The organism is Actinoplanes couchii (assembly GCF_016862075.1).
In the GTDB taxonomy this organism is placed as follows: domain Bacteria; phylum Actinomycetota; class Actinomycetes; order Mycobacteriales; family Micromonosporaceae; genus Actinoplanes; species Actinoplanes couchii.
This window is the reverse complement of record NZ_BOMG01000054.1, coordinates 1-114130: the sequence shown is the minus strand read 5'-3', so window position 1 is coordinate 114130 and position 114130 is coordinate 1. Positions and strand designations below refer to the sequence as shown.

Here is a 114130-nt window from a genome sequence, read left to right as displayed (position 1 = left end):
CGTCCTCTCGCAGCTGATCCACTTCAGGCCCGCGTACGCTTCGCCGCCCGCGTTCAGCTCGAAGGTCTGGGGCTGGGTGGGTTTGTCCAGCTTGGTGGTGGGGACCGGGACCACCTGCCGGGCCGCGTTCACCAGGGTCAGGGTCAGCCAGCCGTTCAGCGAGCAGGTCTCGGCCGTCGCGTTCGTCAGTGTCAGCAGGGCCTCCCGGATGGTGGAGTCCTGCTGGGACGGCTTCAGCGTGATCGTGGCCTTCAGGTTGTTCGTCAGGCACGGGTCCGACATGTCCGGTGGAGCCGCGTGAGCGGCTCCGGGGTCGGGGTCGCCGGGGTCGGTGCATGCTGACAGGAGGGGCAGGCACATCAGGGCGGCGGTGGCTCGCCTCAAGCGCATGGGGGTGTTGCGCATCGCTCCATCTCTCACCGTGGTGCGGCGCTACCGCGGGGGACGCCGCGACACGGTGAGGAACGGGTCAGCGGGTCACGGTAGGCGGGCCAGAGCCGGAGCGATCTGCTGGATCGTGCCGGAGGCCAGTGGTGACGGTAGAGCTTCCGGGTGGAACCACGCTAGAGCTGAGGACTCGTCACTTATCTGCTCGATGCTGCCGGTTGGGGCATGTAGGAGAAATCGGACGTCATAGTGGACGGAAGGCTCCGCGGGGCCGCCGTCTCCGGCGCCGCAGCGGACCTCGTGGATGTCGATGTCGATCGGGGTCGGATCCAGTCGCAGGCCCGGGATGCCGGACTCCTCGGTGGCCTCCCGGAACGCCGCCGCGGCCAGGGTCTCGTCGGCCGCTTCGCAGTGGCCGCCGAGCTGCATCCACCTGTTCAGCCGGCCGTGCAGGCAGAGCAGGACACGACGCTGGTCGTCGAGGATCAGGGCGCTCGCGGTCACGTGGCCGGCGCGGTGCGCCCGGGTCGTCGCCACCGGGCCGTCGGCCAGCAGGCTCAGGGTGCGCTTGCGGGCCAGCTCGGCGTCGTCGCTGGTGGCGGTCCACGTGGTCAGGACGTCCACGGTGTTCTCATAGAGGCTGCTCATGCCGGCGCTCCGAAGGTGACTGTCGCGCCGTCGTCGTCGACCGCGATGGTGGTGGGGATGTTCTCGGCGGCCAGGGCGGCTCGCAGGCGGTGGGCTTCGGCGCCGAGGCGGATCAGGTCGCCGGGGGAGTGCGAGACCGGAGTGAGCCGCACGTTCTCCGCGGTGAGAGAGACCTGGGCGAACCCGGCCACCACGGATTCCACCACCGCCGGATCGGTGGGGGTCAGTGGCATCACGTCGGCGAGAGCGGCCGCTTCGCGGAGGCCACGGGCGTGGGCTTCGGTCGTACCCAAGCCGAACATGTCGCTTTCCGCATCGCGGATGAGGACCGACACACCCGGGCCGTCGCTGTCGCCGCCGTTGTAGGAGTAACCACGGACCACCGCGACCGGGACGCGGTCGGTCTTGCCCTTGACCAGCTCGGCGGCGGCGGAGAGCTCGTCGACCACGGCCATCTGGGTGAGGCTCAGCTCGTTGCCGTAGGGGTCGAACTGCCCCCGGTGGTCCAGCAGCGCGTCGATGCCGGCGGCGCCCAGGGCCACGTCGGTCAGGCCGTTGCGCCAGGCCCGGCCCATCGTGTCGGAGACGATCACCGCGACCGTCAGGCCGCGGGCGGCGAAACCGGCCCGCAGGGCGCGCGCCGACGCGTCGGGGTCCGCGGGGAGCAGGACCAGGTGGGTCTTGTCGACGTTCGACGCGTCGATGCCGGCGGCGGCCATCACGAAACCGTGGTGGGTCTGCACGATCGTGGTGTTGCCGCGGCGGGCGACCACGCGTCGTGTCTCGCCGGCCAGCACCCGCTGCCGGGCCTCCTCGCGCTCCGGGCCGTCGGCGGGCACCTCGACCAGGCGGCCCTCCGCCTTGGACACGATCTTGCTGGTCACCACCAGGACGTCGCCGTCGGCCAGCCACGGCGCGGCCCGGGTGATCAGCTCGGCCAGGTCGTCACCGGCGGTCACGTCGCCGATGCCGTGCACCGGACGGATCTCCAGCGTCATCGGGCCAGCTCCAGCGCGTCGGCGACCATCTGCGCGCTCAGCGTCTCGTCCTTCATCCACAGCGGGACCGCCCGCGTCCGGACCCCGGGCACCTGCGCGTCGGCGTCGGACGTGTCGACCAGCCAGCCGTCCAGCAGGCCGCCGTCGGCGCGCGGCCCGTACATCCGGCCGACCGCCGCCGCGCTCACCTCGACCTCCAGGGTGGCCAGGCACTTGTCGGCCATGCCGCGGACCGGCGCGCCGCCGATGATCGGCGACACCCCGATCACCGGAGCGGGCCCGGACGCCACCGCCTCGCGCAGCGCGGGCACCGCCAGGATCGGGGCGATGCTCACCACCGGATTGCTCGGGGCGATCAGGATCACATCGGCCCCGGCGATCGCCGCCAGCACGCCGTCACCCGGTTTCGCCGACTCGGCGCCCCGGAAGACGAACCGGTGCGTCGGCACGTCACCGCGGTACCGCACCCACCACTCCTGGAAGTGGATCGCCTTGCGCTCGCCCTCGACGTCGACGACCACGTGCGTCTCCAGGCGGTCGTCGGTGGCCGGGAGCATCTCGATGCCCGGCTGCCAGCGCTCGCACAGGGCCCTGGTCACCGCGGAGAGCGGATAACCCGCGTTCAGCATGGTGGTACGCACCAGGTGGGTGGCCGTGTCCTTGTCGCCCAGGCCGAACCACGAGGGCTCCACGCCGTACTTCGCCAGCTCTTCCTTGACGACCCACGTCTCACCGACCCGGCCCCAGCCGCGATCCGGGTCCGCGGCGCCGCCCAGCGTGTACATCACGCTGTCCAGGTCGGGACAGATCTGCAGGCCGTGCATCCGCACGTCGTCGCCGACGTTCACGATCGCCGTGACGTCGGCGCCGATGGCGCGGGCGTGCGCTCGCACGCCGAGTAGGAAACGGGCACCGCCGATGCCCCCGGTCAGGACCACGATCCGCATCACCCCATCCTCCATCACCGGCAGCACAACCTCGGGTGGCGGGTAGCGGTTTACTCTGGGCCGACCTCGATCACCGCACCTGGAGCAACCGTGACCACACCACCGCAGCCGCCACCGGCCGCCGAGAAGCCCATCGGGCAGTACCTGCGCCCCCTGCGCGACCTGGCCGCGTGGGCGCTGGTCGGCGCGCCGGCCGTGTTCCTCTTCGCCGCCGTCATCGACCTGTTCGGCAGCGATTTCGCCGCACAGACCCGGTACGGCTTCGGCGGCGACGTCAACCTGGCGACGATCGCCTTCCCGATCGCGGCGGTCGTGCTGGCGCTCGGCGTGCAGCCGGTCCACCCGCAGGCCCGGCTGATCACCCTGATCGCGTTGATCGAGTACGGGGTGGCGTCCTTCTTCGGAGTGGTCTTCGGTCTGCTCTTCGGGGTGAGCGGGCTGGCCGCGCAGAGCGCCGCGGCCGCCTTCACCGCGCTGCTGACCCGGGCCGCCTGGCTGGCGCTGCTCGCCGTCCCGGCGTACGGGGTGCTGCAGATCTGGCTCAACGTGTTCACCACGCCGAAGCCGAAGCAGCAGCCCGGGGTCTACGGGCAGCCCTACGGGCAACCGCAGCAGCCGTACGGCTACCCGACCTACCAGCAGGGCAGCGTGCCCCCGCCCGGCCAGACGTACGGGACGCCGCCGCCGATGGCCACCCAGCCGTTCAGCGCCCAGCCCGGGCCGCAGCAGCCCTACGGGGCGTACCCACCGCCCCCGGCGCCGGTCTGGGGCCCGCAGCCGACCCCACCGGCCCCGGCCGAGACCCAGGTGGTGCCCCCGCCCCCGCCCGCGGACAGCACCACGGTTCTGCCTCCGGAGCGACCCGGTTTCGGCCCGGCCGAGCAGGATCCGCCCAGGCAGTGAGCTGATTCCCGGTCCGGGGGTGTTTCATGACACGCTCCCGGCCGGGCACCGTGGCGGCGAGTCGCGGGTTTCCGGCCTAGGCTGCTTTGCGTGGTAGAGGTCAACGTGGAACCCGTACCGACCGAGGCGAGCGTCCGCCGCGCACTGCGCCGTGCCGCCGACGGCAAAGCGATCGACGTCGACGAGGCGACCGCGCTCCTCGCGGCCACCGGCGAGCGATTCGACGAGCTGCTGGCGATCGCCGGCGGCATCCGGGACGCCGGTCTGCGCGAGGCCGGGCGGCCGGGCGTGGTCACCTACTCCCGCAAGGTCTTCATCCCCCTGACCCGGCTCTGTCAGGACCGGTGTCACTACTGCACGTTCGCGACCGTGCCGCACAAGCTGCCGGCCGCCTTCCTGGAGCGCGACGAGGTCCTGGAGATCGCCCGCCAGGGCGCCGCCCAGGGCTGCAAGGAGGCGCTGTTCACCCTCGGCGACCGCCCCGAGGAGCGCTGGCCGGCCGCCCGGCAGTGGCTGGACGAGCGCGGTTACGACTCCACCCTGGACTACGTGCGGGCCTGCGCCATCGCGGTGCTGGAGGAGACCGGCCTGCTGCCGCACCTGAACCCGGGCGTGATGAGCTGGGCCGAGCTGCAGCGGCTCAAGCCGGTCGCGCCGAGCATGGGCATGATGCTGGAGACCACCGCCACCCGGCTCTGGTCGGAGAAGGGCGGCCCGCACTTCGGCTCGCCCGACAAGGAGCCCGCGGTCCGTCTGCGGGTCCTCGACGACGCCGGCCGGGTCGGTGTGCCCTTCACCACCGGCATCCTGATCGGCATCGGGGAAAACGCCACCGAGCGGGCCGAGTCGCTGTTCGCGATCCGCCGGGCGGCCCGGGAGTTCGGGCACATCCAAGAGGTGATCGTGCAGAATTTCCGCGCCAAGCCGGACACGGCGATGCGCGGGATGCCCGACGCGGAGCTGCGCGAGCTGGCCGCGACGGTGGCCGTGGCGCGGATCATCATGGGGCCGCGGGCCCGGATCCAGGCGCCGCCGAACCTGATCGACGACGAGTTCCCGCTGCTGCTGCGGGCCGGGATCGACGACTGGGGCGGGGTCTCGCCGGTGACGCCGGACCACGTGAACCCGGAGCGCCCCTGGCCGCAGATCGACCTACTCGCCGAAAAATCGGAGAAGTCCGGATTCAAGCTCCAAGAACGCCTCACCATCTACCCGGAGTACGTCCGCCGGGGCGACGAGGGCTGGCTGGACCCGCGGTTGAAGGCCCACGTCACAGCGCTGGCGGAGGACGACGGCCTGGCGCGAGAGGGCAAGAAGCCGATCGGCCTCCCCTGGCAGGAGCCCGACGAGGCCTTCGGATCAGGCCGCACGGATCTGTTCAAGAGCATCGACTCCGACGGTCGTTCCGAGGACCGCCGTTCCGATTTCGATCACGTCTACGGCGACTGGAACGAGGTCGCCGCGCACGTGAAGTCGGCGCCGGCGAGCATGCCCGCCGACGTGGTGGCCGCGCTCAAACTGGCCTCGGAGGACCCGGCGGCGCTGCTCCTGGAGCAGAACGAGGACAAGGCGATGGCGCTGTTCAACGCCGACGGCCCGGCCCTCGACGAGCTCGGGAAGATCGCCGACGACCTGCGCAAGCACGTGAACGGCGACGACATCACCTACGTGGTGAACCGCAACATCAACTTCTCGAACGTCTGTTACGTCGGCTGCCGGTTCTGCGCGTTCGCCCAGCGGGAGAAGGACGCCGACGCGTACCGGCTGTCCGTCGAGCAGGTCGCCGACCGGGCCGAGGAGGCCTGGCGGGACGGTGCGTCCGAGGTCTGCATGCAGGGCGGGATCGACCCGAAGATGCCGGTCACCGCGTACGCCGATCTGGTCCGCGCGGTGAAGCAACGCGTTCCGGGGATGCACGTCCACGCGTACTCCCCGATGGAGATCGTCACCGCCTCGGCGAAGGCCGGTGTCTCGCTGCGGGAGTGGCTGACCGGGCTGAAGGAGGCGGGGCTCGGCACGATTCCGGGCACCGCGGCCGAGATCCTCGACGACGACGTGCGCTGGGTGCTGACCAAGGGCAAGCTGCCCACCTCCACCTGGGTGGACGTGGTGACCACCGCGCACGAGGTCGGCATCCGGTCGAGTTCCACCATGATGTACGGCCACGTCGATCACCCCCGTCAGTGGCTGGGTCATTTCCGGGTGCTGGCCGGCATCCAGGATCGGACCGGTGGGCTGACCGAGTTCGTGGCGCTGCCCTTCATCCACACCAACGCGCCGATCTATCTGGCCGGTATCGCCCGTCCGGGTCCGACCTGGAGGGAGAACCGGGTCGTGCACGCGATGGCCCGGGTGCTGCTGCACGGCCGGGTCGACAACATCCAGTGCTCCTGGGTGAAGCTCGGCGACGAGGGCACCCGGGTGATGTTGAACAGCGGTTGCAACGATCTGGGCGGCACCCTGATGGAGGAGACCATCTCGCGGATGGCCGGCTCCGAGCACGGTTCGGCCCGGACGGTCGCCGAGTTGAAAGAGCTCGCCGCCTCCGCCGGGCGCCCCGCTGTGGAGAGGACCACTGTCTACGGCCGGCGTTGACGGACGTTCGCCGAACCGGCAGGGTCAAGGGTCCGCTGTGACCCAACCCTCAGAAATTCGTGGCCGAAGCCGGTTTGGCGAATGTTCACCACGGACATGATCCGTTCGGTCTACCCCCCTGCCTTCAGATTACAAAACGGGTTAAATTGGACCTGCAGGTCCGCGTCCGCGTTACCTTCCGACGGCTTGGACAGATAGGGCAGCAGCAGCTCTGTCCGCCGCTGTGTAAGTGCTGCGGAAGTGGGCCCATTTAGCAGGTTCGGCTTGACGACGCACGTCTTACACGCGTGTAATTTTGGTGGGGTTGTGGGGACGATGTGCAACATAAGGCGTCGAACCCACAAAAACACGCCGCGTGCGTGGGGGGTCAGCGCTGGTCTTCGTGCCGGCGCGGAAAAATGGAGGCACGCCGATGGAAGCGCAGGTTGAAGGGGTAGACCTGCTCGGGGACGCGCCCGAGTGGCAGGAGCGGGCGCTGTGTTCGCAGACCGATCCCGAGGCTTTCTTCCCTGAAAAGGGTGGCTCGACGCGCGAGGCGAAGCGCATCTGCGGCCGCTGTGACGTGAAAGCAGAGTGCCTGGAGTACGCGCTCGGTCACGACGAACGTTTCGGAATCTGGGGTGGACTGTCCGAACGTGAACGCCGCAAGTTGAAGCGACGGGTGGCCTAGCTCAGGCCAGCTCGTCCGGATCGACCCCGAGCAGGTTGGCAACCTGCTCGATGATCACATCGTGGACGAGGTCGGCGAGGTCTTCCCGATCCATCGCCCGGAACTCCAGCGGACGCCGGTAGAGCACGATCCGTGGGGGCAGCTCGTGCCGCCCGGGCCGGCCGGGCAGGAGCCGGGCCAGGGGGACCTCGCCGTCCTCGAGCACGTCCGAGTCGTAGACGTTCAGCTCCGGTGGGACGTCCTCCACCGCGAACTCGACGCCGGCCAGCTCCTTGGCATAGCGGCGCTCGAGGCTCTCGACGGTGTCGAGCACCAGGTCGTCGAAGATCTCCGCCTTGGTGCGGGCCAGCGGCACGGTTGCGGGAACCAGGCGGCCACGCAGGCCACGGCCGTGCCGATCCCGCCGCGCGGGATGACCCGGTCCGGGTTTGCGCGTCGCCTTACCGTCCGTCCGGCGGCGTTCGGGGCTGGTGGTCACGCCGCCAGCGTATCCCCACTCGGGCTGCGGACGTGGTCAGCCCGTTCTCCCCGTGTGTCCGCGGCGTTAATTCGCCCCAACGTGGTGGCGTGTCTAACGACCATCTCCGAATCGTGACGCGGTCCGGTCGGCGTGTCGCGAGGCAACACGACCCAGAATCGCGAACGGAGAGATAAGTTGCCGCCGTGAGGTCACCACGGCGCTGCTCCCGGAACGGCTGTCCCCGACAGGCGGTCGCCACCCTGACCTACGTCTATGGCGATTCGACGGCGGTGGTCGGCCCCCTCGCCGCCTTCGCCGAACCGCACACCTACGACCTGTGCGAGACGCACGCTCGCAGCCTCACCGCCCCCCGGGGCTGGGAGCTGGTGCGTCACGACGGCGACTTCGCACCCCCACCCCCCACCACCGACGACCTCGTGGCGCTCGCCGAGGCCGTCCGCGAAGCCGCCCGCCCGGTGCAGCCACGCCCGGACGAGACCGACCACCAGCACGGCCACCAGACCGGCCGCCGAGGCCACCTCCGGGTGATCCCGCCGCCCCACTGAGCGCACCGCGGTTCTCGTCACGCAGCGGTTCCTGCCCAGCTGCCTGCTGGTGGTCCCTGCCGCACCGCCGCCGGTGGTCGTCGCAACATTGATCACCGGTGGTTCCCACTTCACCGCCTGCCGGTGGCTTCTGCCTCACCGCCGCGGGAGGTTCCTGAAGATCAAGACCCTTTTCTGTTACGCGAGCCCGGTCCCGTAGATCCAGGATCTCCAGTCTCGTCCCGCGAGGTGGGCGGCGGGCCGAGGCCGACTCGCGTCCGCCGGGCCGGACGCGGTGGTTCCGGCCGGCCGCCTACGGCGACCGGCCTCAGGTCAAAGCCTCAAATCAAAAACTCAGGTCAAAGCCTCAGGTCAGAGGCTTGGGCCATCGCCTCGAGTTGGAACCCCGGTTCAGAGCCCCGAGCCGGGGGCTCAGGTCGAACCCCCGGTCAGAGCCGCGAATCGGGGCTCGGGGCGAACTCCGGGTGTCAGGTCAGGGCTACCAGGTCGAACCGCTTGTTGAGCCATGGCAGCAGGGTTCGGTAGGCCGCGATGGTGTCCGGCTGGGCGTAGTCGTGGGAGAGCACGATCGCGCCGGGCTTGGTGCCCCGCTTCACGATGCGAATGATCTTGTCGCGGTGGCCGGACGCCGACTCGGTCTTGTGCTCCCAGTCGCGCGGGTCGACCTTCCAGTAGATCGAGCGCATGCCCAGCTCGGCGGAGATGTCGACCAGGGCGGGCGTGAAGTTGCCGCCGGGCGCGCGCATGTACCGGATCTCGGCGTCCGGGACGGCGGCCCGGATGGCGGCGTTGGTGCGCTCCAGGTCGGCGCGGATCTGCCGGTGCGAGCGTTTGCCCAGCTTGAGGTCGTGGTTCCACGAGTGGTTGCAGAAGCTGTGGCCGCCCTCCGCGATCTTCTTGACCAGATCGGGATGCCGCCGGGCCTGGGTGCCGACCAGGCAGAAGGTGGCCTTCACCTGCTCCTTGGCGAGCATCTTGAGCAGCACCGGGGTGTAATCCGGGTCGGGGCCGTCGTCGAAGGTGAGGGCGACGCCCTTGGTCCCGGTGACGAGCAGGCTCCCGGCCGGCCCGGTCCGGCCCTTGGGTTTGGCGACGGTCTTGGTGCTCTCGGTGTGCTTCGGGCTCTGGGAGAGCTCCGGAGTGGCGGCGCCGGCCGCCGGTGGCGCCTGCTCCCCGGGCAGTGAAGCGGACGGGGACACCGGCGGCGACATGGATGGTGACGTGGTCGCGGACACGGTGCGGGACGCGGACGACGATGAGGCGGGCTGGGCGGTGGTGGTCGCCGCGGTCGCCTGTCCCACCAGGCCCGTCATGATCAGCACGATGCTGATCGCGAAGGCCTTCCGGGTGTGCGACAGCCGTATCAAAAGAGACCTCCCCAGGTCGGTTGCAGCCGCCGACGATAGCCGGGGCGAACCAGTTCCGAACACGCCAAGTCTGGACGCCGCGGGATCGTACGGCACCGATGGGGTGGGCTCATGGGGGTAAATGTCCGAAAGGTCTAACCCAGCGTGGGCGGGGTGCCCGGCACCCCGCCCACGCTTCGTTTCAGCCCAGTTCTGCCAGCTCAGCCTCGGTGAGAAGACGTGAGCGGATCAGGAACCGGACGCCCTCCGGCGCCTCCAGCGAAAAGCCGGAGCCGCGGCCGGGGACCACGTCCACCGTCAGGTGCGTGTGCTTCCAGAGCGCGAACTGCGCGGCCGACATCCAGAACGTGATGGGCTCCGGCACCCCCTCGATCGCCAGAGACTGCAAGAGCACGTCGGAGGCGCCGGTACGGAACTCGCCCTCCAGGTAACACATCGGCGAACTGCCGTCGCAGCAGCCGCCGGACTGGTGGAACATTAGCGGGCCGTGCTGCCCCCGCAGCTGCCGCATCATCTGAGCGGCAGCCGGGGTGACATCCACTCGCGAAACCATGGCCTAGAAGAAGCCCATGGCCTTGGGCGAGTAGCTGACCAGCAGGTTCTTCGTCTGCTGGTAGTGGTCGAGCATCATCTTGTGGTTCTCCCGGCCGATGCCGGACTGCTTGTAACCACCGAACGCGGCGTGCGCCGGGTAGAGGTGGTAGCAGTTGGTCCACACCCGGCCGGCCTTGATCGCCCGCCCGGCCCGGTACGCCTGGTTGCCGTCCCGCGACCAGACACCGGCGCCCAGGCCGTACAACGTGTCGTTGGCGATCTTGATGGCGTCGTCGAAGTCACCGAACGACGTCACCGAGACCACCGGCCCGAAGATCTCCTCCTGGAAGATCCGCATGTCGTTGCGGCCCTCGAAGATCGTCGGCTGGACGTAGAACCCGCCGGCCAGATCGCCGCCCAGCTCGGCCTTGGCGCCACCGGTCAGGACCCGCGCGCCCTCCTGCCGCCCGATGTCGAGGTACGACAGGATCTTCTCCAGCTGGTCGTTGGAGGCCTGCGCGCCGACCTGGGTGTCGGTGTCCAGGGGGTTGCCCTGCTTCATGTTCTCCACCCGCTTGACCCCGGCGGCGAGGAAGTCCGTGTAGTGGCTCTGCTGGATCAGCGCCCGGGACGGGCAGGTGCAGACCTCGCCCTGGTTGAGCGCGAACATCGCGAAGCCCTCGAGCGCCTTGTCGAAGAAGTCGTCGTCGGCCCGGCTGACGTCGGAGAAGAAGATGTTCGGGCTCTTACCGCCGAGTTCCAGGGTGACCGGGATCAGGTTCTCCGAGGCGTACTGCATGATCAGGCGCCCGGTGGTGGTCTCGCCGGTGAACGCCACCTTGGCCACCCGGCTCGAGCTGGCCAGCGGTTTGCCCGCCTCCACGCCGAAGCCGTTGACGATGTTCACCACGCCGGCCGGGATCAGATCGCCGATCAGCGAGAACAGGTAGTGGATCGAGGCCGGGGTCTGCTCGGCCGGCTTGAGCACCACCGCGTTGCCGGCGGCCAGGGCCGGGGCCAGCTTCCAGACCGCCATCAGGATCGGGAAGTTCCACGGGATGATCTGCGCGACCACTCCCAGCGGCTCGTGGAAGTGGTAGGCGACGGTGTCCTCGTCGATCTCGCCGGCGGTGCCCTCCTGGGCGCGGATGACGCCGGCGAAGTACCGGAAGTGGTCGATCGCGAGCGGGATGTCGGCGGCCAGGGTCTCCCGGACCGGCTTGCCGTTCTCCCAGGACTCGGCGACGGCCAGCTTCTCCAGGTTCTGTTCCATCCGGTCGGCGATCCGGTTGAGGACGTTCGCGCGCTCGGTGGGCGAGGTGCGGCCCCAGCCGGGGGCGGCGGCGTGCGCCGCGTCCAGGGCCTTCTCCACGTCCTCGGCGGTGCCGCGGGCCACCTCGGTGAAGGTCTGGCCGGTCACCGGGGTGGGGTTGGTGAAGTACTGGCCCTTGGCCGGTGGGACGTATTCGCCGCCGATGTAGTGGTCGTAACGGGACTGGTAGCTGACGATCGAACCGTCGGAACCGGGCGGGGTGTAGATGGTCACGGTCTCGCCTCCCTTTTCCGGCGGACCTTAGTTACGGCTACGTTGCAGCAACGTTGCACGCGAACTCGCGGTTCAGCACCGCCACCCGTCGTGCCGCCACCGCATCGGCCGGGGTCAGTGCGGCGTACGCCTGCCACAGGTCCAGGTCGTCGCCGCCCCACGGGCTGTTCAGCCAGGACTGGAGCAGCCGCCGGTCGCCCGCGGTGAGCAGCGCGGCCCGCAGCCGGTCGTCCAGCAGCCGCCGCAACCGGACGATGCCCGGCGCGTCCGACCCGGGCAGCAGCGGTCCCGGGTAGGCGTCCAGCGCCTCGGCGACCCGCCCGGCGTCCAGCAGCCGGGCCACCGCGCCGAAGTCGGTCTCCAGCGCGGTGCGCAGCCGGTACGGGCGGGAGTCCAGCAGCTCCGGGCCGAGGATGCGGCGCAGCCGGGACAGTTCGGCACGGATCGTCACCGGGTTCACGTCGTCGCCGTACAGCTCGACCCCCAGCTGATCCCCGGTGCGCCCCTCCGGGTAGACGGTGAGCAGCGCCAGCAGCTCCGAGTGCCGGCGGCCGAGCCGGACCGGCCGGCCCCGGACCACAAGCCGGGCCTCGTCCCGGCCGAGCGCGGCGACGTGCGGTCCCCGGGCGACCGGTTCGACCGTGCGCAGGTACGCCTCGGCGGCCAGCGCCGTGGCCCGGACCAGCGCCAGGCTGTGCGGATTGGCCAGATGGTCCCCGCCGGTCACGTCGATCGCCCCGAGCAGCCGCCCGGTGCCGGGGTCGTGGACCGGGGCGGCCGCGCACGTCCACCGCTGCACCGGGTGGGTGAAGTGCTCGGTCGCGAAGATCTGCAGCGCGTGGTCGACGGCGAGCGCGGTACCGGGCGCGTTGGTGCCGGCGTGGGCCTCGTCCCAGCGGGCGCCGGGTACGAAGTTCATCGTGGCGGCCCCGCGCAGGGTGGCCGGGTGCCCCTCCACCCAGAGCAGCCGGCCGTGTTCGTCGCAGACCGCCATCATGTGGTCGCCGTCCTCGGCCAGGCCGCCGAGCAGGTCCCGGAAGATCGGCATGACCCGGGCCAGCGGGTGGGCCGCCCGGTAGGCCTCCAGATCGGCGTCGGCCAGGTCGATCGGGGCGGTGTGGTCGGCGCCGATGAACGCGGCGGACCGGGCCCAGGAGTCGGCGACCACCGTGCGCATCCGGTCCGGCGGCAGCTCACCGGCCAGGAAACGCTCGTGGGCACGGCCGACCTGCCGGATCCGCTCGGCGGGGTCGTCTCCGGGGGTCAGGGCAAGCCAGGGGTTCACCGGCAGCACCTCCTGGCCCCATCGTGACCCGCGTCACGTCAAGTGACAACAGTACTTACGCTTCCGTTCGTGCAGCCCTGGCCGAGCAGTGAAGACGAAGCCCTTTCCGTGCAGGACGAACTCCGCTCCCGGGTGATCGACGAGCCCGGTCCGGAGGCGCCCGCGACCGTCGCCGGACTGGACGTCGCCTACTCCCCGGACGACACGCGGCTGGCCGCCGCGGTGGTGGTGCTGAACACCGCCGACCTGTCGATCGCCGACACCGCCGTGGTCCGTGGTGTGCCGGCCTTCCCGTACGTCCCGGGCCTGTTCGCGTTCCGGGAGGTGCCGGCACTGATGGACGCCCTGGAACGGCTGACCGTGCGCCCCGAGGTGCTGATCTGCGACGGGCACGGGCTGGCCCACCCGCGCCGGTTCGGGCTGGCCGCGCATCTGGGGGTGCTCACCGATCTCCCGTCGTTCGGCGTCGGGAAGACGCGGCTGGTGGGAGACTGGGAACCGGTCGGCGAGCCGCGCGGGGCACGGTCGGCGCTGATCGACGGGGGAGAGACGATCGGCGCGGTCCTGCGTACCCAATCGGGGGTGAAACCGGTCTTCGTCTCCACCGGACATCGCATCGGTCTGGACCGGGCGTGTGAGCTGACCCTTCGGCTGGCGCCGCGCTACCGCCTGCCCGAAACCACCAGGGCCGCCGACCGCGCCTGCCGGGATCTACTTAGTTAACCGCCCGGCCGCGCGGTTAAAACCTTGGGCCGCGAGGTGCTCGGTTACCCTCGGGCCACAAGGGTTTTCGCTGAGGGGTGAGCAGTGTCTGATCTGTCGCAGATCATCAAGGCGTACGACGTACGCGGGACCGTCCCGGACCAGTTCAACGAGACGGTGGCCCGCGCGATCGGCACGGCGTTCGTCGAGATGTTGCGGGAGTCCGGTGGCGAGCCGGACCAGATCGTGATCGGTCACGACATGCGTGAGTCCGGTCCGGGGCTGGTCGCCGCGTTCGCCCGGGGTGTCAACGCAGCCGGCGCCGCGGTGATCAACATCGGTCTCGCCTCGACCGACCAGCTCTACTACGCCTCCGGTGTGCTGAACCTGCCCGGTGCGATGTTCACCGCCAGCCACAACCCGGCGCAGTACAACGGGATCAAGCTCTGCCGTGGTGGCGCCCGCCCGGTCGGCCAGGACAGCGGTCTCGCCGTGGTCCGGCAGCGCGCCCAGAAGCTGCTCGCCGATCTGAACGCGGAGGCCGACGGCCCGGAGCGGGTGGAGCAGCGGGACGTGCTCGCCGACTACGCGGCCCACCTGCGTTCACTCGTGGACCTCGCCGGCATCCGCCCGCTGAAGGTCATCGTGGACGCCGGCAACGGCATGGGCGGCTACACGGTTCCGGCCGTGCTCGGCGACCAGGTCCTGCCGGCCCTGCCGCTGACCATCGAGCCGCTCTACTTCGAGTTGGACGGTTCGTTCCCGAACCACGAGGCCAACCCGCTCGACCCGAAGAACCTGGTCGACCTGCAGAAGGCGGTCCGTGAGCAGGGCGCCGACATCGGTCTGGCCTTCGACGGTGACGCCGACCGCTGCTTCGTGGTCGACGAGAAGGGTGACCCGGTGTCGCCGTCCGCGATCACCGCGCTGATCGCGAGCCGGGAGTTGGCCAAGTCCCCGGGCAGCACGATCATCCACAACGTGATCACCTCGGCCGCGGTGCCGGAGATCATCACCGAGAACGGGGGGAAGCCGGTCCGCAGCCGGGTCGGCCACTCGTTCATCAAGGCCGACATGGCCGCCACCAACGCGGTCTTCGGCGGCGAGCACTCGGCGCACTACTACTTCCGTGACTTCTGGTTCGCCGACACCGGCATGCTCGCCGCGATGCACGTGCTCGCCGCGTTCGGTGGCCAGCCGCTGCCGCTGTCCGAGTTCGCCGCGGAGTACGAGCGGTACGTCGCCTCCGGTGAGATCAACTCCACCGTGGCCGACGCCACCGCGAAGATCGCCGAAGTCCGGGCCGCGTTCCCGGACGCCGGGATCGACGACCTGGACGGCCTGACTTTCCAGGTCGGAGACGGCGCCTGGTTCAACCTGCGGGCGTCCAACACGGAGCCGCTGCTGCGGCTCAACGTGGAGGCTCAGGACGCCGACCGGATGGCGAAACTGCGTGACGAGGTGCTCGCGATCGTTCGTGGATAGGATCGCCACGACCCAGTTGGTACGCGGCGATTAGGAGTACGTCGGTGGCGCTCGATCAGCAGTTGCTGGAGATTCTGGCCTGCCCGGACACGCATCACGCGCCCCTCGATTACGACGCGGGCGCGTCGACGCTGACGTGCACGGAGTGCGGGCGGATCTTCGAGGTCCGCGACGACATCCCGATCCTGCTCCTCGACGAGGCCAGGACGCCCGCCGAGGAAGGGGAGAAGTGATGGTCGACCCACTGACCGGGTCCTCCGGGGTCAACGGGCACCGCATCGCCGACGAGTCGCTGCTCAACGACGAGAAGTCGATGCTCGGCAACGACCCGGGCGGCATGCTGCGGGCCACCGCCTCGGCCGGCGCCCAGGTCCGCGAGTCGGCGGCGCTGGCCGCCGAGGTGGACCTGAGCATGCTCGCCGACGAGGGCCGGCCGCGTGCCGTCGTGGTCGCCGGCATCGGCACCGCGGGCCTGACCGGCAGCATCCTGTCCACGGTCGCCGGCCCGCGCTGCCCGGTGCCGATCATCGGGCACCGCAGCGCCGGTGTCCCCGGCTGGGTCGGCGCCGCCGACGTGGTGATCGCGGTCTCCGCGTCCGGCCGCAGCCCGGAGGCCCTGGCGGCCGCCGAGGCCGCGCACCGCCGGGGCGCCCGCCTGGTCGCCATCGGCAACCCCGGCTCCGAGCTGGAGGCGCTGGCCGAGCGGGCCCGCGCGCCGTTCATCGGGGTGCCGCGCCGGGCCCCGGCCCGGGCCACCCTGTGGGGCCTGACCATTCCGGTGCTGCTCGCCGGCCGCGCGCTGGGCCTGGCGAAACTGGCCGAGGCGGACATCGCGGAGACCGCGACCCGGCTGGACGCCGACGCCGAGCGCTGCCGTCCGGGCGCCGACTCGTTCGTGAACCCGGCGAAGGCGCTGGCCCTCGGGCTGGCCGGCTCGGTGCCGATCGTCTGGGGTTCGTCGCCGCTGGCCACCGTCGCGGCCCGCCGGTTCGGCGACACGCTGGCCGCCAACGCCCGCTACCCGGTGATGGCCGGCGCGCTCGGCGAGGCCGGCCGTGGGCGGGTGGGCCTGCTGGACGGCGTCTTCGGCGGCCTGGCCGAGACGTCCCGGGACATCTTCGCCGACCCCGACGATGACGACGAGCAGGCCACCACCCGGCTGCGGCTGGTGGTCTTCCGGGACGGCGGGCTGAACCCGGAGGACGACGCCGACGAGCCGGTGGCCGTCGAGGAGCGCCGGGCCGACGCCATCCAGACCCTCGCCGACCGGCGCGGGGTGCGCTGCGACGTGCTGACCGCCGAGGGCGGCTCGACACTGGAGCGGCTGGCCTCGCTGGTGGCGGTGCCCGACTACGCGTCGCTCTACCTGGCCCTGGCACACGGGCTGGATCCGATGGCGGTGCCCGCGATCAGTGAGATGAAGGAGCTCTCGAACCTCCTGCCGGACGGCCTCCAGTGAGCGCGGAGGGAGGCACCAAGGCGATCGTGGCGGCGCTGTCGGCCAACCTCGGCATCGCGGTCACCAAGTTGGGCGCCTTCCTCCTCACCGGCTCCTCGTCGATGCTGGCGGAGTCGATCCACTCGGTCGCCGACTCGGGGAACCAGCTGCTGCTGCTGATCGGCGGCCGACGGGCCCGGCGGGCCGCCACCCCGGAACACCCCTTCGGGTACGGCCGGGAGCGGTACGTCTACGCGTTCATCGTGTCGATCGTGCTCTTCACCGTCGGTGGCCTGTTCGCGCTCTACGAGGGCTACCACAAGTTCCACGAGTCGCTGGAGGACGAGAACGGCGGCGCCATCACGGCGTGGCACTGGGTGCCGGTGGCGGTGCTGGTCATCGCGATCTGCCTGGAGTCGTACTCGTTCTACACGGCCATCACCGAGTCCAACCACACCCGTGGTGACACCTCCTGGGTGGACTTCGTGCGCCGGGCCAAGGCGCCCGAGCTGCCGGTGGTGCTGCTGGAGGACTTCGGCGCCCTGATCGGCCTGGTGCTCGCGCTGTTCGGCGTCGGCATGACGCTCGCCACCGGCGACGGCCGGTGGGACGCGGTCGGCACCGGCGCGATCGGCGTCCTGCTGGTCGGGATCGCGATCACGCTGGCGATCGAGACGAAGAGCCTGCTGCTCGGTGAGGCCGCCAATCCGGAGGCGATCCGCAAGATCGAGCGGGCGGTGCTCGCCGGCGACGGCATCGAGCGGATCATCCACATGAAGACCATGCACCTCGGCCCGGAGGAGCTGCTGGTGGCCGTGAAGATCGCGGTGCCACGCTCGGAGACGGCCGAGGAGGTCGCCCGGCACATCGACCAGACCGAGGCGCGGATCCGCGAGGCGGTGCCGATCGCGCGGGTGATCTACATCGAGCCGGACATCTACCGAGCTGGATCCGACACCGGGGCGGCATCGGCGGCGGAGACCACGCGCGCCTGATGTCCTGCTAATTTGCCGAATATGACCGTGTTTCCGCTGACCGGAGTGATCCGGCCGTACGCCTGGGGTTCCCGGACCGCGATCGCCGAGCTGCAGGGCCGCCCCGCCCCGTCCGAGGGGCCGGAGGCCGAGCTGTGGCTCGGCGCGCACCCCGGCGACCCGTCCACCGTGCCCGGTCCGGAGGGGCCGGTCGCGCTGACGACACTGATCGCCGAGGACCCGGACGGGCAACTGGGCGCGGCGACGGCGAAGACCTTCGGGCCGCGCCTGCCGTTCCTGATGAAGGTCCTGGCCGCCGGTGCCCCGCTGTCCCTGCAGGCCCACCCGGACGCCGAGTACGCCCGGGAGGCGTTCGCCCGGCAGGAGGCCGATCCGGCCGCCCCGAAGAACTACACGGACGCCCACCACAAGCCGGAGATGCTGGTGGCGCTCACCCCGTTCGAGGCGCTCTGCGGGTTCCGTGACCCGGCCCTGGCCGCCACCGTGATCGCCGGCTTCGGGCTGCCCCGGCTGGACCCGGTGGTGGACGTGCTCCGGGCCGGTGACATCGGCGCGGCGGTGCGGCTGCTGCTCACCTGGCCGGCCGAGGACCGTGCCGCGCTGATCGACGAGGTGGTGACCGCGGCCCTGCCCGGCGACGAGTCCCACCAGCTCGCGGTCCGGCTGGCCGGCCACTACCCGGGCGACCCGGGGGTGCTGGTGGCGCTGCTGCTCAACCTGGTGCGGCTGGAGCCGGGGCAGGCGATCTGGATGCCCGCCGGGAACCTGCACGCCTACCTGGACGGTCTCGGCGTCGAGCTGATGGCGGCGAGCGACAACGTGCTCCGCGGCGGCCTCACCCCGAAACGGGTGGACGTCGACGAGCTGCTCCGGGTGCTGCGGTTCGAGGTGCTGGACCAGCCGCTGCTGCCGGCGGAGCAGGTCGCGCCCGGGGTGGACACCTGGCACGTGCCGGTGCCGGACTTCGTGATGTACCGGATCGAGCTGGACGGCACCCGCCCGCCGGTCGAGGTGCCGGCCGACGGCCCGCGGATCGTGCTGTGCGCGGAGGGGACGGTCTTCGCCGGCCAGAGTGACGACGGCACGCCGATCGAGCTGGGGCCGGGGACGGCCGCCTACGTGCCGGCCGGCGCCGGGGCGATCAAGGTGGCGGGCACCGGCCGGGTCTTCGTGGCCTCGGTCCCGTCCGACCGGTAGGACCTGGGTAACAACCCGTCCGGCCGGTAGGACCCGGGTAACAACGGGGACGGACCGGGTCGCCTGGACCGGTGGCCGTGGCATTGGGGGTGGGGGCCGGCCACCGGCCCAGGCGACGTACGGTCACCGGGCCGGGCTCCCGGTGACCGGATCCGTTCCGCGCCGTTTTCGGAAAGCGGGCACGACGATTCCGCCGAGGGCGATGGGCGCCCTCGATGAAATGGTCTCGGTACGGATCCAAGTCGATGTCTCGACATTCGGTGCGGGACTCTATTCGGCGCCGGGATCCCGCTGCAACCCCGGATGGCCCTTAGGTGTCAACATGAGATGACATTCCGATTTCGTACGCCGTTGAGCTGCTGTTTCGTCGAACATGTGTACAGTCCACTGTGGAGTGGTGCGGATGTCGGTGGCCATTTCCCGAATCCGCGGAAACCGGTACCCAGGTCACGGGTGGTCCGAACCCGTCTGCGCGCGATCGACGCCCGAGTCCGAATCCGGTGGGGGGATCCTGTCCGTCAGGTGATGGTTGAGGGCCGGTTCCGGTTGGTGGGGTTGTGTGGCACCCGGAGGCAACCTGTGGATCGAGTCCGAAATTTCGGGAAATTGCTTGACACGGTGGTTGCGGAGTGTGAATCTAAGAGCACGCAGCGTCATTGGTGATCGGGGGGTCCCACGGACGCGCGCGGTACCAAACCGGGGGGATGAACGGGGCGGCGGACTCAGGTCTGTCGCCCCGTTCGCTATCCCGGGATCGCTCGGCTCCGGGCGTCCCGCAAGCGTTCGTTCTTGGTTCGGGTCCTTGCCCGCGGGGGTGGATGTCCGGCGACACGGGGTGACCCGTTCGGGGTGGATGTCCGACGACACCTGTGCAACTTGCAATGAGGGGCCGATGCGTCGATATGGTGGGCGTCGTGGTGAGGCCGACGTCTACTGCGCGCCAGGAGCTCGGGGGCGAACTGCGCCGGCTCCGTGGTGAGCGCCGCGCGGTCGACGTCGCGACGGCGCTGGGCTGGTCGGAGTCGAAACTCAGCCGGATCGAGACGGCGCACACCGGGATCAGCGAGGCCGACCTGGACCGGCTGCTCACCCTCTACGGCGTGCCGATCGAGCAGCGCGCCCGGTTCCGGGGCCTGGCCCGGCGCGGGCGGGCCCGGGTCTGGTGGGCGTCCTACCGCTCGTCCGTGCCGGATCCCTACGACGAGTACCTGACCCTGGAGGCGGAAGCGGTCCGGATCTCCGAATGGGAGACCCAGATCGTCCCCGGTCTGCTGCAGACCGACGAGTACGCCCGCGCGGTCATCGAGACCGGCGCCGACATCGACGACACCGCGGTCATCCAGCGCCGGCTGGCCCTGCGGATGGAGCGCCAGAAGACGCCGCCCGGGGTTCCGGCGCGCAACCTGCGGATCGTCATCGACGAAGGGGTGCTGCTGCGCCAGATCGGCGGCCCCGACGTCCAGCGCCGCCAACTGGGCCGGCTGATCGAAGCGAGCAGCCGGCCGGGAGTGGAGCTGACGGTCCTGCCGTTCGAGGCGGGGGCGCACGCCGGGCTGAGCGAATCGTTCATGGTGCTGGAGTTCGCGACCGGCAGCCGTAATCCGGTGGTGCACATCGAGGGGCTGACCGGGGGTCTCTTCAGGGTGAAGCCCGAGGAGATAGAGGTGTATCAGGACGCTTTCGATGACCTGCAGGAACGCTCTTTGTCGGTGGAAGACAGCCGAACGGCCATCGCTGAGTCGAGGGATCGTCTCGCTCGTTGATCTCCGGCGCATGGGTTCAATGGAGGTGCATTCCACATGAAGGAGCACACATCATGCAGGACACCACGCTGACCTGGCGTAAGAGCAGTCGCAGCGGCGCCGCCGGGCACTGTGTCGAGATCGCCGAGGCTCCGGCATCGGTGCTGGTCCGGGACTCGAAGGACGCCACCGGACCGGTGCTCACCTTCGGCAGCACCGGCTGGGCCGGCTTCATCGCCGGCATCCGCTCGGGGGAGTTCGACCGGCCCGGCATGTGATCCCCGGCTAGACGTGGTGGGCGGCCCCCGGGAGCGGGGCCGCCCGCTTTTCCGGTCACTCGGGGTACTCTGCCGGACAAGATCGACCCCCAGGTAACCCGAGATCGGGGATGACAGTGCAATATTGGACCGCATGAGAGCCCGGGTACTGGTCGTCGACGACGATCCCGCTTTGGCCGAGATGCTCGGCATCGTTCTGCGCAGTGAGGGTTTCCTGCCTTCGTTCGTGGCGGACGGTGAGCGCGCCCTGTCCGCCTTCCGGGAGAGCCGGCCGGACATCGTCCTGCTCGACCTGATGCTTCCGGGCATGAGCGGCATCGACGTGGCGCGGGCGATCCGCGCCGAGTCGGGCATCCCGATAGTGATGCTGACCGCCAAGAGCGACACCGTCGACGTGGTGCTGGGCCTGGAGTCCGGCGCCGACGACTACGTGGTCAAGCCGTTCAAGCCGAAGGAACTGGTGGCCCGGATGCGGGCCCGTCTGCGCCGTGGCGAGGACGCCGCGCCGGAGATGCTGACCATCGGCCCGCCCGGCAACCAGATCACCATCGACGTGCCGGCGCACACCGTCTCCCGCGACGGTGAGGAGGTCAAGCTCACCCCGCTGGAGTTCGACCTGCTGGTGGCGCTGGCCCGCAAGCCGCGTCAGGTGTTCACCCGCGAGGTGCTGCTCGAACAGGTCTGGGGTTACCGGCACGCCGCCGACACCCGGCTGGTCAACGTGCACGTCCAGCGGCTGCGCGCCAAGATCGAGCCGGACCCCGAGAGGCCGGAGATCATCCTTACCGTCCGCGGTGTCGGCTACAAGGCGGGCACCGGCTGATCGACGCGGGGGGTTAATCTTGCCGCTGAGATGCGTGCTCCCTCCTGGCTCCCCATGCCCGTGCGCCGTGCCCTCCGACCGGTGCGGCGCTACTGGCGTGTCCTGGCCCGGCACCTGACGCGGTACTCCGCTCCGGCCCGCCGGGCCTGGCGCCGATCCCTCCAGCTCCGGGTCGTCACCCTCACCCTGCTCGCGTCCAGCCTGCTGGTCGGCACGTTCGGCGGTTTCATCGCCGACCGCAGCGCGGAGATCCTGCTGAAACGGGCCGAGGACAACGCCCGGGTCGCCATGGCAAACAAGGTGGATTACGCGCTCAAGCAGCTCACCCTCTACCCGCAGGCCCGTGACCCGGAGCTGCCGGGAGCGCTGAACGACCTGGTCAACGACCTGTTCGACGGCGACGACGCGGCCCGTGGCACCTCGATCATCTCGATCCGGGCGGAAAGCCACCCCGATCTGCAGGCCGTCGCGGTGCCCAAGGTCGACACCGGCGACCTGATCACGCCGGAGATGATCCGCGCGGTCTCCGGCGACGGGGGCGGCGTCAACCGGCAGATCCGCACCGCCGAGATCAACAACCGGACCACCAAATATCTGGTGTACGGGTCACCGGTGCCGACCCGGTTCGGTCACGTCGAGCTGTACTACATGGTCCCGCTGACCAGTGAGGACCAGGACGCCAACCTGATCCGGACCACCGTGCTGGCCACCGGCCTGGCCCTGGTGATCCTGCTCGGCGTGGTGGCCGGCCTGGTCACCCGGCTGGTGGTGACCCCGGTCCGGGTGGCCGCGCGGACCGCCCAGCGCCTCTCGGCCGGCCTGCTCGACCAGCGGATGAAGGTGGACGGCGAGGACGACCTGGCCCTGCTGGCCGCCGCGTTCAACCAGATGGCCGCCAACCTGCAGCGCCAGATCGTCCGGCTGGAGGAGATGTCCCGCCTGCAGCGCCGGTTCACCTCCGACGTGTCGCACGAGCTGCGGACACCGTTGACGACCGTACGGATGGCCGCTGATCTGATCTTCTCCGAGCGGGAGGACTTCGATCCGGCGGTGGCCCGCAGCGCCGAGCTGCTCCAGGCCGAACTGGACCGGTTCGAGGAGCTGCTCACCGACCTGCTGGAGATCAGCCGTTTCGACGCCGGGTTCGCCGCCCTGGACGCCGAGCACACCGACCTGGTCCCGATAGCGGAACGGGTCGCCGAGCGGCTCACCGGCCTGGCCGAGCGGGTCGGCGTCGAGCTGCAACTGAACCTGCCGGACACCCCGGTGATCGCCGAGGTCGACCCGCGGCGGGTCGAGCGGGTGCTGCGCAACCTGGTCGGCAACGCGGTCGAGCACGGCGAGGCGAAACCGGTCCAGATCACCATGTCGACCGACGGCGCGGCGGTGGCGATCACCGTCCGCGACCACGGCATCGGGCTGAAACCGGGCGAGGAGCGACTCGTCTTCAACCGGTTCTGGCGGGCCGACCCGTCCCGGGCCCGGCAGACCGGCGGCACCGGCCTCGGCCTCTCGATCAGCGTCGAGGACGCCCGCCTGCACGGCGGCTGGCTGGAGGCCTGGGGCGCACCCGGCGAGGGCGCCCAGTTCCGGCTCACGCTGCCGGTCCGGGCCGGTGACCGGCTGGTCGCCGCACCGCTGCCGCTGATTCCCCGGGACCGCACCGCGGAGGTGAGCTGACGATGAGACGTGCCCTGGCCGGAGCGACCGTGGCCGCGATGCTGCTGGGTGGCTGCGGCATCCCGGACGAGTCCCGGGTGACCGAGGTCGGCGCCGGCCCCACCACCGGCACCTCCACCGGCGACGGTGGCTCCCGCACCCCGATCACCCGCGGCGCCACCAGCGACCGGCAGCTGTTCGTCACCAACTACCTGCAGGCCGCGGCCGGCGACTACGACGGCGCGCTGGAGCGGGTGAAACAGTTCATGTCCGCGGCCGCGCGCGCCGACTTCAAACCCCCGGCCACGCCCCGCGTCATCCGGCTGACCGACCGTCCACTGGTCAACGGGGACCAGGTGACCGTCTACTACGAGCTGATCGGCACCCTCGGGAAGAACGGCCGGCTGGAGCCGACCACCGAGTCGACCCAGGGCCAGTACGAGATGACCCTCAGCGAGGTTACCGGCGACGGCCTCTACGTCATGAGCGCCCCGCCGTTCCTGCTGCTCAGCGACACCGCTCTGGAGGACTTCTACCGGGAGCGGACCATCTACTTCTGGAACACCGAGCACACCGCGCTGGTGCCGGACGTGCGCTACCTGCTCGGTGACGTGCCCGACGAGCAGGAACCGACGATCCTGGTCAACTGGCTGATCGAGGGGCCGTCCCCGTGGCTGCAGGACGCCGTCGAGCCCCTGCCGGACGGGACGAAGCTCCAGGGCAACGTGCCGGCGATCCGTAACGAGCAGCTGGAGATCGCGCTCAGCGCGCAGGCGGTGCCCACCCAGGACGCGGAGGAGGCCCTGGACCGGTTGCGCCGCCAGTTGCAGTGGACGCTGCGCGGCATGCTCCCGCAGTTCCTGGACCTGAAGATCGGTCACCAGGAGCCCCGGCGCTACTCCGGCGTCGACTACCTCTCCAGCAACCCGGCCAGCAAGCTGGTGAGCACCCCCGAGCGCTACGTCGTCTACGACCGGACCATCCGCCGGCTCGGTGACCCGGACCGGGGCAGCCTCGACGGGGTTCCCGGGCTCGCCGTCGAGGACAACAAGGACGTCTCCCGGGCCGCTCTCAGCGCCTCCGGCCCGCTGATGTACGCCGCCCTGGTCACCGGCTCCGGCAAGAACGAGCGGCTGCGGGTCGGCGGCTCCTCGGCCAACGAGGTGATCACGCTGCGGGAGGTCACCGGGCTGCCCACCGGGATCGGGTACCCGGTCTGGGCGATCACCCCGGAGGACCGGGTGGACGGCGGGATCGGGCTGGTCATCGCGGGCGGCAAGCTCTGGCGGTTCCGTGGGCAGGGCGGTCCGGCGCAGCAGGTGTCCTGGCCCGGTGACTCCGGGACGATCAGCGCGATCTCGGTCGCCCCGGACGGGCACCGAGTGGCGCTGGTGGTCGGTGGCCGCCTCTACCGCGCGGTGCTCACCATCAGCGGCGACGGGCTGGCCCTCACCGGCACGCAGCAGCTCGACCCGCCGCTCAAGACGGTGACCGCTGTCGACTTCAGCGGCGAGGGCTGGCTCACCGTCAGCGGCGAGCGCAACGACAACGGCCGGGTCGCGATCATGGACGTGTCGATCGACGGCGCCCTGCACCTGCAGGTGCTCGGCGACATCGGGCGGGACTCGGTCACCTACGTGACCTCCTACCCGGCGAACCCCTCGGCGGTCCGGCCGAACGGCGCGTCGGTGCTCTACTCGACCGGGAACGACGCCTGGGAGGCGCTCTCCACGCAGGTCCAGATCACCGAGGCCGACCTGGCCGGGCCGGCCTCGCCGCCGCGTGAGGGCATCATGCCGTCGGCGCCGCTGTTCCTCAACTGAGCATGGTCCTCGCCGAACTCGCCGACCTGGTGCTGCCCGGCGCGTGCGCGGGGTGCGGGGCCGAGCGGGTCCGGCTCACCGGTGGGGCGTGTGCGGCCTGTGTGGCGGAGCTGGAGTCGCTGCGGCCGCGTGGCGCGTCGCCGACCCCGCTGCCGGCCGGTTTCCCCGCCTGCGTGGCCGTGGGGACCTATGCCGGGGCGCTGCGCGGGGCTCTGCTGGCGTACAAGGAGAAGGGCCGGCACCGGCTGGCCCGGCCGCTCGGCGTGCTGCTGGCCGGCGCGGTCGCCGAGATCGCGCCGCGGGACCGCCCGGTGCTCCTGGTGCCGGTGCCGTCGACCGCGGCGGCCCGGCGGGAGCGGTACGGCGACCACATGGCCCGTCTGGTGGAGCAGGCGGCCCGCCGGTTACGGGACTCGGGCTGGCGGGTGAACGTCGCGCAGCCCCTGCGGGCCCTGCCGCGTCCTGACTCAACGTCACTCGATACATCCGAACGGGCTACCGTGGCTGTCAATTCGCTGCGAATGACGCCCCGAATCGGCAATCTGCGGCGGGACGGAAGATCGCGAGGCACGCTTGTGGTGGCGGATGACATCGTCACCACCGGGGCCACTCTGGCCGCGGTGGCACGCCGGTTCGAGGAGGCGGACATGCAGGTCACAGGTGCCGCGGTGCTCGCAGCGACAGAACTCCGGAAAACCCGTCCCGGCATTTGACTCCAGCCTTGACCGGGTCCGCCGATAGAGGCGAAGGTAAGCCTTCCGGTATCCCTAACGAGGGGTGACTGACAGGCATAGGCGGGTTAGCGTCTAGGTGACGAGGGTAAGGCTCAAGATCCTACCCACCACCGGGAGCGCGTTCGCCGCACCGGAAAGGAGTCGTCTCACTCTCATGGGCCGCGTCTGTTGAACGATCGCGACGCGGTGTTTTCACCCAGTTGGCGGCTGCGCCGGGCATCGGCGCCCGCAAGCACAAACGTTGGGGGAGGTCACGAGTGGACATTGTCGTCAAGGGCCGCAACGTAGAGGTTCCCGACCACTATCGAGAGCATGTCGCCGAGAAGCTGAGCAAGGTCGAACGTTACGACCAGAAGCTGATCAGGGCCGACGTGGAACTCTTCCACGAACGCAATCCGCGACAGTCCGACACCTGCCAGCGTGTCGAGATCACGGTCATGACCAAGGGGCCGGTCGTCCGCGCCGAGGCCCAGGCACAGGATTTCTACGCAGCTCTGGACTGCGCGATAAACAAACTCGACGCCCGGTTGCGCCGTTCCGCCGACCGGCGCCGTGTGCATCGCGGACGGCACGCGCCGGTGTCGGTGGCCGCCGCGACCGCGAACCTCCCGACCGACCTGACGAACGGGCGGACAGCGACCCTGACCGCGCCCGTCCTCGAGGCCGATCCCAGCGAACACGACGAGGATCAGCCGTGGCGCATCGTCCGGGAGAAGGAGCACTCGGCCGAGCCGATGACCGTCGACGACGCCCTCTTCCAGATGGAGCTCGTCGGCCACGACTTCTACCTGTTCCATGACAAGGAGAGCGGGCGGCCCAGCGTCGTCTACCGGCGCCGTGGTTACGACTACGGCATCCTCAGCCTAGGGATGTAGTTCTTCGGCTACTCGCCTTCGCCGGTGGCCTGCATCAGCAGGTCTCCGGCGAAGAGCACGTAGAACAGGTCGTCGAGCCGGGTGCCGTCCGGGCCGGGCAACCGCAGCCGCTGGTACGCCTCCCGGGTGAAACCGGCCTTCTCCAGCACCCGCTGCGACCCGATGTTCGTCGGCAGCACCCCCGCGGTGAGGCGGACGATGTCGGTCTCGGCGAAGACCCAGAGCGCGAGCAGCTTCGCTGCCCGGGTGGTCAGACCCTTGCCGCGGTACGCCTTCAGGGTGCTGTACCCGATCATCGCCTGGGACAGCTGCGGCTCCTGGTAGTAGAGGCAGATCTCACCGGCCGGCGCGCCGCTCGCGAGGTCGGTGATGACCAGATCGACCCGGTTCCCGGCCAGCCACTGCGCCTCGGCCCGGGCACAACGCCGGTGGATCTCGCCGGCGCTCTTCGGCTCGGGCGGCACACTGGTGGCGATCACGTCCGGGTCGCTGTGCAGCCTGGTGTAGAAATCGACATCCGTCACATTCAGCGGTCGCAGCGCGATCACCCCGTCGGACAGCTCCGGACCGGGCAGATCGGGCAGCAGACGCGGCGTCGGCTTTTCCGGGTCGTCGCTCAGCCGGGAGTAGACCAGCAGCTCAGGGGTGCCGCGGCGGACCGCCTCACGGGTGTAACCGGCGGCCAGGGCGACCCGCTGGGCGATCGTGTTCTCCCAGGGGATCCGCATCTCCAGCCGGTCCCGCCGGGTCAGCGCCGAGCGGCTGAACTCGCGCACCGCGGCGGTCGCCACACCCCGGCCGCGGGCCTCCGGAGCCACCTCGAAGGTCAGGATGCCATGTTCCAGACCGATGCGGCCGACGATGTCACCGGTGCGCTCGTCGACGATCGAGTCGTCCCGGATCCGGATTCCGCTGTCCGTGCCCGCGTCCTCGAGCCGATTTTCGGTGTTCTGATCCACATGGCCCATCCTCTCCGGGACGCGCCCGGCCACCAAACCGGTTTCGAAGAAGTGGAAGGCTGCGCTGTCAGCGAACTTCGTGGCGTCTTTCGCCCTCTTTGCGAGTTTCCCCCGAGGCCAGGGTCACAGGTCCGGGGCGAAGGTGCCTACGATGGTTCGGCAGACTGTCTAGGGGAGCGTTGACCCGTGTCGATATTTGAAAAGATTCTTCGCGCCGGCGAAGGCCGCATGGTGCGACGGCTCAAGGCGATCGCGGACGCGGTCAACTCGATCGAGGACGACTACGTCGACCTCACTGACGACGAGCTGCGTGAATGCACCCAGCAGTTCAAGGAGCGCTACGAGGAGGGCGAGTCGCTGGACGACCTGCTCCCCGAGGCGTTCGCGGTGGCCCGTGAGGGCGCCAAGCGGGTGCTCGGCCAGCGCGCCTACGACGTCCAGTTGATGGGTGGCGCGGCTCTGCACTTCGGCAACATCCCGGAGATGAAGACCGGTGAGGGCAAGACCCTGACCGGTGTGTTCCCGGCCTACCTCAACGCGTTGAGCGGCAAGGGCGTGCACATCATCACGGTCAACGACTACCTGGCCCAGCGCGACGCCGAGTGGGTCGGCCGGGTGCACGGGTTCCTCGGCCTCAGCGTCGGCGTGATCCTGCCGAACCGGCCGGCCGCCGAGCACCGTGCCGCCTACGAGTGCGACATCACGTACGGGACGAACAACGAGTTCGGCTTCGACTACCTGCGCGACAACATGGCGTGGTCGAAGACCGAGCTGGTCCAGCGCGGCCACAACTTCGCGATCGTGGACGAGGTCGACTCGATCCTGATCGACGAGGCCCGCACCCCGCTGATCATCTCCGGCCCGGCCGAGCACTCCGCCCGGTGGTACGGGGAGTTCGCCCAGATCGTCAACCGGTTGCAGCCCGGCAAGGACGGCGACGGCGACTACGAGGTCGACGTGGCCAAGCGCACCGTCGCCATCACCGAGCGCGGCGTCGGCAAGGTCGAGGACCGGATCGGCATCGACAACCTGTACGAGTCGGTGAACACCCCGCTGGTCGGCTACCTGAACAACGCCATCAAGGCCAAGGAGCTGTACAAGCGGGACAAGGACTACATCGTCAGCCCCGAGAACGAGGTGCTGATCGTCGACGAGTTCACCGGGCGCATCCTGCACGGCCGTCGCTACAACGAGGGCATGCACCAGGCCATCGAGGCGAAGGAGGGGGTGGAGGTCAAGCAGGAGAACCAGACCCTGGCGACCGTCACCCTGCAGAACTTCTTCCGGCTGTACGACAAGCTCGGCGGCATGACCGGTACGGCGCAGACCGAGGCCGGCGAGTTCAGCAGCGTCTACAAGGTCGGCGTCGTGTCCATCCCGACGCACCGGCCGATGATCCGCGTCGACCACCCCGACGTCATCTACAAGACCGAGCGGGCCAAGTTCAACGCGGTCATCGAGGACATCGCCGAGCGGCACGCCACCGGCCAGCCGGTGCTCGTCGGCACCGTCTCGGTGGAGAACTCGGAGATCCTCTCCCAGTTGCTGCGCCGCCGGGGCATCCCGCACAGCGTGCTGAACGCGAAGTACCACGCCCAGGAGGCGACGATCATCGCCCAGGCCGGGCGGAAGGGCGCGGTCACCGTCGCCACCAACATGGCCGGCCGTGGTACGGACATCCTGCTCGGTGGCAACGCCGAGTTCACCGCCGCCGCCGAGCTGCACCAGCGGGGTCTCGACCCGGCGGAGAGCCCGGAGGAGTACGCCAAGGCGCTCGAGGAGATCCTCCCGCAGGTCAAGGAGGCCACCTCGGTCGAAGCCGCCGATGTGCAGGCTGCCGGTGGCCTCTACGTGCTCGGCACCGAGCGGCACGACTCCCGGCGCATCGACAACCAGCTCCGCGGCCGGTCCGGCCGGCAGGGTGACCCGGGCGAGTCCCGGTTCTACCTGTCGCTGCAGGACGACCTGATGAAGCGGTTCCGGGCCGGCGCGGTCGAAGCGGTCATGGAGCGCTTCAACATCCCCGAGGACGTTCCCATCGAGTCCAAGATGGTGAGCAAGCAGATCCGCAACGCGCAGACCCAGATCGAGGCGCAGAACGCGGAGATCCGCAAGAACGTCCTCAAGTACGACGAGGTGATGAACAAGCAGCGCACCGTCGTCTACGCCGAGCGCAAGCGGGTGCTCGACGGCGAGGACATGCACGAGCAGGTCACCCACATGATCGACGACGTGATCGCGGAGATCGTGACGGCGGCCACCACCGAGGGCTACGCCGAGGACTGGGACCTGGAGCAGCTCTGGACCAACCTCCGCCGCCTCTACCCGGTCAGTGTCACCATCGAGGACGTCGTCGAGGCGTCCGACGGTGAGAAGGGCACGATCGACGCGGAGTTCCTCAGCAAGCGGCTGGTCGAGGACGCGCAGGCGGCCTACAAGGCCCGCGAGGAGGAGCTCGGCTCGGAGGCGGTCCGCGAGCTGGAGCGCCAGGTGCTGCTCGCGGTCATCGACCGCAAGTGGCGTGAGCACCTCTACGAGATGGACTACCTGCAGGAGGGCATCTCCCTGCGGGCCTACGCGCAGCGCGACCCGGTGGTCGAGTACCAGCGCGAGGGCTTCGACATGTTCAACCAGATGATGGAGGGCATCAAGGAGGAGGCGGTCGGTTTCGTCTTCAACCTCGAGGTCCAGGTCGAGGAGGCGCCCAGCGTCACCGTCGACCCGTCGCAGGCGTTCGCCCTGCCCAAGGTCGACCCGTCCGGCGCTTCCTCCGACACCGGCCCCGACGTGGTGCCGGACGACGACGTGCAGCCGGACCGGGTCGAGGTGCACGCCAAGGGTCTCGGCGGTCCCGGCCGCCCGCAGAACCTGCAGTACACCGCGCCCACCATCGACGGCGAGGCCGGTGCGGGCGCCCCCCAGATCCGCCAGGAGCCCCCGGCCACCCCGCCGGTCCAGATCGGTCCCGGCGGCTCCCCGGTCCCGGCGAGCCCGGCCCACACCACGGCCGGTTCCCGCCCCCGCCACGCCGCAGACCAGTCCGAGTCGAACGGCCCGTCCCGCAACGCCCCGTGCTACTGCGGTTCCGGCCGCAAGTACAAGCGTTGCCACGGAGCCCCCGGCAACGCCTGACAGGGAGTCTCCCGGGCAACGCCTGGCAGGGAGTCTCCCGGGCAACGCCTGACAGGAGTCCCCGCAGCCCGCGCAACACCTCCCGAACGGCCCGCGAGGCCCGGCTCACGCCGGCGCCCGCGGGCCGTCCGCTTCCCCCACACCCCCACCCCACGAGCGCTCGCCCTTCCCGGCCTTCGCCAGGCGGGCATCCGTCGCCAGGCGGGCATCTGCCCACTTTCGGCCTTGTCAGGCGGGCATCCGCCCATTCCCGGCCTTTGCCTGGCGGGCATCCGTCGTCAGGCGGGCATCTGCCCACTTTCGGCCTTGTCAGGCGGGCATCCGCCCATTCCCGGCCTTTGCCTGGCGGGCATCCGTCGTCAGGCGGGCATCTGCCCACTTTCAGCCTTGCCAGGCGGGCATCCGCCCGTTCCTTGCCTTCATCGAGCGGGCATTCGCCCACTAGCCTTTCACGCGACGGTCTTCTTCTTGGCTGTCGCCTGGAGGAGTTGGGTCGCGGTTAGATGATCAGGAGGGTGGTGGCGGTCCAGGTCTCCTGGTGGAGTTCCAGGCGGAAGGCCATCGCCCAGGTTCGGTCGCCGGTGAGCAGGGCCACGGCTGCCTCTATCGCTCCGGGGCGGGGCTCGCACAGCATCACCTTGATCACGGCGACCGGGGCCGGGCGGGTCGGGCGGTGGGTGCCGGGGCGGGTGGCCTTGCGTAACTCCGTCACCCGGCGGGCTCCTGCCAGGCCCTGAGCCACCACCTCGGCGGCCTCGGAAGGCAGCGCCAGGCGGCGCAGGTGGGCGGCGGGGCGGAAACCGTTGAGCACCTCGACACAGAGGCGGATGAAACGGCGGACCGCCAGGCGGCCGTCGCCCGAGACGCCGGCGATGGTGGGGGCCTCGGCCCGGGGCAGCACCGTCGGGGGTGGGCCCGCGGACGGATGCCGGGTCGGCGACCAGTCGAGGACCGCGGACTCCGACCACTCCCGGGTCGTCGACTCGTCGTCGAAGGGAGGTTCATATCGGGGCACCGGGCGCAGACGAATCGCCGGCCGGGGCCCGATGGGTGCAATCTCGGTCGCCGATCGCATCACCACCGCCAATCCTTGTGTTTGCCTCCGTTTGCTTTCGACAGCGTGAAGTCTTGCTCGATCGCGGTCAGTCGGTCAACGACCGCTCACCGATCCGGGAAGAGGCGCAAAAGCCGCTGTCCGGTCATTCCGCCTCGGGCGTCGCCCGGTCATTCCGGCTCACGGTCGGCCAGCGGGTTGTCGCGTACCCAGGCGGCGGTCTCGGCGTACTTCTCCTCGATGTATTTCTCCAGCGTGGTCCGCTCGACCCGCCACTGACCGCGCCCGCCGATCTTGATCGCGGGCAGCTCGCCGCTGCGGACCATGTGGTAGACCTGCGAGTCCGAGACGTTCAGCTCGGCGGCCACGTCGGAGAGCAGCAGGAATCGGGGCTCCGGCACGGGTCCTCCATTCGACGGCCTTTCGATGGCATGAGTTTGCCACCGTTTGCCGTCGAACGCCTGCAGCCGGCATCGCGATGACCGCCGGGCCCGGCGGTCATCCGCCGCAGCGGACGCCCGCGCCCGGCCGCTGTCCATCGCGGGGGATGCCCGCGCCCGGCCGCTGTCCATCGCGGGGGATGCCCGGGTCCGGCCGCTGTCATGCCGGTCCGGATGTCCGCCGGGCGTCCGCCGGGCGTCCGGCGGACCCGCGACGCCACGATCCGGAGACTCCTGGTGGAATGGAACGCCGCGTGGCCGAGATGGCGGTGTACTGTGCACGCCCGGCCGCGAGGCGACCGTAACGCTGGAGGAGAAGAACCGTGCCGATCACCGACCTGGTCCGGGTGTACATCCCGGCCACCCTGCCGATGCTCGCGACCCTGCGGGCCGGAGGGCAGATCGGCGATCAGACCACGGCCGCGCATGCGGTGACGCCGATGCTCCGGGAGTGGTACGCCGAGGGCGACGAGGAGGAGTTGGAGTACGTCGCCTTCACCCGCGCCGCCCAGGATGCCCTGCGGCTGCTGAACCAGGATCCGGACGCGCCCCGCCGCCGGGTGGTGGTCTCCGCCGACGTGCCGGTCGGCAGCCTGACCCACCAGGACACCGAGTTGGGGTCGAGCGCCGTCCGGTTACCGCAGCCGGTGCGGCTCGCCGATCTGGCCAGCATCCACGTCGACGGGACGGATGCGACCGAGACGGTCTCCGCGGCCGCCGACGTGGTGGAGGCGGCCCTGTCCGGGGACGAGGACGCCCAGTTCACCGTCGACGGTGCCGAGGATCACGAGTTGGAGTGGTACGCCGTCTCCGAGCTGGACGAACTGCTCTGAGCCACGGTCTTCGCGCCGCCCGCCTGAAACTCCGGTAGGGAGTCGGGGGAATCGGAGTCGGGGGAGTCCGGAGAGGCCGCCGCGGAGGAAGCAGAGGCCGCCGCGGAGGAGTCAGAAGAAGGCGCGGCGGAGGCAGAGGAAGGCGCGGCGGACGCAGACGACGGCGCGGCAGCCGGGGAGGTCGGCGCGACGGCCGCGGAAGCCGCGGAGTCCGATGAGGGGGAGAGGTCGTCGTCCCCGGAGGCGGGGGAGAGCGTCCGCCCCACCGCGAACAGCGCCGTCAACGTGCCGACGAAGAGGACGATCAGCCCGTTGTTCAACCGCGCGGTGCTCAGCATCTGCTGCACCACCTGCTCCAGGTCGCTGACCTTGCCGGCCAGCTCGAGCACCTGGGCCCCCGCGGTACGCGACAGCAGCTCGGCGACGACGAGCAGGATGCCGGGCCCGGCACCGGCCAGCGCGTAGAGCGGCCACCGCAGGTCCCCACCGCCGGCGCGGTGGTGGGCACGGCGCATGATCGCGTACGCGATGAGGCCGGCGGTGAGTCCGCTGAGGGCCGCCTGACTGTACGAGAACCACTGTGACGCGTTGGCCGCCGAAGCCGTGTCACCGGCGCCGAACAGCTCCAGCACCGGCTCCTGGAACAGGTTGAGGGTGAACCCGACGAGGAAGACGCCGACCGACGCGGCGGTGGCGCCGGCGACGACCGAGGGGAGCCGGAGCCCGGCCAGCGCGCCACCGATGGTCGCGGCGGCCGCCACGGTGCCGCCGACCACCGCGTACATCGTGCCGGCGGTGTTGATCGTGACCATGACGACCGCGCTCAGCAGGCCGACCAGCAGACCGGCGCCGGTCGCCACGGCGAAGCGGGCGGTGGCGCCGAGCGGCCGCCGGGAGCCGATCAGGGTGAGTGTCAGCAGGGCCACCGCCGCACCCGCGGCGAGGTCGGCGGAGACGGCGCCGGGCAACGCGTAGGCGGTGGAGGTGACCTCCATGGCGGCGTCCGCCCGGCCGGTGATGGTGGCGCGGGCCGACCAGAGCATCGCCACGGCCCAGCCCAGGGCGGCCACCGCGATCAGCGCAACGGTGAGCCGGGACTCCTCGACGGTCTCCGGTGCGGTCGGGCGGTCTGTCATGGGGCTCAGGGTAACCGGCGTACCTGCGGGGCCGGTGATCGTGGCCGTCCACCGAGACGCGACGTTGGACAAATGCCTCAAGTTGATCTTTATGACGCTGCGCGGACATGACGCCATTTGTAGATAGGGTGATTGTCTCGTTTCGCGAGTCGTTTCGCGGCTTTTGGAAGATTTCCTGCCCGCAACGGTTCGTCTGACCGTTTATCTGCGCCATATTACCTGGTCAGCACCGCTATCCGGGCAGGAAACGCCCGAACCTCTCGCTCGTTGTCGGACTGTCTGTGCGGGACAGTCGTTTGTGGAGGCGCAAACTGGACGGATCGGGCTAAATCCTGGACGGCGGCGCGACAAAGTGGCAGCTTAGAAGGCATGCCCGACTTCCAAATCAATCCGACGGCGGCTGCCCTTCTCGGCCTCCTCCATGAGGGGGCGATGACCGGTGGTCAGCTGATGGCGGCTGCCGAACGCCGCCTCGGGCCCTACTGGTCGATGACGCGGAGCCAGGTCTACCGCGAACTGCCCGTGCTCGCTGAAATGGGATATGTCCGGCTCGGTAAGCCGGGCCCCCGTTCCAGTCAGCCCTACGCCATCACCGCGTCCGGCAAGCGCGCTTTCAGCCGCTGGCTCGCCGAGTCCCCGGGGCGCGACGCGCTGCGCAATCCGGTGGCCCTGCGGGTCGCCTTCGGCCAGCAGCACACCGGAGACCAGCTCCAGGGCCTCTACACCACCGCGAATCAGTACCACTCGGAGGCCATGACGATGGCCAAGGAGCAGGCCAAGGAGGCGAAGAAGAACGGCGACCCGTTCGGCGCGGCGGCGCTGGAGTTCGCGGTCGCCTATCACAAGGCCGCACTCACCTGGCTCAAAGCCGCTCCGACGAGTTGAACGGACCGCCCCGGCCAGTTAGCTGGCCGGGCGGCGTAGTCTTGAGTGTCGTGACCGCTGCCGACTTTCCCGAGCAACTGAAGAGCCTAGACGCGACCCTTCGCAACATCGAGAACGTCCTGGACGTCGACAAGCTGCGGCGGGACAAGGCGGACCTCGAGGAGCAGGCCTCCGCGCCGGACCTCTGGGACGACCAGGCCCGTGCTCAGGAGGTCAACAGCCGCTTGGCGTACGTGTCCGGCGAGATCTCCAAGCTCGAGCGCCTGCGCGGCCGGCTGGACGACGCCGGGCTGCTCCTGGAGATGGCCGAGGCCGAGGGTGACGAGGACTCGGTCGCCGAGGTCGGCACCGAGCTCACCGCGCTGACGAAGGCGATCGAGGAGATGGAGGTCCGTACCCTCCTCTCCGGGGAGTACGACTCCCGCGAGGCGCTCGTGGCGATCCGGGCCGGCGCCGGCGGTGTCGACGCGGCCGACTTCGCCGAGATGCTGATGCGGATGTACCTGCGCTGGGCGGAGCGGCACGGCTATCCGACCGAGGTCTACGACACCTCCTATGCGGAGGAGGCCGGTCTCAAGTCGGCGACCTTCACCGTCAAGGTGCCGTACGCGTACGGCACGCTCGGTGTCGAGTCCGGCACCCACCGCCTGGTGCGGATCAGCCCGTTCGACAACCAGGGCCGCCGGCAGACCAGCTTCGCCAGCGTCGAGGTGATGCCGGTGGTCGAGCAGACCGACAGCATCGAGATCCCGGACAACGAGATCCGCGTCGACGTCTACCGGTCGTCCGGTCCGGGCGGGCAGAGCGTCAACACCACCGACTCGGCGGTTCGCCTGACGCACATTCCGACCGGCATCGTGGCGTCCTGTCAGAACGAGAAGTCGCAGTTGCAGAACAAGGCGGCCGCGATGCGGGTGCTGCAGGCCCGGCTGCTGGAGCGAACGCGCCAGGAGGAGCAGGCCAAGATGGCCGGTCTGAAGCTGGACACCACCGGTTCGTGGGGCGACCAGATGCGTTCGTACGTCCTGCACCCGTACCAGATGGTCAAGGATCTGCGCACCGAGTTCGAGGTGGGCAACCCTTCGTCGGTCTTCGACGGTGATGTGGACGGTTTCATCGAGGCGGGCATCCGCTGGCGCAAGCAGAACGAGCTCTCTTCCTAGATCACAAGTGACCGAGCGCAACCCCGCCTGAACGGTCAGTCAGGCCGGGTTGTGCTCGATTCCACTGTTACCGCAGCTCGTGAATATTCCCGACCCCGGCGGGGTTGGCGATTTCGTTACACCGCGTAGACTCCTGTCCCGTGATTCAGCTCGAGAACGTGACGAAGACGTACCCGAAGGCGTCTCGGCCGTCGTTGGACAATGTCAGCGTCGGGATCGAGAAGGGTGAGTTCGTCTTCTTCATCGGTCCCTCCGGTTCCGGCAAGTCGACGATCGTCAAGCTGCTGTTGAAAGAGGTCCAGGCGACCACCGGCAAGGTGGTGGTGAACGCCAAGGACGTCACATCCCTGCGTGCCTGGAAGGTGCCGCACTTCCGACGTTCGATCGGTTGTGTGTTCCAGGACTTCCGCCTGCTGCCGAACCGCACGGCGTACGAGAACGTCGCGTTCGCGCTCGAGGTGATCGGCAAGACCAAGGCCGTCGCGCGTCGCGTGGTGCCCGAGGTGCTCGAGCTCGTCGGTCTCGGTGGCAAGGAACACCGCTACCCGAACGAGCTCTCCGGTGGTGAGCAGCAGCGTGTGGCGGTGGCCCGGGCCTTCGTGAACCGGCCGCTGATCCTGCTCGCCGACGAGCCCACCGGTAACCTCGACCCGGACACCTCGGTCGAGATCATGCGGCTGCTGGACCGGATCAACCGGACCGGCACGACGGTCGTGATGGTCACGCACGACTCCAACATCGTCAACCAGATGCGCCGCCGGGTCATCGAGATCGAGAGCGGACGCATCGTCCGGGACCAGGCGCGCGGTGTCTACGGATAAACCCGGCTCCGCCCTCCCCATCAACGCTGAAGCAGTGCCACGCGGAGTCCCGGAAGGATCCCCCCGATGCGCGTGAAGTATGTACTCAACGAGGTCCTGGTGGGCCTGTGGCGAAACGTCACGATGACGATCGCCATGATCATCACCATGTCGGTCTCGTTGTTCATGCTGGGCGCCTCTGTACTTCTGTACATGCAGGTAGACCAGATGAAGGACTACTACTACGGCAACATCCAGGTCTCCGTCTTCCTGACCGACGACGTCACCGAGCCGCAGAAGGCCGCGATCGACCAGGCCATCAAGGGCAGCGGTCTGATCGCCAGCCAGGAGTACGAGAGCAAGGAGGACGCTCTCGAACGCTTCAAGAAGCTCTGGGCGGACTCCCCGGACTTCGTGGACGCGATCGGCGCGGACAGCCTGCCGGAGTCGTACCGGGTCAAGCTCACCGACCCGGAGAAGTACGACCAGTTCTCCCAGGCGATCGAGGGCCTGCCCGGGATCCGGCAGGTGATCGACCAGCGCGAGCTGCTGGAGAAGGTCTTCGAGATCTTCAACGCGATCCAGTTGGGCGCGCTCGGTGTCGCCATCTTCATGGCCTTCGCCGCATTGCTGCTGGTCGGTAACACCATTCAGGTGGCCGCCTACAGCAAACGGCGAGAAGTCGCGGTGATGAAACTGGTCGGCGCCTCGAACTGGTTCATCCAAGCGCCGTTCGTCCTGGAGGCGGTGGTCGCCGGCATTGTCGGTGCGGTTCTGGGCTTCATCATCCTGTTCGTCGGCAAGGTCGTCATGCTGGACAACAAGCTCCAGGCTCTGACCACGATCCTGACGCCCATCCCCAACGGCAACGTGTGGCTGATGCTGCCCCTGCTCGCCGTCGTCGGTTCGCTGGTCAGCGCGATCACCGCATGGATCACGCTGCGCTTCTACCTGAAGGTCTGACCTTTTCGGTACGCCGCCCGATAGCCGCAACCCTCGACCGGGTGGCGGCTATCGGGCGTTTTGGGGCATTGCTGGCGATTGGTCGCGGTAGCGTGCGTTCATGGGGTATCGCCGACTTATCGCCGCCTGCCTCTGTCTGCTAGGTGTCGCCGCACTCGTCCTGACCACGCCCCGCCCGTCGGTGGCGGACCAGAAGGACAAGGCAGCCCAGGCCGTACGCCGGGCCGAGGCCCTGTTGGAGAACGCCGGCGCGTCCGCGCGTACCGCAGCCAAGAATCTCGCCCGGGCCACCGCCGGCATGCCGGCCGCCCGCGACCGGGTGGCCCGCAGTCGCGGGGTGGTCGTCGCCACCCGCGTCGAGGCCGGCACGGCACGCCGGGAGGCCATCCGGGTCCGGGCCCAGTTCCGGCGGGTGGCCGCCGACTACCGGACCGCGGCGGGCAACGTCGAGGTCGCCCGGGACCGGGTCGACGAGATCGCCAGCGAGAGCTACATGGGCGGCAACCTCGGCCGGATCAACATGCTCGTCGACGCGAGCGGCCCGCAGGACCTGCTCGACCGGCTCGGCCTCGTCGAGCACCTGATGACGACCGAGCAGGAGGAGGTCCAGAACCTGATCGGCGCCCGGCGGGTGGCGCGAACCGCGCAGGACCGGGCCGGCCTGGCCCGGCGCGAGGCCGAGACCGCCGAACGCGCCGCGATGGCCAAGCTCCGCGCCGCCGAACGGGCCCGCGCCGCCGCGATCCAGGCCCAGCAGTCCCTCGACCGGATCGTCACCGCCCGCCGGGTGGCCCTGCAGACCGCCCAGCGCGAGCGGGCCACCGTGCTGGCCCAGTACCAGGCCGCGGTCCGGGCCGAGAAGCGGATCCGCGGCGTGATGCGGGGCTGGGAGAGACGCGCCGGAGTCGGCAGCCGCTATCCCGGCGGGCACCTGCTGATGCCGGTCCGGGGCTGGAAGAGCAGTGACTTCGGCCACCGGTACGACCCGTACTACCGGGTGTGGCAACTGCATGCCGGCACCGACTTCGCAGCCGGCGGCGGCAGTCCGATCCGGGCCGCGGCGTCCGGGCGGGTGATCCAGGCCGGCTGGAACGGCGGGTACGGCCGCTATACGTGCATCAACCACGGACGGCTCGGGGGATGGGGCTTCAGCACCTGTTACGCCCACCAGTCCCGGATGTACGTCCACGTCGGTGAGTACGTCCGGCGGGGCGAGATCATCGGACGGGTCGGCAGCACCGGCGCCTCGACCGGAGCACATCTGCACTTCGAGACGCGCTTCGGCGGCGTACCGCGCAATCCGTTGAATTACCTGCCCGGCTGTCTCTGTTGAATCGCGGGTAGTCTTTTCCCTCATGCCACGTGAACAGGGCCGCAAGGTGGTCGCCTCCAACCGGAAGGCGCACCACGACTACGCCATCTCGGACACCTACGAGGCCGGCATGGTCCTCACCGGCACCGAGGTGAAGTCGCTGCGCCTCGGGCGCGCCTCGCTGGTCGACGCGTTCGGCCACGAGAAGGACGGCGAGATCTACCTGCACGGCATGCACATCCCGGAGTACACCCAGGGCACCTGGACCAACCACGAGCCCCGCCGGGTCCGCAAGCTGCTGCTGCACCGAGAAGAGATCCACAAGATGCTGGGCAAGCTGCGCGACGACGGTGTCACCCTGGTTCCGCTCTCGGTCTATTTTCACAATGGGTACGCGAAGGTCGAACTCGGCGTGGCCAAGGGTAAGAAGTCGTACGACAAGCGGCAGGACCTGGCGAGCCGGGACGCGCAGAAAGAGATGAACAAGGCGCTGGGGCGGCGTGCCAAGGGCATGAGCTGACAGGTATTCTCGCCCGCCGGGCTATTTCGATTCTTCGATAGCCGGGCCTCTGATCGTTCCCGTTCCCGAGGGAGATCCCCGCCTTGGCGAAGCACGCCCCCCGTCATGTCCTGCTGTCCCGCGTCATCTTCGGTTCCGCCTCGGCGATCCTGCTCGGCCTGGTCGGCTGGGTCGCCGTCCGCGCCGGTGGCGGCGACGCGGAGCCGGACGGCAAGCCGCTGATGGTGCTGCCCACCGGAGTCGTCCAGGCCGCCGCCGAAGGCTCGCTGCCGCCCCTGCCGCCGACCGAGTCCGACCAGGTCTCGCCGTCGGTGTCGGTGTCCGCCCGGGCGTCCCGCAGCCCGTCACCGTCCGTCCCGGCGTCCCGCACCCCGTCGGTCCCGGCCTCCGCGTCGCCGTCGGCTTCGGTCAAACCCTCCAAGAGCACCAGCAAACCCAGCGCCGGTACGAGTCCGTCGCGCACCGTCGCCCCGCCGCCGGCCGACACGATCGCCGCCACCTACAGCACCAGCGCGTCGTGGCGGGACGGGTTCATCACCGCGATCCGGGTCGTCAACACCGGCACCGCCGCCCGCGACTTCACCATCACGCTGACCTACCCGTCCAGTGCCGACGTCGAGGTGCGCGGCGCCTGGAACGCCAGCGCCAGCGGCAACGGCGGCACGGTCACCCTGCGCGGCGGCACCCTGCCCGCCGGCGGCTCGATCAACGTCGGCTTCCAGGCCGAAAAGCGCAGCCGCGACCTGGTCAAGCCGGTCAGCTGCACCGTCGGTGGCGGATCTTGCAAGGTGAGCTAAGATTGCGGTGCTGTGGATTTCACACCTAGCACGGGGGTGACTGGTTTCGACTTCGTACGTGGAGACAGGGGAAGCGAGCCGAGGAAGCCGACGTCGTCTCGAGAATCGGTCGTCGGAAACTTATAAGCGCCAACGATAAGTTGAACGCTGACCAGTACGCTCTCGCCGCCTGAGGCAAGTAGCGTGGTCTGTCGGTCTGGAAGCGCCTCCGTTCCAGCTGCCGGCATAATCTAGGAGGCTGGCCAACAGGTCCCGGTCACGGGGACCTCGCGGCGAGATCAATCAGTGACTGGGCCCGTCGTCCGAACTTGCTCACGTGAGTCGGAGGGCCGAGTAGGGACACAGTGAGCTGCGCTCGGAGAAGCCCTGACGAAGCACCGAAGGACCCGGGTTCGATTCCCGGCACCTCCACAGCATGGCGGCCCCCTGTTCGCGGAACGCGCGAACCGGGGGCTGTTCCGTCTCTCCACCCCGGGGGCCGAGCCCCCGGGGGCCCCGCATCACGGTCGGTCACCGTTCGCCTTTGGCTGGGGTCAGGTCAACTGCCCGCGGCCTTCGGCCGGCGCAGCGGCCCGCGGCCTTCGGCCGGCGTAGTGACCCGCGGCCTTCGTCTATACCGGCAGCAGGTCTACCTCGTACTTTTGGACGTGAGTGTCGCGGGTGACCAGGGTCAGGCCTTCGAGTTGAGCCTGCGCGATCAGGATGCGGTCGAAGGGGTCGCGGTGGTGCATCGGTAGTCGTCCGGCGGCGATACCGTGCTGGGCGGTGATGTCCAGGAGGCGGAAGCCGCTGTCGCGGATCCGTTCCGGAATGTCGGGCGGGCCGAGTTTGCCGAGTGCCTGCTTGATGGACACCTCCCATACCGTGGCTGCGCTCACGGGGACGTCGGGTTCCCTGTCGAGGCGATCCTTGATGTCATCCGCCAGTGTGGGTCGTCTTCGAGCCACCACAGCACCACATGGGTGTCGAGGAGGAGGCTCACGGGGCGACCCCGAAGTCCTGCGCGATGCTGTCGTTCGTCTCTGGTGAGTCCCAGTCGTCGGCGATGACGGCTCGGCCTTGGAGGGAACCTCGCCCGGACCTGATGGTGCCGGGCCGGATCGACTGCAACGGCGCCCGCGAGCCAGATCCGCTGTCGACCTGCCAGAAGGTCCAGCCGTTGCGGTTGTCGTTGATGTCGGGGTTGTAGAGCCTGACCACCGCGCGGGCGGCGCCGGTCGGGCTGCGGTAGGACTGTCCCGCGAGTGGGCCGTCGACGATCTCCACCCGAGCCGGTGCGATGTACCGGGCTCGCACGCGATGGCCCTCGTAGTCGGCGTGGATCGGGATTCCGTCGGCTATCTCGGTGGCTGGCGGAGGCGGGGTCTGCTCCGGCGCCGTGAGATCGGCGATCAGGCGCCTGATGACCGCACCTTCGGGAAGATTCGCCACTCGTGCGGCGAACACCACGGCCTGCTTCGTGTACTCGTCGACTTCGATCGTCGCCATTCCCATCGCCTCCCGGGCCGGACAATAGCGCAAAGCAAGCAAACGCAGCAAGCAAACGCAGCATCTGGAGCGGGTTGTGGGTGGTTGTCAGGATGGCGGCCGGAGGTTTGTTGATGATGAAGCGGTTCGTGGTCCGGGTGGCGGGTCTGATTGTCGGGGTGGGGCTGGGGGTGGTGGTGCCGGGTGGTGCTCAGGCGGCTGCTGTTCCGAAGCGGAACGACGGGCTCAACGAGACGATCTACTGGGTGCACGGTATTCAGGTCGGCCCGAAGGTGAAGGTTCCGGTCGCCGACTGCAAGCAGTGGGATGCCGCCGTCAAGCGGTACCGGGGCGGCAGCTTCACCGGGACCGTGCGGACCGTCGGCTACTACAAGAACGACAAGAACTGCAACGCCCAGATCGCCCGCACCGACCGGAACACCAGCATCAAGGAACTCGGCCGGCTCCTGGCGTGGGACATCTACAACAACTACACCAAGAAGGGCAAGTCGGTCGATGCCGTCGGGCACTCGATGGGCGGCCTGATCATCCGGTCGGCGATCACCGGTGTGCAGAAGAAGCTCTCCGGGTGGCCGCCGCGGTTGTTCGTCGAGGACGTCGTCACGTTCAGCACGCCGCACTCGGGCACGTTGTTCGCGAACGCGTGCGGCTTCACCCAGTGCAAAGAGATGCGGATCGACTCGTCGTTCCTGAAGTGGCTGAGCAAGACGCCCTACTCGACGCAGCGGACCGACTGGACCCTGATCGGCTCCACGAAGGACATCGCGGTGCCCGCGTGGTCGGCGACCGTGACCGATGCCAAGAAGGCGGGCTACTTCACGCCCGGTCATCGGGTGGTCTTCACCGACGGCAAGGGTCTCAGCCACAGCGGCATCTACAAGCAGACGGCGAACAGCGGGTACAAGGTGAGGTACTGGAACGCCCCGCAAGCCTCCCAGGGCTGGATCAAGAAGACCAACCACGTCAGCCCGGTCGTGATGGCGCGCAACGGCAACTACTACTTCAGCAAGTGGTGACCTGAGAGCATCCGCTACATCGGGGCGGCGCCCGGATCCCGGGGGCCGCCCTTCTTTTCTGCCCGCCGCGTGTAACCGGATCGCCGGCCGCGGTGTGTTCATCGGTGATGGGGCACCGACGGGAAGCGGGGGACATGGCGGGCCGGGACAGCGCCGACTTCGACAGTTTCTACATCGCCACGGTGCGCCGTGTCGTGCTCTACCTCTACGCGGCCTGCGGCGACCGGGCCGAGGCCCAGGACGTGGCGCAGGAGGCGTTCGCGCGGGCCTGGCAGCACTGGGGCCGGATCTCCGGGTACGACGATCCGGAGGCGTGGGTCCGTCAGGTCGCCTGGCGGCTGATGCTGAACCGGTGGCGGAGTCTGCGCCGCTGGATGGCCGCGCGCGCCCGGCTGGGCCCGTCCGAAGTGGTCGGTGAGCCGTCGCCGGATCGGGTGGCGGTGATCGGCGCGCTGCAGCGGCTGCCCGCGGCCCAGCGGCAGGTGGTGGCTCTGCACTACCTGCTGGACGTCCCGGTGCAGGAGATCGCGACCACGATCGGCGTGCCGGTGGGCACGGTCAAGGTTCGGCTGTCCAGGGCGCGGGCCGCGCTCGGCCGTCTTCTCGAGGACCAGGAGATCAGTGGTGTCCCGTCCCCTGCATGAGCGACTGAGAGATCTGGAGAGCGACGTGCGAGATCTGGAGATGCAGCCGGCGGCCGAGGTACGGGAACGCGGTCGTCGCCGGGGCCGCCGGCAGCTGGTCGCGGTGGCGGGTGCCGTGGTGATGGCGACGACAGGTGTAGCAGTCGCCTGGCCGACACCACAGCCCGGGCCGCAGCCGGCCGCCGACCGGGCACGGCCGTCCACCGAGCCGGCCCTCGACTGTGCCGCGATGTTGCCGAGGTCGCCGTCGGAGGTTCGGGTGCGGGTCGTCGACGGCGGGGCGCCGTCCGGGGTGGCCGCCGAGGTCGCCGCCGAGTTGCGCAAGCGTGACTTCGATGTCGTGGACGGGGGGATCGTCAAGGTGGCCGGCACGTACACCTCGGTGACGCACAGCCCGGCGACCCTGGGCGAGGCGCTTCTGGTGATGGCGATGGTGCACGGACGGGCCGGGGGACATCCCGACCCGACCCGTACCGAGGAGGTGGTCGGCCTGGTCGTAGGTGAGGATTTCGACCGGCTCGCCACCCCCACCGAGGTCAATCAGGCTCTCACCGAACTCGGCCGGTCGACCCGGCCGGAGGAGTGCCGGTAGCGGCCGCCTGCCGTCATCTGAACGTCCCGTGCCGCCACCGGTGGCCCGGGACGTTTCGTTTCACCTCCGTAATCCACAGTGGAAACCTGTGCGAATCAATACGGTGACGAGCCGTCAATTGATCGATCGTCGCGGTGCTGGTCAATGGGCGTACCGGCAGATGTGTTGATCGAAAATGGTGTTTCGGAATTGATCAACTGTGCTGGTTACGGCCAGGTTTCCATTGAGAAAGAACCCGGCTATGCCCTTGATGGACCCCCGTGAATCGTCGATAGCATCAATGCGTCGATGGAAGCTGGGGATCCATTCGCACCAAGAGGGGCATTTGAGTTGGTCGCCGTCGTCATGATTCTTGTGTCGGTAATTCTTTTTGTCTTCGCAGCGGTAACCCTGTGGTGGACCATGCACGCCTGGCGTACTCCGGAGACCCTCGCGGCGACCCGGTTCGCCGCGCCGGACGGGGAGCAGCACCTGACGTTCTCGCTGCTCGTCCCGGCCCGGCACGAGCAGGCCGTGCTGGAGCGGACGGTGCGGCGGCTGCTCGAGTCGACGCACGAGGGATTCGAGATCATCATCATCGTCGGGCACGACGACCCGGAGACCGCCGCCGTCGCACGACGGGTGGCGAGCACCTCTCCGGGGCGGATCCTGGTGGTCACCGACCACAACGAGGTGAAGAACAAACCGCGGGCTTTGAACACGGCATTGCCGTACGCCCGCGGTGATGTGGTGGGTGTCTTCGACGCCGAGGACGAGGTCCATCCGGAACTGCTGGAACACGTGGATCACGCATTCCGGGCCACCGGCGCCGATGTGGTCCAGGGTGGCGTGCAACTGATCAACTTCCATTCCAGCTGGTACAGCCTGCACAACTGCCTGGAGTATTTCTTCTGGTTCCGCAGCCGCCTGCACCTGCACGCCGACAAGGGATTCATCCCGCTCGGCGGCAATACGGTGTTCGTCCGCACCGATGTGCTGCGCGAGGCCAACGGCTGGGACGGCACCTGCCTGGCCGAGGACTGCGACCTGGGTGTCCGGTTGTCCAGCCGGGGCGCCAAGGTGGTCGTCGCCTACGACTCCACCATCGTCACCCGGGAGGAGACGCCGCACTCGCTCGGCGCGATGCTCAAGCAGCGCACCCGCTGGCACCAGGGTTTCCTCCAGGTGCTGCGCAAGGGGGAGTGGCGCCGGCTGCCCACGTTCGGTCAGCGGATGCTCGCCAGGTACACCCTGACCGGCCCGTTCCTGCAGGCCTTCGCCGGTCTGGCCATCCCGCTCGGGATCGCCGTCGCGCTGGTGGCCGACCTGCCGGTCGGTGTCGCGCTGATCACCTTCCTGCCGGTGCTGCCGATGGCCGCGAACCTGATGTTCCAGGTGATCGGGCTCCGGGACTTCGGCATCCAGTACGGGCTACGGATCCGCGCCCAGGACTACACGCGGCTGGTGCTCGGGCTGTTCCCGTTCGGCGTGGTGCTCTCGGCCGCCGCGTTGCGGGCGATCTGGCGGGAGTACACCGGCCGGCACAACTGGGAGCTGACCGCGCACGTCGGCGCCCACCTGTCGAAGGCGGCGGCATGAGCACCCTGGAACTACCGGCCCGGATCAACGCGTCGCCCCGTCCCGCGGTCCGGACCCGGCGGGAGGTCCCGGACCTGCTGATCGCCGGCGTACTCACCGCCCTGGTCCTGGTCCTGCTGGCCTGGAACATCGACGGTTTCCCGACCGCCAGCGACGACGAGGGGACCTACCTCGCGCAGGCCTGGGCGGTCCAGGAGGGGAGAGGCCTGGCCCATTACACCTATTGGTACGACCACCCACCGCTCGGCTGGATCCAGCTGGCCGCCCTGGCCTGGCTGCCGGCCTGGCTCGCACCCGGACTGATCACGGTCGCGGCCGGCCGGCTCGTGATGCTGCCGGTGCAGGCCGCCACCCTGCTGCTGGTCTACCTGGTCGGCCGCCGGTCCGGGCTGCCGAAGTGGGGCGCCGCCCTGGCCCTGCTCACCCTGGGGCTGTCCCCGCTGTTCCTGACCATGGGCCGGCAGATCTATCTGGACAGTTTCGCGGTGGCGTGGATGCTCGGCGCCGTGGCTCTCGCGCTGTCCACCCGCCGCCACCTGTGGCATTACGCCGCGGCCGGCGCCGCCACCGCGATCGCGATCCTGTCCAAGGAGACCATCCTGCTGGTGCTGCCCGCGGTGCTGCTGGCGCTCTGGCAGAACTCGGCGCGCACCAGCACCCGGCCGTGGGCTCTCGGGTCGTACGTCACCGGGCTGGTTCTGGTGGGTGGTTTCTATCCGCTCTACGCGGTGCTGCGCGGGGAGCTTTTCCCCGGCGCCGACCACGTGTCGCTGATCGGCGCGTGGCAGTTCCAGCTGATGAGCCGGGACGGTTCGGGCAGCGTCTTCGACGCTTCGTCGGGCACCAACGCCCTGGTGCACTCGTGGCTTTACTACGACCGGATCCTCCTGATCGGCGGGCTGCTGGCCATCGTGCCGGCCCTGTTCGCCCGCCGGTTGCGCCCGATCGGGGTGGCGGCGGCGATCCTGACCGCTGTCGCGTTGCGTCCCGGTGGATACATGCCGGCCATGTACGTGGTGCAGGTCCTGCCGTTCTTCGCGCTGGCCCTGGCCGGGGTGATCACCACCGCCGTCACGAGGCTGGAACCGCGCCGGGACCGGCGCCGGGCGGTCGCGGTGGCAGTGGTCGCGGTGGCGGCGCTGTCGTTCGTCGTGCCGCGCTGGTATGCCGGCGCCGAACGCGCGCTGACCGCCGCCGACAACGCGCCGTACGAGCAGGCCGCCGCCTATCTCAGCACCCGGATCCCGGACCCGGCGGGCACCACCGTCGTGGTCGACGACGTGCTCTGGCTCGACTGTGTCCGGGCCGGATACCAGCCGGACCGGGTGATCTGGTTCTACAAGCTCGATCTCGACTCCGAGGTCGCCGCGCGCCTGCCCGGCGGCTGGCGGGACGTCGACTACCTGGTGTCCAGCCCGGCGCTGCGCCAGGACCCGTCCGGGCTGCCCACGGTCGGCGCACTGCTGGCCCACTCCACGGTCGTCGCCGAGTTCGGCTCGTCGGACGGCCGCATCGAGATCCGCAAGGTCGACAAGGAGAACACGCCATGACCGCCATGACCGACCTCGAACTCCGGCTCCCGCACCGGGCCGCCATGCGCGGCCGGATCGGCGAGATCGCCCGGGACGTCACGTTGCGGCAGACCGTCGTGGTGCCCACCTTCAACGAGCGCGACAACATCCCGACGCTGCTGCGGCGTCTGGCCGAGGCACTCCCGGCGGACGGCACCGAGATCGTCTTCGTCGACGACAGCACCGACGACACCCCGGACGTGATCCGGGCCGAAGCAGCGAACTGTCCGATCCCGATCACCGTGTACCATCGCACCGATCCGGTCGGCGGTCTCGGCGGCGCGGTGGTGGAGGGGATGCGGCTGGCCCGCGGCGCGTGGATCGTGGTGATGGACGCCGACCTGCAGCATCCGCCGGAGATCGTGCCGCAGCTGGTCGCCGCCGGCGTCCGGGACGGCGCCGATCTGGTGATCGGCAGCCGGAAATCCGGCGGCGGTACGAGTGACGGGCTGGCCAGCGGATACCGGCGCCTGATCTCCGGTGGCTCCACCCTGACCACCAAGGTCGTCTTCCGGACCGCCCTGCTGCGGGTCAGCGACCCGATGAGCGGCCTGTTCGCGGTCCGGGCCAGTTCGCTGGACGTCGCCGGGCTGCGGCCGCTCGGCTACAAGATCCTGCTCGAACTGATCATCCGGAACCGCCCGGGCCGGATCGTCGAGATCCCGTACGCCTTCCAGCCCCGGCACGCCGGCGAGTCCAAGTCCACCCTGCGCGAGGGCCTACGGTTCCTCAAGCACCTGTCCCTGCTGCGGTTCGGGGCCCAGCGCGGGCGGATGATCGGTTTCGGGCTGATCGGTCTGTCCGGCCTGATCCCGAACCAGCTGGCGCTCTGGCTGCTGGTGTCGGTGCTCGGCGTGCACTACGCCTCGGCCGCGGTGCTGGCCAACATGCTCGCCGTCACCTGGAACTTCGCCCTCATCGACAGCGTGCTCTACCGCAACCACCGGCACCGGCGCACCCTGCTCAGCCGGTTCCTCCGGTTCTTCGTCCTGGGCAACGCCGATCTGATCCTCCGGGTGCCGCTGCTGGCGCTGCTGGTGGACGGCGCCGGCGCCGGGGTCCTCACCGCCAACCTGATCACGCTGGTGATCTCGTTCGCGATCCGGTTCCTGATCCTGGACCGGGTGATCTATCTGGTCCGGCCACGGCCGGTCCCGGTATGACCCGGCGGTGGACCGCCCGCGCCCTGATGATGGTGCTGATCCCGGTGCTGCTGATGCCCGGTGGCGTGGCGTCGGCGTCGGCGAACCTGCTGGTCAACCCGGGTTTCGAGACGCTGGACAGCACCGGGTTCCCGCTCTGCTGGGAGCGGTCCGGCTGGGGTGACAACACGTACACCTTCGACGTCGGCCACCCCGGCCGGACCGGAGCCAACGCCATGCGGATCACCGTGTCCGCCGCGACCGGCGGCGACCGCAAGGCGATGATGCTGGAGAACCCGTCGTGCGCGCCCACCGTCACGCCCGGCCACCAGTACGACCTGTCCGCCTGGTACACCAGCACCACCGCGAACACCGTGGTCACCGCGTTCCGGCGGGACGTCGCCGAGGGCTGGGTGTACTGGACCGACCTGATGTCGCTGCCCCCGGCGGCCGGGTGGACCCCGATGACGGTCCGCACACCGCAGGTCCCGCCCGGCACCGAACAGATCGTCTGGGGCGTGACCATCTACGGCACGGGGGAGCTGCGCACCGACGACTACACGACCGTCGACGCGACCGAACCCACCCCGGACCGGTCCTGCAGCGCCGGCGCCGCCTGTGTCCGGGGCGCGTGGCAGGTGCTGCCGTTCCAGGCCCCGGTCCGGGGCATCCACGCGGTGGTGCTGCACAACGGGGACGTGCTGCTGGTCGCCGGCTCCGGCAACAGCGAGGAGATGTTCGAAGCAGGCACGTTCCGGACCGCGGTCTACCACCCGCGGACCGGCGCCTTCACCGACGTGCCCACCCCGGCCGACCTCTTCTGCGCCGGGCACGTCCAGCTGCCCGACGGACGGGTCCTGATCATGGGCGGGAACAAGGACTATCCCGCCGCCGACCTCAGCCACGGTTACCAGGGGCTGAAGGACTCCTACATCTTCGACCCCAACACCATGTCGTACGACCGGGTCAACGACATGAGCGCCGGGTCCTGGTACCCCTCCGCCACGATCATCGGCAACGGGGACGTGATCGCCCTCGGCGGCCTCGGTGAGGACTCCTCCGGCACCGTAGCCACCCAGTACTTCGACCTGTCCGAGGAACGCTGGCTCGGCATCGGCGAGGCGAACCAGACATGGAACTTCTGGGGCCTCTACCCGTCGATGATCCTGATGCGGGACGGGCGGCTGTTCTACACCGGCAGCCACGTCTTCGGCAACGGACTGCCCGGGACCGGGGCCGCCCTGTACGACTACGAGTCCGGCGCCATCACACCGGTGCCCGGACTGCGCAACAAGGACGAACGCGACCAGTCGATGAGCGTCCTGCTGCCCCCGGCCCAGGACCAGCGGGTGCTCACCCTCGGCGGCGGCAACATCGACACCAACCCGGACGCGCACGCGCTCACCGACCTGATCGACCTCCGGACGGCGGACCCGGTCTACCGGCCCGGACCCGCACTACCCACCGGCAAGATGTACGTGTCCGCGGTGCTCCTGCCGGACGGGAAGGTCTTCGAGACCGGCGGGGCACTGCACAACCGGGCCGACCCGGTGTTCGAGGCGTCGATGTTCGACCCGGCGACCGACACGTTCACCCCGGGGATGGCCGTCGACCCGGTGCCGCGCGGTTACCACTCGTCGGCGTTCCTGCTGCCGGACGGCCGGGTGATGGCGGTCGGCGACAACCCCGGTGACGGATCGTTCGACATGCGGATCTCGGTCTACACCCCGCCGTACCTGTTCCACGGGGCCCGTCCGCAGATCCTCGGCGGCGTGGACACCGAGTGGGCGTACGGCAGCAGCCACACCGTCACCGTCGACGGCCCGATCCTGCGGGCGGCCCTGATCCGGCCGGCCGCGGTCACCCACTCCAGCGACCCCAACCAGCGCTTCGTCGACCTGCCGATGAGCGTGGACGGCAACCGGATCGGGCTCAACCTGACCAGCGACCCGAACCTGGCCCCACCCGGCTGGTACATGCTCTTCCTGCTGGGCACCGACGGGGTGCCGTCGGTGGCCGAGTGGGTGCGGGTGGGCGCGCTGGCACAACCCCAGGCCGCGGGCCGTGCCCCGGCGACCGGCGAGCCGTTCGCGCCGACCTTCGCGGGCCGGCCGACGACCAGCCCACTGCCACCGCTGCCGGCGCCGACGTCGAAGCTGGCGATCCCGGTGACCGTGGACGGGTGTGATCACGCGTACGGCGCGCGCACCCAGTGTGTGCCGCTGCGGTTCCCGCCCGGAGTCCGGGACGGTTGCGCCTGGCTGCGCGACCGCGGATTCCTCGACGAGCCACTGACGGTGCGGGGCGCGGACCGCCACCGCCTCGACCCGGACCGCAACGGCACCGCCTGCGACACCTGAGCTGTCCTTCACACCCTGCCCGAACCGGCGCGCGGGAACCCGGAAATGCAGAAAACGCCCGGACCGAAGTCCGGGCGTTTCTCAAGGGTGGAGCTGAGGGGACTCGAACCCCTGACCCCCACACTGCCAGTGTGGTGCGCTACCAGCTGCGCCACAGCCCCTTGCCTTGCATTTCTTGCTGCACTTCTACTTCTTTGCCCCCGGCGTTTCCCCCGGGCACGCTGGAAATATTACACACCCCTGCAGGGCCCCACGAAGGACCCCCCTCAGTTCAGGGAGACATCCGGCGGGAAGTGGGCGACAGCGGCCAGGATGTCGCCCTGACGGCGCAGGACCATGGCCCACAGGTCGTCGGGGCGCTCGACGAACGGGTCGCCGGGCAGCGCGTCGAAGACGAACCAGGAGCCGGCCTCGATCTCCTCCTCGAGCTGGCCCGCCGACCAGCCGGAGTAACCGGCGAAGACCCGGATGCCGGCGACACTCTCCCGCAGGCGCTCCGGGTCGGCGGAGAGGTCCAGGGTGCCGAGGGCGCCGCTGACCGGATGGAACCCGGACAGCCGCTTCTTCACCTCGGGGCGGGTGCGGGCCAGGCAGATGGCCGACTCGGGTTGCACCGGGCCGCCCTCGAACAGCACCGCGGGATCGCCGGCCAGCTCGCCCCAGGTGCCGAGGACCTCGGCCACCGGGACCTCGGTCGCGCGGTTCAGCACGACCCCCAGCGCGCCGCCACTCTCGTGGGCCACCAGCAGCACGACCGTACGGTCGAAGTTGGGGTCCTTGAGGGTGGGCGTGGCGACGAGCAGCTGACCGGTCATCGACTCCACCGACCGGCCTCCGATCCGCTGCTGCTCACCGAACACGTGTTTACCGCCGTCCGCTCGACGTAGCCATGACTCGCACATTAGCTTGCGATTCAGTCCACGGATAAGGTCTGGGCATGAACCCGCCACCTACGGCAGCAGAGATCGGCGTCATCGGCGGATCGGGGCTGTACGCGCTTCTCGACGACGCCACCGAGCACGAGGTGGACACGCCGTTCGGCCCGCCGTCGGATCGGATCACGGTGGCCGAGGTGGGTGGCCGCCGGGTGGCGTTCCTGCCCCGGCACGGCCGTGATCACCGCTTTCCGCCGCACCTGATTCCCTACCGTGCGAACCTGTGGGCTCTGCGTTCGCTGGGTGTGCGGCAGATCGTCGCCCCGTGCGCGGTCGGCGGGCTGCGGCCGGAGCTGGGCCCGGGCACGTTCGTGGTGCCGGACCAGTTGATCGACCGGACCAGCGGCCGGGTGCAGACGTTCTACGACGAGGGCGCGGTGCACGTGTCGTTCGCCGATCCCTACTGTCCGGCGGGCCGGTCGACGGTGCTGGAATCCGCCGCCCGGGTGAACGCTGTGGACGGCGGCACGATGGTCGTGGTGGAGGGCCCGCGGTTCTCGACCCGCGCCGAGTCCCGCTGGTTCACGTCGATCGGCGGCACGATCGTCAACATGACCGGCCACCCGGAGGCGGTGCTCGCCCGGGAGCTTGCTCTCTGTTACACCGCGATCGCTCTGGTGACCGATCTGGACGCCGGTGTGGAGGGTGACCACGGGGTCACGCAGGATGAGGTTTTCCAGGTTTTCGCCGACAACACGGCCCTGCTCAGGGACGTTCTGCTCGATGCGGTAGCGAAATTGCCGTCCGAGCGCTCCTGCTCTTGCAAGGACGCCCTGACAGGCATCAAACTGCCTTTCGCGCTTCCCTGAGCCGACCCCCCTCCGAGGCATGCGATCGATGGAAGCGCCGACGATTCATGCCCGCCGAAAGGGACACCCCCGGTGAAACGACTCCGGACCACAGGCCTACGCGTCGCGTCGGTCGTTCTGCTGCTGGCCGGCCTGATCGGCGGCGTGGCGGTGGCACGCCACCAGGACGCCAAGCAGACCGCCGCGGAGTCGGCGGCCGAGACCGAGCGGCTGCTGGTCGCGCGGGAGACCGAGCACGCCGCGGCCCGGGCCGCCCGGGAGGAGGCGGTGAAAGACGCCGCCGTGAAGGCGGAGAGTGTCGCGAAGACCGCCGCCGCCGGTGCGCGTTCGCTGGACAAGGCGCAGGCCAAGGCGGTCGCCGCGGCCAAGGCCGAGGCCAAGCGGAAGGCCGAGGAAGCGGCCGGGCCGGTGCCGTTCAACGGCAAGATCCCGGCGTCGTGTGACGAGTTCAGCGGCAGCCGCCAGATCGGGTGCGCGCTGATGCTGTCGTCCGGTTTCAAGATCGCCGAGTTCCCCTGCCTGAACGAGCTGTGGGACCACGAGAGCGGCTGGAACTACAAGGCCGAGAACCGCAGCTCCGGGGCGTACGGGATCCCGCAGTCGCTGCCCGGCGACAAGATGGCCCAGTTCGGCGCGGACTGGAAGACGAACCCGGCGACCCAGATCAAGTGGGGCCTGAGCTACATCAAGGGCCGGTACAAGACGCCGTGCGGGGCCTGGAACAACTTCCAGGAAAAGGGCAACTACTGACTCAGCCGTACGACATGAGGTGCCGGCCGCCACGGGGCGACCGGCACCTTTTTCATGCTTGTCCAGGAGGGGCGGGCAGTGCCCGGAGTGGACGAAATAAAACCTACGGGCGCATTGTCCGGCGCTGACGGACCGGTTGTCCGGAAGATTGGGGGGCCCGCGCCGCTACGGGGGGAACGGCGCGGACCCGAGCACCACGATATCCGTCATTTCGGGGGATTGCGAGAGCATCCGGCGTATACATAGGAATCGCACAGCCAACTGTGACACGGTCAGGAGCTGACGGTCCGGGTCTGCGTCGAGGTGATGAAGGCGGTCAGCGACAGCGACAGCGTCCACTGACCGGTGCTCGCGCCGTAGTTGGCCGACTTGATGAGCACCGACCGGGGCTGCTCGGTCTGCAGCTGCTTGACGAAGCTGGTGATCTTGTCTACGTCGCCCTCGATGTTCAGGGTGATCGGCAGTTCGGACACCGTGGGAGTGTCCTTCAGCTCCTGCGGCGCGGACGCACCATAGCCACTGACGTTGACGTCGTACTTCACGCCGAGTGCCTGGAGCTCCTTCAAGAACTCGGGGATCTGGTTGGTGGTCTCGCCGTACGGCAGGGCCTTCTGCGCGGTGGCCAGGGTCTCCTTGTACTCGGCGACGTTCTTGAGCTGGTCCTTCAGCTCGCCGAGCTTCTTCTGCTCCTTGCTGAGCTGCAGGACGGTGTCCGCGGTGTCGTTCTGAACGGTGTCCCGGGCGGTGTACTGCGGACCGATCAGGAGGAAGTAGCCACCGACCACCAGCAGGATGGCCAGGGTCAGCCCGCCGAAGAGCCAGAGCTGGTCGATGCGACGTGTTGTCATCACTTCCCCTTGCTCGGGCAGTCGGTGGTGAAGCGCCCGCAGAGCGCCTCCTTGGTGATGCTGATGGTGACCGTGAAGGCCACGCCGGTGCCGGAGTTCGTCACGCTCGTCACGAACGGGTTGACCACGTCCTTCAGATCACCGAACTCATTGACGAAGTCAGCCACGACCCGCTTGTTCTCGGCTGTGCCGGTGATCGTCAGGGTGCCGATCGCAGTGCTCGCCTCGGTGCTGGTACCGGCCGCCTGCTCGCTCAGGCCCGCGTCGATCTGGCTGAGCGTCACCTTGGTGCCGGCGGCACGATCCCGGATGAGGGAGAGCATGTTGGTCCAGGACAGGTCGCTGGCCATCACCGCGGACAGTTCGGTGTTCAGGGTCGTTCCGCCGTCCTGGTACTCGACGAGAGCCTTCAGTTCGTCGGTCTTCTGCGCGGAGCGGACCGAGGTCAGGGACTGGAAGGTGTCGTTGTACTCCTCCTCGGCGTTCTGCTTGGCGATGGTCGCCTGGGCGTACCAGGCGCCCAGGACGGCGAGCGTGGCGACCACCAGGACCACGACCACCGACCGGGTGACCCGGGACCGCCGGCTCTCCCGGATCTCCGGTGGCATCAGGTCGGCCCGGATGGTGAGGATCCGGGCGGCCTGCTGGGGCGACACCGACGGGTCAATGGGCATCAGGGCGGTGCTCATCAGGCTGCTCCGAGGGTGAGGCCGATCGACACCGCCGCCGACGGGACGAAACTGTCGAAACCTTGTTCACGGGCCTTGCGGGTGTCCCGGAGCCGGGCCGCGCTGTCCGCGTACATCACCGCGACGCCCAGCTGCTCCTGGAGGTGTGCGGCGAGACCGGGCATCAGGGCGCTGCCCCCGCAGAGGGCGATCCGGCTGACCTGCTTCTGCCGCTCGCCCGAGGCCAGGTAGGCGAACGAGCTGCGCAGCTCGCTGACCAGCGGGCGGACCGCGTCGACCAGGGCGGCCACGGTGTCCGGGTTGCCGTCGCCGTGCATGCCGAAGCGGCACTTGAGGGACTCCGCCTCGATGGTGGAGACGCCCAGCCGGGTGGCGATGTTGTCGGTGATCTCCGAGCCGCCGCGGGGCAGCGTGCGGACGAACATCGGCTCGCCGTCGGCGTGCACCACCACGCTGGTGATGTTGGCGCCGATGTCGACCAGCGCCTCGACCTGGGTGTCCAGCCGGGAGGCCGAGCGCAGCATGGCGAACGTGGCCAGGTCGACGCCGTTGACCTTGAGGCCGGCCTTCTGGACCGCGTGCACCAGGTCCAGGACCGCCTCCTTGGGCATGGCGATCAGCAGGCCGCGGACGGTCTGGTCGTCGCCCGGCTGCTCGAGCGGGTAGAAGTCCAGCAGGGAACGCTCGACCGCGAGCGGGAGCTGCTCCTTGACTTGGAACGGCAGGGCCTGGCGCCGCTGGTTGGCCGGCAGGTTGGCGATCGAGGTCTCCCGGACCACCAGCTGCGGGTTGGTGACCGCCAGGTTGACCCGCTTGCTGCCGAACTTGCTGGCCGCCCAGAGCTGTTTGAGGGCGGAGGTGAGCCCGACCGGGTTCTGCACCACACCGGCCACCACGGTGCCGGTTTCCAGCGGGAACTGGCCGAAGTTGATCAGTGAGTACTCGTCCTTGGTGCGGCGGACCTCCACGGCCCGGATGGAGGACGAGCCGATGTCCAGCCCGATCGGTGTGGCACCAGCCATCGTTCTTCCCTTCCGTTCAGCGGTTCTTCAGGCGGGCAGGAGGAGGTTCGAGTACCAGGAGGTGAGCGGCGCGGCGGCGAAGACCGCCAGGAAGGCGCCGGCCAGCATGTACGGGCCGAACGGGATCCGGCTCTTGCGGCTGACCAGCTTGAGGGTGAGCAGCACCCCACCGACCACGCCACCGAGCAGGAAACCGGCGAAGACACCGACCGCGACCGCGCCCCAGCCGAGCCAGCCGAGGTAGAAGCCGAGCAGCGGGGCGAGCTTCACGTCGCCGCCGCCCATGCCCCACATCGCGAGCAGCAGGTACATCACATAGAGCAGGCCGGCCGCCAGCAGACCACGGATCAGGTCGGCCGGGTCGCCGGTCGTCAGGGAGACCGGGACCAACAGAGCGATCGCTACGCCGTACGACGGAATCACGATCTTGTTGGGCAGTCGCATGACGTCGAGATCGATCAGCGCCAGAGCGATCGCGACGGCGGCCAGGTAGAGGTAGGCGGGCAGTTCCCAGGACCAGCCGAATCGGGCGGCGACCGCGACGAACAGCAGCGCGGTGCCGGCCTCGACCAGCGGGTAGCGGGCGCTGATCCGGGTGCCGCAGTCGGCGCACCGGCCCCGCAGGATCAGCCAGCCGAGCACCGGGACGTTGTGCCGGGCCCGGACCGCGTTGCCGCACTCCGGGCAGTGTGAGCCGGGCCGGACCAGGGACTCGCCGCGGGGCACCCGGTGGATCACCACGTTCAGGAATGAACCTATGACCAGGCCGAGGAGGGCCACCACGACGTACAGCGGGGCCTGTGTCACGGTGGTCCTCCTCGGGTTCGGCAGAACAGGGGCTTGGGTGGCGCCGGTTCCGGCGCCACCCAAGCCTGGTATGTCAGGGAGTAGTCGCGCAGGTGGCCGGCGTGAGCTTGCCGGCGGTGGTGACGGAGCCGCCGGCCGTGCTTTCGTACAGGTACCAACGATCGGCGGTGCCGCCCTCGTTCTTCGCACAGATCTTGTAAGAGGTCACCGGAGTTCCGACCGGGACGTAGCTGAGCTGGGTCTTGTCGGAAAGGGTGATGGTCCCGTTGGTGCCCCCGGTGACCGACAGGACAATCGTCTTGTTCGCGTCGGTGCCGTCGTTGGTCTTGGTGGTCTGAGTGGCCGGGTACTTGTTGCCGTTGTTGGTGTAGAACTGCTCGACCGCGCTGATCGCACCTCGGACGTCGGACTGCGCCGACTTGTCGGCCGCACCCTGGCGGTAGTTCAGGTACACCGGCACGGCGATCGCGACCAGGACGCCGATGATGACCACGACGACCAGAAGTTCGATGAGGGTGAAGCCTTCGTCGTTCTTCTTGCCGGCGCGCAGACGAGCGATGATGTCCTGCATTTCGGGGTGCCTCCATGGGCGGTCGGGTGGAGCAGGGGATGGGTTTGGTGCTACGGCCGTCGGGAGTCGGCCGGGAAATCGTTAGTTCTGAATGCTCTGACCGATGGTGAACATCGGCAGGTAGAGGCAGATGACCATGCCGCCGACCACGGTGCCCATGACGACGACCATGATGGGCTCGATGGACGCGGTCAGTGACTCGGCGGCGGTATCGACCTCTCTGTCGTAGAAATCGGCAACCTTGTCCAGCATCTGACTGATCTGGCCGCTCTCCTCGCCGACTTCGATCATCTGGGTGACCATGGTCGGGAAGATCGGGTGGCGCCGGAGTGCCGTGGACATCGTCTGGCCGTCCCGAACCGTCGACTGGACGTCCTTCATCGCCGCGTTGATGACCTCGTTGCCGGTGGTCTCACCGACCACCGCGAGGGCCTGCATGACCGGAACACCTACGTTCAGCAGCAGGCCGAGGTTGCGGGCGAACCGGCTCATGGCGAGTTTGCGCAGCAGCTGCCCGAAGACCGGCGTGCGCATCTTGATCTGGTCGATTCGGAGCCGGTAGTTCTCGCTGGTGCGCGTCTGCCGTTTGTGCACCACCATCGTCACGATCGAGACGCTGATGACCAGCGGCCCGATCCAGCCCATGTTGTGGCTGGCCGTGACCAGGAACTGGGTCGGCGCCGGCAGCGCTCCGCCGAGACTCTTGAACATGCCCTCGAAGATCGGGACGATGAAGATCAGAACACCGGCGATCATGACGAAGGTGAAGCCCAGCACGATCGCCGGATAGGTCAGCGCGGCCTTGATCTTGCCGCGCAGCACGGTGTCCTTCTCCAGGCTCTCGGCGATCTGCTCCAGAGCCTTGTCGATCATGCCGCCGGTCTCGCCGGCCCGGATCATGGCGATCATCAGGCGCGGGAAGATCCGGTCGTGCTTGGCCATCGACTGGGACAGCCCGCTACCGGCGGCCACGTCCGCGCGGACCTCGGCGATCGCCTTCTTCAGCGACTGCGCCGACGTCTGCTCCTCCAGGATCGACAGCGATCGCAGCAGCGACATGCCGGACGAGGTCATGGTGGCGAACTGCCGCGCGAAGACGGCCAGATCCTTGAGCTTGACCCGGCCGCCCAGCCCGGGGATCTTGATCTCCATCTGGAGGCCGTGCCCGGTCTCGGTCACCTCCAGCGGCACCTCGCCCCGGGCCCGCAGCATGTGCGTGGCGGCGGCCTCGTTCGGCGCCTCGATGGTGCCCTTGGCCTTCTTGCCGGCCGAGTCCAGCGCGGAGTAGGCGTACGTCTTGGTGTTGGCCATGCTCAGCCCCGTCCCGCGAGACGCTTGAGTTCATCGGCGGAGTGACAGATCTCCAGAGCCGTCGACAGCGAGATGATCCCGTCCCGGATCTTCTCGGCCAGGTGCTGGTCGAACGAGAGCATTCCCTCGTTGCCGCCGGCCTGCATGAACGACGGGATCTGATGGGTCTTGCCCTCCCGGATCAGGCTGCGGATGGCAGGCGTGCAGGTGAGGATCTCGCAGATCACCGACCGCCCCTTTCCGTCCGCGGTCGGCGCCAGCGCCTGCGTGATCACGCCCTGCAGACTGGCCGCCAGCTGGGCGCGGATCTGCAGCTGCTGGTGCGGCGGGAAGATGTCGATGACCCGGTCGATGGTCTGGGTGGCGCTCTGCGTGTGCAGGGTCGCCATCACCAGGTGACCGGTCTCGGCCGCGGTCAGGGCGGTGGCGGTGGTCTCCAGGTCGCGCAGCTCGCCGACCAGGATGATGTCCGGGTCCTGCCGCAGCGCGTGTTTCAGCGCGCTGGCGAAGTCGCCGGTGTCGGTGCCGACCTCCCGCTGGTTCACCACACACCGCTTGTGCGGGTGCAGGAACTCGATCGGGTCCTCGATGGTGATGATGTGGTCGGCCCGGCTGCGGTTGGCCAGGTCTAGCAGCGACGCCAGGGTGGTGGTCTTACCGGACCCGGTCGGGCCGGTCACCAGGACCAGGCCACGGGGCAGGTGGGCGAACCGGGACACCGACTCCGGCATGCCCAGCTCGTCCAGCGGCTTGATCTTGTGCGGGATGGCCCGGAAGACCGCGCCGCACGAGTTCCGCTGCCGGTACAGGTTGCCGCGGAACCGGGAGACGCCGACGATGCTGTGCGCGAAGTCGAGTTCCCGGTCGGCCAGGAAGGTGTGCCACTGGGCCCGGCTGACCGCCGCGCTGGCGAGCAGTTCGGTGTCCGAGTTGTTGAGTTTGCCGTACCCGATGACCGCCCGCAGGTCGCCGTTCACCCGGATCATCGGCGGCGAGCCGACGGTGAGGTGCAGGTCCGACCCGCCCTGGTCGACCAGGGTGACGAGCAGACTGTCGAGCACCTCCAGGTTCTCCGGGGTTCCGGCGGACGTCGCCTCCGGTACCTCGTGCTGGAGCGTGGTCATCTGTTCTCCCCGGCTTCGGTGTTGCTGTCGACTGTTGAATCGGCACCGGGAGGACCGGGTTTAGTAGCGGATCAGTTGCGCTCAGACGGCGACCCGGCTGACCTCGCGGATCGAGGTGAGCCCGCCGGCCGCCTTGGCCAGCCCGTCGGCCCGCAGGTCGTACATGCCCTGGGCGACGGCGACGTCGCGGATCTCGCCGGCCGAGGCGCGCCGGATGGTCAGCGACTCGATCTCCGGGCTGACCGGCATCACCTCGTGGATCGCGATCCGGCCCTTGTACCCGGTGTTCGCGCAGTTCCGGCAGCCCACCGGGCGGAACAGCGACTCGGGGTAGGCGAGATCCTGGACCGGCCAGTTGGCGGCCATCACCTCCTCCTCGGTCGGGGTGTACTGCTCCTTGCACCAGTCGCAGATCCGCCGGGCCAGCCGCTGGGCGAGCACACAGTCCAGCGAGGAGCCGACCAGGAACGGCTCGATGCCCATCTCGGTGAGCCGGGTGACCGCGCCCGGGGCGTCGTTGGTGTGCAGCGTGGAGAGCAGTAGGTGACCGGTGAGGGCGGCCTCGACGGCGATGTTCGCGGTGGCCCCGTCCCGGATCTCACCGATCAGGACCACGTCCGGGTCGGTCCGCAGGATGGCCGGCAGCACCGCCGCGAACGTCAGCCCCGCCTTGACGTTGACCTGCACCTGGTTGATGCCGCGCAGCCGGTACTCGACCGGGTCCTCGACGGTGATCACGTTGACCTCGGGGCGGCTGATCTTGCCGAGGGTGGCGTACAGCGTGGTGGATTTGCCGGACCCGGTCGGGCCGGTCACCAGCACCATGCCGTGCGGTTTGCTGAACGACGCGGAGAAGCGGTCCAGGTTGTGCTGGGTGAAGCCGAGTTTGCTCAGATCCAGGTCGATGCCGCCGGTGTCCAGGACCCGGAGCACGATCTTCTCGCCCCAGACCGTGGGCAGCGTGGCGGTGCGCAGGTCGACCGTGCGGTCCCGGATCAGCGCGGTGATACGCCCGTTCTGCGGCACCCGCTTCTCGGTGATGTCGACCCCGGACATGATCTTGATACGGGAGATCAGCGCCGCCATCACCCCGCGCGGCACCAGGTCCACCTCGTGCAGCACGCCGTCGATCCGGTACCGCACCCGCATGTCGTCCTCGGTCGGCTCCAGGTGCAGGTCGGAGGCACGGTTCATGACGGCCTGCTCGATCAGGCTGTTCACGTACCTGACGATCGGGGCGTCCTCGGTGCTCGTCGTCTGCGCCGACATCCCGGACTGATCGGCCTGCTCCTCGGCCATCTCGCCCAGGTCGGTGCCCTCACGCTGCAGCTTCTCGATGATCCGGCGGACCTCGCTGCGCGCCACCACCACCGGGCGCACGGTCATCCCGGTCGCCGCCCGCACGTCGTCCAGCGCCACCACGTCGGCCGGGTCGGTCACCCCGACGACCAGCTCACCGTCGTTGATCGCCAGACCCAGGACCCGATGCCGCAGTACGACCGGGAGAGGAATCCGTTTCAGCGCGGCCGGGTCCGGCGTGAAACCGACCAGGTCCAGGGTGTTGATGCCGAACGCCGCGGCGGCCGCCTTGGTCAGCTGCTCCTCGGTGACGACCTGGTCGTTGATCAGGACGGCACGTACCGACCGGCCGCTGCGCTGGGCCTCGTTCGCGGCCCGATCGACCGCCTCGGGGTCCACCCCGATCTGTTTCAGGGCATCGAGCAACGGGCGGAAGGTCTGATCCATGGGTTCCTCGGGGGCCGGGTTCCTCGGGCGGGGAACCGGATTTCCCGTGCGGGAAACCCGGAAAGAGGGCTCAGTGATCCATCGGAAGTTTCCGGCCGGAACTGAGCGCTTGAAGATCAGGACGGAAGGTCCGCCGGTACGCCGACGGGGCCACGCCGATCGTCGCGTGCATGTGCTGGCGCAGCGCCGTCGCGCTGCCCAGCCCGGACCGGCGGGCCACCGCGTCGACCGCCAGATCGGTCGACTCCAGCAGGATCCGGGCGTGCTCCACCCGCTGACGCAGCAGCCACTGCCGCGGGCTGAGCCCGGTCTCGTCCCGGAACCGCCTGGTGAACGTCCGCACGCTCATCCGGGCGTGCCCGGCCATCTCCTCCAGGCTCACCGGCTCGGCCAGCCGGTCCAGCACCCAGGCCCGGGTCGGCTCGGTGCCCTCCCCGCCCGCGGACGGGACCGGGCGCTCGATGAACTGGGCCTGACCGCCGTCCCGCCAGGGCGGCACCACGCAACGGCGGGCCGCCCGGTTGGCCGCCCCGGCGCCGTGGTCGGTGCGGATGATGTGCAGGCAGAGGTCCACACCGGCGCCCACGCCGGCCGAGGTCAGGATGTCGCCGTCGTCCACGAAGAGCACGTCGAAGTCCCACGCCACGCTTCGGTAGAGGCCGCCGATCCGGTCCGCCCAGGCCCAGTGCGTGGCGGCCGGGCGGCCGTCCAGGAGACCCGCCGCGGCCAGCACCGACGCCCCGGTGCAGATCGAGACGATCCGGGCGCCCCGGGCCGCCGCCGCGCGGAGCGCGTCCCGGATCTCCGGCTCGATGGTCCCGTCGGTGACCGGCCCACCCCGATGGATCCCGGGGACGATGATGGTGTCCGCTTTGGCCAATTCGGAAATGTCGTATTTTGGGATCACGGTGAAGCCCGCTTCGGTGGTGGCCGGCCCAGGGCCGCAGACCCGCACGTCGTAGAGCCTCTTTCCGGATTCGTCCCGGGCTGCCCCGAAGATCTGCGCGGGCACTCCCAGATCGAACGGGACCACGCCGTCCAGAACCAGTTCGCAAATGACATGCACCATGGCTCGATTCTTGCGCATGATGGCTCTCCGGCCACTCGTCCGGTTTCCTGGGAGGCGGCAGGATGCCTACTGTGAGACGTATCCATCCCGCCTGGCTCGTGGCCGCGGTCACCTTCGTCGCCCTGCTCGGCGCCGCCGGATTCCGGTCCACCCCGTCCGTCATGCTCCAGCCGCTGCACGACGAGTTCGGCTGGTCACTCGGCACCATCTCGGCCGCCGTCTCGGTGAACCTGCTGCTCTACGGACTGACCGCGCCGTTCGCGGCGGCGCTGATGAACCGGTTCGGGATCCGCCGGGTCGCGATGGGCGCGCTGGTGCTCGTCTCGGCCGGCTCCGGCCTCACCCTGTGGATGACGCAGAGCTGGCAGCTGATGCTCTGCTGGGGTGTGCTCGTCGGCCTGGGCACCGGCTCGCTGGCGCTGGGTTTCGTCGCCACCATCACCGGCCGCTGGTTCACGAAACACCGCGGCCTGGTCACCGGCATCCTCACCGCGGCCGGCGCGACCGGCAACCTGATCTTCCTCCCGGTGCTGTCCCGGATCGTCGAGTCCGACGGCTGGCGCACCGCGGCGGCCACCGTGTCGGTGGCGGCGCTCGCTGTCGTACCGCTGATCGCCTGGCGCCTCCGCGACCACCCGGCCGACCTGAACGTGCCCGCCCTCGGCGCCACCGAGATCGTCCAGCCTTCCCCGCCCGCGGGCGGAGCCGCCCGCAACGCCCTGCGCGCCCTCCGCGACGCCGCGAAGACCCGCCCGTTCTGGCTGCTGGCCGGCGGTTTCGCGATCTGCGGCGCGACCACCAACGGCCTGGTCGGCACCCACTTCATCCCCGCGGCACACGACCACGGCATGCCACAGACCACGGCCGCCGGTCTGCTGGCCCTGGTCGGCCTCTTCGACGTGGTCGGAACGATCGCGTCCGGTTGGCTGACCGACCGGGTCGACGCCCGGATCCTGCTCGGCGGCTACTACGCCCTGCGGGGCCTGTCCCTGCTGTTCTTGCCGTCATTGTTCGCGGCCACCGCCCACCCCAGCATGCTGATCTTCATCCTCTTCTACGGCCTGGACTGGGTGGCGACGGTCCCCCCGACGGTGATCCTGTGCCGGGAGTATTTCGGCGAGGCCGGCCCGATAGTCTTCGGCTGGGTCTTCGCCTCCCACCAGATCGGCGCCGCAATGGCCGCCACCGGAGCCGGCCTGGTCCGGGACCAGCTGGGCACCTACACCCTGGCCTGGTACGTCGCCGGAGCCCTGGCAATCCTGGCCGCAATCCTGAGCCTGATGCTCTACATCGGCAAACGCCTCCCAGCCCTGGAGACGATCCGCGCCACGGCGTGAGTCTTGCAACGGCCGCTATCCCTCTGGGGAGTTACGAAAGGGGCGTCGACGCTGATCGCCGTCTAATCTTCGTGCCGTGATCCAGACTCCCGGGCTCTACGCATACGTCGATGAAACCGGCGATCGCGGCGTCTCCACCAAGTCGTCGCGATTCTTCAGCATGGCGGGCGTCGTCGTGGCAGCCGAGAAGGAGCCGGACATGCGTTCCGTCGTCGCCGATCTGCGTACTACTTTTCAGATCCCCACCAACAAGCCGCTGCACTGGAAGGACAACGTCAAGGTCTACCCGAAGAGGCAGTTGGTCAGCCAGTTGCTCGGTGCCCTGGACGACTTGCAGGTCAACTACGTGATCTTCGAGAAGGCCGCTATCCCCACCACGTCGGTGCTCTGTGTGGACCAAGCGGCTTTCTACAATTACGTCGCGGGCATGATGATGGAGCGCCTACTGCTGACTGCCTGTTATTGGCCTGGTGGTGCTCGGGCCATCAAGGCGACCTTCGGTCACGTGCGTGGTTTCAATCATGACGACACGACTGCATACCTCGTCCGTAAGCGAAACACGGACCCGTCCTGGATTCCCTGGCGGCTATTGCACGGATCAGTCAAGTTCGAAGACACGAGCCGCTATGACGGCCTGCAGGTTGCCGACCAGTACGCGGGAATGCTGCACTCCGCCATCTGTCCCGACCAGTACGGCAACTATGAAGAGCACCACCTACTCCGAAATCGGTCGTGCCGGAACGCGACACGAATGTGGATGGCCATCACGGTTATGGGGTGATGGGGACCACCTCGAGCAGGCCGCTCAGGATCAGGATCTGGCGGACCTGGGGGGAGGGCTCGGCCAGGGTGAAGTCGATGTGGGCGTCCCGGGCCCGCTGGAAAGCGGCGATCAGCGCGCCCAAGCCGGTCGAGTCGATGAACGAGACGGCGGCCATGTTCACTATGATCCGGTGCGGGTGGGCGGTCACCGCGCGGAGGAGGGTCATCCGCACACTCTCGACCGTGGAGATGTCGATCTCTCCGGTCAGCTCCAGAGTGGTCGTCCGGATCTCGTCGGGCACCGGGTCTCCTTTTCTGTGGCCATCGTTGGACGTACGGTAATCGGCATGCCGATTCGTGGTGGTCTGCCGCCGCGCAACCCCCGCTTCGTGGGCCGTGAGGATCTTCTGGCCCGGGTGCGGGAGATGCTCGGCACCGGTCCGGTGGTGTTGCTGCCGAGTCAGGAACATCAACTCGGTGGCACCGGGCGTACCCAACTGGCCATCGAGTACGCCCATCGCCACTCCGAAGCCTACGACCTGATCTGGTGGATACCCGCCGAGCAGACCTCCGGAACCCGGGCCGCGCTGGCCGGGCTGGCCCAGCGACTCGGGCTGCCCGAGTCCCGTGATCTCAATCGGACACTCGGGGCGGTGCGGGATGCGCTGAGCCGTGGTGAGCCGTACCGGAACTGGCTGGTGGTCTTCGAGAACGCGAACCGCCCCGAGGACATCACCCCCTACCTGCCCAGCGGCGCCGGGCACGTGCTGGTGACCAGCCGCAATCCACGGTGGACGACCGAGGTGGCGCAGGGTCTGCCGGTGCCGGTGTTCGACCGGGCGGACAGCGTCGACCTGCTGCGCGCCCGTGCCCCGGAGCTGTCCGCCGTCGACGCCGGGCGGCTCGCCGAGCGCCTGGGCGACGTACCGATGGCGCTGGATCTTGCCGCCGCGGTCCGTGAGGCGACCGGCCGCCCGGTGTCCGGCTATCTGGAGGATTTTGACCGGCGGGCCGCTGAGCTGGCCTTTCCCACGCCGATCCGGGTGGCGTGGGGGCTGGCCGCGGAGGCGCTGGGTGCCGCCGCGCCGGCCGACCGGGTGCTGCTGGAGTTGTGCACGTTCCTGGCCAGCGCGCCGATCTCGTGGCGGCTGCTGTGGGCGGCGCGGACCCTGCCGCTGGATCCGGAGCTGGCGCGCACGGTGCGGGTGGAGCGCCGGCTGCGGGCGGCGATGCGGCGGATCGCCCGGTTCGGTCTGGCCGGCCTGGATCCGGCCGGTGAGCGGCTGACCGTGCATCCGCTGATCCGGGGCATGTTCGGGCAGGAGCTGAGTTCGGAGCGGCACGCGGCGCTGCTGCGGACGGTCCGCGGCATGCTGGCCGCCGGTGATCCGGGCGATCCGGACGATCCGGCGGGCTGGTATAGGTACGCCGAACTCGCCCCGCACCTGATCCACTCCGACCTGCTCGGCGGCGACGCCGAGGAGATCCGCCAACTGGTGATCAACTGCATCCGGTTCCACTACGCCCGCGGTGACTACGACTCCAGCCGCGACCTGGCGAGCGCCGCGGTGTCCCGCTGGCGCGACGGGCTGGGCGAGTCCGCCGAGCAGACCCTGCTGGCCGGGTTCCACCTGGCCAACGCGATGCGCGCGGTGGGCCGGTCGGCTGACGCCCGGACTCTCAACCTGCAGACTCTGCGTACCCAGCGGGAGGTGGTCGGCGCCGACGACGAGGCGACCCTGGCCACCGCCAACAGTGTCGGCGCGGACCTGCGGATGCAGGGCCATTTCGGACAGGCCCGGCAGTTGGACGCCGACAACCTGGTGCGCTACCGGCGACTGTTCGGGGAGAGTTTCCCGACCGCGCTGCGCTGCGCCAACAATCTTGCCGCCGACCTGCGGCTGCTCGGCGATTTCCGGGGCGCCCGGGCACTGGACGAGCAGGTGCTCCGGCACCGGCAGGCGATCTTCGTGGACGGGCATCCGGAGACGGTGTCGTCACGGGCCGCGCTCGCGTTCGACCTGTTCGGGCTCGGCGACTACGCGGGGGCGGCCGACGTGCTCGCCACCCGGCCCGGTGACGCGATCCCGGCCGACCATCCGTTCGCGCTGTGGGCCGGCCGGTGCGCGGCGATGGCCGCCCGCCGCCGGGGCGAGCCGTCGGCCCGGGCGCTGGCCGCAGAGAACCTGGCGATGAGCCGGAAGCGGTTCGGTGAGCTGAGTGTCGACACCCTGGCGTCGGCGGTCTCGGCGGCCAACTGCGCCCAGGCCGACGGCGACCTGGACGAGGCCCACGAGATGCTGGAACGTGCGGTGATCCGCTATCACGCGGTGCTCGGCGACGACCACCCGTTCACCCTGGCCGCGTCGGCGGGGCTGGCCGGGGTGGTCCGGGCGACGGGCCGGCACTCGGACGCCCGGACCATCGACATGGAGGTGCTCGGCGGCCTGCGCCGCAGCGTCGGCTCCGACCATCCGTTCACGCTGAGCTGCGCGAACGGGCTGGCCGCCGATCTCTTCGCGGTCGGTGAGGTGCAGCAGTCCCGGGAGCTGGCGGCGGACACGCTGCGCCGGTCGCAGGCGGTCCGCGGCACCGACCACCCGGACACCGCGGCCTGCGCGTGGAACCTGGCCCGGATCGGCGCCGACGACGCCGCCCGGGAGCAGGCCCTGAACGGGCTGGTGAAAGCGTTCGGCGACGGCCACCCGGTGTTCCGGGCGACCGCCGCCGACCTGCATCTGGAGACGGAGACGGACCTGCCGCCGCTATGACGCGACGTCGGCGTCGACGTCGATGACGACCGGGCTCTGCTTGTCGAGCAGCTCGGTCACCCCGAGCGCCGGCATCGGCCGGGCGAAGTGGTACCCCTGGGCCCGGCCGGCGCCCAGCTCCTTGAGCCGTTCGGCCTGCCCGGCGTCCTCGACACCCTCGGCCACCGGCGACAGGTTGAAGGTGCGGGCGATGTGCAGCACCGCCTCGGCCACCGACGCGCCACCGGTCTCCGGCATCGCCTGCACGAACGAGCGGTCGATCTTCACCACGTCCACCGGCAGGGTGCTGAGGTGGCTGAGCGACGAGAAACCGGTGCCGAAGTCGTCCAGCGCGATCCGGACACCCAGCTCCTTCAGGGCGGACAGCACCCGGGCCGACTCGACCAGGTCGGTGAGCGCCACCGACTCGGTCAGCTCCAGCACCAGGTCCTGCGGCGGCAGACCGGTCCGGCGCAGCACCTCGCGTACCTCGTCGATCAGCTTGGGGTTGCCGAGCTGGGAGGCGGACAGGTTGACGTTCATCTCGAAGCCGGGGAACCGGTTCTGCCAGTCCATCGCCTGCCGGCAGGCCTCCTCCAGCACCCAGCCGCCGAGCCGGGGCACCTGGCCCAGCTGCTCGGCCAACTCCAGGAACAGCGCCGGCGGGACCAGACCCTTCTCCGGGTGCCGCCAGCGGACCAGCGCCTCCACCCCGACCGTGATGCCGCCCTGGTCCAGGTCGACGATCGGCTGGTAGTGCACCTCGAACTCGCCGGCCTCCAGCCCGCGCATCAGATCCTGCTCGGCCAGACGGCGCTGCTCGGCCTTCGCGAACAGGACCGGGTCGAACCGGCGGGCCACCCCGCCACCGTCCCGCTTGGCCCGGATCAGGGCCTGGTCGGCGCGGCGCAGCATCCCGCCGAGACCGTTGCCGGTGTGGTCGGCGACCGCCACCCCGGCGCTCGCCCGGATGTTCAGCAGCATCCCGCCCACCTGCAGCGGACGGTGCAGCTCGGTGAGGACCCGCTCGGCGACCGCGACCGCGGCCTGCTCGTCCTCCAGGCCGGGCAGCAGCACCGCGAACTCGTCGCCGTCCAGCCGGGCCACCGTGTCGTTGGCCCGGACGTTCACCGCGAGCCGGTTGGCGGCGGCACGCAGCAGCTCGTCACCGGCCGCGTGCCCGAGCACGTCGTTGATGTCCTTCAGGCCGTCCACGTCGACCACGATCACCGCGGTCTTGGTGCGGGACGGCTCGGCGATGACCTCGGTGGCGTACTCGGTGAACATCTTCCGGTTGCCGAGCCCGGTCAGCGGGTCACGGAACGCCTGCTGCGCCAGCAGGGCCTGCTGCCGGTTCCGGTCCGGGTCGATCCGCGCACCCAGGACCTGCCGCAGCAGACCGGCCGCGGCGACCAGCACCACCAGCCAGACCCCGCCCGGCGGCAGACCGGCGGTCACCTCGCGGATACCCACCACCAGCAGCGCCGCGGCCACGGTGATCAGGCGCAGCAGTCCCCGGCGTGAGTCCAGCAGCAGCACCGCCAGGCCCAGGCACACCGCCGCGGCCAGCGTGACGATCCGCCCGGCCGGACCACCCGGCTGAGCCGGATCGGCCACCGGCCAGGCCAGCAGTACCAGCGACGCGAGCACCACCGCGTCGTCGACGACGACGCGTACCCGGTCCCACAGAGCGTTGCGACCCACGATCCACCTCCGGCGAGTCAGATCGGTTCCCGCCGGGCCCGGTTGAGTTAACGGGCAAGGGCTTTCAGGTGCAGGACGAGAGCCATTTCGTGAGGGCGTGGACCGGCACGTCCGGCAATGCGACTGTCACCGCGCGAAGAACTTCCGGCTTGCGGTACGTCGGGAGCACGGTCCCCTGGGCCGCCGCTTGTCCACGGGGATCGGACAGCTCCCGTCCGGAATCCTCGCGCAGCACCGTGGTGATCTGCGGCGGGGCGACGCCCTCGTGCCAGGCCGCCACCAGCCGGGCCACCTCCTGCGGCGGGACGGTCAGGTTCCGCAGTCGCCAGCGGGATCGGTGGTCGGCGTTCGCCCGGTCGGCCAGCCGCTGGATCTCCAGGTCCACCGGCTCGGTCAGCCACTGTTGGACCTCGGTCAGCAGGGCTGTGGTCAGGCGTACCCCAGCAGGGGTCAACTCACCGCCGGCCAGAAGCCCGGCAGCGGCCTCGGCCACCGCTGAACGCCATCGGGCGAACTCGAAAGCAGCCGCCCGGCTCTTCTCGTCTTCCTGCCCGCTCTCGTTCCTTTGCGCGCTTCCGTTTTTTTGCGCGCTTCCGTTTTTCTGCCTGCTCTCGGCTCGGCGGAATTTCGTCACGGCCAGGTAGGCGTAGGCGCCGTGCAACACCCCGAACGCCGGGCGGGGATCGTCCCGCCACGGTGAATAACCTGGCGGGCCACCCGGGTTCACCAGGTCGAACAGCAGGTTCGTGGCGTTCAGGACACTGTGCTGGCATTCGTGCAGCAGGCCGGTGGCCAGGGCGTCCGGGTCGGCCGGCGACGACATGGCGACCGCGCCGAACGCCTCGGCCGACGTGGCGCTGATGCCCTTCGCCGACGGGTCGGGCAGCACCGGCACGATCACCCGCAACACCGCGGCCATCGTCTCGGCGGCCGGTCGGTGCCGCCGGACCAGCACTTCCCACGCCTGGTCCAGGCAGGTTCGCCAGTGCTCGACCTCGGCCGGGGACAGCGGGGGAGCAGGGGTGAGCCCGAGCCGGGAGCGATCCGGATCGGTGTCCTCCAGACGCACCGTCAGGGTCAGGCCGTCGCAGGTGGCGGCCAGTATGTGACGGCCCTTCCGACCTGCCGCGTCTGCCGTGTCTTCCGCTTCTTGGCTCGCTTCGGCTGCCGCTTTTCGGCCCGCTTCAGCTGCTGGTTCTTGCCCCGCCTCGGCTGCCACTTCTCGGTCCGCTTCGGCTGCTGGTTCTTGCCCTGCTTCGGCTGCCGCTTCTTGGTCCGCTTTGGCTGCTGGTTCTTGGACCGCTGTGATTTCCGCTTTTTGGGGTGGGCGGGTTGCCCACAGGCCGGTCATCGGGTCGTCGGGCGGGTCGGCGTACCACCCAGGAGTGTCGGAAACCCTGCGCAACGCCTGTCGCAAGAGAAGCAGATGCCTGGTCCGCTCGGCGCGGCGCAGCGTGCCGAGGGTTTCGCCGGACGGGCGGCCGGCACCGAGCGCGATGAATGCGGCGTCGGTCAGCCGGAACGGTTGCGCGGTCATCGGAAGATTACAGAGCGGAGTTGAAACCGGCTATCGGCTCGCTCCGGGACGCCTCGTCGGTGACCCGGCGCATCGCACGGGCCAGCGCGGAGTCGTCCCGCTCGACAATTTCGGCGACCGGCACCTCGGAGAGGTCGATCAACACGGAGCGCCACTCCTGGGGCTCCTCGCCCTCCTGGCCTGTGTGCACGTCGCCCCCTCGGTCCCGTTCGCGCCGGTCGATGCGTTGCATGCAGGTTACGGCGGTCGCCGGGTCGGGTGACCGGCGGGAGTCACCACGGTGGGTGCTCGCGAGGTTTGCGCGACCGTGATCTCATGGGACGTCATCACCGCAAGTCGGTAACGGAGGGCAAAACGTGCTGGATGAAGAACAGGACGCGGAGGAGCGCGTCGACGTTCTTGAGGACGTTCTTGAGAAGGCCGACGAGCCGGTGATGCCGGCGCCGACGTTTCCCACCTTTCATCACACACCGACGTTGCCGCACCAGCTTCCGGGCAACGGATTCGAGAGCGGACGCGACAGTCGTGCACGGTGAACCCGGTCAGTCCCTGCCCCGCCGTGGCCCCGCGCCACCGGTCGACCGGATGGGCAACGCCGAACTGGCCCGGATGATCGAGTCCGAGCACCCGTACCGGGGCCGGGCCCTGTTCGAACTCTGCGACCGGGTGGCGCTCGACGACGACGCGGCCACCAAGGTCGGCATGCTGTCCCGGCTCACCTCGCTACGACGGGCGCGACTCTTCGACCGGGTGTCCCTGGCCTGGTCAGCGATCATCGCACTGCTGGCGGCGGAGACCCCGCACTCCCGGTCCGAGGCGTACGACGCGTTCGCCGCCCTGGACGACGCGGAACAACGGGACATGCTGGACTACCTGGAGGTAACAGCAATCGAGGAGGCCCACCCGCGAATCACGTGAGCGGGCCCCCAACTGTTCAAGACGTCGCGCCGACCCCGCACGCGGGCCCGGTGCTCAGACCCCTCACCCGGTCCGCAACCAAACCTCCTGCTCAGCCCCTGCCTGAACCTCCCGTTCAAGCCGGGTCAGGCCGGGCCTTTTGTTCGGGCCTTTTGCCCGGGCCTCTTGCTCGAGTCGGGTCGGGCTTCCGTTCGGGCCCCGATCGGCCTCTTGCTCGGGCCGGGTCGGGCTTCCGATCGGGCCCCGGCCGGGCTTCTTGCTCGGGCCTGGCCTGGGTCTTCTGCTCGGGTTCCGGTCGGACCTTGCTGGGGTCTGGATCCGGGCCCTTGCTCGGGCCCGGATCGGGATCTTTGCTTCAGGCCTCGATCAGGACGCCTCCGCGGAAGGCGACCCGGTCGCGGACCGCGGAGGCGTCCGGCTTCGGGTCGGGGTAGAACCAGGCGGCGTCCGGGGCGGTGTGCCCGTCGGCACGCAGCGAGTAGTAGGACGCTTTGCCCTTCCAGGGGCAGACGGTGTGCGTCTCCGAGGGAACGAGGACGTCCTCCCGAATGCTGGCGAGGGGGAAGTAGTGGTTACCTTCCAGCACCACGGTGTCTTCACTCTCCGCGATCACTTCGTCATTCCAGATGGCCTTCGGCATGTCCCGAACGTAGCGCGTGAGTCATTATATGTCTGATATGTGCGATTTATTCACCTCCCGTGGGTGAATTGCCGCAGTGATTTCGGCGTTCTACAGTCGTAGTTTCCGATCTTCCCCAAGGGCGGTGTCCGTGCAGCAGAACCGGCTCGACCAGTTACGCGGCGCCGGCAAGGCCAAACGTCACAACGCGCGAACCATCGCAGCGCTCACCGGCAATCCCGGCTGCAACCGCCGAGCGGTCCTCGACGCGGCCGGCATCGACAAGACCAAGCTCGCCGAGCGGGTCGGCTTCCCCGGCAGTTTCGGCCAGTCCCGTTTCGCGCTGACCCGGGGCAACGCTTTCGAAGCCATGCTCAAGGCCGACGACTGCGCCCTGCTCCGCACCGTCCTCTCCGCCGAAGCCGGCCTCGGCTATCAGGACATGGGCGCCGACAGCGACGACACCCTCGGCGAACGCCACACCCGAACCGCCACACTGCTGGCCTCCGCCCAGGCCGCGCTCGTCGACCACCCACTGCTGACCCTGGAGATCGCCGGCCAGACGGTTTACCTGGAGCCCGACCTGATCGCCTGGGCCCGCCCCTCGGCCACCCCGGGTAGCACTCAGGCCCGTATTCAGGTCGTCGAGATCAAGTCGTTCGCGATCATCGACGACCAGGCCGAGAGCGCCAAGGTGTCAGCCGCCGCGGTCCAGGCCGCCGTCTACGTCCTGGCCCTCCGTGACCTCCTCACCCGCCTCGGTCAGGACCCGTCCCTGGTCAACCACGAGGTGGTCCTCTTCTGCCCGCGAGACTTCACCCTGCAACCCACCGCGGTCGTCCTCGACGTCCGCAAACAGCTCTCCACCCTGCGACGACAGCTCTCCCGCCTCGCCTCGGTCGAGACCCTGATCGACGCCCTGCCCGACGGCCTGACCTTCGACCTGGCCCTCGAACCGGCCGACCTGATCGACGCGCTCACCGAGATCGAACCCCGTTACGCCCCGGAATGCCTCTCGGCCTGCGAACTCTCGGTTTACTGCCGCAACGAGGCGTCCGGCAGCACGGCCGCACTGGGCCGCGCGGTCCGCGAATCCCTCGGCGGCATCCCCACGGTCACCGAGGTCCTGGCCCTGGCCGAGGGCCGTCAGACCCCGACAGACGAACAGGCCGAAGCGGCAGCCCTGCTCCAAGCCGCCCTCCGCTTGCGGTCCGAGGCCCTTTCTTGAACACGCCCACCACTCCCGTCATGGTGATCCCCCCGCTCATTTCGGGCCTCCCGTCTGCGCCGTCTTCCGCTTCGCCGGCTGTGTTGCCCTCTACCTTGCTTATCGCGGCGCCCCTCAGTTTTGGTTCTCGATCCGCGCCACGAGTTTCGGATTTCTCGGCCGCGCCGTTTTCCGGCGGCTCCTCCTGGATGTCGGCCTCGCCGTTCTCCGGCGGCTCCTCCTGGATGGTGGTGCGGTGAGCACTCTGACCGCGCTAGCCCGGGCGCAAGCCGTCGTCGCCGGCCGGGCACAACCCGTCGCCACCGTGCGCCACCTGCACGTACACGATCATCCGATGGTGTTGATCCCGCTGGCCATGGCCGGGGAGGCGAACGCGCCCCTGGCCATGATGATCGGCACCGACCCGGCCCGCCCGCGGCTGCTCACCGTCGACCAGCCGCGCAACCGGGCCGACCGTTTCCGCTTCGCCGCCGAACTCGCCGAAGTGCTGGTCCCGCACGTCGGCTCGTTCGCGGCCGAGACCGAGGACGTCCCGGTCGACCGGGGCAAGGACGTCCGGCAGCGGTACGTGGACGCACCCCAGCTCTGGGTGCCGAACCCGGCCGGCATCGACTTCCTGCGGCTCCTGGGCCGGTCCACCCGCTTCCTCAAGATCGACGGCGACCATCCGGTACCGCCCGCCGTCCCGTTGCTCGGCCGCTGGCTGACCTTCTTCGCCAACAGCGCCGAGGTGCCCGGGTCGACGTTGCTGACGAACGCCGTACAAGCGCTGGGTCTGCATTGGGTGACCGGGCAGAGCGGCGCCGAGGACGCACAGTTCGGTGTCCAGCTCGCCTGGATCGAACAGGGCGCGGCCGCTGCCCGGGAAGCCGAGAACGGCCCGGTGGCCGGCCCCGCCACCGACCCGGACTTCGACAACCGGGTGCTGGCCCCACTCATCGAACGCTCCGCCCCCGAGCTTCGGCAGGTGCTGCACGAACTGCTCCTGCCGACCTGGCAGCGGATGTGGCGCACCCTTTCGCTGCTGCGCACCCTGCCGGCCGGTGAGCGGGTGCGGTCCCGCTGGGACGCCGACCGGGACGCTTTCACCGCTTTCAGTCAGCATGTGGCCGAGGGCGGTCCGCCGCAGCCCCGCCGCGACGGGGCGGTGGCCGCGGCGGCCCGCCTCCAGCGCCTGGAGAGCGCGGCCGCCCGGTACGCCGTCCAGCGGGCCTTCGACGACCCGCTGGTCCTGGCCGAGTACCGGCTGACCGGCTCGGCCTTCGCCGGCATCGTCACCCTGGCCAACCCCGATCGGGTGGACGACACGGGCCGGCGCCCGGTGCTCCGCCCCCGCATCATGGTCCACACGACCGAACCGGTCCGGGTGGAACCGAACACCAACCTGACGTCACCGTCCCGTCCCGCCCAGAAGGCGAAGGTCATCTCGGTCGCCCCGGCCGCCGGAGGCCACGACGTCCTCCTGGAACTCTCCGGCGGCATGGGCCGTCGCCTGGTGGCCGAGCCGGGAAGCGTCCCGGCGGTCGGCGAGCCCATCACCCTGACCACGTTGAGCGAGGCGTACCGCCCGGGCGGCGCGCTCCCCGACCCGGCCGAGACCCCCTGGACACACGGCGGTCCCCCGATCTACGAGGAGCCCACGCCGCCACCCGCCGACGACACCGCGCCCTTGAACCCCGACCCGGCCACGGCCCTCACGCCCGAGGCGCCGCTCACGCCTGACCCGGCGCCCACGCCTGACCCGGTGTTCTCCTCCGATCCGGCCCTCGCTTACCGCCCGGAGGTCATCCCGAACACGGCCGCGACCTCTCTCTGAGCCGCCCTTTCCGGTGACCCTCACCTCCGAAGGAAGGAGGGACGTTGCCGCAGGTAGGGCAGGACCGCCTCGCGGGTGGCCCGGACCCCGAAGCAGACCGGGAGCAGCGCGAGGTGGACCGGGCGCAGGCGGATAGAGCGAGGTGAGGCGGATCGGACCAGGTGGCAGCCCATCACCAACGAGCCGACACCGCCAGCCTCGCAGTCAGGTCAGGTGGACCAGGAGCAGGGCGATGTCGTCGCTGCGGCGTGGGGCCGCCGCCAGCAGGCTGGTGCACAGGTCGTCGGCCGGTCGGCCCGCGTTGGCGCGCAACACCTCGGAGAGACGGGCGATGCCCTCGTCGAGGAGTTGTTCGCGGTCCTCGACCAGGCCGTCGGTGTAGAGGATCAGCGTCGAACCGGGTGGCACCCAGCGCCGCGCGGTGGTCCGTGGCTCCCGGAGCGGCAACCCGAGCCCGAGCAGCGGCTCCGGCGGCACCCACCAGACCTGGACGCTGCCGTCCGGTTGCAGCAGCAACGGCGGCGGATGCCCGGCGTTGGCGAAACTGATCTTGTATCCGGAGGCGGACCGGCGGACCCGGGCGAGCACCGCGGTGGCCGAGGCGGGCACGTGCAACCCGTACAGAGTGCGGTCGAGATCGGTGAGAAGCGCCCCGGGTTCCTCGTCGCGCCCGTAGGCATCGCCCCGGACCAGGTTGCGCAGCTGCCCCATGGTGGCAGCCGCCTCGATGTCGTGCCCGGAGACGTCCCCGACCGCGACCATGACGCTGCCGTCGGGCTGGGCGAACGCGTCGTACCAGTCCCCGCCGACCGCCGCGCCGTCCTGCGCCGGGAGATATCGGGCGTGCAGCTGGATTCCCGGGATCTGCGGCAGCTCGGTGAGCAGGCTGCGCTGCAGCACCTCGGCCATGTGCCGTTGCTCCCGGTAGAGCCGGCTGTTCTCCACGGCGAGCCCGGCCCGCCGGCCGACCTCGGCGGCCGTCCACTCCTCGGCGGCGCTGAAGTCCTCCCGATCGGGCCGGTTGACCAGCAGTAACGCCCCGATCGGGCGGCGCCGCACCGGGGACACGATCGGCACGATCATGGCCGCTCCGAATCCGGCCCGGTCGGTGATCGCGGCCACCTCGGGATCGGTGATCCGGCTGCGCATGCCGGGGGTGCGGATCGGCCGGCCGGTGCGGTGGGCGGCCCGCAGCATCGCCCGCAGGTCAGCCCGGGCGTCGGTGGCCAACGCGGCGAGCCGCTCCATGTCGGCGGCCCGATCCGGGTCGCCGTGGGCGGTGGAGACCAGGGCGGAGCCGCCCGGATCCTCCGCGACCGCGACCACGCACCAATCGGCGAGGGTGGCCGTGACGATGTCACCGAGTCGCCGCATGGCCTCGTCCATGTCCATCGTGGCGGCCAGCGACTCGGTCAGGTCGGCGAGCAGCTCGAGCTGCTGGTGTGCCGACTCGGCGGCGCGCCGGGCCTCCTCGGCGGCGGCCCGGGCGATCCGCAGGCAGACCTCCGACGAGCAGACCTCGGCCAGCTCGCTGAGCAGGGCGACCTCACTCGGGGTCCAGACCCGTGGCTCCTGGTCGACGGCGCAGAGCGCGCCGACGATCAGCCCGTCCGGGTCGGTGATCGGCGCTCCGGCGTACGCGATGGCCCCGATCTCCTGGATCACCGGGTTGTCGCGCATCCGTGGTTCGGTCCGGACGTCGGAGACGACGAGCATCGCCCCGGCGGCCACCACGTGCCGGCTGAACGAGTGGGTCAGCGGCATCTCCCGGGCCGAGGAGAGCGGATCGGGCACACCGGTCTGCCCGGACAGGATCTGCCGGTCGTCGCCGACCAGGCACACCGCGCAGATCGGGGCGTCGACCAGCTTGCGCACCAGCATGGCCACCCGGTCGAAGGCGTCGTCGGGCAGCGGGCCACCGGCTATCCGGCGCACCGATCGCAGCCGCCGCGGGTCGGTGAGCACCACCCGGTCGGCGTCGCTGATCACGTCCCACTGAAGCACATCGCCCCCCGGCCGTTCCGAACGCCAGGTTACCGGCGGGAAGACGGGAGTCGTTCGTGCCCGGGTGACCCGATCATCCGTTTCGGCACGGCCGAACGGCCGATCCGACCCCGCACAACAGGCCTGCCGTTGTGGGTGAATGTGCTGGTCAGGGACGTGTGCCCGGGATCGTCCCGGAGAACGCCCGGAAGCGGGAACCGGATTCGGCCCGCGCGTGTCGGCCCGGTATCGACCAGATGCCGGGACAGCGGACGGTTCGCGCGTGTCGTTCTTGTCGCCGACGGTCACCGTGGCAGGTCCGCGTACTGAAAAGTCGGGTTTGACCGTCAGGCGGCACTCGGTGGGCTGGTCGCGAGCGGATGTCGTCGCCCCGCCGTCAACCCGGAGCGGAGGGTGCCGCGGATCTCGGACCAGCCCAGCCCCGCCTGCCGGGCCGCGGCCGTCAGTTCCCGCCGGACCTCCGGCTCGTCCAGCAGCCCGGCCCCGATCAGCCGGCCCAGCATGAAGGCCGCTCGGTTCAACGTGTCGTTGCGGGTGCCCTCGACGGCTCCGGCGACCCGGGCCGTTTCGGCGTCGAGAGCGGCTTCGGCATAGCGGTCCGGGTACAGGATCGGGCCGGACCGCACGGCTGGTGGCGGCGGGCCCGCGATCAGGGTGAGCAGGGCGGACGGCACCACCGGGAGGGTCACCGCGGGCCGCCGGATCCAGCGGTAGTCGGCACCGCGGGCATGCCGCGACGGCGGCGCCAAGACATAACCACCCACACCGCGCCAGTCGAGCCCCGCGACCAGGCGGACCCGGTTGCCCCACCCGGTCGGGCGGAACCACAGGTGCCGGCCGCCCCCGCCGCTGCGCACCTGCGGACCGGGCGCCACGTCGCCGCCGAGCAGGTGGCGAAGCCCGTGCCAGCCCTCGGCCGAGTCGACATCGGCCACGTCCATCACCACTCCAGTGCGCAGGCCCACGTTGGCGCGTGGCCAGAAGGTCCACCAGAGCTGGATCTGCTGCGGATCGGTCGAGGCCTCGGACAGGCCGTGCCGGAGCCGTGGGTGCTTGCCGGATCGATCGCATCGGGCTCCTTTGTCGCAGGAACAGGAGCCACCCCGGTCAGGCGTGTGCACCGGCAGGACGGGGATGCCGTGCCGGGCGTACGCGAGGGCGGCCATGAGCGACATTAGAACAACCGTACGACAATTATCCGGCCTCCGGCAGCGTCCGCAGGACGTGCGCGATGTGGTGCGAGGTGCTCCAGGCGATCCAGCTGGCCGAGCTGCCGGCGCCCCGCGCGGTCCGGGCCCGCTTGGCGATCTCGGCGTCACCCCAGGAGAACCGGGCGCCCGCCGGTGGCCACTGCGGCGACGTGACCAGGGCCCGGCACAGGTCGTGGCAGCGGTCGTCACTACGGCCGCCGCGCCGCGCCCAGCGGTAGATCCACCAGTCCCGGTCGGAGGTGTACCGCAATGTCGGAAGCTGCCGGTGATGCTGAACGCCGTGGCGCCGGACCGGGGACGTGACGCCATAGTCCGCGTACCCCATACCCGGTTCGCCGAGCCGCGCCCAGACCCGGACGTCGAGCCGGCCCACCGCGACCGGCCGATCGGTCGGCAGGTCGTCCAGGTTGGGCGGCATCGCGCCGGCCGCCACGCTCACCGAACGCCACGGCGCCGACCGGGCCCAGCGCAACACCCGCCGAGCCCGCTCCTCGACCTCGGTGGTGTGCGCCACACAGGCCGTCTCGGCCAGGTCGATCAACAGGTCGATCTCGTCCGGATCGAGAGCCGTGGCCCGCAGCACCCGCGCGGTCACCGCGTCCGCCTCGGCCGGGTTGGCCGCGTCCGCATGCGGACGCAGACGCAGCACGGCGCGCCGCCGGTGCATCCGCGCGGCGTTGCCGTGGGCCGAAAGGCGAAGACTGCTTTCGTACGGCCGGAGCACCGGAATCATCGCGATCCCCAGCTCGGCCAGGCGCAGTGCCAGCCGCTCCGGATCACCGGCCGGTTCCGGCACGTCCCCGAAATCGACGGCGATCGTCCCACTACGTGGCCGCAGCTCGCGTATCAGCGGTACCAGAGTGTCGCCCGGCTCCAGTTCCACGATGGGCGTGACGCGCTGGGCGTCATCGTCCGAGAGGTGTGCCAGGGCAGTGAGTTCACCCCGGCGGGGCCGCAGGATCGGGTGATACACCCGGTCGCGCTTCATTGACACACGGTACCGTCACGACCGGTATAGATGGGCAAGCATCGATTGATTGGCCTCCCACCCGTCGGGAAACTTCACGGGAACATTCAGGTGCACCGGCTCGGTCGACGGGTGCGCGTCCAGCAACTCGGCGATGCCCGCCCGCGCCACCACCACGCAGCCGTGCCGGTGCCGGGAGGTCAGCACGCAGAGCCGCCCGGACTCCAGGTGGAAGGCGGTCGCGTCCCGCCGGCCGGAGAGCGGATGCAGGACGATCGTCAGGTCGTACTCCCGGCCCTGGAGCCGGTTGGCGGTGTCGACGGTGACCTCGGCGGCCTCCGCCGGCAGCAACGATCTGATCACCGCGACCTGGTCGCGATGCGCGGCGCCGACCGCGATCCGGTCCGCGGTGAGCGGGCCGGTGCCGGACTCCGAGGACGCGACGCCGTCCCTGGTCAAGGCCCGTGCGGCGAGTTGCGCGCAGGCGGCGGCGGCTTCCGCGTCGGTACGAACGGTGAAGCGCTCGGCCAGCTCGTGCAACCCCCACCCGGTCGCCGCCGCGGAATCCAGTGCCTCGTCGAAGGGGTCACGCGCGGACTGTCCGAAAGTGAGCGTGCGATCGCCCGGCCCGGTGCCCGACCGGAAGCCGGTGAAGGGGTAGAACGCCCGGGCCACCACCGGGGCGGCCGACGCGGGCAAACGCCACGAAACCGGCAGCCGGTGCACCGGAAGGTCCGGATTGTGGCGCAGCAGCACGGCCACCGCACTCAACATCGGATCCCAGGAGAGCCCGATCCAGCGGTCCACCTCGACCGTCGAGAACGGATCGAGCTGACCGGGATCGCCCACGAACAGCGCCCGCTCGAACCGTGGCGCGACACGCAACAGGGCGTCCGACCGCATCTGGTAGGCCTCGTCGACGATCGCCCACGGCCAGGTGCCCTCGGTCACAGTCGCCCACTTCGCCGCCGTACCGATGGTGACCGATGGTGACCCCAGATCGCCGACCTTGGCCGCGACCCGGCAGGCCGGATGCGCCTTGACCCGATCCGAAGGCAGGTAGTCGACTGCCGACAGCCGGCCCACCCCGATCTCCGGCGAGCGCGCGCCCAGCCGCTCGATCAGGTCGTCCACCTGCTCGTTCGTCTGCGCCACGATCATCAGGGGATCGCCTGTCGCGGCCAGCTCACCGGCCGCCCGCACCACGAGCGTCGACTTGCCCGCGCCGGGCGGGGAGTCGACCACCACCCCGCGATGGTCACCGGTGGTGAGATCGTGGAGCACGGCGGCGATGACTGTCGCGGCCTCCTCGGCCGGGCTGACGAGCACGTTGGAACCCACCCCGGAACGGTATCGCGGTACCTTCGTACCGATCATGGGCGAGCACGAATGGGTCTGGCCGGCCGCGGAGCTGGCCGCGCTGCGCCTGGGCCGCCGCCTCGGCGTCCGGCTCCCGGCCTCGCAGCCGCACCGCTGGGCCCTCGCGCACGTCGTCCCGGTCGCGGGCCGCGGATTCGACGTCGAGCACTGGGAGTTCGAGTCGGACGGCCTGGAGGGGTACGACCACGATCCCGGCGCCGTCCGGCTGCGGCACGCGACCGCCTCCGACGAGGCCGAACTCCTCGCTGTGCTGCGCGAATGGAACCTCCCGCCGGCCCGGTTCCGGCATTCGTGGGACACCGTCGGACCCCGCTGAACCGAGTTATCCACAGGCCTTCTCCGCGTTGTCGCCGATCTCGCTACCGTCGGTCGCGAAGTCATCACGGTGAATGGAAAGGGTTCCATGTTCGACGCGCGTGGCCTCGGGGAGGCCGAGAGACTGATCGACGAGTGGCGGGGCACCATCGAGGAGCGGGCCCGGCGGGCGCTCGAGCTGTCGTCCCGCCTGGCCCGGCTCACCGAGACCGCGCGAAGTCCCGACGGCCTGGTCACCGTGACCGTCGGCTCCGGCGGCGACCTGACCGGTCTCGATCTGGGCGAGGGCATCCGGCGACGGCCCGCGTCCGCCACCGCGCGGGAGATCCTGAGCACCCTGCGCGCGGCGCGGACCGCCATGGTCACCACGGTGGAGGCCGCCACCAGAGAGACCGTCGGCGCCGACTCGGCGACCGGGCGGGCGATCATCGAGACCTTCGCGGCCCGGCTCCGCCCGGAGGACGGCTGTCGTGACTGAGCAGCTCCGGGTCCGGCATCCCGAGCTGGCCACCCACGCCGGCACCGTCCGGGCCACCGGCGACCAGGTCACCGTCGCCGCGGAGGCGGGCCGGGCGGTGCGCGCCGGGCCCGAGTCCTACGGGCGGTTGTGCGCGCTGGTCCCGGCCGCCCTCGGCACGCTGCAGGACACGGTGGTCGCGGCGATCGACGCGGCGGCCGCCGGCCTGCGTGCCGGCGGTGACCGGCTGAGCGCCAACACCGCCGACTATCAGGCCGCCGACCAGCGCCGGGCTGACGCCTTCCGGGCCATCCGATGACCGCACCGGTCAACCCACTGGTCGCCACACCCGGCGACCGCGAGACGGACAGCTGGGCCGGGGTCACCATCGCCGAGGACGTGCGCGACATCGACGCGGCGATCCGCAACGACAGCTGGATCGACGGCTCACTGGCCGGGGCCGGCGGCGCCCTCGACGGCCTGGCCGTGGTGGTGGACCCGCTCGGCAGCATCGCCCAGTTCGGGGTGGCCTGGCTGATCGAGCAGGTCGAGCCGCTCGCCGAGACCCTCGACTGGCTGGCCGGGGACGCCGCGGCGATCTCGGCCCACGCCCGGACCTGGTCCGGGGTGTCCGTCGCGCTGACCACCGAGGCGGACGCCCTCGGCCAGGCGGCCCGGTCGGAGATCGCTTCGTGGACCGGCGCGGCCGCCGAGGCCTATCGGGCCTGGGCCGGTGACCGGGAGACCGAGCTGCGGGCCCTCGGCACCACGGCCGGCACCCTGGCCGCGATGGCCGAGGGCGCCGGCGGGCTGGTCGGCTCGGTCCGGCTGATGATCCGGGACGCGATCGCCGCGGTGGTCGCCCGTCTGGTGGTGTGGGCGGCCGAGATCCTCGCCACCCGCGGCATCGCGCTGCCGATGGTGGTGAGTCAGGTGACGGCCGTGTGCGCGGCCTGGGCCGCCAAGATCGGGCGCTGGCTGAAAGGGCTGATCGACAGCCTGCGCAAACTCGTCGCGCAGGGCGACAAGGTCCGGGACCTGATCCGTTCCCTCAGGTCCCGTTCGGATGCAGGCGGGGGTAAGTCGCCGGGCGGCGGCGGGGGCAAGACGCCGGGTGGCGGCTCCGGTCCACGCGACGCCGGAGCGGAGCGGGTTTCACTCGGCGGGGCCTTCCGGGCCGGGGTGGACGATCCGGAGAAGCTGTTCGCCGACAAGGAACGCTCGATCGCCGACCTGCTCGCAGCCGAGGGCAGGATGGTGCATCCACGGCGGCGGGTGGAGGACGTGACAGGTCTGACCAGCCCAGACGCGATGGTACGGAGTGGGCCCGACGATCCCGGGGTGGTCACCGAGTTCAAGACGCCGGAGAGCGCCTCCAGCTCCAGCATGCGCTCGAACATCCTGGCCGCCGGCAAACAGCTCGCACCGCACGGCGGCGGCGATGTGGTGATCGACGGCCGGTCGGCCGGCGTGACCGAGGAGGTGGCCCGGCACGGTTGGGCACGCGCGGCCGGCCAGGCGCGGGTCCACGGCTCGGCCCTGCCGGACCGGGCCCGGGTGATCCTGGCCGACGGAACAATGCTCGAGTTGCCCTGAGGATGGTGCCGGTGTCCACACAAGAGCACATCTACTTCCAGTCCCGGCAAGCCCCATCGGCCTTCGCCGCCGAGTTCGCCCCCGCAGCCGGCATGACAGTGATCCGCGGCCCCGCAGGTGAGACGTATCTGAGCCGTCCCCTAACGTCCGGAGGCCAGATCGGCGGCGAGTTGCACCGCAACGACCTGTTCATCGACCGATCCCTCGACGGCGCTCCCGACCCCGTCGTTGGTCCGGCTTCCGATCCTGCCGACTTCACTGCCGACTTCTCCGGCGACTTCTCTGCCGACATCTCTGACGTCTTCTCCGACGACGAGCCGTCGTTCCTGGATGTATTCCCGCTGGTCCTGGCCGTAGGAATCACCGTGCCCGACCGAGACCGCCAGTTGGCCGAGGCAAGAGCCCTCTTCACCGAACTGGCCGCGATCTCCCCGGTGCCGGTGGCCTTGGTCCGCGGATACGACTTCCTGATCGGCACAGCGTCCAGTTCCACAGGCCTGCTCTGGTTCCCGGACAACACAATCCCATACCTCGAACACCGCGAAACGTGGCTCCCGTTCCAGCCACCCCCACCACCAGACCCTTCCCCGCCCGCCTGACCTCCGCCCGCCGGACGCGCATCGCCCACTGCCCGTCGCTTGCCGGCCGCCCGCCGTCCACCGCTTGCCAGCTGCCCACTGCCCGTTGCTTGTCGGCCGTCCGCCGTCCACTGCTTGCCAGCCGCCCGCTACCCGTTGCTTGCCGGCCGCCCGCCGTCTACCGCTTGCCAGCCGCCCGCTGCCCGTTGCTTGTCGGCCGTTCGCCGCCCAGCGCTTGCTGGCCGCCTGCCGTCCGCTGGCCGTCGCTGCCCGCCGCCTGCTACCCGCCGCCTGCCGCCCACTTCTGCCGTCTGCGGACCACTGCCCGTTGGGTGGCCATCGGTCGTTGTTCGGTGGGGGACGGTGATGTCGTTGGCTGGTTGCGAGGGGGTGGTTGTGTCTGCGGAATCTGGCTCTCGGGTTGGGATTGGGAATTCTTCCGGGGGTGTGGGATTTGGGTGGGCGGTGCTGCTCGTTCCTGGACTCCTTCTTCCTGAGAAGAAGCTGGACGGTGTTAATTGGCGGTGCGCCAAAATAGTTGTCCGGGGCGGGGCTGGAAATCTGTTGGGGTCGGTTCGGGCGGGGGGCGGGAATCTACCTATCGGTAGGTTTGAATGGTCTCTGGTGGGAAGTGTGGCTGATTGCCGCGAAGGGGATTAATGGGGCGTCCGGAAGTGATCGGGGGTCTTGCGGGGTTCACGTCGGCTGTCGGGGTGGGGACAGTGTGGATGGTGGGTGCTGATCTTGGGTGTGAGGCGGCGGGGTGAGGGCGGTGCTTTGACCAGCCTTGTCGGGAGAGCGCTTACCTGAGGGTGCGGTGGTGCGGCGTCTGGTGATCGATCAGCGTGCATGAGTGAACTGACGGGAATCCGACAGTGGAGTGCCGTCCCTGAGGGGTCATGGGGCCGGCGGGTCGGCTTGGGGGCGGATCGGGGTGAAAAGAGACGCGCGTACTGCAATTGATTTCACCATCCGCACCGACCGGCACGGGTGCGGCTTGTTGATCATTTGTGGGGCTGCGTCGCAGGTCGCGCCGTATTTGATCACGTTGTGTGAAACGTTGTTTGCCTGTGTGTCACCGCTTGGAAATAACTCTCGGGTTGAATATCGGATGGTGGCGAATAGCGAAACGGCCATGCAAGTTGCGCGTGACCCGTGTTGCGCAAGTTGCATGTTTTGCGGTCTGCCGCCCCGCTGCTCCAGTGTTGTGGCTAAGCATTGATCGACCGGGCTGAGTTCATTCACGTTTGTATTTGTGATCTCGCTCCAACCTCTTCCAGTCGATCAATGGAAGTGCAACTCTTCTAGCCAGCAGTGACGTCGGCAACACGGACGGTGGTGGTGAGGAATGCGTCCAGACGTTCTCGTCGGTCCCAGTGAGTGGCTGGTCGAGCAGTTCGGCGACAAGATCGCCGACGAATTGTGGACCCGGGTGCCGGAAGCGTTGAGCACGGCGATCGACCGCGAGGTGCACGCTCATCCGGCCATGACCCAGACCATGGAACGTGTGCTGGCGAACCCGCGGTGGGGGTTGCCGTACGAGGAACTGGTCCTTTTTCTGGGTGCTCTCCCGGGTGCCGAGATCATCAGCGTGCCGCGCTCGGTCTACCAGCTCGTTCTGATCAACGGGCATGTGATCGTGCCGTGGTGCTACGGGCAGTCCGCCCGGGTGTCGATGCGGGATGCCGAGGTGGGGCGCTCGTTCGGCCGGCTCGCCCGCGAGTTGTTGCGCCGGTTCGGGCCGCCGTGGCGCCGGTCGCCGGTCGAGGCCCCGCTCCCGCTGGACGCCGTCGACGAACGTGAGGTCGCGAAGATCTGTGGCGCCATCGCCCGGATCGTTCCCCGGCCCGAGGTCGTCATCGCCGGGTTCGCGGGTGCCCCCAACCTGGGTCTGCTCCGCGCCTGCCTGGGGGAGATCAAGTCGACTGACAACGGCCTGCTGAGCTGGAGTCACCTCGACGATCTCCCGCTGCCGCCGCCGGTGATCCCGCGTCCGCGCCGCATGCAGTTCCCCTGAGGCCGCAGGTAAGCGGAGGGGAGGCGGCCGCGTCACGCGGCGGGCGGAAAAGGTGGGCGTGGCAGCCGCGTTGCGTGGCGGGTGAAACAGCGTGGCGGGTAAGGGAGCGAGGCAGGTCCAAGAGCGAGGCGTGGCACCCGCGGACATCCGGCGGGTGCAGGAGCAGCCGCATTGCGTGGCAGCCGCGTTTTGGGGTGGGCGAAATTGCGGGGTGGGTGAAAGCGCGTGGCGTGGCAGCCGCGTGGTGGGTGAAAGCGCGAGGCGGGTGCAGGAGCGTGGCGTGGCACCCGCGTCGCGTGGCGGGTGAAAGAGCGTGGTGGGTGAAAACTGCCGGGCGAGGCAGGTGCGTGACGCGGTGGGTGGAGGAGCGGTGGAGGCGGCTGCGTGACCGCCGTGGGTGGAAGGGGTGGGTGCGCCGCTCGGTGAGGTGGTGGGGGTAGGCGTACCCGCGTCAGGTTGTCGGGTTGTTGATGGGGTGTGGCATCAGGTAGGCGGTGGAGAAGGGTTCGAGGCGGGCGCGCATGTCGGCGTACGCCGTGACCAGCAGTGGGGTCACCAGCACCCCGGCCACCAGCAGGTAGACGCCGTTGAACAGGGCCGCCACCACAGTCCCGGCCACGCCGCCGATGACGGCCTCCAGGAACACCTCGACCATGCCGAAGGTGAACATCGTGGCCGCCGTCACGGCGAACACCGTCGCCACCCGGGAGACCGAAGTCCCCAGATCGGCATGGAACAGGGTGAAGGACCGGCTCACCCCGGAGCCTCGCTCCAGCGTGACCAGAACCGGCAGAACCATCAGCGCCGCCCCCACATAGAAGATCGGCAGCACGCACATCAGCAAGGCGACACTGGTCAGCAGGTTGGCGACCAGGGCCCACCCGATCACGGCGGGCGCCCGGCGCAGACCGGCCCCGGCAGCGGTCCGCAGGCTGACCGGCTGACCGGTGGCGGCCTGCACCACCAGCTGCACGTTGATCGCGGTGGCGACCGCCGCGATCAGGCTGGCGATCACGACGGCTACCAGGAAGACGAATGTGGCGCCCAGGTAGGGGACCAGCACGGACAGTCCGGGCTGGTCGCCGAGGATGGCGGGCTGCAGATCGCGGGCCTCGCCGGTGAGGGCGACATCGGCGGGGACGGTCAGCGCCAGCGACGGCACCGCGGCGATCGTGTGCAGCAGCAGTGCGGGTTTCCAGATCCGGCCGGCCAGGGCCACGCTGCGCCGCCACCAGCCCGGGTAGTCGGGGCTGACCAGCGGATCGGTCGGTGTGGCGTAGAACGAAGGCGGAATCATCGGCGGCTGCGCGGGCCAGTAGTGCTCGTTCCCGTCGCGCTCCGCCCATCCCTGGTTCACGTGCGTCCCCAATGGCCTTCGATGTGCAAGATCGGCGGCCGTAACCTTAGCGGTTCCTTAAGCCCGCGCGCAGGCCCGAAACAGGGCGGTACGCAACCTCACCGGAACGAGGGCACGCCCTAAACTCCCGAAGATGGCCGAGCAGCGTGAATCGCCCACCACGATCCGGGATCGGGCGGTGGCGGTCGCCGACTATCTGCTCGCCGTCCGGGCACAGATGGATCGTCCGGCCCGCACCGTGCCGTCCGACGCGCACTGGCTCCGTGACCTGCCCGAACATGCCGGCTGTCAGGTCGGCCCGGATGGTGACGACGCCTCCTGGCTGCGGGTGGGCCGGCCGGAGATGCCGGGGCCGGTGGCGGTTCCGGCGGCTCTGCGCCGCCGGTTGCGCGGGGAGGTGACGGCGGCCGAGGAGCCGACCGGGCCGACGACCGACGACTTCGCGATCTGGCGGGACACCACGTGGCGTCCCTGGTCGGAGCTGACCACCCGGACCGAGCAGACCCGTGAGCTGCATCGGAAGCTGTTCGACCGGATGCACCAGCTGGACATGGCGGCGGCCACCGCCGAGCTGGTCTGGGGCCACGGCATCGTGGAGACCACGGTCGACGGCGCCAAGGTCCGCTACCCGCTGGTCGCCACCCCGGTCCTGATCGAGTACGACGCGGACGAGGCCCTGATCAGGGTGTCCCCGGCCGGCCCGTCCCGGCTGCAGCTGGAGGCTCTCTCCGGCTTGGACGACCGGCACCTGGCCCAGTTGAGCAGCCTGGCCGGCCCGGGCGGCACGGTCGAGGTGGATCTGTGGAACGACGCCGAGCGGCGGGACTTCTTCGAGCGCGCCCTGACCCGTCTGGGTGAGGACCGGGTCGTGGTGGACGGCGGGGCGCCGATCGAGCGGGCCGGGATCCGGGACGTCGCGGTCCTGTTCGCCCGCCCGCGGCAGCGTCAGTTGCGCGGTTTCCTGGAGAACCTGCGGGACCGGCTGACCGGTGGTGATCTGACCGGGGTCGGCGCGCTGGCCGCGGTGGTGGCGCACGAGCCGAGCCGGCTGCTGATGCCGGACGACCGGCCGGAGACGTGGGAGCGGGTGGGCGAGCGACTGCTCATGCCGTTGCCGACGAACGCGGCGCAGGAGTCGATCGCCCGCCGGCTGGCGCACCACCGGAACGTGGCGGTGCAGGGCCCGCCGGGCACCGGCAAGACGCACACGATCCGCAACCTGATCTGTCACCTGATGGCGAACGGCAAGCGGGTCCTGGTGGTGGCGCAGAAGGAGGAGCCGCTGCGGGTGCTGCGCGACGGCCTGCCGGAGGAGGTGCGGGCGCTGTGCCTGGCGGTGCTCGGCCGGACCACCGATCAGCTGGTGCAGTTGCAGTTGGCGGCGCGGGAGCTGTCGGACCGGGCGGCGACTCTGGACCGGGAGGCCGAGGCGCGCCGGGTGAACCGGCTGACCCGCAATCTGGAGGAGGCGGAGCGCGAGCTGGCGGCGGCGATGGCCGGGCTGCGGCAGATCGCGGAGAGCGAAGCCCAGACGTACCAGATCGGCGGTGTCGCTCTTTTTCCCGCCGAGGTGGGCGCCTGGCTGCGGGAACGGGCGGCGGTGCAGGGTGGCATCCCGGATCCGGTGTCCGGTCCGCCGCCGCTGACCATCGAGGAGTTCGCCATGCTGCTGAAGCTGGCGACCCGGCTGCCTCCGGAGGATCGTGCGGCGTCGATGCGGCCGCTGCCGGAGATCTCCGATCTGCCGGACAGGGCCACTGCCACGGCGGCCCGGGCGAAGTGCGCGGAGACGGAGGAGCGCATCTCGCGGTTGGCGGACGAGGGCGTCGACATGGTTGCGGTACGCGGGGAGAACCGCACCGGGATGACCGAGCTGCTGACGGAGCTGCGTGAGTCGGTGGCGTGGCTGCGCCGGCGGGAGGACCAGTGGACGGGCCGGCTGGGCCGGTTGCTGGACGACCCGCACTGGCGGACCCTGTGGAACGACCAGGTGGTCGCCACGGAGACCCTGTTCACCGAGCTGGCGTCGCTGTCCCGGGAGCTGACCGGTCATCGGGTGTCGATCGCCGAGCAACTGCTGGCCGAGCCGAAACTGCTGCTCACCCGCCTGGACGAGGTGCGTCAGCGGTTCGCCTCCGGCAAGCACCTGAACCGTCTGCTGCAGGCCGGCCTGTTCCGGCTGGCCGACGAGGTCCGGGTGGACGACGAACCGTTGCGCACGGTCGAGGACGTGGATCTGGCGGTGCAGGCGGTGCGCCGCGCGCAGGCCCGCCGCCGGCTGGGTGACGCCTGGACGGAGTGGGTGCGGCGGCTGTCGGTGCCGGAGCCGGCGGGTGGCTGGGGCGATCCGGAGATCTGGGCCGGCACGCTGCTGACCGAGGCGAACCAGTCGCTGGACTTCGACCTGAACCGCTGGCCGCCGCTGGCCCGGCGGATCGCGGTGCTGATGCCGCAGCGGGACCTGACGGTGGATTCCGCGACGCTGGCCGGGGTGGCCGAGTCGCTGGAGGCGGCGGCCGAGGTCTTCACCCTGGAGAAGACCCGGGCGATGGAGCGCGCGGTCGCCGACCGGGTGGCGCCGTGGCCGCACCTGACCCGGGCGTGGGAGGAGCTGGACGGCTGGGATGAGGCGATCGCCGAGGTCCGCCGGCTGGTGCTGTTGCAGCCGGACGTGATGCGGTTCGACGCGGCGTTCCGGCGGCTGTCGGTGGCCGCGCCGGAGTGGGCGGTGATGATCGGCGACGGCGAGCTTCCGGTGGTCTCCGGCCAGGCGTGCCTGGAGGCGTGGGAGTGGCGGCGGGCGCAGACCTGGTTCGACGGGGTGGTCGGTGAGATCGATCCGGCCGTGCTGGCCCGCCGGGTGGAGCGGTCCCGGGACCGGATCAAGCGGCTGACCAGCGAACTCGTGGTGGCGTCGGCGTGGCTGGAGGTGTCCCGGGCGCTCGACGACAGGCGCCGGGCCGCGCTGGCCGACTGGACCGCCGCGCTCCGCAAGATCGGTAAGGGGACCGGGCGGACCGCCGCGACCTGGCAGGCGCACGCGCAGCGCGCGATGGAGCAGGCGGTCACCGCGGTGCCGGTCTGGGTGATGTCGGTGGACCGGGCGATCGAGCAGTTCGCCGGGGGCGCCCGGTTCGACGTGGTGATCGTCGACGAGGCGTCGCAGGCGGACCTGTTCGCGCTGCCGGTGCTCTCGCTCGCCGAACGGGCCGTGGTGGTCGGCGACGATCAGCAGATCGGCCCGCAGCTCGGGTTCGCCGGCGCGGTGCAGGGGCTGATCAAGCGGCATCTGACCGGGGTGCCGTCGGCGGAGCATTTCGACCCCGAGTCCTCGCTGTACGACCACGCGGTGCGCCGTTCCCCGGAGCGGATCCTGCTGACCGAGCATTTCCGCAGCGTGCCGCAGATCGTCGAGTTCTCCTCGCGGCACTACTACGACCACCGGATCCTGCCGTTGCGGGCGGACCGCCCGGCGCTGCCGCCGATCCAGACGGTGTTCTGCGAGGCGGGCGAACGGCAGCCGCTGGCCGGGTACGGCGACGTGAACGTGGAGGAGGCCACCGCCCTGGTCGAGCGGGTCACCAAGATCGTGGCGGATCCCCGGTACGACGGCCGGACCCTCGGCGTGATCAGCCTGCTGAGCAGCAGTGGGCAGGCGGCGTGGCTGCTGGAGCAGTTGCGTGAGGCGATCGGTGAGGACGAGATCCAGGCGCGGCGGCTGCGGGTCGGTGACGCGTACACGTTCCAGGGTGACGAGCGGGACGTGGTGCTGGTGTCGATGGTGGTCTCGGAGCGGGATCCGCGGATCGCGGCGTTCACCAAACGGGACTACCACCGGCGGATCAACGTGGCCGCCTCGCGGGCCCGCGACCAGCTGTGGATCTTCCATTCGGTACGGCCGAACGCCCTGCTGGACGACGACGCCAGGCGACTGCTGCTGTCGTACGCCATCGATCTTCCGCTGGAGGCCGCCGCGGCCGACCCGGCCGGTAACTGCGAGACCGATTTCGAACGTGAGGTCATGAAGTTGTTGGTCGAGCGGGGTTATCGACCGATTCCGCAGTTCCGGATCGGTGGTTACCGGATCGATTTCGTGGTGAACGCCCCGGACGGCCGCCGGCTGGCGATCGAGTGCGACACCGATTCCTATCAGGGGCCGGATCAGTGGGAGTCGGACATGCGGCGGCAGGCGGTGCTGGAACGGGTCGGCAACTGCGTTTTCGTACGTATCCGGGGTAGTTTGTTCGCCCGGGAGCCGGAGGTGGCGATGCGGCCGGTCTGGCAGCGACTCGAGGAGCTGGAGATCGCCACGGTGTGAGATTGTGGGAATGCGCAGCGTACCCATGGAATGCGGATTGTTCCGTCGCGAATACGGGCAGTCACAAGACGTGTCGGAGTAAGCGAAGGTATTTCGGGGGAAATGTAGGGGAAAGAGGTCGTCCATTCGGTTGTTTCGCTACTCTGGATGGGCGATAATTCCCTGCTCCTGGCCTTGCCTGCGGATACGTCAAAACTTTGACGGCCTTGTCCACTGTCACTACGGCCCGGTGACGGGTCGTAATAGGTGAGGGGTCTTGGTGGCGGCAGGGGGAGCGACCACGAACAAGGGGGGAGGTGGTGGGGCATGACGGTGCCCGAAGAACGGGAGCGCTGGACTCCCGCGCCGCCGCATTCCCTTCCCGAGCCGCGGCAGCCGATGGACGACCGGTCCGCCTGGTTCACCTACACCGCCGCCGGTGACCAGATCATCTGGTCGGCGACCCTCTCCACGATGATCGGCCGTGATCCGGAGGAGAAGGGCAAGACCCGCCAGATCCTGTCCCGGCACGTGCACCGTGACGACCACGCCCGCGCGCTCGGCGCCATCACCGAGGCCTGGACCGGCAAACGGACCGTGCACACCACGGTCCGGCTGATGCGGGCCGACGGCGGCTGGTTCGACGCCGACTGCTCACTGGAACCGATGGCCGGCGAGGACGGCGCGGTGTGCGGCATCCGCGGCACCGTCCGGGACGTCTCGGTGCGCGAGCGCGCCCGCCGCGAGTCGGTCCGGCTGACCCGGCGCGGCGAGACCGTGCAGGCGTCGCTGGTCGAGCCGGACCCGGCGACCGGTCTGCTGACCCGCGCACGGTTCGCCGACGAGATCGACCGGGCGTTGCGCGTCGCGGGCGGCGCGCTCCTGGTGGTCCGGATCCAGGCCGGCGAGGACACCGCGGTGGTACGCCCGGATCGTAACGCCGATCTCCTGCACCTGTCCGCACGGCTGGTCGAGGAGAGCGTCCGCCCCGAGCACCTGATCGGCCGGGTCGGCCCGAACGAGATCGCCGTGCTGTTCGCGAACGTCAACTGGCGTACCGCCCGGGAGCAGGCGCGGGCCCTGGTGGCCGCCCTCGGCGCGATGGCCGGCACCTGGTCCGGCCTGGTCCGGTTCGAGCGCGACGCCGAGGCCGGCAGTCACGGGCTGCTGATCGACGCCGAGCAGGCCTGGCGGCAGTCCCGCGAGGCGGGCCGGCCGATGACGCTCGTCGCGCACCCGGTTCCGGTCCGGGACCGGCAGGGCTCGTACCGCAGCCGGGTCGCCGACGCGCTCGGCACCGAGGGCTTCACCCTCTACTCGCAGCCGATCCTGGAGCTGCAGACCAACCGGGTCACCCGGCACGAGCTGCTGCTGCGGGTGCTCGACGAGACCGACGGGCCGCAGTCGCCGATCCAGCTGCTGGACACCGCCGAGCGCCTGGACGCGGTCTTCGACATCGACCTGTGGGTGGTGGAGCGCGCGATGCGGCTCGCCGCCGAGCAGCCCGGCCTGTGCCTGCAGGTGAACCTCTCCGGCCGGTCGGTCGGTGACCCGCGGCTCACCGCCGAGGTGGAGAAACTCCTCGAACGGTACGAGGTGGACCCGGCCCAGCTCACCTTCGAGATCACCGAGACCGCGCTGATCGGCAACCTGAGCGAGGCCCGCCGGTTCGCCGACCGGGTCCGGGACCTCGGTTGCGGCCTGGCCCTGGACGACTTCGGCTCGGGCTACGCGTCGTTCCGCTATCTGCGTCTCTTCCCGATCGACCTCGTCAAGATCGACGGGGAGTACGTGGTGGATCTGGTCGGCAACCCCCAGGACCAGGTTCTGGTACGGGCACTGGTGCAGGTCTGCCAGGCGTACGGCATCCACACGGTGGCCGAGTTCGTGCAGGACGAGGCCACTCTGCGGATGCTCCGGGAACTGGGCGTGGACTACGTCCAGGGCTATCTGATCGGCCGTCCCGAGCCGGTCGTGCCGGGCCGGTTGCGAAAGTCCTGACCTGGGTAACGATCCGGTCATGGAGCACTTCACGATTGCCACCGTCGCGCAGCAGAGCCCCGACTTCCGCCGTGTGCTCTGGACCGGAAAGCACACCCAGCTCGTCATCATGACCGTTCCGCCGGGCGGCGAGATCGGTGAAGAGGTGCACGAGGTGGATCAGATCCTGACCTTCGTGAGCGGTGTCGGCAAGGCCGTCATCTCCGGCGAGACCCGCAAGGTCGAGCAGGGTGACCTGGTGGTCGTGCCGGCCGGCCGCAAGCACAACTTCCTCAACGAGGGTCCGAACCCGCTGGTCCTCTACACGGTCTACGGCCCGCCGGAGCACGCCGACGGCGCGGTGCACGCGACCAAGGAGGAAGCGGACGCTCTCGAAGAGGCCGGCAAGGACGAGCCGCCCGCGAATTGAAAATTACTTGAGAGCACGACGCCGGAACCGGCCGAGGCCCCCCAGCCAGCCGGTTCCGGCGTCGTGTCAAGGGATAAAGTCCCCGTGCAGCGTACCCGCCAAGGTTCACGTAAGTCGATCGATTCGTGCACCTACCAGCCGACCGGCCGACAGACGCTCCACCGATCGCCGCTAACCTGCCTGCATGGAGGAGCCCCGGTGGTTGACCGATGAGCAGCAGAACGCCTGGCGGCAGATCGTCGAGCTGCTCGTCCGGGTTCCGGCCGCGATCGAGACCCAGCTCCAGCGGGACGCCGGGCTGACCCACATGGGCTACCTGGTCCTGATGAACCTCTCCGAGTCCCCGGACCGCCGCCTGCCGATGAGCAGGCTGGCCCGCAACGCCAGCGCGTCGCTCTCCCGGCTCTCCCACGTGGTGGCCCGGTTGGAGAAGCAGGGCTGGGTGCGCCGGGAGAAGGACGCCGCCGACGGCCGGGTGCAGATCGCCGTGCTCACCGACGAGGGCTGGGCCAAGGTGGTCGAGACGGCGCCCGGGCACGCCGAGGCGGTCCAGCGGCTGATCTTCGACCGGCTGACCACCGCGCAGGCCAGGCAGCTCGCGAAGGTCGCCGAAGCGCTGACGCAGAACCCGTAGGGTGGCTCTCGGCCCGGTCGGACGTGAGAGGTGCGTGGAGAGATGAGCCAGCTGGTGCGGGGCGTTGTCGCCCGAGGAAAGGGCAAGCCGGTCGAGGTGGCCACCATCGTGGTGCCCGACCCCGGTCCCGGTGAAGCGGTCGTCAAGGTGCAGGCGTGCGGGGTCTGCCACACCGACCTGCACTATCGCGAGGGCGGGATCAACGACGAGTTCCCGTTCCTGCTCGGGCACGAGGCGGCGGGTGTCGTCGAGGCGATCGGCGAGGGCGTCACCGACGTGGCGGTCGGCGACTTCGTGGTGCTGAACTGGCGTGCCGTCTGCGGCAACTGCCGGGCCTGCAACAAGGGCAAGCCGTGGTACTGCTTCGCCACCCACAACGCGGGCCAGAAGATGACCCTGGAGGACGGCACCGAGCTGTCCCCGGCTCTGGGCGTCGGCGCGTTCGTGGAGAAGACGCTGGTGCACGCCGGCCAGTGCACGAAGGTCGACCCGTCGGCCCGGGCCGCCGCGGTGGGCCTGCTCGGCTGTGGCGTGATGGCCGGCATCGGCGCGGCGATCAACACCGGTGGGGTGGGCCGGGGTGACTCGGTCGCGGTCATCGGCTGCGGTGGTGTCGGTGACGGCGCGGTGGCCGGGGCGGCTCTCGCCGGAGCCACCACGATCATCGCGATCGACACCGACGAGCGGAAACTCGAGTGGGCCCGGGGCTTCGGGGCCACCCACACGATCAACGCGCGCGAGCACGACGTGGTGGAGCGGGTCCGGGAGCTGACCGAGGGCTTCGGCGCCGACGTGGTGGTCGAGGCGGTCGGCCGTCCGGAGACGTACAAGCAGGCGTTCTATGCCCGTGATCTGGCCGGCACCGTGGTCCTGGTCGGTGTGCCGACCCCGGACATGACGATCGAGCTGCCGCTGCTCGACGTCTTCGGCCGCGGTGGCGCCCTGAAGTCCAGCTGGTACGGCGACTGCCTGCCGAGCCGGGACTTCCCGATGCTCACCGAGCTCTACCGGCAGGGCCGGCTGGACCTGGACGCGTTCGTCACCGAGGAGATCGCGCTGGACGGCGTCGAGGCGGCGTTCAACAAGATGCACACCGGTGACGTACTCCGCTCCGTGGTGATCTTCTAGGTCCGGCCTTTCAGGTCCGCTGGAAGGTGCGGGCGTAGGCCGGGGCGGACGAGTCGGCCAGCAGGTCCAGGCTCAGGGCGGCGGTCCAGCTGAACGCCGGTGCGCCGAGACCGCTGCCGTCGCCGGGATGGAAGTACTCGTAGTGGCCGTTGCGGTGCACCAGCCGCAACAGGGCCCGGCGCAGTTCGTCCGCCTCGTCCCGCCGCCCGTGCACCAGCAGGCCCCGGCGCAGCAGCCAGTTCACGTTGATCCAGATCGGGCCGCGCCAGTACCGGACCGGGTCGAAGGACGGCCCGGTCCGGTCGTTGGCCGGCGCCGGCAGCCCGAAGCGGGCCGACTTCGCCGCCGCCACCAGCGTGTCCACGCGCCGGGAGTCCAGATCGGGCAGCGCGAGCGGCAGCAGGCCACTCACCACGTGCTCGGGGCTGAGCCGCCCGGACCGTACGTCCCGGGCATGGAAGAAGTTGCTCTCCGGATCCCAGAGCCGATGGGTGATCGCGGCGGTGATGCCCTGGGCCCGCTCCCGGTGCCGGTGCGCCGCCGGATGCCCGAGCACCCCGGCGATCTGGGCGAGGGCCAGCTCGGCGGTGGCCAGCACGGTGTTGAACGCCGGGCACTCCACCACGAAGGGGTGCCGCAGGGCCAGGTCGTTGTCGGAGTAACCGCCGTCCCGGTAGTTCTCGACCAGACCCAGATATCGGGCGTAATCGCTGTCGGTCGGACGGTGTGTGGCATCCGACACATCAAGATCGCGGCGATGGTACGTGTCCAGCAGGCTCATGTCGGCGGGCACCGCGGCGAGGGCGTCGTCCCAGGCCGGGCTGTTGTCCAGACCGGACTCCCAGGGGTGCACGATCGAGGCCAGCCCGCTGCCGCCGGCGTCCCGCCGGTCGCCGAGGAACTCCTGCTGCGCCACCAGCCGCGGGTAGAGCCAGTCCAGTTCGACCCGGGCCTGCTGGGCCGCGTCGGCGCCGTGCGCGGCCGCGTGCCGGTAGACCTCCCAGGCGGCGAGTGCGTGCATCGGCGGCTGCACCAGCCCGGTGCTGCCCCGGGCCGGCCGCCCGGCGTAGGCGGGCACCCGCCAGAACCGTGGCCCCGGGAAGTAGGCGTCCTCCGGGACGTCCGGGTCGAAGACGATGTGCGGCACCCGGCCGTCCGGCCACTGCGCCTCGAACAGGCTGCGCAGGTCCCGCCAGGCCCGCCCGGGGTTCACGTAGGCCAGGCCGATCGCGGCGAACGCGGTGTCCCAGCTCCACTGATGCGGGTACAGGGTGCGGGAGGGCACCGTGTAGCGGCCGGTCCAGTTCTGGTCCAGCACGCGGGTTGCGGATCGCCAGAGATCGGCGGACGGGTCGGGGCTTTCCATTGACTCGCTCATCGGCAGGCGGAGGGCGGGCACGAGGAATTCTGGCGGTGCTCTTGCTCGCGCTGCCCGCCGGGGTGGCCGGTTTCCCGGGTGTCGGAAAATGTCGTACCCCGGTGGTTCGATCGTCCACATGAGCACCTCGGTGAAGTCCCTGCATCTGATCTCGTTGCGCCGCCGTCGCGCGGTGGCCCTGGCCCGTGCCGGCAAAGCTTTCGCGACGGCGCTGGCCCGTCCTCCACATGAGACGAAAGTTGCTGCTGGAGCAACCTGAGTCCGATCGCGGGTGTTCCTTTGGGTCGGTGGCTGGGGGTAGTCTTCTGGCTCCGACGCGTATCCATCGACAAGAAAGCGCTGGTGCGATGACCTTGCGCATCCTCGTGGTGGGCGCCGGCGTCGCCGGTCTGGCCGCGGCCCGGGGGCTCCGTGTCGCCGGTTTCCGGCCGGACGTGGTCGAGGCCCTGCCCGCCTCCGTCGTTCCCGGGGCCGGGATCCACCTCCCCGGCAATGCCTCCCGGGCGTTGCGGCTGCTCGGCCTCGACGTCCCGCTCCGCCCGCTGGGCGATCTGATCTTCCGCCAGGTCTTCCTGGACACCCGTGGCCGGCAGCTCTTCGAGATGGACGTGGCGGCCCTCTGGTCCGGCGTCGGCGAGTCCCGGGTGCTGTCCCGCGCCGACCTGCAGCAGGTCCTGCTCACCGGGGTCGGCGGCGAGGTGCGTTTCGAGACCGAGGTGCGCGACGTGCAGATCGTCGACGGCGCCGCCAAGGTCGAGTTCTCCACCGGCGGCATCGCGGAGTACGACCTGGTCGTCGCCGCCGACGGCCGGCGCTCGACGGTCCGCGACAAAGTCGGCCTCGGCGGGCCGGCCACCCCGACCGGGCAGATCGTCTACCGCTCGGTGGTGAGCGGCGGCCCGCCGCTCACCGACTGGACCGCGCTGCTCGGCCGCCGGTCGTCGTTCGTGGCCATGCCGATGGGCGGCCGCCGCATCTACGTCTACGCCGACGAGACCGCCCCCGACAGCCCCAACCCGGAGGACCCGCTGGCCCGGATGCGCGAGCTGTTCGGCTCGTTCGGCGGCCCGGTGCCGGCCATCCTGGAGAAGATCGAGAAGGTGCAGGTGGCGCGGACCGACGAGGTCGTGCTGCCGTCCTGGTCGAAAGGCCCGGTCGTGCTGGTCGGCGACGCCGCGCACGCCACCGCGCCGACCCTGGCCCAGGGCGCCGCGATGTCCTTCGAGGACGGTTGGGTGCTCGGTCAGGAGCTGAAGAAGGCGGTCGACGACATCCCGGGCGCCCTCCGGGCGTACGAGGACCGGCGCCGTCCACGCTGTGCCGAGGTGCGTGAGCGGACCCGGGAGCGGGACCGGACCCGTGACGTCCCGCCCGCCCTCCGTGACCCGATGCTGCGCCGCCGCGGCGTCCGTCTCTTCACCGATCACTATCGGGCACTGGTCGACACGGTCTGACCACACCTGTGCGCTGAGGTGCCGATTGGTCACCCCGCGACGGTCCAAAGACCGTGGGGGACTATTCTGCCACCCAGGTACGCCCGATCTTCGGGTAATGACGAAGAGCGGTCTTCGGGGTGACTCGGAGGACGAACTTCGGACAGACCCCGAGAGGGACGAACGAGACAACGGAGGCAATTCGTGACGACCGTTGCGCCGTCGCCGATCGCAACCCGGCCCTACCCAGTGCGGCGGCAGGTCAAGGGTTCGGCGTTTGCTCGGATTCTGCGCACGACGGACGCGAAGCAGATCGGGATCATGTACATGATCACGGCCTTCGTGTTCTACGTGCTCGGTGGTCTGATGGCGCTGCTGATGCGCGCAGAGCTGGCCCGTCCGGGCATGCAGCTGCTGTCGCCGGAGCAGTACAACCAGCTGTTCACCATGCACGGCACGATCATGCTGCTGTTCTTCGCGACACCGATCGTGTTCGCGTTCGGCAACTACGTCGTGCCGATCCAGATCGGCGCGCCGGACGTGTCGTTCCCGCGGCTGAACGCTTTCGCCTACTGGCTCTACCTCTTCGGTGGCCTGATCACCATCGGCGGGTTCCTGACCCCCGGCGGCGCGGCCGACTTCGGCTGGTTCGCCTACACCCCGCTGAGCAACAGCCTGCACTCACCCGGTGTCGGCGGGAACATGTGGGTCGTCGGCCTGGCCATCTCCGGTCTGGGCACGATCCTCGGCTCGGTCAACCTGATCACCACGATCCTGACCCTGCGGGCCCCGGGCATGACCATGTTCCGGATGCCGATCATGTGCTGGAACATGCTGGTCACCGCGCTGCTCGCGGTCATGGTCTTCCCGTTCCTGGCGGCCGCGCTCTTCGCGCTCGCCGCCGACCGTGTCCTCGGCGCCCACGTCTTCGACGTGGCGACCGGCGGCCCGATGCTGTGGCAGCACCTCTTCTGGTTCTTCGGTCACCCCGAGGTGTACATCATCGCCCTGCCGTTCTTCGGCATCATCACCGAGGTCGTCCCGGTCTTCAGCCGCAAGCCGGTCTTCGGCTACAAGGGCCTGGTCGCCGCGACGCTGCTGATCGGCGCCCTGTCGATGTCGGTGTGGGCGCACCACATGTTCGCCACCGGCCAGGTGCTGCTGCCGTTCTTCAGCTTCCTGAGCTTCCTGATCGCGGTCCCGACGGGCATGAAGTTCTTCGTCTGGATCGGCACGATGTGGCGCGGCCAGATCAGCTTCGAGGCGCCGATGCTCTTCGCGGTCGGCTTCATGGTGACGTTCCTCTTCGGTGGTCTCTCCGGCGTGCTGCTCGCGGCCCCGCCGATCGACTTCCACGTCTCCGACTCGTACTTCGTCATCGCGCACTTCCACTACGTGCTCTTCGGCACGATCGTGTTCGCGGTGTTCTCCGGCATCTACTTCTGGTTCCCGAAGATGTTCGGCCGGATGCTCGACGAGAAGCTCGCGAAGGTGCACTTCTGGCTCACCATGATCGGCTTCCACGGCACGTTCCTGGTCCAGCACTGGCTGGGCACCAAGGGCATGCCGCGGCGGTACGCCGACTACCTGCCGGACGACGGGTTCACCTTCCTGAACACCTTCTCCACGATCGGCTCGTTCATCCTCGGCCTGTCGACGCTGCCGTTCCTCTACAACGTGTGGAAGTCGTACAAGGTCGGCAAGGTCGTGAACGCCGACGACCCGTGGGGCCACGGCAACTCGCTCGAGTGGGCCACCACCAGCCCGCCGCCGCTGCGTAACTTCGACCGCATGCCGCGGATCCGCTCCGAGCGGCCGGCCTTCGACCTGAAGTTCCCGGAGCTCGCCGCGGGTCACTCGCTCGCCGGACCGCCGGAGGGTGGCGCCCGGCCGCTCACCTCCGAATCCGACGGTGGCGCGACCTACCAGGAAGACGTCAGCGACAACAAGCACTGACGGATCCGCTCGACGCACGGCCCGCACTCCTGAGGAGTGCGGGCCGTTTGCGTTCCTGCTCACAGCGGGCTTTTTCCAGTGGAGTTTCGCCGGGCCCGGCGCGCACTATGAGCAGCGGAGGTCAGGATCCGAAATGCTGCTCACGCCTTACCGCGAAACACTCGCGTTACCGAAGATCACGTCGTTGCTGGTAGTGGCCACGCTGGCCCGGGTGCCGATCGCGGCGGCCACCGTGGTGCTCACTCTGCACGTGGTCTCCGGGCTGGGCCTTTCGTACGGTGCTGCCGGTCTGGTCGGCGCCGCGTCCACCCTCGGCGGCTCCGTCGGCGCGCCGGTGATGGGGCGGCTCGTCGACCGGTGGGGGCTGCGGCCGGTGCTGGTCCTGACCACGATCGCCGAGGTCGTCTACTGGCTGGTGGCGCAGGCCCTGCCGTACTGGGTGCTTCTCCCCACCGCCGCGATCGGCGGCTTCCTCGCCCTGCCCGCGTTCTCGGTGGCCCGGCAGGCGATCGCCGCGCTCACCCCCGAGTCGCACCGGCTGCCCGCGTTCGCGCTGGATTCGGTGACCACCGAGATCTCGTTCATGGCCGGCCCGGCCCTCGGCGTCCTGATCGTCACCACCGGCGGCTCGCGTCCCGCCATGCTCGCCCTGGCCGCCGGCATCCTGCTCGCCGGTGTCGGCCTGTGGCTGCTGAACCCGCCGGTCCGGGCCGCCCACGAGGCGCCGGTCGCCAGCGGTGAGCGGGTGCCCCGCAGCAGCTGGCTCAAGCCCCGGTTCGTCGCGATCCTGGCCGTCACGATGGCCGCCACCCTGGTCCTGTCCGGCACCGACGTGGCGGTGGTCGCCGCGCTGCGGGCCTCCGGCGAGGTCGAGTGGGCCGGTCTGGTGCTGGCGATGTGGGCGTTCTTCTCACTGATCGGCGGTTTCCTCTACGGCACCGTCCGCCGCGGCCTGCCGATCCTGGTCATCTTCACACCGATGGCGCTGCTGACCATCCCGGTCGGCCTCGGCGGCGACCACTGGTGGCTGCTGGCCCTGCTGCTGGCCCCGGCCGGCGCCCTGTGCGCCCCGACCATCACCGCCAGCTCCGACGCGATCAGCCGGATGATCCCCGCCGCCGCCCGCGGCGAGGCGATGGGCATGCACAACTCGGCCCTGACCGTCGGCGTGGCCCTCGGGGCCCCGCTGGCGGGCCTAGCGATCGACCATTGGGGCCCGGCGTGGGGGTTTGTGGCCGTCGGCTCGGTGGGCGTCCTGGTGGCTCTCCTGGTCCTCCCGGCCGAGCTACGCCGTCGCCGCAACGCCCCACCCGAGTCACCCACCGACCCCACCGACGACACGGTGCCTGGCGGTGCCATCGTGCCCGGCGGAGTCGCTGTGCCTGGCGGTGTCGCCGTCTCCGGCGGTGACAGCGGCGCGGTCGTGGGCGCGGTCCCGGTTCAGCGGGCTGCGGTCGCCCACGCCGAGCCGACGGCCGCCCTGCGCTCCGAAGCCAAGCACTGACCCGGGTTGGCGGTTGACCCGAGCTGCTGGCTGACCTGAGGTGCTGGTCGGCTCGGGTTGCCGATTGGCCTGCGGTGCTGGTTGGCCCGGGTTGCTGGCCTCCCGGGTGTGGAGCTATCTGGATTCGAGCGGGGCACCCGTCAGCGACCAGTTGAGGATCGCGGGCCAGGGGCCGTAACCGGCGTCCATGTCCAGATGGGCCTGGCCGGGAAGGACCGTGGTGGGGATGCCCAGCGGTTCGCCGTAGATCGTTGCCGCGCCGCCGGGGCAGTACGGGTCGTTGTCGGCGGCTACCAGATGGGTCTTCGTGGCGGCAGCGGCGAGCTGGGTGGCGGTCACGAACGGGGTGCTCGTGGAGATCTGCCCGGTCGGGACGGTTGGTGGAGCGAAACCGGCGATCTCCCGGTGGCTCGCGGTGATCGAAGGGGACGGCGGTGCCACCAGCAGGACCCGGCCGGCCCGGACCGGCACCCGGCCCCGGGCTGCGGCATGTAGCCAGAGCAGGCAGCTCAGGCTGTGAGCGATCACGGTCAGCTCCGACCCGGGATCCAGCGACACGGCCGAGCCGTCCGGCTTCCGGTCCCAAGGCCCGGTCGGGCTTACCGGTTCCCGGTCTGGAGGCGTGACCGGGTGAGCCGAATCCCGGTCCTGAGGCGCGGGGGAGTGGGCGGCGGCCTTGACGTGGGTGCTCAGTTCGGTGAGCCAGACGTCGAGGACGGGCTCGTCGGGGTCGGGCAGTTGGGGGTGGACGACCTCGTGGCCGGCCGCCCGTAGTTCGGTGGCCAGCCAGTGCTGCCAGTGGCCGGTCGGGCGCCTGTTCTGCCAGCCGTGCAGCAGGAGGAAGCTCATGGCCGACAAGTCGATCATGTGGAGTGCCGGCGCGCCATCGACCGTCCGCTCACTTCACCCGGGGATCAGAACTCCAGGTTCATGACGTGCGGGCCACCCCGATCGACCGTCCGCTCACCTCACCCGGGGATCAGAATTCCTGGTACATGACGTGCAGGCCGACCCGGCCGTGGGTGGGGTGCTCGAACGAGCGAGGAACGGTGCCGACGATCTGGAAGCCCTCACGCTGGTAGAGGGCCACCGCGGACGTGTTGGTCTCCACCACCGCGTTGAACTGCATGCCGGCGAAACCCGCCGACCGGGCCCAGGACAGCGCGTCCCGGCACAGGGCGGTGCCGACACCACGACCGCGGGCCCCGGCCGCCACCATGAAACTCGCGGTGGAGACGTGGGCGCCCCGGCCGGGACGGTTGGCGGACATCTTGGCGGTTCCGGCGATCTCACCGTCCAGGAGCGCCACCACGGTACGGCCGGGTGGGCGCTCGATCCACATGTCGCGGGCCGATCCGGAGGTCATCGCCGGGTCGTACGGCATGGTCTCCCCGGTCGTCACCACCTCGCTGAGGATGGGCCAGACCGCGGGCCAGTCGGCGTCCGTGACCGGCCGGATCGTGACGGTGGGATCAGGCGTCAACGACGGGCTCCCCGGTGACCTCGACGGCCGCGGACCGCAGCTGCTCCAGGGCGGCGTCGGTGGTGGCCCGGGCCACCCCGGCGGTCAGTTCCAGCAGCACGGTGGTGCTGAATCCCTCGGTGGCGGCGTCCAGCGCCGTCGCCCGTACGCAATGGTCGGTGGCGATCCCGACGACCTCGACCTCGGTGACCCCCTTGGCCCGCAGCCACCCGGCGAGGGTTTCGCCGTCCGTGCCGTGACCTTCGAAGCCGGAGTAGGCCGCGGTGTATTCACCCTTGTGGAAGACCGCCTCGATCCGGTCGGTGACCAGCTCGGGGTGGAAGTCGGAACCGGTCGACTCGGCGACGCAGTGCACCGGCCACGAGTCCACGTAGTCGGGGGTGTCGCTGAAGTGGCTGCCGGGATCGATGTGCCAGTCCTTGGTGGCGACCACGTGGTCCCACCGGTCACCGGCCTTGTCGAGCACCAGCGAGATGCCCTTGGCGACGGCCGCGCCCCCGGCCACCGCCAGGGAGCCGCCTTCGCAGAAGTCGTTCTGCACGTCCACGATGATCAGCGCGCGTGACATGAAAGCCCCCTATGCGGTGGGAACGATGACGACGGGGATGGCCGGGTCGCCCGCGGAGAGCTTGAGACCCTCCCACGGGATCGAGATCAGATTCTGCCGGAGGTGGTCGCGGGACTCCTGGAGACTGGGCGAGTCCTGCACCTCACCGTCGGCGATCCAGGAGCGCTGGAGCATCCGGTCGTTGGTCTGGTGATCCGGCACACCCTGCGAGTAGATGATCTCCTCGGTGGCGGTGCCGGTGGGCTTGTGCCGGCGGATCGCGGTCTTGCGGCCGCCGACGGTCGCCTTGTTCTCCGAGCGCTTGACGACCGGGCGGCCGTCGACCTCGACGAGTTTGTAGACCAGGCTGGCGGTGGGCGCGCCGGAACCGGTGACCACGGCGGTGCCGGCCCCGTAGATGTCGACCGGCTCGGCGGCCAGGGTGGCGATCGAGTACTCGTCCATGTCACCCGAAACGATGATCTTGGTCTCGGTGGCGCCGAGCGAATCCAGCAGCTCCCGGGAGTGCCCGGCCAGCACGGACAGGTCACCGGAGTCGATCCGGACGGCCCGCAGGTCCGGCCCGGCGACCGCGATCGCGTTGCGGATGCCCTGACTGATGTCGTACGTGTCGACGAGCAGCGTCGTGTTCTTCCCGAGCGCCGCGACCTGCGAGGCGAACGCGGCCGGCTCGTCGTCGTGCAGCAGCGTGAACGCGTGCGCCGAGGTGCCGGTGGTGGGGATCCCGTACGCCCGGCCGGCGGCCAGGTTCGAGGTCGACGCGAACCCGGCCAGGTAGGCGGCCCGGGCGGCGGCCACCGCGGCGTGCTCGTGGGTGCGCCGTGAGCCCATCTCGATGATCGGGCGCCCGCGGGCGGCGGTGACCATCCGGGCCGCGGCGGCGGCGATCGCACAGTCGTGGTTGAGCACCGACAGGATCAGCGTCTCCAGCACCACGCACTCGGCGAAGCCGCCGGAGACGGTCAGGATCGGCGAGCCGGGGAAGAAGAGCTCGCCCTCGGCGTAGCCCTCGATGTCGCCGGTGAACCGGTAGCCGGCCAGCCATTTCGCGGTCGTCTCGTTGACGATGCCGGCCGATTTCAGGAACTCGATGTCGCCGGCCTCGAAGCGGAACTCGCGGATCAGCTCGATCAGCCGGGCGGTGCCGGCCACCACGCCGTAGCGCCTGCCGGTGGGCAATCGACGGGCGAAGACCTCGAACACGCAGGCACGGTCCGCGGTGCCGTCCCGCAGCGCGGCGCTGATCATGGTCAGCTCGTACTGGTCGGTCATCAGAGCGGGCGTGATGGTCTCCACGAGAACACCCTACGACGCGGCGACTGACCTGCGGTTCGCAGCACCGGTTCACCGGTTCGGCGAATCCGGTGGCAACATGGGGGGCATGGCGTTGCCTCAGGTTGCTCCCGTCGAGACGCCGGAGATTCAGGAAGTACCGGAAGAGGACCGGCCGTGGGTGACCATCGTCTGGGACGACCCGGTGAACCTCATGTCGTACGTGACCTGGGTGTTCCAGAAGCTCTTCGGATACAGCAAGGAAAAGGCCGAGAGGCTGATGATGGACGTGCACACGAAAGGAAAGGCGGTGGTCTCCATCGGTGCTCGTGAGCGCATGGAGATGGACGCCAACCAACTGCACGGATACGGTCTCTGGGCCACGGTCGACCGGGGTTGACCGTCGACCGGTCGCCGGCCGGTCCCGACAATCGGGTGGGGAAAGAAGATGTTCCGACGCAGCGGTGGCCAGTGTGTCGCCACATTCGCGCACGACGAGGTGCGAGTTCTGCGGAAGGTGGCCGCCGAGGTGGTCGGGCTGCTGACCGACGGGATGGATCACACCGATCCGGTGGTGTCCCGCCTCTTCCCGGACATCTATCCCGACCGGCCGGACGACTCGCAGGAGTTCCGCCTCTACACCGAGGGCGATCTCAAGACCGGCAAGATCGACCAGGCCGGCGCGATCCTTGCGGCCCTTCCCGACGAGGGTGAGGGTGAGGTACGTCTGGACGGAGAGGCCGCCGAGGCCTGGCTCCGCGCGATCAACGACGCCCGCCTCGCCATGGGCACCCGCCTGGAGATCGCGGCCGACACCGATCTGGGCGAGGAGCTGGACAACGCGGTGATCGACGATCCGGGGTCCAGCCGGGTGTTCCAGCTGTCGGTCTACGCGTACCTCGGTTATCTGCAGGAGTCGCTGCTCAACGCGCTTCCGGAGATCAAGTGAGTGAAGTTTGTTCGCGACTCACCTTGACCCCGGCAAAGGGTGAGCCGAAAGGCTGCATTCCCACCGTCGCGAACGAACTTCATTGTGTGAACCGCCACTCTGGGTGTGCTCAATTCTCACGGTAATGTGAACGACGTGCTGACCATCGACCGAGCGATCATCGACGCGATCGTCGTCCACGCCCGCCGGGACCACCCGGACGAGGCCTGTGGTGTCGTCGCCGGCCCGATCGGCCAGGACGTGCCGGCCCGGCTGATCCCGATGGACAACGCCGCCCGCTCGATGACCTTCTACGAGTTCGACTCGATGGAGCAGCTCCGGGTCTGGCGGGAGATGGACGATCGCGACGAGGAGCCGGTGGTCATCTACCACTCGCACACCGCGACCGAGGCCTATCCGTCCCGCACCGACGTGTCGTTCGCCGGTGAGCCGGGTGCGCACTATCTCCTCGTCTCGACCCGTGAGCCGGATTCCGAGGAGATCCGCTCGTTCCGTATCGTGGACGGTGTGGTGACCGAGGAAGAGGTCAACATCGTGGATGCGACGGTGAAGGCGTGATTTCCACAGCTGTGCAGTCGTACATGTTCGGGCAGAGCCCGGCGTCGGTCTTCTACGAGTGTCGCCGCCGGTAAGGCGAGGCTCGACCGACCGTTTTCTCCGTACGACCTCTTTTGGAGTGACCTGCCATGGCTATCGAAGTTCGCATCCCCACCATCCTGCGCAACTACACCGGCGGCGCCAAGATCGTCGAGGGCTCCGGTGACACCCTCGCCGCCCTGATCGACGACCTGGACTCGCGGCACAGCGGCCTCAAGGGCCGGCTGATCACGCCCGAGGGCGGCCTGCACCGCTTCGTGAACATCTACGTCAACGACGAGGACGTCCGGTTCCTCGGCGCGCTCGAGGCCAAGGTCAAGGACGGCGACTCGCTCACCATCCTGCCCGCCGTCGCGGGTGGCGCCCTGGGCTTCGCGGCTGCCGCCGCGCTCGTCGGCGGCCGGTAAGCATTCATGGCTCGTTACGAGAGCCTGCTGGACGCGTGCGGGGGCACGCCGCTCGTCGGCCTGCCCCGGCTCTCCCCGGCGGTGCCCGAGGGGGCGCCGCCGGTGCGGCTCTGGGCCAAGCTGGAGGACCGCAACCCGACCGGCAGCATCAAGGACCGTGCCGCGCTGTTCATGGTGCGCGAGGCCGAGGAGTCCGGGCACCTGCGGCCCGGTGACACGATCCTCGAGCCGACCAGCGGCAACACCGGTATCGCCCTGGCCATGGTGGCCAAGCTGCGGGGGTACCGGGTGGTCTGCGTGATGCCGGAGAACGTGTCGGCCGAGCGCACCCAGCTGCTCCGGATGTACGGCGCGGAGATCATCTTCTCGCCGGCCGCCGGAGGCTCCAACCAGGCGGTGGCGACGGCCAAGCAGATCGCCGCCGAGCACCCGGACTGGAAGATGCTGTTCCAGTACGGCAATCCGGCCAACGCCCGCGCGCACTACGAGACCACCGGTCCGGAGCTGCTGCACGACCTGCCCACGATCACGCACTTCGTGGCCGGGCTGGGCACCACCGGCACGCTGATGGGCACCGGCCGGTTCCTGCGGGAGAAGGTCGACGGCATCCAGATCATCGCCGCCGAGCCGCGGTACGGCGAGCTGGTCTACGGGCTGCGCAACATCGACGAGGGTTATGTCCCGGAGCTGTACGACGCTTCGGTGCTGACCAGGCGGTTCTCGGTCGGCACGCGGGACGCGGTGTTGCGTACCCGGCAATTGATCGAGGTTGAGGGGATCTTCGCGGGCTTCTCCACGGGAGCGGTGCTGCATGCCGCGCTCGCGGTGGCGCACGAGGCGGTCAAGGCCGGCAACCGGGCCGACGTCGCCTTCGTGGTGCCGGACGCCGGGTGGAAATACCTGTCGACCGGCGCTTACGGCGGCACCTTGAACGAAGCGGAAGAGGCCCTCGAAGGCCAACTCTGGGCCTGACCGGCTCAGCGCGGCAGGCCTGACCGCTCAGTGCGCTGGCCGCGACGGGTAGGACCGCTCAGTGCGCCGGCCGCGAGGGGTGGGGCGGCTCAGTGGGTCAGGGCGACCCAGACGTTCGCGGCCATCGGCGGGGCCGCGGTCAGCAGTAGCAGCCAGGGCAGGGCCCGGCGGTGGAGCGAGAGGAACGCGCCCACCACCGGGCCGACGCTCAGCAGGGTCAGTCCGGCCAGCGCCGGCAGGTACCAGCCGGGCGCCCCGGTGAAGACGGCCACCACCGCGTAGAGGCCGACCGCCACCCCGCAGACGCCGAGGGCCGTGCCGTACACCGCGATGATCAACATCTGGGCGTCGCCGGGTGGCGGATCGTCCGGCGCGGGGAAGCGGAAGACCGGGATCGGCTCTTCGACCGGAGGGTCCACGAACACCGGCGCCGAGGGCCGGGCATGCTCGACGACGGTCACATCGGCTCCAACCGTTGATCTTCGGACTATTCACCCTGAGCAACGCGGGTGGATCACCGGACGTGACGGTGCAAAGGTGATGAGCCAGGTCATCGGGGCTGTGATGTGCGTTGTCGATTTGACGACAAATCGATCAGTTGTTTACCTCAGGCGCTGGTCGCGGCGTACGCTTCGCTCCGTGATTGACTGGTCTGACAAGTCCGGCGAGGACCGGTCGGCTGGGGTATGGGCGACCCAGAATGTGATGACGGCTGGGGCGTGGGCGACCCAGATCGTGATCCAGTGTGAGCCAGAGGGATCCGGATGCGACTAACCGTTCTCGGTTGTGCCGGCAGTTTCCCCGGCCCCGAGTCGGCGTGTTCGGCTTACCTCATCGAGGCCGACGGTTTCCGGCTCCTGATCGACTTCGGTTCCGGTGCGCTCTCCGCGCTGCAGCGGTACTCGGACATGCGGCGCGTCGACGCCATCCTTCTCTCGCACCTGCACTGCGACCACATGCTGGACGCGTGCACCTACGTCGTGGTGCGCCGCTACGACCCGGCCGGGCCACTGCCGCCGGTGCCGGTCTACGCCCCGCTGGGCGCGGCCGAGCGGATCGCCGCCGCCTACAGCACCGAGGGCGAGCCGGTCGACGACGTCTACACCTTCTACGGCCTGCAGCCGGGCACGTTCCCGATCGGCCCGCTGACGATCACCGTGGACCGGGTCAACCATCCGGTGGAGACGTACGGGGTGCGGATCGAGCACAACGGCCGGGTGCTGGCCTACTCGTCGGACACGGCGCCCTGTGAGGCGCTGCTGCGACTGGCCGCCGGAGCTGATCTCTTCCTGTGTGAGGCGAGTTACCAGGACGGTGTGGCGAACCCGCCTGACCTGCACCTGACCGGCGGCGAAGCGGGTGAGGCGGCGACCAAGGCCGATGTGGGCAGACTCCTGTTGACCCATCTCGTCCCGGCTTGGGCGAGTGAGGCATCTATTGTGGAAGCGGCCACCGCGGCCTATGCGGGACCGGTCGAAGTCGTCCGTCCCGGCGCCAGATACGATCTCTGAGCCGGTGCGGGGGAGCAGAATCGGCTCGAACCGCCGCGCCACGTGTCGTGACCTTGGAGTTGTTGCATGCGTATCGTTCGCCTGGCCAACTTCGTCACGGTTCACACCGGCGGCCTGCGGACGGCGTTGCGGCAGCTCGGCCGGGGTTACGAGGCGGCCGGGCACGAGGCGGTCCTGGTCATTCCGGGGCGGCGCTACTCGGACAAGATGACCAAGCAGGGCCGGGTCATCACGCTGCCCAGCGCCCCGCTGCCACGCACCGGCGGTTATCGCGTGCTGGCCGGCCGCCGCGAGCTGATCAAACTCCTCGACGGGCTGGAACCGGACCGGATCGAGGTCTCCGACCGCACCACCCTGCGCTGGACCGGTGACTGGGCCCGTCGGCGCGGCGTGCGGTCGATGATGGTCTCGCACGAGAGCCTGGCCGGTCTGCTCGGCGTCTGGGGCATGCCGAAACGCGACGCGCTCGCCGACACCTTCAACCGGCGGACCGCGGAGGCGTTCGACACGATCGTCTGCACCACCTCGTTCGCGGCCGAGGAGTTCCGCCGGATCGGGGTGCCCAACCTGGTCGAGGTGCCGCTCGGCGTCGACCTCAAGCTCTTCCACCCCGGCAAGATGGACGTCGCGGTCCGCGCGCGGTATGCGCGGCCCGACGAGCTGCTGCTGGTCTACTGCTCCCGGCTGTCCGCGGCGAAACGGCCCGAGCTGGCCGTCGACACGGTCGCCGCGCTGCGCAACGGCAAGGTTCCGGCGGTGCTGGTGATGGCGGGCGACGGGACGCGGCGGACCGCCCTGGCGTACCGCGGCGCTCGTCTTCCGGTCCGTTTCGCCGGGCACATCTCCGAGCGCCCGGCGGTGGCGGCTCTGCTGGCCAGCGCCGACGTGGTGCTGTCGCCGGGCCCGGTGGAGACGTTCGGCCTGACCACCCTGGAGTCGATGGCCTGCGGGACACCCGTGGTGGTCAACGAGCAGAGCGCGCTGCCCGAGGTGGTCGGGGACGGCGGCGTGGCGGTGCCCGGGACGGCCGAGGCGTTCGCCGACGCGGTCAGCGGGCTGATGGAACGACCCCGGGTGGAGCGCCGCGGCGCGGCCCGGGCCCAGGCCGAGAAGTACGGGTGGCCCAAGTCGGTCGAGGGGTTCCTGCGGGCCCACGAGGCGATCCCGGCGCTCGGCACGTCCCCGGCGTCGGCTCTGATCCGGCCCGCGGTGCCCTCCCCGACCTACTTGAACGGGGTGCCCGCACCGCGCCGGATGAACAATCCGGGACGCGAAGCCGGGGCGGACGAAGCCGGCGCGCCCCGTTACGCATAGGGTTGGGGGCATGGCACGTCCCGACGGCCGCACGGCCGACCAGCTGCGACCGGTGACTCTGACCCGGCACTGGAGCATCCACCCCGAGGGTTCGGTTCTGGTGGAGTTCGGCAACACCCGGGTGTTGTGCACCGCGAGCGTCACCGAGGGGGTTCCCCGCTGGCGCAAGGGGTCCGGCCTCGGCTGGGTCACCGCGGAGTATGCGATGCTGCCCCGCGCCACCAACACCCGAGGCGACCGGGAGAGCGTCAAGGGCAAGGTCGGTGGGCGTACCCAGGAGATCTCCCGCCTGATCGGCCGCAGCCTGCGCGCCTGCATCGACCTCAAGGCGCTCGGGGAGAACTCGATCGTTCTCGACTGCGACGTGCTCCAGGCCGACGGCGGCACCCGGACCGCTTCGATCACCGGGGCCTATGTGGCGCTGCACGACGCGGTCACCTGGCTGGCCGGGCGCAAGGCGCTGGCCGGCAAGGTCGACAAGGTGCTGCACACCTCGATCCAGGCGATCAGCGTCGGCATGTTCGACGGTGAGGCCCGCCTCGACCTGGACTACGAGGAGGACGTCGCCGCCGCCGTCGACATGAACGTGGTGTGCACCGGCAACGGCGACTTCGTCGAGGTGCAGGGCACCGGGGAGAACGGGGTGTTCCGCCGGGCCGAGCTGGACGCCATGCTCGACCTGGGTGTGGCCGGCTGCGCCGAGCTCGCGATCCTGCAGCAGAAGGCCCTGGCCGCGTGACCGCCCGGCTGCTTCTCGCGACCGCCAACAAGAAGAAGCTCGTCGAGCTGCAGCGCATCCTGGACGCCGCGCTCGGTGTCGCCCAGATCGAGCTGGTCGGCCTCGGTGACTTCCCGGACTACCCGGACGTCCCCGAGACCGGTCTGACGTTCGGGGAGAACGCGCTGATCAAGGCCCGGGAAGGCGCCAAGCGCACCGGGCTGGCCACGGTCGCCGACGACTCCGGCATCGCGGTGAACGCGCTGAACGGCATGCCCGGCGTCTTCAGCGCCCGCTGGTCCGGCAAGCACGGCGACGACCAGGCCAACCTCGACCTGGTGCTGGCCCAGATCTCCGACGTGGCCGACGAGCAGCGGGGCGGTGCGTTCGTGTGCGCCGCCGCGCTGGTTCTGCCGAACGGGCGCGAGCACCTGGTCGAGGGCCGCCAGACCGGCCGGCTGCTGCGCGGCCGGCGCGGTGCGGGCGGCTTCGGTTACGACCCGATCTTCATCGGGGACGGCCAGGAGCGGACCAACGCCGAACTGAGCCCGGCCGAGAAGGACGCCATCAGCCACCGGGGCAAGGCGTTCCGCGAGTTGGCCAAGGTCATCGCGAAGGAACTGCCCCGGTAATCCCGGTCATTCGCGGACCATCGTCAGCAGACGGTCCAGCACACGCTCGTCGCGGCCCAGGCCGTCGTGGGCGTACTCGTTGGTGATCCACGGCCGCTGGCCCTTGATGGCGGCGGCCGTGGCCACCGACATCTCTCGGTCGACGTACATGACGTCGTAGTAGATCGCGGCCGCGACCGGGACCTCGTTGGCGGCCAGCCGCGCCGGGTCGTAGAGGGCCGGCCAGTCCGTTCGCGCGGCCAGCGCGTCCGCCGCCGCGGCCAGCGGGACCAGCGCCGGGTCCTCCTCGAACTGCCACGGGTAGATCATCTCGCCGGTGAACCGGACCGGGCCGGCGCCGTCCAGGTCGAGGGGGACGTCCAGGGTGTGCTCGACGAAGACGAGCCCGGAGTGACGATGGATCATCCCCGTGAGCCTGCCCCATCGACCACCACCGGCATTCCTCACCGTCGCGGAATGAAGGCCGACGCCGCCGCAAAACGAAAGGCAAGGGCTCCGCAGATCGAAAGAGTGAAGAGCGTCGCGACCTCGACCGCGAGCCGGACCGGGCCGCGGCGAAGGCCGATCCGACCGGCTTCGTCGCGTTCGACGATCTCATGGTGATCGATGAGATCCAGCGGTTCCCCGAGCTGCTCCTGGCGATCAAGGTGTCGGTCGACGAGGATCCACGGCCGGGCCGGTTCCTGCTGACCGGGTCGTCCAGCCTGTTCGGGCTGCGCGGTGCGCCCGACGCGCTGCCCGGCCGGATGGAGACCGTCGAGTTGTGGCCGTTCTCGCAGGGCGAGATCGACAGGACACCGGACCGGTTCATCGACGAGGTCTTCGCCCGGGGCCCGGAGTTCCGCCACGAGTCCACGGTGACCCGGGCCGACTACGCGGCCCGCATCGTCCGGGGTGGGCTGCCCGAGGCGGTGGCCCGGTCCGACGCCCGCCGGCGCGGCAGGTTCCTCGACGGCTACGTCCAGGCCCTGATCGACAGGGACGTGCGCGAGCTGGCCCGGATCGAGCAGGCCCCGCAACTGCGGACCCTGATCCGGCTGCTGGCCGCCCGGTCGGCGACCCTGATCGTGCCCGGGGCCCTGGAATCGGACCTGGGGCTGAGCCGGCCCACCATCGCGCGGTACATGCAGTTGATCGAAGAGGTCTTCCTGATCAAACGGATCCCCGGCTGGTCCCGCAATCTCGGCAGCCGGGCCACCCATGCGCCGAAACTGGTCTTCGTCGACTCCGGCATCGCCGCCCAGCAGCTCGCCGTCGATCCGCACGCCCTGCTGCGCCCGGGGCAGCCGTTCGGCCCGCTGCTGGAGGGTTTTGTCATCGCCGAGCTGGCGCGGCAGGTCACCTGGTCCGAGCAGGTGGTCGACCTCTACCACTACCGGGACCAGAACAAGGTCGAGGTCGATGTCATCCTGGAGAACCGGCAGCGCCAGGTCGTCGCGATCGAGGTCAAAGCCGCCTCTTCGGTACGGTCCGACGACTTCTCCGGTCTGCGCAAGATCGCCGCCCGGCTCGGTGACGACCTGGTCGCCGGGATCGTCCTCTACACCGGGACCAGCACGTTGTCGTTCGGCGACCGGATGCGCGCGGTCCCGGTCAGCGCCCTCTGGCAGGCGGGTTGACCCGTTCCGCGGCCGAGGAGCGGGCGGGTTGACCTGTTCCGCGGCCGAGGAGCGGGCGGGTTGACCTGTTCC

General features: G+C 69.8%; 104 protein-coding genes, 1 tRNA gene, 1 other RNA gene and 5 pseudogenes (1 of these 111 cut by a window edge). 68 read left to right on the top strand and 43 right to left on the bottom strand.

Annotation, left to right across the window (positions count from 1 at the left end; all coding sequences use genetic code 11):
- The 4 genes from Aco03nite_RS21420 to cofD form a co-directional block, all read right to left on the bottom strand.
- A protein-coding gene (locus tag Aco03nite_RS21420; RefSeq protein ID WP_203797217.1) for a DUF4232 domain-containing protein crosses the window boundary here: on the bottom strand, positions 1-405 show its 5' portion. The gene continues 171 nt to the left of window position 1, outside the view; only the first 405 of its 576 coding nucleotides appear in the window; its start codon is at positions 403-405; the stop codon falls past the left edge of the window.
- Positions 406-477: 72 nt separating this feature from the next.
- The gene (locus Aco03nite_RS21415; protein WP_203797216.1) at positions 478-1035 is read right to left on the bottom strand and encodes an NUDIX hydrolase; all 558 of its coding nucleotides are present in this window, start codon (positions 1033-1035) and stop codon (positions 478-480) included.
- The gene (locus Aco03nite_RS21410) at positions 1032-2033 is read right to left on the bottom strand and encodes a coenzyme F420-0:L-glutamate ligase (RefSeq protein ID WP_203797215.1); all 1002 of its coding nucleotides are present in this window, start codon (positions 2031-2033) and stop codon (positions 1032-1034) included. The genes Aco03nite_RS21415 and Aco03nite_RS21410 overlap by 4 nt, the downstream gene beginning before the upstream one ends.
- The gene (cofD, locus tag Aco03nite_RS21405) at positions 2030-2980 is read right to left on the bottom strand and encodes a 2-phospho-L-lactate transferase (protein ID WP_203797213.1); all 951 of its coding nucleotides are present in this window, start codon (positions 2978-2980) and stop codon (positions 2030-2032) included. Before cofD ends, Aco03nite_RS21410 begins: the two co-directional genes overlap by 4 nt.
- Positions 2981-3070: 90 nt before the next feature.
- Between cofD and Aco03nite_RS21400 the strand changes: the two genes are divergently transcribed.
- The 3 genes from Aco03nite_RS21400 (at position 3071) to Aco03nite_RS21390 (ending at position 7148) form a co-directional block, all read left to right on the top strand.
- Positions 3071-3883, top strand: a complete 813-nt coding sequence (locus Aco03nite_RS21400; protein WP_203797210.1) for a hypothetical protein — start codon at positions 3071-3073, stop codon at positions 3881-3883.
- Between the two features lie 90 nt (positions 3884-3973).
- Positions 3974-6478: a bifunctional FO biosynthesis protein CofGH gene (locus Aco03nite_RS21395; RefSeq protein WP_203797208.1), complete on the top strand. Its 2505-nt coding sequence runs from the start codon at positions 3974-3976 to the stop codon at positions 6476-6478.
- Between the two features lie 412 nt (positions 6479-6890).
- A complete protein-coding gene (locus Aco03nite_RS21390) occupies positions 6891-7148 on the top strand; it encodes a WhiB family transcriptional regulator (protein WP_015619224.1) in 258 nt (85 codons plus the stop codon).
- Between the two features lies 1 nt (position 7149).
- Here Aco03nite_RS21390 and Aco03nite_RS21385 read toward each other — a convergent pair whose 3' ends face one another.
- Complete coding sequence (locus Aco03nite_RS21385; protein WP_106315380.1) at positions 7150-7626, bottom strand: metallopeptidase family protein; 477 nt, start codon at positions 7624-7626, stop codon at positions 7150-7152.
- Between the two features lie 185 nt (positions 7627-7811).
- Between Aco03nite_RS21385 and Aco03nite_RS21380 the strand changes: the two genes are divergently transcribed.
- Complete coding sequence (locus Aco03nite_RS21380; protein WP_203797205.1) at positions 7812-8174, top strand: DUF3499 domain-containing protein; 363 nt, start codon at positions 7812-7814, stop codon at positions 8172-8174.
- A gap of 467 nt (positions 8175-8641) precedes the next feature.
- Here the strand turns inward: Aco03nite_RS21380 and Aco03nite_RS21375 are convergent, their stop codons facing one another.
- From Aco03nite_RS21375 to Aco03nite_RS21360, 4 genes are all read right to left on the bottom strand, one after another.
- On the bottom strand, positions 8642-9487 hold the full coding sequence (locus Aco03nite_RS21375) for a polysaccharide deacetylase family protein (protein ID WP_203797203.1): 846 nt from the start codon (positions 9485-9487) through the stop codon (positions 8642-8644).
- Positions 9488-9722: 235 nt separating this feature from the next.
- Complete coding sequence (locus tag Aco03nite_RS21370) at positions 9723-10094, bottom strand: DUF779 domain-containing protein (RefSeq protein ID WP_203797200.1); 372 nt, start codon at positions 10092-10094, stop codon at positions 9723-9725.
- A 3-nt stretch (positions 10095-10097) separates the two neighbouring features.
- Positions 10098-11621: an acetaldehyde dehydrogenase ExaC gene (gene exaC, locus Aco03nite_RS21365; protein ID WP_203797198.1), complete on the bottom strand. Its 1524-nt coding sequence runs from the start codon at positions 11619-11621 to the stop codon at positions 10098-10100.
- A 37-nt stretch (positions 11622-11658) separates the two neighbouring features.
- Positions 11659-12912, bottom strand: a complete 1254-nt coding sequence (locus tag Aco03nite_RS21360) for a GAF domain-containing protein (protein WP_444978838.1) — start codon at positions 12910-12912, stop codon at positions 11659-11661.
- 63 nt (positions 12913-12975) lie between these two features.
- Between Aco03nite_RS21360 and nfi the strand changes: the two genes are divergently transcribed.
- The 13 genes from nfi (at position 12976) to hpf (ending at position 26657) form a co-directional block, all read left to right on the top strand.
- Positions 12976-13629 carry a deoxyribonuclease V gene (nfi, locus tag Aco03nite_RS21355; protein ID WP_203797194.1) on the top strand — a complete coding sequence of 218 codons (654 nt, stop codon included), beginning with the start codon at positions 12976-12978 and terminating at the stop codon, positions 13627-13629.
- 84 nt (positions 13630-13713) lie between these two features.
- Positions 13714-15093 (top strand): phosphomannomutase/phosphoglucomutase, encoded by a 1380-nt coding sequence (locus Aco03nite_RS21350; protein ID WP_203797191.1) that lies wholly within the window; start codon positions 13714-13716, stop codon positions 15091-15093.
- Positions 15094-15137: 44 nt separating this feature from the next.
- Positions 15138-15326, top strand: coding sequence for a Trm112 family protein (locus Aco03nite_RS21345; protein WP_203797189.1), 189 nt, complete (start codon positions 15138-15140; stop codon positions 15324-15326).
- Positions 15326-16552: an SIS domain-containing protein gene (locus Aco03nite_RS21340; protein WP_203797187.1), complete on the top strand. Its 1227-nt coding sequence runs from the start codon at positions 15326-15328 to the stop codon at positions 16550-16552. The genes Aco03nite_RS21345 and Aco03nite_RS21340 overlap by 1 nt, the downstream gene beginning before the upstream one ends.
- Complete coding sequence (locus tag Aco03nite_RS21335; protein WP_203797185.1) at positions 16549-17526, top strand: cation diffusion facilitator family transporter; 978 nt, start codon at positions 16549-16551, stop codon at positions 17524-17526. Before Aco03nite_RS21340 ends, Aco03nite_RS21335 begins: the two co-directional genes overlap by 4 nt.
- 21 nt (positions 17527-17547) lie before the next feature.
- Positions 17548-18723, top strand: a complete 1176-nt coding sequence (manA, locus tag Aco03nite_RS21330; protein ID WP_373872623.1) for a mannose-6-phosphate isomerase, class I — start codon at positions 17548-17550, stop codon at positions 18721-18723.
- A gap of 914 nt (positions 18724-19637) precedes the next feature.
- Positions 19638-20486 (top strand): helix-turn-helix domain-containing protein, encoded by an 849-nt coding sequence (locus Aco03nite_RS21325; RefSeq protein WP_203797183.1) that lies wholly within the window; start codon positions 19638-19640, stop codon positions 20484-20486.
- Positions 20487-20539: 53 nt separating this feature from the next.
- Entirely contained in the window at positions 20540-20743 is a 204-nt protein-coding gene (locus tag Aco03nite_RS21320; RefSeq protein WP_203797181.1) for a DUF397 domain-containing protein, read from the top strand.
- A gap of 133 nt (positions 20744-20876) precedes the next feature.
- Entirely contained in the window at positions 20877-21566 is a 690-nt protein-coding gene (mtrA, locus tag Aco03nite_RS21315) for an MtrAB system response regulator MtrA (RefSeq protein WP_203797179.1), read from the top strand.
- Positions 21567-21620: 54 nt separating this feature from the next.
- Positions 21621-23246: an MtrAB system histidine kinase MtrB gene (mtrB, locus tag Aco03nite_RS21310; protein WP_203797177.1), complete on the top strand. Its 1626-nt coding sequence runs from the start codon at positions 21621-21623 to the stop codon at positions 23244-23246.
- A 2-nt stretch (positions 23247-23248) separates the two neighbouring features.
- Positions 23249-25048, top strand: a complete 1800-nt coding sequence (locus tag Aco03nite_RS21305; RefSeq protein ID WP_203797175.1) for an LpqB family beta-propeller domain-containing protein — start codon at positions 23249-23251, stop codon at positions 25046-25048.
- Positions 25049-25050: 2 nt separating this feature from the next.
- Positions 25051-25761 carry a ComF family protein gene (locus tag Aco03nite_RS21300; RefSeq protein WP_203797173.1) on the top strand — a complete coding sequence of 237 codons (711 nt, stop codon included), beginning with the start codon at positions 25051-25053 and terminating at the stop codon, positions 25759-25761.
- Between the two features lie 278 nt (positions 25762-26039).
- Positions 26040-26657, top strand: a complete 618-nt coding sequence (gene hpf, locus Aco03nite_RS21295) for a ribosome hibernation-promoting factor, HPF/YfiA family (protein WP_203797170.1) — start codon at positions 26040-26042, stop codon at positions 26655-26657.
- 8 nt (positions 26658-26665) lie between these two features.
- On the opposite strand, the gene Aco03nite_RS21290 is transcribed toward hpf, so the two are convergent.
- Entirely contained in the window at positions 26666-27616 is a 951-nt protein-coding gene (locus tag Aco03nite_RS21290) for a GNAT family N-acetyltransferase (RefSeq protein ID WP_239145323.1), read from the bottom strand.
- A gap of 186 nt (positions 27617-27802) precedes the next feature.
- On the opposite strand from Aco03nite_RS21290, the pseudogene secA reads away from it, so the two are divergent.
- Positions 27803-30323: pseudogene (gene secA / locus Aco03nite_RS21285) on the top strand (preprotein translocase subunit SecA); the annotation flags it as partial.
- A gap of 335 nt (positions 30324-30658) precedes the next feature.
- Positions 30659-30748: pseudogene (locus Aco03nite_RS55045) on the top strand (SEC-C metal-binding domain-containing protein); the annotation flags it as partial.
- Positions 30749-31247: 499 nt separating this feature from the next.
- Here the strand turns inward: Aco03nite_RS55045 and Aco03nite_RS21280 are convergent.
- Both Aco03nite_RS21280 and Aco03nite_RS21275 read right to left on the bottom strand, forming a co-directional pair.
- Positions 31248-31763 carry an Rv3235 family protein gene (locus tag Aco03nite_RS21280; protein WP_239145322.1) on the bottom strand — a complete coding sequence of 172 codons (516 nt, stop codon included), beginning with the start codon at positions 31761-31763 and terminating at the stop codon, positions 31248-31250.
- A 209-nt stretch (positions 31764-31972) separates the two neighbouring features.
- Positions 31973-32203, bottom strand: a complete 231-nt coding sequence (locus Aco03nite_RS21275) for a helix-turn-helix transcriptional regulator (protein ID WP_203797163.1) — start codon at positions 32201-32203, stop codon at positions 31973-31975.
- Positions 32204-32613: 410 nt separating this feature from the next.
- Between Aco03nite_RS21275 and Aco03nite_RS21270 the strand changes: the two genes are divergently transcribed.
- Positions 32614-33075: a DUF6912 family protein gene (locus Aco03nite_RS21270; RefSeq protein WP_203797265.1), complete on the top strand. Its 462-nt coding sequence runs from the start codon at positions 32614-32616 to the stop codon at positions 33073-33075.
- On the opposite strand, the gene Aco03nite_RS21265 is transcribed toward Aco03nite_RS21270, so the two are convergent.
- The gene (locus Aco03nite_RS21265; RefSeq protein WP_203797161.1) at positions 33027-34211 is read right to left on the bottom strand and encodes a hypothetical protein; all 1185 of its coding nucleotides are present in this window, start codon (positions 34209-34211) and stop codon (positions 33027-33029) included. The two genes, Aco03nite_RS21270 and Aco03nite_RS21265, sit on opposite strands and share 49 nt — an antisense overlap.
- 369 nt (positions 34212-34580) lie before the next feature.
- Between Aco03nite_RS21265 and Aco03nite_RS21260 the strand changes: the two genes are divergently transcribed.
- The 8 genes from Aco03nite_RS21260 (at position 34581) to ssrA (ending at position 41065) form a co-directional block, all read left to right on the top strand.
- Positions 34581-35096 carry a PadR family transcriptional regulator gene (locus Aco03nite_RS21260; RefSeq protein ID WP_203797159.1) on the top strand — a complete coding sequence of 172 codons (516 nt, stop codon included), beginning with the start codon at positions 34581-34583 and terminating at the stop codon, positions 35094-35096.
- 50 nt (positions 35097-35146) lie between these two features.
- Positions 35147-36259 carry a peptide chain release factor 2 gene (prfB, locus tag Aco03nite_RS21255; RefSeq protein WP_203797157.1) on the top strand — a complete coding sequence of 371 codons (1113 nt, stop codon included), beginning with the start codon at positions 35147-35149 and terminating at the stop codon, positions 36257-36259.
- A 140-nt stretch (positions 36260-36399) separates the two neighbouring features.
- A complete protein-coding gene (ftsE, locus tag Aco03nite_RS21250) occupies positions 36400-37080 on the top strand; it encodes a cell division ATP-binding protein FtsE (RefSeq protein WP_092548084.1) in 681 nt (226 codons plus the stop codon).
- 66 nt (positions 37081-37146) lie between these two features.
- Entirely contained in the window at positions 37147-38022 is an 876-nt protein-coding gene (gene ftsX, locus Aco03nite_RS21245) for a permease-like cell division protein FtsX (protein WP_203797155.1), read from the top strand.
- Between the two features lie 100 nt (positions 38023-38122).
- Positions 38123-39355, top strand: coding sequence for a M23 family metallopeptidase (locus Aco03nite_RS21240; protein WP_203797153.1), 1233 nt, complete (start codon positions 38123-38125; stop codon positions 39353-39355).
- 22 nt (positions 39356-39377) lie between these two features.
- Positions 39378-39854, top strand: coding sequence for an SsrA-binding protein SmpB (gene smpB, locus Aco03nite_RS21235; RefSeq protein WP_203797151.1), 477 nt, complete (start codon positions 39378-39380; stop codon positions 39852-39854).
- An 83-nt stretch (positions 39855-39937) separates the two neighbouring features.
- A complete protein-coding gene (locus tag Aco03nite_RS21230) occupies positions 39938-40651 on the top strand; it encodes a cellulose binding domain-containing protein (RefSeq protein WP_203797148.1) in 714 nt (237 codons plus the stop codon).
- 32 nt (positions 40652-40683) lie between these two features.
- Positions 40684-41065: a transfer-messenger RNA gene (gene ssrA / locus Aco03nite_RS21225) on the top strand.
- A gap of 197 nt (positions 41066-41262) precedes the next feature.
- On the opposite strand, the pseudogene Aco03nite_RS21220 reads toward ssrA, so the two are convergent.
- Both Aco03nite_RS21220 and Aco03nite_RS21215 read right to left on the bottom strand, forming a co-directional pair.
- A pseudogene (locus Aco03nite_RS21220) lies at positions 41263-41633 on the bottom strand (type II toxin-antitoxin system VapC family toxin).
- Positions 41630-42190 carry a hypothetical protein gene (locus Aco03nite_RS21215; RefSeq protein WP_203797146.1) on the bottom strand — a complete coding sequence of 187 codons (561 nt, stop codon included), beginning with the start codon at positions 42188-42190 and terminating at the stop codon, positions 41630-41632. The pseudogene Aco03nite_RS21220 and the gene Aco03nite_RS21215 overlap by 4 nt, the downstream one beginning before the upstream one ends.
- Before the next feature lie 62 nt (positions 42191-42252).
- Here Aco03nite_RS21215 and Aco03nite_RS21210 point away from each other — a divergent pair, with 62 nt between their 5' ends.
- The 7 genes from Aco03nite_RS21210 (at position 42253) to Aco03nite_RS21180 (ending at position 51042) form a co-directional block, all read left to right on the top strand.
- Positions 42253-43155, top strand: coding sequence for an esterase/lipase family protein (locus Aco03nite_RS21210; RefSeq protein WP_203797144.1), 903 nt, complete (start codon positions 42253-42255; stop codon positions 43153-43155).
- 134 nt (positions 43156-43289) lie between these two features.
- A complete protein-coding gene (locus Aco03nite_RS21205) occupies positions 43290-43799 on the top strand; it encodes an RNA polymerase sigma factor (RefSeq protein ID WP_203797142.1) in 510 nt (169 codons plus the stop codon).
- A 25-nt stretch (positions 43800-43824) separates the two neighbouring features.
- A complete protein-coding gene (locus tag Aco03nite_RS21200) occupies positions 43825-44391 on the top strand; it encodes a LytR C-terminal domain-containing protein (RefSeq protein ID WP_203797139.1) in 567 nt (188 codons plus the stop codon).
- 345 nt (positions 44392-44736) lie between these two features.
- Positions 44737-45969: a glycosyltransferase gene (locus Aco03nite_RS21195; RefSeq protein WP_203797137.1), complete on the top strand. Its 1233-nt coding sequence runs from the start codon at positions 44737-44739 to the stop codon at positions 45967-45969.
- Entirely contained in the window at positions 45966-47519 is a 1554-nt protein-coding gene (locus Aco03nite_RS21190) for a glycosyltransferase family 39 protein (protein ID WP_203797134.1), read from the top strand. The genes Aco03nite_RS21195 and Aco03nite_RS21190 overlap by 4 nt, the downstream gene beginning before the upstream one ends.
- A complete protein-coding gene (locus tag Aco03nite_RS21185; RefSeq protein WP_203797132.1) occupies positions 47516-48703 on the top strand; it encodes a glycosyltransferase in 1188 nt (395 codons plus the stop codon). The genes Aco03nite_RS21190 and Aco03nite_RS21185 overlap by 4 nt, the downstream gene beginning before the upstream one ends.
- On the top strand, positions 48700-51042 hold the full coding sequence (locus Aco03nite_RS21180) for a galactose oxidase early set domain-containing protein (RefSeq protein ID WP_203797130.1): 2343 nt from the start codon (positions 48700-48702) through the stop codon (positions 51040-51042). Before Aco03nite_RS21185 ends, Aco03nite_RS21180 begins: the two co-directional genes overlap by 4 nt.
- Before the next feature lie 88 nt (positions 51043-51130).
- Here Aco03nite_RS21180 and Aco03nite_RS21175 read toward each other — a convergent pair.
- Together Aco03nite_RS21175 and Aco03nite_RS21170 are read right to left on the bottom strand one after the other, a co-directional pair.
- Positions 51131-51203 (bottom strand) — tRNA-Ala (locus Aco03nite_RS21175).
- A 105-nt stretch (positions 51204-51308) separates the two neighbouring features.
- Entirely contained in the window at positions 51309-51857 is a 549-nt protein-coding gene (locus Aco03nite_RS21170) for a YqgE/AlgH family protein (protein ID WP_203797264.1), read from the bottom strand.
- Between the two features lie 122 nt (positions 51858-51979).
- Here Aco03nite_RS21170 and Aco03nite_RS21165 point away from each other — a divergent pair, with 122 nt between their 5' ends.
- Together Aco03nite_RS21165 and Aco03nite_RS21160 are read left to right on the top strand one after the other, a co-directional pair.
- Positions 51980-52786 carry an S-methyl-5'-thioadenosine phosphorylase gene (locus tag Aco03nite_RS21165; protein WP_203797128.1) on the top strand — a complete coding sequence of 269 codons (807 nt, stop codon included), beginning with the start codon at positions 51980-51982 and terminating at the stop codon, positions 52784-52786.
- A 72-nt stretch (positions 52787-52858) separates the two neighbouring features.
- Positions 52859-53536 carry an aggregation-promoting factor C-terminal-like domain-containing protein gene (locus tag Aco03nite_RS21160; protein WP_203797126.1) on the top strand — a complete coding sequence of 226 codons (678 nt, stop codon included), beginning with the start codon at positions 52859-52861 and terminating at the stop codon, positions 53534-53536.
- A gap of 272 nt (positions 53537-53808) precedes the next feature.
- Here Aco03nite_RS21160 and Aco03nite_RS21155 read toward each other — a convergent pair whose 3' ends face one another.
- The 9 genes from Aco03nite_RS21155 to Aco03nite_RS21115 all read right to left on the bottom strand — a co-directional run bounded on the left by Aco03nite_RS21155 (position 53809) and on the right by Aco03nite_RS21115 (position 62723).
- Positions 53809-54384 (bottom strand): type 4a pilus biogenesis protein PilO, encoded by a 576-nt coding sequence (locus tag Aco03nite_RS21155; protein ID WP_203797124.1) that lies wholly within the window; start codon positions 54382-54384, stop codon positions 53809-53811.
- Entirely contained in the window at positions 54384-55073 is a 690-nt protein-coding gene (locus tag Aco03nite_RS21150; protein WP_203797122.1) for a PilN family protein, read from the bottom strand. The genes Aco03nite_RS21155 and Aco03nite_RS21150 overlap by 1 nt, the downstream gene beginning before the upstream one ends.
- Positions 55073-56095 (bottom strand): type IV pilus assembly protein PilM, encoded by a 1023-nt coding sequence (gene pilM / locus Aco03nite_RS21145; RefSeq protein WP_203797120.1) that lies wholly within the window; start codon positions 56093-56095, stop codon positions 55073-55075. The genes Aco03nite_RS21150 and pilM overlap by 1 nt, the downstream gene beginning before the upstream one ends.
- Before the next feature lie 27 nt (positions 56096-56122).
- Entirely contained in the window at positions 56123-56902 is a 780-nt protein-coding gene (locus Aco03nite_RS21140; protein ID WP_203797115.1) for a prepilin peptidase, read from the bottom strand.
- A gap of 73 nt (positions 56903-56975) precedes the next feature.
- The gene (locus Aco03nite_RS21135) at positions 56976-57473 is read right to left on the bottom strand and encodes a type II secretion system protein (RefSeq protein WP_203797114.1); all 498 of its coding nucleotides are present in this window, start codon (positions 57471-57473) and stop codon (positions 56976-56978) included.
- Positions 57474-57554: 81 nt separating this feature from the next.
- Positions 57555-58784 (bottom strand): type II secretion system F family protein, encoded by a 1230-nt coding sequence (locus tag Aco03nite_RS21130; RefSeq protein WP_203797113.1) that lies wholly within the window; start codon positions 58782-58784, stop codon positions 57555-57557.
- Positions 58785-58786: 2 nt separating this feature from the next.
- On the bottom strand, positions 58787-59908 hold the full coding sequence (locus Aco03nite_RS21125; RefSeq protein WP_203797112.1) for a type IV pilus twitching motility protein PilT: 1122 nt from the start codon (positions 59906-59908) through the stop codon (positions 58787-58789).
- A gap of 81 nt (positions 59909-59989) precedes the next feature.
- Positions 59990-61654 (bottom strand): GspE/PulE family protein, encoded by a 1665-nt coding sequence (locus tag Aco03nite_RS21120; RefSeq protein ID WP_203797111.1) that lies wholly within the window; start codon positions 61652-61654, stop codon positions 59990-59992.
- A 70-nt stretch (positions 61655-61724) separates the two neighbouring features.
- Positions 61725-62723, bottom strand: coding sequence for a GlxA family transcriptional regulator (locus Aco03nite_RS21115; protein ID WP_239145321.1), 999 nt, complete (start codon positions 62721-62723; stop codon positions 61725-61727).
- Positions 62724-62785: 62 nt separating this feature from the next.
- Between Aco03nite_RS21115 and Aco03nite_RS21110 the strand changes: the two genes are divergently transcribed.
- A complete protein-coding gene (locus tag Aco03nite_RS21110; RefSeq protein ID WP_203797109.1) occupies positions 62786-64060 on the top strand; it encodes an MFS transporter in 1275 nt (424 codons plus the stop codon).
- A 76-nt stretch (positions 64061-64136) separates the two neighbouring features.
- Entirely contained in the window at positions 64137-64841 is a 705-nt protein-coding gene (locus tag Aco03nite_RS21105) for a DUF3800 domain-containing protein (RefSeq protein ID WP_203797108.1), read from the top strand.
- Here the strand turns inward: Aco03nite_RS21105 and Aco03nite_RS21100 are convergent.
- Positions 64831-65124 (bottom strand): STAS domain-containing protein, encoded by a 294-nt coding sequence (locus Aco03nite_RS21100; protein WP_203797107.1) that lies wholly within the window; start codon positions 65122-65124, stop codon positions 64831-64833. The two genes, Aco03nite_RS21105 and Aco03nite_RS21100, sit on opposite strands and share 11 nt — an antisense overlap.
- A gap of 45 nt (positions 65125-65169) precedes the next feature.
- Here Aco03nite_RS21100 and fxsT point away from each other — a divergent pair, with 45 nt between their 5' ends.
- Positions 65170-67593: an FxSxx-COOH system tetratricopeptide repeat protein gene (gene fxsT / locus Aco03nite_RS21095; RefSeq protein WP_203797106.1), complete on the top strand. Its 2424-nt coding sequence runs from the start codon at positions 65170-65172 to the stop codon at positions 67591-67593.
- Here fxsT and Aco03nite_RS21090 read toward each other — a convergent pair.
- From Aco03nite_RS21090 to fxsA, 3 genes are all read right to left on the bottom strand, one after another.
- A complete protein-coding gene (locus Aco03nite_RS21090; protein ID WP_203797105.1) occupies positions 67588-69276 on the bottom strand; it encodes a putative bifunctional diguanylate cyclase/phosphodiesterase in 1689 nt (562 codons plus the stop codon). The genes fxsT and Aco03nite_RS21090 overlap by 6 nt on opposite strands.
- A gap of 64 nt (positions 69277-69340) precedes the next feature.
- Entirely contained in the window at positions 69341-70345 is a 1005-nt protein-coding gene (locus tag Aco03nite_RS21085; protein ID WP_239145320.1) for an aKG-HExxH-type peptide beta-hydroxylase, read from the bottom strand.
- 475 nt (positions 70346-70820) lie between these two features.
- Positions 70821-71003 carry an FxSxx-COOH cyclophane-containing RiPP peptide gene (fxsA, locus tag Aco03nite_RS21080; RefSeq protein ID WP_239145319.1) on the bottom strand — a complete coding sequence of 61 codons (183 nt, stop codon included), beginning with the start codon at positions 71001-71003 and terminating at the stop codon, positions 70821-70823.
- Between the two features lie 166 nt (positions 71004-71169).
- Between fxsA and Aco03nite_RS21075 the strand changes: the two genes are divergently transcribed.
- Both Aco03nite_RS21075 and Aco03nite_RS21070 read left to right on the top strand, forming a co-directional pair.
- Entirely contained in the window at positions 71170-71349 is a 180-nt protein-coding gene (locus Aco03nite_RS21075; protein WP_203797102.1) for a hypothetical protein, read from the top strand.
- A complete protein-coding gene (locus Aco03nite_RS21070; RefSeq protein ID WP_239145318.1) occupies positions 71339-71731 on the top strand; it encodes a hypothetical protein in 393 nt (130 codons plus the stop codon). Before Aco03nite_RS21075 ends, Aco03nite_RS21070 begins: the two co-directional genes overlap by 11 nt.
- 355 nt (positions 71732-72086) lie before the next feature.
- On the opposite strand, the gene Aco03nite_RS21065 is transcribed toward Aco03nite_RS21070, so the two are convergent.
- Positions 72087-72371 carry a DUF427 domain-containing protein gene (locus tag Aco03nite_RS21065; protein ID WP_203797101.1) on the bottom strand — a complete coding sequence of 95 codons (285 nt, stop codon included), beginning with the start codon at positions 72369-72371 and terminating at the stop codon, positions 72087-72089.
- Positions 72372-72495: 124 nt separating this feature from the next.
- Between Aco03nite_RS21065 and Aco03nite_RS21060 the strand changes: the two genes are divergently transcribed.
- A complete protein-coding gene (locus Aco03nite_RS21060) occupies positions 72496-73578 on the top strand; it encodes a hypothetical protein (RefSeq protein ID WP_203797100.1) in 1083 nt (360 codons plus the stop codon).
- A 235-nt stretch (positions 73579-73813) separates the two neighbouring features.
- Positions 73814-75394, top strand: a complete 1581-nt coding sequence (locus Aco03nite_RS21055; protein WP_239145317.1) for a hypothetical protein — start codon at positions 73814-73816, stop codon at positions 75392-75394.
- Positions 75395-75598: 204 nt separating this feature from the next.
- Here Aco03nite_RS21055 and Aco03nite_RS21050 read toward each other — a convergent pair whose 3' ends face one another.
- The 4 genes from Aco03nite_RS21050 to Aco03nite_RS21035 all read right to left on the bottom strand — a co-directional run bounded on the left by Aco03nite_RS21050 (position 75599) and on the right by Aco03nite_RS21035 (position 80917).
- Positions 75599-77398, bottom strand: coding sequence for a GAF domain-containing SpoIIE family protein phosphatase (locus Aco03nite_RS21050; protein ID WP_203797099.1), 1800 nt, complete (start codon positions 77396-77398; stop codon positions 75599-75601).
- Between the two features lie 326 nt (positions 77399-77724).
- The gene (locus Aco03nite_RS21045; protein WP_203797098.1) at positions 77725-78573 is read right to left on the bottom strand and encodes a bifunctional DNA primase/polymerase; all 849 of its coding nucleotides are present in this window, start codon (positions 78571-78573) and stop codon (positions 77725-77727) included.
- A 19-nt stretch (positions 78574-78592) separates the two neighbouring features.
- Positions 78593-79597: a beta family protein gene (locus Aco03nite_RS21040; protein ID WP_203797097.1), complete on the bottom strand. Its 1005-nt coding sequence runs from the start codon at positions 79595-79597 to the stop codon at positions 78593-78595.
- Positions 79598-79612: 15 nt separating this feature from the next.
- Positions 79613-80917: an AAA family ATPase gene (locus Aco03nite_RS21035; protein WP_373872622.1), complete on the bottom strand. Its 1305-nt coding sequence runs from the start codon at positions 80915-80917 to the stop codon at positions 79613-79615.
- Between the two features lie 34 nt (positions 80918-80951).
- On the opposite strand from Aco03nite_RS21035, the gene Aco03nite_RS21030 reads away from it, so the two are divergent.
- The 6 genes from Aco03nite_RS21030 to Aco03nite_RS21005 all read left to right on the top strand — a co-directional run bounded on the left by Aco03nite_RS21030 (position 80952) and on the right by Aco03nite_RS21005 (position 85919).
- Positions 80952-81272 carry a hypothetical protein gene (locus tag Aco03nite_RS21030; RefSeq protein ID WP_203797095.1) on the top strand — a complete coding sequence of 107 codons (321 nt, stop codon included), beginning with the start codon at positions 80952-80954 and terminating at the stop codon, positions 81270-81272.
- Positions 81273-81359: 87 nt separating this feature from the next.
- Positions 81360-81749, top strand: a complete 390-nt coding sequence (locus tag Aco03nite_RS21025) for a YbaB/EbfC family nucleoid-associated protein (RefSeq protein WP_203797094.1) — start codon at positions 81360-81362, stop codon at positions 81747-81749.
- Entirely contained in the window at positions 81742-82047 is a 306-nt protein-coding gene (locus Aco03nite_RS21020) for a type VII secretion target (RefSeq protein ID WP_203797093.1), read from the top strand. The genes Aco03nite_RS21025 and Aco03nite_RS21020 overlap by 8 nt, the downstream gene beginning before the upstream one ends.
- On the top strand, positions 82044-83324 hold the full coding sequence (locus tag Aco03nite_RS21015; protein WP_203797092.1) for a WXG100-like domain-containing protein: 1281 nt from the start codon (positions 82044-82046) through the stop codon (positions 83322-83324). The genes Aco03nite_RS21020 and Aco03nite_RS21015 overlap by 4 nt, the downstream gene beginning before the upstream one ends.
- Before the next feature lie 11 nt (positions 83325-83335).
- The gene (locus Aco03nite_RS21010) at positions 83336-83923 is read left to right on the top strand and encodes a hypothetical protein (RefSeq protein WP_203797091.1); all 588 of its coding nucleotides are present in this window, start codon (positions 83336-83338) and stop codon (positions 83921-83923) included.
- A gap of 1327 nt (positions 83924-85250) precedes the next feature.
- Positions 85251-85919, top strand: a complete 669-nt coding sequence (locus Aco03nite_RS21005) for a hypothetical protein (protein ID WP_203797090.1) — start codon at positions 85251-85253, stop codon at positions 85917-85919.
- Between the two features lie 451 nt (positions 85920-86370).
- Here Aco03nite_RS21005 and Aco03nite_RS21000 read toward each other — a convergent pair whose 3' ends face one another.
- Entirely contained in the window at positions 86371-87276 is a 906-nt protein-coding gene (locus Aco03nite_RS21000) for a hypothetical protein (RefSeq protein WP_203797089.1), read from the bottom strand.
- A 133-nt stretch (positions 87277-87409) separates the two neighbouring features.
- Between Aco03nite_RS21000 and Aco03nite_RS20995 the strand changes: the two genes are divergently transcribed.
- The 5 genes from Aco03nite_RS20995 (at position 87410) to Aco03nite_RS20975 (ending at position 95745) form a co-directional block, all read left to right on the top strand.
- Complete coding sequence (locus Aco03nite_RS20995) at positions 87410-91594, top strand: PDDEXK-like endonuclease domain-containing protein (RefSeq protein WP_203797088.1); 4185 nt, start codon at positions 87410-87412, stop codon at positions 91592-91594.
- 306 nt (positions 91595-91900) lie between these two features.
- Positions 91901-93574, top strand: coding sequence for a GGDEF domain-containing phosphodiesterase (locus tag Aco03nite_RS20990; protein ID WP_203797087.1), 1674 nt, complete (start codon positions 91901-91903; stop codon positions 93572-93574).
- Between the two features lie 19 nt (positions 93575-93593).
- Positions 93594-93983 (top strand): cupin domain-containing protein, encoded by a 390-nt coding sequence (locus tag Aco03nite_RS20985; protein WP_203797086.1) that lies wholly within the window; start codon positions 93594-93596, stop codon positions 93981-93983.
- Between the two features lie 184 nt (positions 93984-94167).
- Entirely contained in the window at positions 94168-94617 is a 450-nt protein-coding gene (locus Aco03nite_RS20980; RefSeq protein ID WP_203797085.1) for a MarR family winged helix-turn-helix transcriptional regulator, read from the top strand.
- A gap of 42 nt (positions 94618-94659) precedes the next feature.
- Positions 94660-95745: an S-(hydroxymethyl)mycothiol dehydrogenase gene (locus Aco03nite_RS20975; RefSeq protein WP_203797084.1), complete on the top strand. Its 1086-nt coding sequence runs from the start codon at positions 94660-94662 to the stop codon at positions 95743-95745.
- 10 nt (positions 95746-95755) lie between these two features.
- Here Aco03nite_RS20975 and Aco03nite_RS20970 read toward each other — a convergent pair whose 3' ends face one another.
- Entirely contained in the window at positions 95756-97111 is a 1356-nt protein-coding gene (locus tag Aco03nite_RS20970) for an MGH1-like glycoside hydrolase domain-containing protein (protein WP_203797083.1), read from the bottom strand.
- A gap of 359 nt (positions 97112-97470) precedes the next feature.
- Here Aco03nite_RS20970 and Aco03nite_RS20965 point away from each other — a divergent pair, with 359 nt between their 5' ends.
- The 3 genes from Aco03nite_RS20965 (at position 97471) to Aco03nite_RS20955 (ending at position 102016) form a co-directional block, all read left to right on the top strand.
- The gene (locus Aco03nite_RS20965; protein WP_203797082.1) at positions 97471-98577 is read left to right on the top strand and encodes an FAD-dependent monooxygenase; all 1107 of its coding nucleotides are present in this window, start codon (positions 97471-97473) and stop codon (positions 98575-98577) included.
- Between the two features lie 183 nt (positions 98578-98760).
- Positions 98761-100512 (top strand): aa3-type cytochrome oxidase subunit I, encoded by a 1752-nt coding sequence (gene ctaD, locus Aco03nite_RS20960; RefSeq protein WP_203797081.1) that lies wholly within the window; start codon positions 98761-98763, stop codon positions 100510-100512.
- A gap of 133 nt (positions 100513-100645) precedes the next feature.
- On the top strand, positions 100646-102016 hold the full coding sequence (locus Aco03nite_RS20955) for an MFS transporter (protein WP_203797080.1): 1371 nt from the start codon (positions 100646-100648) through the stop codon (positions 102014-102016).
- A gap of 114 nt (positions 102017-102130) precedes the next feature.
- On the opposite strand, the gene Aco03nite_RS20950 is transcribed toward Aco03nite_RS20955, so the two are convergent.
- From Aco03nite_RS20950 to Aco03nite_RS20935, 4 genes are all read right to left on the bottom strand, one after another.
- On the bottom strand, positions 102131-102865 hold the full coding sequence (locus Aco03nite_RS20950) for an RBBP9/YdeN family alpha/beta hydrolase (RefSeq protein WP_239145316.1): 735 nt from the start codon (positions 102863-102865) through the stop codon (positions 102131-102133).
- Positions 102866-102995: 130 nt separating this feature from the next.
- Positions 102996-103499, bottom strand: a complete 504-nt coding sequence (locus Aco03nite_RS20945) for a GNAT family N-acetyltransferase (protein ID WP_203797078.1) — start codon at positions 103497-103499, stop codon at positions 102996-102998.
- Entirely contained in the window at positions 103489-104067 is a 579-nt protein-coding gene (locus Aco03nite_RS20940) for an isochorismatase family protein (RefSeq protein ID WP_203797077.1), read from the bottom strand. Before Aco03nite_RS20940 ends, Aco03nite_RS20945 begins: the two co-directional genes overlap by 11 nt.
- Before the next feature lie 9 nt (positions 104068-104076).
- Positions 104077-105363, bottom strand: a complete 1287-nt coding sequence (locus Aco03nite_RS20935) for a nicotinate phosphoribosyltransferase (RefSeq protein WP_203797076.1) — start codon at positions 105361-105363, stop codon at positions 104077-104079.
- A gap of 85 nt (positions 105364-105448) precedes the next feature.
- On the opposite strand from Aco03nite_RS20935, the gene clpS reads away from it, so the two are divergent.
- The 5 genes and pseudogenes from clpS (at position 105449) to Aco03nite_RS20910 (ending at position 108264) form a co-directional block, all read left to right on the top strand.
- The gene (gene clpS / locus Aco03nite_RS20930; RefSeq protein ID WP_203797262.1) at positions 105449-105739 is read left to right on the top strand and encodes an ATP-dependent Clp protease adapter ClpS; all 291 of its coding nucleotides are present in this window, start codon (positions 105449-105451) and stop codon (positions 105737-105739) included.
- 48 nt (positions 105740-105787) lie between these two features.
- Complete coding sequence (locus Aco03nite_RS20925) at positions 105788-106288, top strand: DUF2017 domain-containing protein (protein ID WP_203797075.1); 501 nt, start codon at positions 105788-105790, stop codon at positions 106286-106288.
- Positions 106289-106423: 135 nt separating this feature from the next.
- Positions 106424-106920 (top strand): annotated as a pseudogene (locus Aco03nite_RS20920) (M67 family metallopeptidase).
- A gap of 54 nt (positions 106921-106974) precedes the next feature.
- Positions 106975-107292, top strand: a complete 318-nt coding sequence (locus tag Aco03nite_RS20915) for a MoaD/ThiS family protein (protein WP_203797073.1) — start codon at positions 106975-106977, stop codon at positions 107290-107292.
- 6 nt (positions 107293-107298) lie between these two features.
- Positions 107299-108264, top strand: a complete 966-nt coding sequence (locus Aco03nite_RS20910) for a PLP-dependent cysteine synthase family protein (RefSeq protein ID WP_203797072.1) — start codon at positions 107299-107301, stop codon at positions 108262-108264.
- Positions 108265-108353: 89 nt separating this feature from the next.
- Here the strand turns inward: Aco03nite_RS20910 and Aco03nite_RS20905 are convergent, their stop codons facing one another.
- On the bottom strand, positions 108354-108725 hold the full coding sequence (locus tag Aco03nite_RS20905) for a hypothetical protein (protein WP_203797071.1): 372 nt from the start codon (positions 108723-108725) through the stop codon (positions 108354-108356).
- Positions 108726-109028: 303 nt separating this feature from the next.
- Between Aco03nite_RS20905 and Aco03nite_RS20900 the strand changes: the two genes are divergently transcribed.
- The 4 genes from Aco03nite_RS20900 to rdgB all read left to right on the top strand — a co-directional run bounded on the left by Aco03nite_RS20900 (position 109029) and on the right by rdgB (position 112439).
- A complete protein-coding gene (locus tag Aco03nite_RS20900) occupies positions 109029-109775 on the top strand; it encodes an MBL fold metallo-hydrolase (RefSeq protein WP_203797070.1) in 747 nt (248 codons plus the stop codon).
- Positions 109776-109841: 66 nt separating this feature from the next.
- A complete protein-coding gene (locus tag Aco03nite_RS20895) occupies positions 109842-111089 on the top strand; it encodes a glycosyltransferase (RefSeq protein WP_203797069.1) in 1248 nt (415 codons plus the stop codon).
- Between the two features lie 10 nt (positions 111090-111099).
- Complete coding sequence (gene rph, locus Aco03nite_RS20890) at positions 111100-111828, top strand: ribonuclease PH (RefSeq protein WP_203797068.1); 729 nt, start codon at positions 111100-111102, stop codon at positions 111826-111828.
- The gene (gene rdgB, locus Aco03nite_RS20885) at positions 111825-112439 is read left to right on the top strand and encodes an RdgB/HAM1 family non-canonical purine NTP pyrophosphatase (RefSeq protein ID WP_203797067.1); all 615 of its coding nucleotides are present in this window, start codon (positions 111825-111827) and stop codon (positions 112437-112439) included. The genes rph and rdgB overlap by 4 nt, the downstream gene beginning before the upstream one ends.
- 6 nt (positions 112440-112445) lie before the next feature.
- On the opposite strand, the gene Aco03nite_RS20880 is transcribed toward rdgB, so the two are convergent.
- Positions 112446-112844 (bottom strand): hypothetical protein, encoded by a 399-nt coding sequence (locus Aco03nite_RS20880; protein WP_203797066.1) that lies wholly within the window; start codon positions 112842-112844, stop codon positions 112446-112448.
- Positions 112845-112954: 110 nt separating this feature from the next.
- On the opposite strand from Aco03nite_RS20880, the pseudogene Aco03nite_RS20875 reads away from it, so the two are divergent.
- Positions 112955-114058 (top strand): annotated as a pseudogene (locus Aco03nite_RS20875) (ATP-binding protein); the annotation flags it as partial.
- Positions 114059-114130 lie beyond the last annotated feature (72 nt).

Excerpts from the sequence above, each read along its gene's own strand:
- Aco03nite_RS21415 (WP_203797216.1), bottom strand. The coding sequence starts at position 1,035 with ATGAGCAGCCTCTATGAGAACACCGTGGACGTCCTGACCACGTGGACC.
- Aco03nite_RS21410 (WP_203797215.1), bottom strand. The coding sequence starts at position 2,033 with ATGACGCTGGAGATCCGTCCGGTGCACGGCATCGGCGACGTGACCGCC.
- cofD (WP_203797213.1), bottom strand. The coding sequence starts at position 2,980 with ATGCGGATCGTGGTCCTGACCGGGGGCATCGGCGGTGCCCGTTTCCTA.
- Aco03nite_RS21390 (WP_015619224.1), top strand. The coding sequence starts at position 6,891 with ATGGAAGCGCAGGTTGAAGGGGTAGACCTGCTCGGGGACGCGCCCGAG.
- Aco03nite_RS21375 (WP_203797203.1), bottom strand. The coding sequence starts at position 9,487 with ATGACGGGCCTGGTGGGACAGGCGACCGCGGCGACCACCACCGCCCAG.
- Aco03nite_RS21370 (WP_203797200.1), bottom strand. The coding sequence starts at position 10,094 with ATGGTTTCGCGAGTGGATGTCACCCCGGCTGCCGCTCAGATGATGCGG.
- Aco03nite_RS21340 (WP_203797187.1), top strand. The coding sequence starts at position 15,326 with ATGGTCGACCCACTGACCGGGTCCTCCGGGGTCAACGGGCACCGCATC.
- manA (WP_373872623.1), top strand. The coding sequence starts at position 17,548 with ATGACCGTGTTTCCGCTGACCGGAGTGATCCGGCCGTACGCCTGGGGT.
- Aco03nite_RS21320 (WP_203797181.1), top strand. The coding sequence starts at position 20,540 with ATGCAGGACACCACGCTGACCTGGCGTAAGAGCAGTCGCAGCGGCGCC.
- mtrA (WP_203797179.1), top strand. The coding sequence starts at position 20,877 with ATGAGAGCCCGGGTACTGGTCGTCGACGACGATCCCGCTTTGGCCGAG.
- mtrB (WP_203797177.1), top strand. The coding sequence starts at position 21,621 with ATGCCCGTGCGCCGTGCCCTCCGACCGGTGCGGCGCTACTGGCGTGTC.
- Aco03nite_RS21305 (WP_203797175.1), top strand. The coding sequence starts at position 23,249 with ATGAGACGTGCCCTGGCCGGAGCGACCGTGGCCGCGATGCTGCTGGGT.
- Aco03nite_RS21300 (WP_203797173.1), top strand. The coding sequence starts at position 25,051 with ATGGTCCTCGCCGAACTCGCCGACCTGGTGCTGCCCGGCGCGTGCGCG.
- Aco03nite_RS21270 (WP_203797265.1), top strand. The coding sequence starts at position 32,614 with ATGCTCGCGACCCTGCGGGCCGGAGGGCAGATCGGCGATCAGACCACG.
- Aco03nite_RS21265 (WP_203797161.1), bottom strand. The coding sequence starts at position 34,211 with ATGACAGACCGCCCGACCGCACCGGAGACCGTCGAGGAGTCCCGGCTC.
- Aco03nite_RS21260 (WP_203797159.1), top strand. The coding sequence starts at position 34,581 with ATGCCCGACTTCCAAATCAATCCGACGGCGGCTGCCCTTCTCGGCCTC.
- ftsX (WP_203797155.1), top strand. The coding sequence starts at position 37,147 with ATGCGCGTGAAGTATGTACTCAACGAGGTCCTGGTGGGCCTGTGGCGA.
- Aco03nite_RS21240 (WP_203797153.1), top strand. The coding sequence starts at position 38,123 with ATGGGGTATCGCCGACTTATCGCCGCCTGCCTCTGTCTGCTAGGTGTC.
- smpB (WP_203797151.1), top strand. The coding sequence starts at position 39,378 with ATGCCACGTGAACAGGGCCGCAAGGTGGTCGCCTCCAACCGGAAGGCG.
- Aco03nite_RS21210 (WP_203797144.1), top strand. The coding sequence starts at position 42,253 with ATGATGAAGCGGTTCGTGGTCCGGGTGGCGGGTCTGATTGTCGGGGTG.
- Aco03nite_RS21205 (WP_203797142.1), top strand. The coding sequence starts at position 43,290 with ATGGCGGGCCGGGACAGCGCCGACTTCGACAGTTTCTACATCGCCACG.
- Aco03nite_RS21195 (WP_203797137.1), top strand. The coding sequence starts at position 44,737 with ATGATTCTTGTGTCGGTAATTCTTTTTGTCTTCGCAGCGGTAACCCTG.
- Aco03nite_RS21190 (WP_203797134.1), top strand. The coding sequence starts at position 45,966 with ATGAGCACCCTGGAACTACCGGCCCGGATCAACGCGTCGCCCCGTCCC.
- Aco03nite_RS21185 (WP_203797132.1), top strand. The coding sequence starts at position 47,516 with ATGACCGCCATGACCGACCTCGAACTCCGGCTCCCGCACCGGGCCGCC.
- Aco03nite_RS21180 (WP_203797130.1), top strand. The coding sequence starts at position 48,700 with ATGACCCGGCGGTGGACCGCCCGCGCCCTGATGATGGTGCTGATCCCG.
- Aco03nite_RS21170 (WP_203797264.1), bottom strand. The coding sequence starts at position 51,857 with ATGACCGGTCAGCTGCTCGTCGCCACGCCCACCCTCAAGGACCCCAAC.
- Aco03nite_RS21165 (WP_203797128.1), top strand. The coding sequence starts at position 51,980 with ATGAACCCGCCACCTACGGCAGCAGAGATCGGCGTCATCGGCGGATCG.
- Aco03nite_RS21155 (WP_203797124.1), bottom strand. The coding sequence starts at position 54,384 with ATGACAACACGTCGCATCGACCAGCTCTGGCTCTTCGGCGGGCTGACC.
- Aco03nite_RS21150 (WP_203797122.1), bottom strand. The coding sequence starts at position 55,073 with ATGAGCACCGCCCTGATGCCCATTGACCCGTCGGTGTCGCCCCAGCAG.
- pilM (WP_203797120.1), bottom strand. The coding sequence starts at position 56,095 with ATGGCTGGTGCCACACCGATCGGGCTGGACATCGGCTCGTCCTCCATC.
- Aco03nite_RS21135 (WP_203797114.1), bottom strand. The coding sequence starts at position 57,473 with ATGCAGGACATCATCGCTCGTCTGCGCGCCGGCAAGAAGAACGACGAA.
- Aco03nite_RS21130 (WP_203797113.1), bottom strand. The coding sequence starts at position 58,784 with ATGGCCAACACCAAGACGTACGCCTACTCCGCGCTGGACTCGGCCGGC.
- Aco03nite_RS21125 (WP_203797112.1), bottom strand. The coding sequence starts at position 59,908 with ATGACCACGCTCCAGCACGAGGTACCGGAGGCGACGTCCGCCGGAACC.
- Aco03nite_RS21120 (WP_203797111.1), bottom strand. The coding sequence starts at position 61,654 with ATGGATCAGACCTTCCGCCCGTTGCTCGATGCCCTGAAACAGATCGGG.
- Aco03nite_RS21115 (WP_239145321.1), bottom strand. The coding sequence starts at position 62,723 with ATGGTGCATGTCATTTGCGAACTGGTTCTGGACGGCGTGGTCCCGTTC.
- Aco03nite_RS21110 (WP_203797109.1), top strand. The coding sequence starts at position 62,786 with ATGCCTACTGTGAGACGTATCCATCCCGCCTGGCTCGTGGCCGCGGTC.
- fxsT (WP_203797106.1), top strand. The coding sequence starts at position 65,170 with ATGCCGATTCGTGGTGGTCTGCCGCCGCGCAACCCCCGCTTCGTGGGC.
- Aco03nite_RS21065 (WP_203797101.1), bottom strand. The coding sequence starts at position 72,371 with ATGCCGAAGGCCATCTGGAATGACGAAGTGATCGCGGAGAGTGAAGAC.
- Aco03nite_RS21045 (WP_203797098.1), bottom strand. The coding sequence starts at position 78,573 with ATGTCGCTCATGGCCGCCCTCGCGTACGCCCGGCACGGCATCCCCGTC.
- Aco03nite_RS21040 (WP_203797097.1), bottom strand. The coding sequence starts at position 79,597 with ATGAAGCGCGACCGGGTGTATCACCCGATCCTGCGGCCCCGCCGGGGT.
- Aco03nite_RS21030 (WP_203797095.1), top strand. The coding sequence starts at position 80,952 with ATGGGCGAGCACGAATGGGTCTGGCCGGCCGCGGAGCTGGCCGCGCTG.
- Aco03nite_RS21025 (WP_203797094.1), top strand. The coding sequence starts at position 81,360 with ATGTTCGACGCGCGTGGCCTCGGGGAGGCCGAGAGACTGATCGACGAG.
- Aco03nite_RS21015 (WP_203797092.1), top strand. The coding sequence starts at position 82,044 with ATGACCGCACCGGTCAACCCACTGGTCGCCACACCCGGCGACCGCGAG.
- Aco03nite_RS21005 (WP_203797090.1), top strand. The coding sequence starts at position 85,251 with ATGCGTCCAGACGTTCTCGTCGGTCCCAGTGAGTGGCTGGTCGAGCAG.
- Aco03nite_RS20995 (WP_203797088.1), top strand. The coding sequence starts at position 87,410 with ATGGCCGAGCAGCGTGAATCGCCCACCACGATCCGGGATCGGGCGGTG.
- Aco03nite_RS20990 (WP_203797087.1), top strand. The coding sequence starts at position 91,901 with ATGACGGTGCCCGAAGAACGGGAGCGCTGGACTCCCGCGCCGCCGCAT.
- Aco03nite_RS20985 (WP_203797086.1), top strand. The coding sequence starts at position 93,594 with ATGGAGCACTTCACGATTGCCACCGTCGCGCAGCAGAGCCCCGACTTC.
- Aco03nite_RS20980 (WP_203797085.1), top strand. The coding sequence starts at position 94,168 with ATGGAGGAGCCCCGGTGGTTGACCGATGAGCAGCAGAACGCCTGGCGG.
- Aco03nite_RS20975 (WP_203797084.1), top strand. The coding sequence starts at position 94,660 with ATGAGCCAGCTGGTGCGGGGCGTTGTCGCCCGAGGAAAGGGCAAGCCG.
- Aco03nite_RS20970 (WP_203797083.1), bottom strand. The coding sequence starts at position 97,111 with ATGGAAAGCCCCGACCCGTCCGCCGATCTCTGGCGATCCGCAACCCGC.
- Aco03nite_RS20965 (WP_203797082.1), top strand. The coding sequence starts at position 97,471 with ATGACCTTGCGCATCCTCGTGGTGGGCGCCGGCGTCGCCGGTCTGGCC.
- Aco03nite_RS20955 (WP_203797080.1), top strand. The coding sequence starts at position 100,646 with ATGCTGCTCACGCCTTACCGCGAAACACTCGCGTTACCGAAGATCACG.
- Aco03nite_RS20950 (WP_239145316.1), bottom strand. The coding sequence starts at position 102,865 with ATGAGCTTCCTCCTGCTGCACGGCTGGCAGAACAGGCGCCCGACCGGC.
- Aco03nite_RS20940 (WP_203797077.1), bottom strand. The coding sequence starts at position 104,067 with ATGTCACGCGCGCTGATCATCGTGGACGTGCAGAACGACTTCTGCGAA.
- clpS (WP_203797262.1), top strand. The coding sequence starts at position 105,449 with ATGGCGTTGCCTCAGGTTGCTCCCGTCGAGACGCCGGAGATTCAGGAA.
- Aco03nite_RS20925 (WP_203797075.1), top strand. The coding sequence starts at position 105,788 with ATGTTCCGACGCAGCGGTGGCCAGTGTGTCGCCACATTCGCGCACGAC.
- Aco03nite_RS20915 (WP_203797073.1), top strand. The coding sequence starts at position 106,975 with ATGGCTATCGAAGTTCGCATCCCCACCATCCTGCGCAACTACACCGGC.
- Aco03nite_RS20910 (WP_203797072.1), top strand. The coding sequence starts at position 107,299 with ATGGCTCGTTACGAGAGCCTGCTGGACGCGTGCGGGGGCACGCCGCTC.
- Aco03nite_RS20900 (WP_203797070.1), top strand. The coding sequence starts at position 109,029 with ATGCGACTAACCGTTCTCGGTTGTGCCGGCAGTTTCCCCGGCCCCGAG.
- Aco03nite_RS20895 (WP_203797069.1), top strand. The coding sequence starts at position 109,842 with ATGCGTATCGTTCGCCTGGCCAACTTCGTCACGGTTCACACCGGCGGC.
- rph (WP_203797068.1), top strand. The coding sequence starts at position 111,100 with ATGGCACGTCCCGACGGCCGCACGGCCGACCAGCTGCGACCGGTGACT.
- Aco03nite_RS20880 (WP_203797066.1), bottom strand. The coding sequence starts at position 112,844 with ATGATCCATCGTCACTCCGGGCTCGTCTTCGTCGAGCACACCCTGGAC.